The sequence below is a fragment of the Bradyrhizobium sp. CCBAU 45321 genome, assembly GCF_028128975.1.
Classification (GTDB): domain Bacteria; phylum Pseudomonadota; class Alphaproteobacteria; order Rhizobiales; family Xanthobacteraceae; genus Bradyrhizobium; species Bradyrhizobium yuanmingense.
The window spans coordinates 68441-180990 of the sequence record NZ_LFKZ01000002.1 but is presented as its reverse complement, the minus strand read 5'-3'; the positions used below and the strand labels follow the sequence as shown (position 1 = coordinate 180990).

The window sequence follows — 112550 nt, the reverse complement described above, 5'->3', positions numbered from 1 at the left end:
CTCGCGCGGTCCGAACACGGTGGCCATGGTCTATTACGCCGGTCACGGCGTGCAGCTCGCCGGCGAGAACTATCTCGTTCCGGTCGACGCCAAGGTTTCCAGCCCGACCGAGCTGGTCAACAATTCGCTGCGCCTCGTCGACGTGATGTCGACGCTGGAGACGATCCCGAGCCGCATGCGCATCGTCATCCTCGATGCCTGCCGCAACAACCCGTTCCCTGAAATCAACGACGCCGGCCGCGGCTTGGCAATCGTCGATGCGCCGAACGGCTCGATCGTCGGCTACTCGACCGCGCCAGGCGCCGAGGCGCTCGACGGCACCAATGGCCACAGCCCGTACACACAGGCGTTCCTGAACGTCGCGCGCGAGCCCAACGTGCCGATCGAGCAGCTGTTCAAGCGCGTGCGCCTGCAGGTCAACCAGACCACCAGCGGCGCGCAGATTCCGTGGGAGAGCTCCTCATTGACGAGCGACTTCACCTTCTTCGGTGACACCGCCGTTGCCGCCAACCGCGCGCCGGTGAAAGCGCCGGTCGTGCAGATGGCCTCCAATTTGCCGAGCCGCTCCACCCGCCAGGCCTATGACTACGTCGTGTCCGAGGGCCGGCCGGAGTACTATCAGGAGTTCATCCGCATGTACCCGCACGACCCGCTGTGCGACCACATCCGCTGGCTGCTCAACAACATCCTGATCTCGCAGGCCTGGCACAAGGCGGTGCTCGCCAATTCCCCGCTTGCCTACAAGAGCTTCTATGACAGCTACGGCAACAGCCCCTATGCGCAGGTCGCGCTGAAGCTGCAGACGCAGCCGAAGCAGATCCCCCTGATGCAGGCGACCAAGTTCCTGGCGCCGCAGACCCTTGCTCCGACGATCAAGATCGGCAATCTCGGCCAGCCCAAATACATGCCGCTGATGCAGCAGGGCAATGGCGCGCAGATGAACGGCAATTTGCCGGTCGTGCAGAAGCCGCTCGACGGCAATGTCGTCGGCAAGCTCGGCAATGGCGGACAGATCGTCACCCTGCCTGCCGGCAATAACCAGCCGAACCCGCAGAACGGCACGCCGCCGCAGACCCCGAGCAAGATCGTCACGCTGCCTGCGCCGACCAACACGATCAACGGCAAGGTCGGCATTGGCAAGATCGTGACCCTGCCTGCGACCAACAAGCCGCAGAACGGCGGCAACAATGCCGGCAACGGCTCTCCGCCCAAGATCGTGAGCATGCCGGTGAATGTCGGCAAAGGCGGCACCAAGATCGACGTGAAGCCGGTCAACGTTCAGACGCAGAACCAGCCGATCCGCGTCAACAACGGCAACACCGGCATCGTGAGGCCCAACATTAGCCCGGTCAACAAGGTGCAGGTGCAGACCAACGTGCAGACGAGCCGTCCGCAGCTCAACACGGTGCCGAACCGCATGGTCAGCAGCAACAACAACTTCCGGCAGTCAATGAACCAGGCGCCAAGCATGAACAATGGCGGCAACCGTCGCGGCGGCTTCACGCACTGATTGGGCAAGAAGGAAGGTGCGCTCCCTCCCCCGCTTGCGGGGGAGGGCTATCGCAATGAGATGTGGGCCATGGGCACCAACTCTCTCTACGTCGTCATGCCCGGGCATGACGGCCTCTCGAAATTCGAATGCGATTGCCCTGCCCACGCGGTGGACTGCGGCTCACACCGTTTCAGCCAAAGTCAGGCCACCAGCTCCGCGAACAGATCCGCATCCACATTGCCGCCTGACAGCACGATGACGACGTTCTTGCCGGCCACATCAAGGCGGCCCGCGAGTAGCGCAGCAAGCCCCACCGCGCCGCCGGGTTCCACCACCAGCTTCAGCTCGCGATAGGCAAAGGCGACCGCCGCGCCGACTTCCTTGTCCGACGCCGTGACGCCGCGCGCCAAGAGCTTGCTGTTGATCGCAAACGTCATCTCGCCCGGCATCAGCGCCATCAGCGCATCGCAGATGGTGCGGCCGGCTGGCGGATGCGGCTCGCGATGGCCTGAGCTGAGTGAAATGCTGTGATCGTCGAAGGCCTCGGGCTCGGCGACCACGATCTCGGCTTGCGGATAGCGCGCCTTCACAGCGGTCGCGACACCCGCGATCAGACCGCCGCCGGAGGCCGGCGCCACCACGATGTCGGGACTGAGGCCAAGCGTTGCCATGTCCTCGGCGATCTCGCGGCCGGCGGTGCCCTGCCCTGCGATCACGAAGGGATCGTCATAGGGTTTGACTAGCGTCGCGCCGCGCTTCTCGGCGATGCCGCGCGAGATCGCCTCGCGGTCCTCGTTATAGCGATCGTACAGCACGACCTCGGCGCCGTAGGATTTGGTGCGCTCGCGCTTGGACAGCGGCGCATCGGCGGGCATCACGATGGTTGCCTGCATGTCCAGGATCTTTGCCGCCGCCGCCACGCCCTGCGCGTGGTTGCCGGAGGAGAACGCGACGACCCCGCCGGCGCGCTTGTCCTGCGGGATCGAGAACACCTTGTTGAAGGCACCGCGGAACTTGAACGAGCCGGTGCGCTGGAGCATCTCCGGCTTCAGGAACACTTTTGCACCGACGCGCTCGTTGAGCACGGGGAAGGACAACAGCGGGGTGCGAATGGCGTAAGGCGCGATCACGCGCGCTGCGGCATCGATGTCGGCAGGGCCGACCGGAAGGGCCTGTTCGGTCATGGCGGAATGTTATCGCGGCCGATCAGGCCCGGGCAAGACACCTCCGCGAGAGGATCTCCCCATAGCGTTTTCGAGCGAAGTGGATCCCGGTTCGCGTGAAGAAAACGCGTCAAAACAAGAATCTAGAGCTATTTCGATCCATCGGATCGAGATAGCTCTAGGCGACTTGGCGCGGCTGTTCCGCGGCGGTCCGGCCGGGCAGCACCGCCCCGACCGCCAAAATGCTGTCGATAAAGACCGTTGCCGAGGCCTCCCAGGTGTAATTGGCGGCAAAGGCGACGCAGTCCTGCCGGGAGATATCGAGCGCGGCGAAGCAGGCATTGCGCAGATCGTGATCGAGCGCGCCGACCGGCGCCTCGCCAATCACGTCGCGGGGACCCTTCACAGGGAAGGCCGCGACCGGCAGGCCGCTGGCGAACGCCTCCAGCAGCACCAGGCCGAAGGTGTCTGTCTTGCTCGGGAACACGAACACGTCGGCGGCCGCGTAGATATCCGCCAGTTCCTCGCCGTGCTTCTCGCCGAGGAAGATCGCATCGGGGTAGGCCTCTTCCAGCGAGGCGCGCGCCGGGCCGTCGCCGACGACCACCTTGGTGCCGGGTAGGTCGAGGTCCAGGAACGCCTCGAGATTCTTCTCGACTGCGACGCGGCCGACCGACAGGAACACGGGTGCCGGCAGGCAGAGATCGATGACGCGCGGGTGGAACAACGTAGTGTCCACGCCGCGCGGCCACAGCACGACATTGTCGAAGCCGCGCTCGGTCAGTTCGCGCGCGAGCGCCGGCGTCGCCGCCATCACGGCGCGGCTGGCGCTGTGGAAGCGCCGCAGCGCCCGCCAGATCAGCGAGCCCGGCACTGGCACGCGGGCGCGGACATATTCGGGAAAGCGGGTATGGAAGCTGGTCGTGAACGGCAGCTTGCGCTGGCGGCAATAGCGGCGGACCATCAGGCCGATCGGCCCTTCGGTCGCGATGTGGATGCTGTCCGGGCGCGCCTCCTCGATCAGCCTTGCGATCCGGGCCGGGCGCGGCATGGCGAGGCGCACGTCGCGATAGCTCGGCATCGCAAAGGTGCGGAACGATTGCGGCGTCAGGAACGTGAACTCGACGCCGAGCGCTTTTGCAGCATCAGCGAGCTTGGTCAGCGTCCGAACCACACCGTTGACTTGCGGGTGCCAGGCGTCGGTCGCGACCAGGATGCGCATCAAGTGGTCCTTGTCATGCAGCTCTGGCTGCGACCTGTGGCACCTGCTCCGGCTTCCGCAACTGATCCGCCCAGGTGATGATCTCGAAATGGCCGTCGTCATGCTCCACCAGGGCGGTGCAACTCTCCACCCAGTCGCCGCAATTCATGTAGCGGATGCCGCCCTCGTCGCGGATCACGGCGTAGTGGATGTGGCCGCAGATCACGCCGTCGGCCTGGTGACGCCGCGCCTCGGCGGCGAGCGCCTGCTCGAACGCGCCGATATAGTTGACGGCGTTCTTGACCTTCTGCTTGGCCCATTGCGAGAGCGACCAATAGGGCACGCCGAACAGCCGGCGGAAGAAGTTGACCAGGCGGTTCATCTGGATCGCGAAGTCGTAGGCCTTGTCGCCGAGATGGGCGAGCCAGCGCGCGTTCTGCACCACGAGATCGAAGATGTCGCCGTGAATGACGAGATAGCGCTTGCCGTCGGCGCCGGTATGAACCGTGTTCTCGACCACGTCGATGCCGCCGAAATGCGTGCCGTAATAGTTGCGCAGGAACTCGTCGTGATTGCCGGGAATGTAGATGACCTTGGCGCCCTTGCGCGCCTTGCGCAAAAGCTTCTGGACCAGGTCGTTATGCGATTGTGGCCAGTGCCAGCTCGATTTCAGCGCCCAGCCGTCGACGATGTCGCCGACGAGATAGATCGTATCGGCATCATGGTAGCGCAGGAAGTCGAGCAGAAGATCGGCTTGTGAACCGCGGGCTCCGAGATGGACGTCGGAGATGAACAACGTGCGAAAGCGCCGCTCCGGGCTCTCGTCACTCACATCGTAACTTCCCATGCGCCAGCCTGTAACAATGTCCCGTGACAGGGGGATGACCGATTGAACCCTTGAGGCACTTTCAAATACGAATCACGCCTTGCCTCGCCCTCCCCGCGAATATCAGTCGCATGCGACAATCAGGCGACATGGCGCCGCAGGGTAAGTGCGCTCCCTCCCCGCTTGGCTTGCGGGAGAGGCGAAGCAAGCCCGCCTCAGTAGAACTTGTGGAAATGATGGATCGGCCCGTGGCCGTGGCCGACGCTGAAGCGGTCGGCGGCCGCGATCGCGGCGCTGATCCAGGCCTTGGCGTTGCGCACTGCGGCCTCGAGGTCCTCGCCCCTGGCCAGCCCCGCCGCGATGGCGGAGGACAGCGAGCAGCCGGTGCCATGGGTGTTGCGGGTGGCCACTCGCGGCGCGGCGAGCGCGATCGCGGTCTCGGCAGTGACGAGATAGTCAGTGCTCTCGGCGCCCTCGCCGTGCCCGCCCTTGATCAGGACGGCGCGGCAGCCCAGCGCCAGCAGGCGGCGTCCCTGGCTTTCGATCTCGGCCTCGCTCGCCGCCACCGGCGCATCGAGCAGGGCCGCAGCCTCCGGCAGGTTCGGCGTGATCACGGCAGCCAGCGGCATCAGCCTGGTGCGCAGGGCGTCGACGGCCTCGGTGGCGAGCAGGCGGTCGCCGGAGGTCGCCACCATGACGGGATCGAGCACGACATGCCGGGGCGCCCAGCGGGACAGCGCGGCCGCGATGGCATCGATGCTGGCGGCCTGGGCCACCATGCCGATCTTCACCGCACCGATATCGAGGTCGGAGAACACCGCGTCGATCTGCTCGGTGACGAACCCGGCCGGCACCGCGTGAATGCCGGTCACGCCGCGCGTGTTCTGCGCCGTCAGCGCCGTGATCACGGAGGCGCCATAGACGCCGAGCGCGGCAAAGGTCTTCAGGTCCGCCTGGATGCCGGCGCCGCCGCTCGAATCGGAACCGGCGATGGTGAGTGCGACCGGGGTCGTCATCGCGAGAGACATGTGCTTGAGGAGGCCGCCATGGCCTCTCGTAGCGCGACCGTGGAACGTCAGCAAGCGCGCCGGGCCGCCGCCAGGCGTGATTCGCGAACCGATTGCGTGCCTTGCGAATCAGTCGGACACCGCGCGGACCAAGGCCCACAATGGTGCGGACTTGAAAATGCAACGGCGCCGGACCCTTGCTATAGTCGCGTACCTTAGCGTGCTTCGCCGGTGACGCGAGACGTCAGGTGGTGGAACCGTCCGGCGCCCCCATGTTGCGGGCCGCCCGGCCGCGCAAGCCACCTGAACAAGACTCCATGGGGTGGAACGATGTGGGCCTTCTTCGAACGTCTCCTCGACTCGTCCATGCTGTCGCCGCACGGCATCTGCCTGTTGTGGGAGCCTGAGCTGATCTGGCTTCACGTCGTTTCCGACGCCAGCATTGCCGCCGCCTATTTCTCGATCCCGTTCGCCCTCGCCATCCTCGTCACCAAGCGGCGCGACCTCAAATTCGGCTGGGTCTATTGGGCGTTCGCGATCTTCATCATGGCGTGCGGCCTGACCCACGTGCTGTCGATCTACACGCTCTGGGTTCCGATCTATGGCATCGAGGGCATAGTCAAGGCCGCCACGGCGGTCGCGTCGGTCTTCACCGCCGCCGCGCTCTGGCCGCTGCTGTCGAAGATCCTGACGATCCCCTCGCCGTTCGAGCTGCGACAGGTCCAGGCCGCGCTCGAGGAGGAGGAAATCAAGAGCCGCGACGCCGCGCTGCTGCTGCAGCAGGTCCGCGACGCCCAGCGCGCGATGCGCGAGAGCGTGGCGCGCCTCACCGCGATCGTCGAGACCGCGGTCGACGGAGTCATCCTGCTCGATGCGCAGGACCGGATCCTGCTGTTCAATCCGGCCTGCGAGCGCTTGTTCGGCTACCGTGCCGACGAGGTGATGAACCGCAACGTCGGCATGCTGATGCCCGAGGCGGATGCGGCGCCCGACCGCCAGGCGCGGCATTTCGCGACCGGCGGCGAGGCCGTCGGCCTGCGCAAGGACGGCACGACGTTTCCGATGGACCTGTCGGTCGGCCAGGCGCGGCAGGACGGCGAATTGATCTTCGTCGGCATCGTCCACGACCTCACCGCGCGCAAGCTGACCGAGCAGCAGCTTCAGCAGGCGCAGAAGATGGAGACGGTCGGTCAGCTCTCCGGCGGCATCGCGCACGACTTCAACAACCTGCTGACCGTGATCATCGGCAATGCCGAGCACCTGAGCGAGCAGCTCAAGGCGAGGCCCGACCTCGGGCGCTTTGCCGACGACATCTGCCAATCGGGCGAACGGGGCGCCGAGCTGACGCAGCGCCTGCTCGCCTTCAGCCGCCGCCAATTGCTGCGGCCTCAGACGATCGATTGCCGGAGCCTGCTCGATTCCATGTTCAAGCTGCTCAAGCGCACCTTGCGCGAAGATATCGAGATCAGGACGACCTCCGGGCCCGGCACGATCCTGGCCTTTGCCGACCGCGCCCAGCTCGAATCCGCCGTGCTCAATCTCGCGCTCAACGCGCAGGATGCCATGCCATCGGGAGGCCACCTCACGCTGGCCACGGAGCTGGTCACGATCGAAGATGATGACGGTGCCGTTCACCGGGAGGTCGCGCCCGGCAGCTACGTCCTGATCGCGGTCACCGATGACGGCGAAGGCATGACGCCCGAGGTCGCCGTACGCGCGTTCGAGCCGTTCTTCACCACCAAGGAGGTCGGCAAGGGCTCGGGCCTCGGCCTCAGCATGGTCTACGGCTTTGCCAAGCAATCAGGCGGCCATGTCTCGATCTACAGCGAGGCTGGCCTTGGGACCACGGCCAGGATCTACCTGCCGCGCGCGAGCACCGGTAGGTCGCAAGCCGATCTTCCCGACGGCGAGGACACGGCGCCGCGAGGCTACGAGACGGTCCTGATCGTCGAGGACGATCCGTTCGTCCGCTCCTCCGTCATTCGCAGGGTGGAAGCGCTCGGATATCGCGTCGTCGCTGCGGTCAACGGCAAGGATGCCTTGCACCAGTTGCAGGGCGATCCCGGCATCGACTTGCTATTCACCGATATCGTGATGCCGGGCGGCATGAGCGGCTGGGAGCTCGCCGATCAGGCGCGGCGTGTGCGTCCCGGCCTGCCGGTCCTGTTCACCTCGGGCTACGCGCTGGAGGCCCTGGTCGAGCAGGGCCGCGCGCAGGCGCGAGCGGTCGTGCTGACCAAGCCGTACCGCAAGGTCGAGCTCGCCCAGCGGCTGAGGGATGCATTGGCCGCCGCAGCGGTCCCATCCTAGCATCGCGCCCGAAGCGCCTCGAATGATCCAGCAAGTTCGCTTGCTAAATCCAGCCGGTTTTGGCCTATTAGCCGGAAGAATACGCTTTCGGAGTGCCCGCGATGGTTCCTTTTTTCGTTCAGATCAAGTGCAAGCTCGGCCAGTCCTATACGGTGGCCAATGCGCTTGCCGAAGCCGAGATCGCCTCCGAGATCTACTCCACGGCCGGCCAATACGACCTCCTGGTGAAGTTCTACGTCGACAAGGACACCGACATCGGCCACTTCGTGAATGAGAAGGTGCAGGTGCTGCCGGGCATCCAGGACACTCTCACCATCATCACCTTCAAGGCGTTCGGCACCGGCTAAAGCATGATCCGGAAAAGTGCGAAGCGGTTTTCCGGAAAGATCATGCGTAAACAACAACCTAAAGCGCGATGATGATTCATCCCAATCTCATCGCGCTTTAGATCACGCGCAAACAACGGCCGAAGCGCCGGCAGCGCTAGCCGCCCTCCTTGCGCTTGGGCGGTGTCGGTCCCTGCACCGGCGGCAGCGACTTCAGATAGGCGGCCATCGCGGCGCGGTCTTCCGCCGTCAGTTGCGCAAGGTTCTTGATCACCGGCCGCATCGCACCCGAAGCGCTGTCGCCCTCGGGCATGTCGCCGGTCTCGAGAAAATCCGCGATATCCTTCTCGCTCCAGCTGCCGATGCCCTGCTGCGTGATGTTGGGCACCCAGCCCTCCCCTTCCGGATTGGGCCCACCGGCAAAGCGCTGGCCGGCGATGATGCCGCCGAGCGCATTGCGCGGGCTGTGGCATTCGGCGCAATGGCCGAAAGCGTTCACGAGATAGGCTCCGCGATTCCATTGCGGCGAGCGCGCGGCGTCCGCGACGAACGGCGCGGTGTCCATGAACAGCAATTTCCAGATGCCGATATTGCGGCGGATGTTGAACGGAAACGGCAGTGCGTGGTCGCCCACTGTGCCGGACACCGGCGGAAGCGTCTTCAGATAGGCAAAGAGATCGCGGACGTCGTCGACGCTGGCCAGACGATAGGACGTGTAGGGAAACGCGGGGAAATAGTGCGTGCCCGCGGGCGATATGCCGCGCATCACGGCGTTGACGAAATCGGCCTCGCTCCAGCGGCCGATCCCGTAGGCCGGATCGGGGGAAATATTGGGGACGTAGAATGTCCCGAACGGCGAGCCCAGCGCCAGCCCGCCGCCGAGCCGCAGGCGATCGGGCTGATTGGGGGTGGCATGACAGGACGAGCAGCCGCCAGCGTTGAACAGCTCCTGCCCGTTGGCGACATCGAGGTTGCGTGTCGGCGCCGGCACGGCCAGCACGGCCGGGGCGGTCAACCACCAATAGAGGGCGAACGCCGCGACGGCGGCGATCAGGGCGGCAAAAAGCGTTCGTCGCAACATTCGATCATTCCATCGTGAACGCGCGAACTTAAGGGTCATGTCGCGCCCGATCCAACACACGAATATTTTAGACGGTCCGGCTGTAATGCCGGAATAAACCGCATGACGCACTGTTTGAAAAGCAATCAGGCGTCAACAGGAGAGACCCATGACCAAAGCCGTTTTTGCCACACTGGTACTCGGAGCTGCCGTTGCGTTCGCCGCCCCGGCCGGCGCGGAGAAACTGAAGGCGACGCTGGACGGCAAATCCGAAGTCCCCGCCAACACCAGCAGCGCGACCGGAACGGCCGATCTGGACTACGACGCTGCCAGCAAGAAGCTGTCCTGGACCGTCACTTATTCCGGTCTCTCGGGCCCCGCCACCGCCGCACATTTCCACGGGCCTGCCGAAGCCGGCAAGAACGCCGGCGTCGCAGTCCCGATCCCGAATGCAGCCTCGAGCCCGGTCAAGGGCGAAGCCACGCTCACGGACGCGCAGGCCGCCGATCTGCTCGGCGGCAAGTACTACATCAACATCCACACGGCCGCGAACCCGGGCGGCGAGATCCGCGGTCAGGTGACGAAGTAAAGCGAAAACGCGGGCTTCGTCGCGGAAAGGCCGGACGCAAGGAGGGAGCGTCCGGCCTTTTCGATTCCAAGCAACTTCGTAGCCCGGATGGAGCCAACGGTCGGCGCAAAGTGCCGACCGTTGGTGCAATCCGGGAGCCCTGCGCGTTGCGGACAGGTCCCCCGATTTCGCTGCGCTCCATCCAGGCTACGACGCTACGACTCTGACCGTGCTCAAGCCGCGTTCAGCGCCTGCGCGAGGTCGGCGATCAGGTCCGACGGATTCTCGATGCCGATCGACAGCCGGATCGTGGAATCGAGCACGCCGATCTTTTGGCGGATGTCGGCGGGAACGCCGGAATGGGTCATCGTCGCCGGCAGGCTTGCGAGCGATTCCGTGCCGCCAAGGCTCACCGCCAGCTTGAGGATCTGCAGCGCGTTGAGGAATTTCACCGCCGCCTCCTTGCCGCCGACGATGTCGAACGAAAACGTCGAGCCCGCGCCCAGGCATTGCCGCGCGAACACGCGGCCGGACAGCGAGCCCTGCTCGTGATGACCGAGGTAGTGCACCCTGGCGACCTTCGGGTGATCGCGCAGGAAGTCCGCCACGAGCCGCGCATTCGCATCGGCCTTCTCCATCCGCAGGCTGAGCGTCTCGAGCGAGCGGTTGATCATCCAGCAGGAATGCGGATCGAGCTGGGTGCCGATGGCGCCGCGCAGCGCCTTGATGCCCTTCATGATCGCCTTCGATCCGAGCGCGGCGCCCGCGATCAGGTCGGAATGGCCGCCGACATACTTGGTCAGCGAATACAGCGACAGGTCCGCGCCGTGCTCGATCGGCCGCTGAAACACCGGCCCGAGCAGCGTGTTGTCGCAGGCGATGACCGGCGTGTGTCCCTGCGCCTTGCCGATGGAATCGGCGATGCGGCGGATCATTGCGATGTCGACGAGGCCGTTGGTCGGATTGGCGGGCGTCTCGATCAGGATCATCGACACCCGCCCCTTGCCCATGGCCTCCTCCGAGGCCTGCTTGACTGCCGTCTCGTCGATGCCGTCGGCAAAGCCGACAGCGCCGATCGACAGGCGCGCGAGCGTATTCGTCAGCAGCGTCTCCGTCCCGCCATAGAGCGGCTGCGAGTGCAGGATGACATCACCGGGGCGAACAAAGGCCAGGATCGTGGTTGCGATGGCCGCCATGCCGGACGAGAACAGCGCGCAACTCTCCGTGCGCTCGTAGATCGCGAGCCTGTCCTCGACGATCTCGCTGTTGGGATGATTGAAGCGCGAATAGACCAAGCCCGCGCCCATGCCTTCCGGCGGCTCGCGCCGGCCGGCGACGTAGTCGAAGAAGTCCTGCCCGTCCTCGGCGGTCTTGAACACGAAGGTGGAGGTCAGGAACACCGGCGGCTTGATGGCGCCCTCCGACAATTGCGGATCATAGCCATAGGTCAGCATCAAGGTTCCCGGATGCAGCATATGATTGCCGATATGGGTCTTGGACGGGAACGGTTTTGCCATGGCCTGTCTCGCTGTTGATCGAGGTGCTCGCCGCGCGTTGGGAAACCCGACGTGAGGATGCCGGGAGGAGACTCGTGTGAGCGCACGGCCGCTGGCACAAAGATAGCCGCTCTCGCGGCAATCCGTCAGGCCTTGCGGACAGAAGTTCCTGCGGGCCCGCGGTCATGAAAAAGGGCGGTTGCTTTCGCAACCGCCCTTTCTGAAGTCCTTGGTAGCTCCGTCCCGCTATTTCAATTTCACGCGATAGGTTTCGTGACAGTCATTGCAGCGGTCGTTGATCGTCGTGTAGGCCGCCTTCAGACCCGCGACATCGGTGATCTTGCCTTTGGCGTCGGCGATCGCCTTCTGCACCGGCGGGATCTTGGCATCGAAATCGGCCTTGTTCTGCCAGACCTTCGGCGAGGAGCCATACGTCGCATTGACGACATCCTGCTTGGGATTGATCTCGAAGGTCTTGGCGATCTTGGCGACATCGGCCTCGATGGCGGCGATGGCCTGATCGGCCGCTTTCTTGTCGAAGGGCATATCGCCCTTGCTCATCTTCTGAAGGACGCCGTACTGGTTCTTGGCGATCGATTTCATCAGATTGTCCTGCTGGACTGCAATCTCCTGTTGCGCCATGACGGCGCCCGCGCCCAGCACGAGGGCGCCCGCGACAATCATCGTCCGTTTCATTGGTTCGTTTCTCCGGCTCTCGAGACGTTCAGGGAATGAGACGTCACCGGCTTCTGGTGAAGCCGGGACCCATCATGGGTAGAACCCCGCGCGGCGCGTTTATTCCCGTGCGCGCGGGAAGCGCGGCTTCACAAGCTGTGACGGCGGTGATGCTCGCTGATCGCAACCCACACCCGCTCGGGCGTTGCCGGCATGTCGATGTGGTCGATCTTGTACTCGCGCCAGAGCGCATCGACGATGGCGTTGACGACGGCCGGACAAGAGCCGATCGCGCCAGCCTCGCCGGCCCCCTTCACGCCCATCGGATTGGTCTTGCAAGGGACGTTGTGGGTCTCGAATACGAAGGCCGGCCCATCCGCCGCGCGCGGCAGCGCATAGTCCATGAGGGTTGCGGTGATGAGCTGGCCGTCGGTCGGTCCATACACAACCTGCTCCATCAAGGCTTGGCCGATGCCCTGCATGGCGCCGCCATGGACCTGGCCCGCCAGAAGCAGCGGATTGAGCGTCTTGCCGAAATCGTCGACGATCACGTAGTTGACGATTTTGATGATGCCGGTCGCCGGATCGATCTCGACCTCCGCTATATGGGTGCCGTTGGGATAAGTGCCGTCGGCGCTGGCAAAGGTCGCGCTGCCGTTCAGCTTCGACGGATCGACGCCGGGCCGCTTGGCGAGATCGGCAAACGAGATCGAGCGGTCGGTGCCGGCGATCCGCACCACGCCTTCGGAGATTTCGAGGTCGCCCGCGCTGGCTTCCAGCGCCTGCGCCGCGATCTCCTTCAGCCTCGAACCGAGTTCGCGCGTGGCGCGTTCGACACTGACGCCGCCGGAGGGGATCGAGGCCGAGCCGCCGGTGCCGAGGCCGGTTGCGATCTCGTCGGTGTCGCCCTGGCGAACATGCACGCGCTCGGGCGCGACGCCGAACTGCTCGGCGACGATCTGCGCATAGGCGGTCTGATGGCCCTGCCCGCTCGATTGCGTGCCGATCAGCACCGTGACGTCGCCATTGGCATCGAGACGTACGTTGGCCGTCTCTTCACCCATCACGCCGCAAATCTCGACGTAGCTCGCAAGCCCGATGCCGCGGATGAGGCCGCCCTTCTTGGCCACCTTGGCGCGCTTGGGAAATTCTTTCCATTCCGCGATCTCCATCGCGCGCTTCAGATGCGCGGCGAAGTCGCCGGAATCGTAGACCTTGCCGGTTGCGGTCTTGTAGGGCAGCGCCTTCGGCGGGATGAAATTCTTGCGGCGGATGGCATCCGGCGTCATGTCGAGCTTCCGCGCGCAGGCATCGACGAGGCGCTCGATGACATAGGCGGCTTCGGGCCGGCCCGCGCCGCGATAAGCATCGACCGGCACGCTGTGGGTGAAGATCGTGCGCACCCGGCAATGGAAGGCCTGGATGTCGTAGAGGCCCGGCAGCATGCCGGCGCCGCCATGCGGGATGTAGGGCCCGAAGGTCGACAGATACGCGCCCATGTCGCCCATGAGGTCGCAATCCATCGCGAGGAACTTGCCGTCTTCAGCCAGCGCCATCTTGGCGGTGGTGACGTTGTCGCGGCCCTGCGCATCGCCCATGAAATGCTCGGAGCGGTCGGCCGCCCACTTCACCGCCTTCTTCAGTTTGCGCGCAGCGACCGCCATCAGGGCATATTCCCGATACGGAAACAGTTTTGTGCCGAACCCGCCGCCGACGTCGGGGCAGATCACCCGCATCTTGTCGGTGGGAATGTTGAGCACGTTCTGGCAGAGGATGTCGCGCAGGCGGTGACTGCCCTGGCTGCCGACCGTCAGCGTCAGATGGTCGCGCTTGGAATCGTATTCGCAGACCGCCGCGCGGGTCTCCAAGAAGCTCGCAACCACGCGCGGGTTGACGATGGAGATTTCGGCCACCGCATGCGCTTTCGCGAAGGCAGCTTCCGTCGCCGCTTTGTCGCCGATCGAGACGTCGAACAGCACGTTGCCCGGCTTGTCGGGCCAGACCAAGGCTGCGCCTTTCTTCACGGCGTTGACGACGCCGGTCACCGCGGGCAACGGCGACCATTTGACCTCGATCGCCTCGATCGCGTCGCGAGCCTGGTCGATGGTCTCGGCGACCACGAAGGCGATGGCGTCGCCGACATGGCGCACCTCGTCCTTGGCCAGGATCGGGTAAGGCGGGCCGGTGAACGGATCGGTCTCGAGGTTGAACAGGCAGGGCAGATTGCCGAGATCCCCGACGTCGTCCGCCGTCAGGATCAGCGCAATGCCCGGCAGGCCGCGCGCGCGGCTCGCATCGATGGTGTATTTGGCATGCGCATGCGGCGAGCGCAGCACCAGGCAGCGGAGCGCGGCCTGCGGCGCGTAATCGTCGGTATAGCGGCCCTTGCCGCGGATGAGCGCGTCATCCTCCTTGCGCAGCACGCTTTGGCCAACGCCGAACTTGATGGGAGCCGCCATGTTATCTTCCCGTTCTCATGGTTGTTTTGTGGGCATATTGCCGTGGAAAAACTGGCAAGGCAAACGGGTTTAGGCGGGCGCAGGGGTCGCAGCTTCAAAAGCGCCACGCGTGCCTCACTGGGATGCTCGGCAGGTCCCAGCGTGATGTGTGACGCTGACGGCGAGAGCCAAGCGCTCACACTTAGCTGTTCTCTTGCTCACCCCGAGCTTCAAACAGCTGATGAGCATCGGAGGCCGTGAGCGTCAGCCCGTACAAATCCTTCAGCGTCGAAATGCGTTGCAGCGTCGCAGGCTCAAACGGAGTCTTGCCTTCGAACGAATGCAGGAGAACGCCCTCCAGCAAATCACCGAGGCTCATATCCAGGTATTCGGCGAGGCCCTTCGCGACCTTGAGAATGCGCTTCTCGATCCGAACTCCCGTCTGTACGCGTTGGACTGAATGCTTGTGGCTTTCTGAACTCATGATGTGTGACCTTGATCGGAAGGCGGGGTTTAATCGCATCATGCCATTGCCGGACTTGCTCGGGCATCGGTCTCCAGCCCTGCAACTCGCGTCCCTCAGAGATCAGGTGAATCCTGCATTCGTCCGGACGCCTGCGGGGGTCGGCGCTCTGACCGCGAAACGGCTGTTGCCACACAGGCAGAGCCTGGGCGGCCGTTCGACCGATTCCCAATTTGCCTTTCCCGCACCAGAATGTTACCTTGGTACCAAGGTAACATAGGACGCCGCCATGAGCAACAGATGTAGCTGCACGGATGCTGCAGAAGTCTCCGAACTGAGCGAGGGCTTTCTCGCGCGTACACTTCCGGGGGCACGTTTCAGCCATCGTGAACATCTGATCGTGACGAGCTACTTGCTCGCCACTGATCCGACTCGGGACTGGCGGGTCGAGCTCCCCGAGATGATCCGCGCCTACAATGTTGCCGCTGGCGGCGTGAACGACGATGTGCGTGGCTACCACCACACGATTACGCTGGCCTTCTTGATGATCATCGAAGCAATTCTTGCGGAGGTCGGCCGCCACGACATTGTCGCCGCCTGCAACGCGGTGCTGGCGTCCCCGGCAATCGAAAAGGACGTACTCTTACGTTTCTGGAGCCGCGACGCGCTGTTCTCGCGGGAGGCGCGGCACGGCTGGATTGAGCCAGACCTTGCCGAGTTCAACCCGCGCGCGGCGGGTCATATGCCGGCGTGAGGATCGTCGATCACTCACATTCCGCGGCTCAACAGATACCTCGCACTATCTCTGAGCGCATCGATCTCCCGCCCAGGTGCGAGATAGTTGATCTCCGCGCGCGTCAGGCCGATGTCCATCAGCTCCCTGTCGCTCAGATCCAGCAAACTGCCCCGCGGGTGCAGGCGCCACTTCCCAAGAGCAGACCAATATCGCTTGAGCAGGCCCAGGAGGCTTTGCGCCGGCGCGGCTGCGGCAGCTTCTCTCCCCGACAAGGCTTGGCCCGGCGTTGCAACGGACACGTTGAGACGAGCCGCTGCCGCCAGAACCTCGTCCATGGCCTGCTTCGCGAGCGCAATGGATTGGTCGAGGCGAAGCACCGCCGCATCGTGCTCGGCCTCGGATGAAATGTTCGTCAGTTGTGGTGGCATCGGACGCTCCTGCTGTTGAGCCGGCAGGGAGCGTGGCCAAACAAAAGGCCCCGTCCGATGCCGGCGGGGCCTGGTGGAAAAGATGTCGTCGAAATCCTAGCGCACGACTCCTCCCACCGCCCAGCCGAAGCGGGTGATGTGATTGCGGGAGACTTTGCGCGACGATTTGATCATGACGCGCTGATATCACGGCAACCGCGCAAAATCAAGAGATGTGGGAGTACCGGTTGCAGCCTGGAGGCGAACGCCGTGCTTACTAGCCGCGCACCAGCGAGACCAGCCACTTGCGTCCGAACAACACGAGGATCGCGAGCGCGTAGACGATCGTGCCGCCGACGGCGAGCAGGATCAGCATCAATTCATCCCGGAAGTGCATCGCGCCCAGCCAAGGGCTGCTGAAGTGCGCAATCAGCCAGAACGCGGCGGCGAGGATCAATCCGGCCAGCAGAAATTTGGCGAGCGACAACAGCCAGCCGCGATCGAGCACGAGAAAGCCGCGCCGCACGGCGAAGTACAGCACGAGGAGCAGATTGGTCCAGACGCCGACGGCGGTGGCCAGAGCGAGGCCGATCTGGGCCAGCGATCCCATTAAGGCGACCTTCAGCGCGACATTGACCGCGATACCAGTCAGCGACGCCCGCACTGGCGTTGCGGTGTCCTTGCGGGCATAGAAGGTCGCAACCGCGCTGCGGATCAGCACGAACGGGATGAGGCCAATGGCATAGGCCGCGAGAGTCGCACCGGCGGCCGCTGCATCGGCCTTGGAGAACGCACCGCGCGCGAACAGCGCGCGCATGATCGCATCGGGCACGGTGAGGAAGGCCGCGACGAACGGGATCGAGAACAGCAGCGTGAAATCGAAGGCGCGGCGCTGCGCCCTCAGCGCGCCATCGTGGTCGTTTGCAGTGATCCGCCGCGACATCTCCGGCAGCAGCACGGTGCCGATGGCGATGCCGATGACGCCGATCGGGAGCTGGTTGAGCCGGTCGGCGTAATAGAGCGCCGACAGCGCGCCGGCGGGCAGGAAGGTCGCGATGATGGTGTCGGCGAACAGCGCGACCTGCGTTCCCATCGAGCCCAATGTCGCCGGCCCCAGTGCCTTGAAGAAACCACGGACGTCCTCATCAAGCTTCAAGGGCGCAAAGCGCGGCAGGCCGCCATGGCGGGCGAGATCGCCTGCGAGCAGGAAATATTGCAGGAAGCCGGAGATCAGCACGCCCCAGGCCGCGGCATGGCCCGCGGTCGGAAACCAGACGGCAACCGCCAGCGTCATCATCATGGCGACGTTGAGGAAGATCGAGGCGGCCGCGGCGCTGGCAAAGCGCTGCATCACGTTGAGCATGCCGCCGTAGAGCGTCACCAGCGTGATCAAGAGCAGATAGGGAAAGGTGATCCGGGTCAGCTCGATCGCGAGCTTGCGCTGCTCGGCATCCTCACCGAAGCCTGGCGCCAAGATGCTCATGGCCTGCGGCATGAACAGCCAGGCCGCGATCAGCAGCATCACCTGCGAGGCCAAAAGCAGCGTGAAGATGCGATCGGCGAATAGCTTTGCCGCCGCCTCCCCCTTCTCGCCATGGACATGGGCATAGGCCGGCACCCAGGCGGCGTTGAAGGCGCCCTCGGCGAAGATCGCGCGGAAATGGTTGGGCAGCCGCAGCGCCACGAAAAAGGCATCGGCCACCGGACCGGCGCCCAGGATCGCCGCGAGCATGATGTCGCGGGCAAACCCCGTCAGCCGCGAGAGCAGCGTGTAGCCACCGACCGTGAAGATGCGTCCGAGCATGCGGACTCTTCTAGAGGCTTATCGGGCAGCCGATAAGGCTTTGAACGATGGTGGGATCAAAAAAGAGGCTCGCTCGGTGTGTCCACCTCTCCCCGGCGGGGAGAGGCCGGATTGCGCAGCAATCCGGGTGAGGGGCCGCAGCATTCCGTGGGGCCGTAACCCCCTCACCCGGATCGCATCTGCGATGCGATCCGACCTCTCCCGCAAGCGGGAGAGGTGAAGAACTCACCCCGCCAGTGCGCCGCGGACAGCGGCGATGATTCGCTCCTGGTCGGCCTCGGTCAAATAGGCATGCATCGGCAGGCTGATGACGTCCTGCGACAGGCTCTCGCAACCCGGCAATCCGCCCTCGGCGACCGGGTACTGTTTGTAGGCGGTCTGCTGGTGCATCGACTTGCCGTAATAGATCGCGGTCGGCACGCCCTGGGCTTTTAGCGCGGCAGCGAAACCGTCGCGGTCGGTACCTTCAGGCAGGCGGATCGTGTACTGCGCCCAGACCGAGGTATTGCCGGGCGCGAGGCGCGGCACGGTGACGACATTGGACAGGCCGCGCGCATAGCGCTCCGCGACCTTGTTGCGGGCGGCGATCTCATCGTCAAAAATCTTCAGCTTCTCGATCAGGACCGCGGCCTGCATGGTGTCGAGCCGGCCGGTGAGGCCGAGGCGGACGTTGTCGTATTTGTCGACGCCCTGCCCGTGCACGCGGATGCTGCGCAAGGTGGCGGCGAGCTCGTCGTCATCGGTGAAGATCGCTCCGCCGTCGCCGAAGCAGCCGAGCGGCTTTGCCGGGAAGAAGCTGGTCGCGGTCGCGTGCCCAAGCGTGCCGAGCTTGCGCCCCTTGTAGCTCGCGCCAAAGCCTTGCGCGGCGTCGTCGAGCACGAACAGGCCTTCGGCCCTGGCGATCTCGGCGATGGCGTCGTGATCGGCGGGCTGGCCGAACAAATCGACCGGAATCACCGCGACGGGCTTGAGGCCGGCCTTGCGAGCGGTGGCGATGCCGCGCTTGAGCGATTCCGGGCTCATGTTGAAGGTTGTCTCGTCGACGTCGACATAGACAGGCGTCGCGCCGGTCCGCGCCACCGGCGAGGCCGTCGCGATGAAGGTGAAGGACGGACACAGCACGGCATCGCCGGGCCCGACATTCCTGGCCATCATCACCATCAGGATGGCGTCGGTGCCGCTGGCGCAGCCGATCACGTGCTTGGCGCCTGAGTAGGCCGCAAGCTGCTTCTCGAGCTCGAAGACTTCGGGGCCGTTGACGAATTGGCAATGGTCCATCACGCGCTTCACGGCCGCATCGAGCGAGGCGCCGAGCCGGCGGCGCTGCGACGCGACGTCGATGAAGGGAATGGGTTCGGAACGTAAGTGCTGGTTCATGACCTGATTCTTGGCGCCTTGTGACGTTTGAGCGGTCGACATGGACGGGATCAGCCGGCGACGCGGCGCGGCGCCTTGCGCGCGGGTGACGTCGCCGCAGGACGCGAGGGCGTCTCCAGGCATTGCGTGGCGATCTCGAGGCTGGCGACGCCCTCGTCGCCCGTCACCGCCGGCGTCTCGCCGTTGCGCACCGCCTTGAGGAATGCGATCAGCTCGGCGCGGAGCGGCTCGTCATGGCCGACCGGCAGATGCCGCATCGAGTAGCTGCCGTCCGGCTTGAAGCCGAAGCATTCGGTGACCTGGCGCGTCAAGAGATCGCCCATCACGTATTTGCCGCGCGTTGCGACCGTGACGCTGCGCGCCTTGAACGGCGTCAGCCAGTTGGTGTTGATGTGGGCGAGCACGCCGCTCTCGGTGCGGAACTGCAAGAGCGCGATGTCCTCGCGCTCGGCGACCGCGCTCGACAATTGCGGCTGCACCTCGACGATGTCGGATTCGGTGAACCAGCGGATCAAATCGATGTCGTGCACGGCAAGGTCGATGACGACGCCGACATTGGACATGCGCGGCGGGAACGGGCCGACGCGGGTGATCGCGATGGAGAGAATGTCCTCGCCCGCGATCGCCTGCTTGACCGCGGCGACCGCCGGATTGAAGCGCTCGACATGGCCGATCATCAGCGTGACGCCGGCCTTATGCGCGGCGGCGACGATCTCGCGGCCCTCTGCCACCGTGGATGCGATCGGCTTCTCGACCAGCACGTGGATGTTCTTGGCGATGCAGGCGAGCGCGATCTCGTGATGCAGATGGGTCGGCGCTGCGATGGTGACGGCATCGACACCGGCGCTGAGCAGTTGGTCGAGCGTCTCGAAGCTTTCGCAATTGGCGAGTTCGGTTGCCCGCGCGCGATGCGCCGGCGAGGGATCGACGACGCCGACGAGGCTGACGCCGGGCAGGCCGCTCAGCACGCGCGCATGGTTGCTGCCCATCACGCCGGCGCCAATGACACCGACGCGCAAGCCGGCCTTTGCCGGTGCAGACCCTTTGGAAGTCATCTGAGCAAACCCCGATTCAACGCAAATCCCCGGGCCGCTTCTAGCACGGACGCCACATTTGTGGCGAATGCCGCCCTGACGGGCCGGACACGATTTGATTCAAAAAGTTACACGTTCCCCGGGCCTTAGGCCGAAAATGATACCGCTTCTTGGCCCGGGTCGCGTGATTCGGAGTTTGCTGGTTACGACCTTTGATAGTCGTCTTCAATCCGGATGATGTCGTCTTCCCCCAGATAGCTTCCAGTCTGGACCTCGATCAGCTCCAGCTGGATCTTGCCGGGATTCTCCATCCGGTGGACGGCGCCCATCGGGATGTAGATCGACTCGTTCTCGTGCACCGTCTTCACCGTCTCGTTGACGGTCACCTGCGCCGTGCCGCGGACCACGATCCAGTGCTCGGCACGATGATGGTGCTTCTGCAGCGACAGCCGCCCGCCCGGCTTCACCACGATGCGCTTGACCTGGTGGCGCTCGCCATTGTCGACGGATTGATAGCTGCCCCAGGGCCGGTGCACCTTGAGATGCTCCTCGGTGACCTTCGGCGCGACCGATTTCAATTTCGTCACCAGGCGCTTCAGCCCGTTGGCATCCTTCTGCCGCGAGACCAGCACCGCGTCCGCGGTCGCGACCACGACGAGATCGTCGACGCCTTCGAGCGCGACCAACGCGGAGTCCGTGGTGACGTTGCAGTTGCGGGAATCCTCGAACACGGCGGTGCCGTGCGCGGCATTCCCTTGCGCGTCCTTCTCCGACAGCTCCCATACCGCATGCCAGGAGCCGACGTCGGACCAGCCGCACGACACCGGCACGACCGCCGCGCGCGAGGTCTTCTCCATCACCGCATAGTCGATCGAGATCGCCTTGGCCGCGCCGAACGCCTCGGGCTCCAGCGTGACGAAGCCGAGATCGCGGCCGGCATTGTTGACCGCATTGGTGACGGCCTCGACGCTCGCCGCATCGACCCTGCGATATTCGTCGAGCAGCACGCTCGCCGGAAACATGAAGTTGCCGCTGTTCCAGAGATAGCCCGAATTGACGTAGTCGGAGGCCTTCACCGCATCCGGCTTCTCGACGAAGCGCGCAACCGCCTGCACCTCGCCCGCGATCACCTCGCCCGGATTGATGTAGCCATATTCGGTCGCCGGCCGCTCCGGCTTGACGCCGAAGGTGACGATGCGCCCGGCATTCGCGGCGGTGAGGCCCTCGCGACAGGCGGCGACGAAGGCGGCATTATCCTGCACGACGTGATCGGCGGCGAGCGCGAGCACGATCGCCTCGCTGGCGCGGTTCTGCGCGAATACCGCGCCGGCGGCGATCGCAGGGCCGGAATCGCGCCGCATCGGCTCGAGGATCACGTCGGCCTCGATGCCGATCTCGGCGAGCTGCTCCAGCACCATGAAGCGGTAGGAGGCGTTGGTGATGACGATCGGCCGGTCGAACAAAGAGGGATCGGACACGCGCAGCAGCGTGTCCTGGAACGTCGAGCGCGTGCCGAACAGCGGCAGGAACTGCTTGGGCCGAACCTCGCGCGAGGCGGGCCACAGCCGCGTGCCGGCACCGCCGCACATGATCAGGGGGATTATGCGTTTGTCCATCGTGATCTCAAACCTTGAAATGGTCCCGATACCAGGTGACGAAGTTATGAACCCCATGCTCGATCGGCGTTGACGGTGCAAAGCCGGTGTCGCGCGAGAGATCCTCGACATCCGCGAACGTTTCCAGCACATCTCCCGGCTGCATCGGCAGCAATTCTTTGATCGCCGTCCGGCCCAGCTCCCGCTCCAGAAGACCGACGACGTGCATCAGTTCCTCCGGATGATGATTGCCGACATTGTAGAGCTTTGACGGCGCATTTGCGGCAGCCGGATCGTCCGCAGGCACGAGATCGATCAGCTTGGACACGACGCGCGTCACATCGTCGATATAGGTGAAATCGCGGCGCATTTTGCCATGGTTGAAGAGCCGGATCGGCTTGCCGGCCATGATGGCGCTCGCGAACAGAAACATGGCCATGTCGGGGCGGCCCCATGGCCCGTAGATGGTGAAGAACCGCAGCCCCGTGACCGGTAGGCGATAGAGATGGCTGTAGGACTGCGCCATCACCTCGTTCGCCTTCTTGGTCGCGGCGTAGAAGCTGACCGGATGGTCGGTGCGGTCCGCAACCGCAAATGGCAGTTTTGTGTTGGCGCCGTAAACGGAGGATGACGAGGCGTAGACCAGATGACCGCAGCCATTGTTGCGGCAGCCCTCCAGCACGTTGAGAAAGCCGACGAGATTGGAATCGGCGTAGGTCTGCGGCTGCTCGATCGAGTAGCGCACGCCGGCCTGCGCGGCCAGATGCACGACTTTGGCAAAACGATGTTGCGCGAACAGCGCCGCCATGGTCTTGCGGTCGGCGAGATCGGCCTCGACGAACGAAAAGCGCGGCTGATCCCGGAGCAGAGCAAGGCGCGCTTTCTTCAGCGCCGGATCGTAATAGCTGTTGAGATTGTCGAGCCCGACGACGGCGCGACCTTCGCCCAGGAGCTGCCGGGCGACGTGGAAGCCGATGAAGCCGGCCGCACCCGTGACCAAAATCGCCTGATCCGTCATCCTGTTCCCTGGGTGATCCCTCGCCCGATCCTGTCTAGCCGCCACCTCGACGGGGTCGCAATAGGCTCCCCGCTCCTTCACGCGGTCTCCTCATGGCGTCCTTAACGACGGCTCCTCGACGAGAGCTATTGCAAGATCGGCGCCAAAACCATACCAAAGCGGCCGAATTCGGCGCCTCGCGTCGGGTTGCCTCCAATCTTAGCAAACCCTGTTCATGCGGACGAGATGCGCCGAATCCTGTTGTCGACGGCCAAGATCCTGATTTCCGCGGCGCTGCTCTATCTGGCGCTGCGCAAGGTCGACCTGTCCGAGCTGTTTTCCCGATTCACCCTGACCAGCCTGTTCTGGCTCGGTGTGGCGATCGCGGTCACGTTCCTGCAGATCTTCGTCGGCGTGCTGCGCTGGCGCGAGATCAGCGCCGCCTGCGGCGCGCCGCTCGAGCTCGGCCGCGCCATGCGATACAACGTGATCGGCTCGTTCTTCAACCAGACGCTGCCGTCGGCGATCGGCGGCGATGCGGTGCGCCTGTGGCTGGTCGCCCGCGCCGGCGCCGGCTGGCGCACGGCGACCTACTCGATCTTTGTCGACCGCGCCATTGGCCTGATCGCGCTCGCGATCTTGATCGTCGCCAGCCTGCCCTGGAGCTACACCCTCATCACCGATCCGCACGGTCGCTCGGCGCTGCTGCTCATCGACCTCCTGGCGCTCGCCGGCGGCCTCGGCTTCCTGATCTTCGGCGCGCTGAAATGGCGCTGGCTGAAGACCTGGTGGGCAACGCATCACATCCACGCCTGCGCCGTCATCGCCAACCGCGTGATCTTCGGCGGCACAAGCGGCGCCATCGTCGCGATCCTGTCGATCCTCGTTCACGTGCTCGCCGTCGTCATCGCCTGGTGCGTCGTGCAGTCGATTGGGGCGCCGGTTCGCTTCAGCGATGTCTTTCTGCTCGTGCCGCCGGTGATGCTGATCACGATGATGCCGATCTCGATCGCCGGCTGGGGCGTGCGTGAGGCCACGATGAGCCTTGCGTTCGGCTTCGCGGGACTTTCCGCCAACGAGGGCGTCAACGTCTCGCTGCTGTTCGGCGCCGTGTTCTTCCTGGTCGGGGCGGTCGGCGGCCTGGTCTGGATCCTCAGCGCCGAGAAAGCCGCGCAAGGGTCGGCCGCGATCGGAGTGCCGGAGTGAATTCGGCTGCCGATGCGCTCGCCGGCGCGGTCCTGCTGCTTGCCGTTGCGGCCGCCGCGCTGATCTCGGCGCTGGTGACCTGGACCAGCCGCCCCCTGCTGCAGCGCTACGCGCTGGCGCGGCCGAACGCGCGGTCCTCCCATCGCGTCCCGACCCCGCAGGGCGCCGGCATCGCGGTGATCGCCGCGACGCTGATCGTTGCCTCGCTGTGGGGGATCTCCGCCAATGTCGCGATCCCGCCGGCGCTGGTCGCTGCGACAATCGTGATCGCGCTGGTCGGCTTCGTCGACGACATCGTGTCGCTGCCCGTGCTGGTGCGCCTGGTGCTGCAGGCCGCCTGCGTCGGCGCCGTGGTGTTCACCGCCCCCGACACCGCGCGCATCCTGCCGGCGCTGCCGCTCGCGCTGGAGCGCGGCCTCATCGTCCTTGCCGGCGTCTGGTTCGTGAACCTCGTCAACTTCATGGACGGGCTCGACCTGATGACGGTGGCGGAAGTCGTTCCGGTCACCGCTGCGCTGCTGCTGCTGGGAATGCTCGGGGATCTCCCATGGCCGGCCGTGCTGATCGCCACCGCGCTGTGCGGCGCCATGCTCGGCTTCGCGCCGTTCAACCGTCCTGTCGCAAAAGTCTTCCTGGGCGATGTCGGCAGCCTGCCGATCGGCCTCCTGCTCGGCTGGTGCCTGCTTGAGCTCGCCTGGCATGGACAAGCGGCTGCGGCGCTGCTGCTGCCGGCCTACTACCTCGCCGATGCCACCATCACACTGTTTCGGCGCATCGCGCGCCGCGAGCCGTTCTGGTCGGCGCACCGTTCGCATTTCTATCAGCGCGCGACCGACAACGGTTTCTCGGTGTCCCGGGTGAGCGGCGAAGTCTTCCTGCTTAACCTCGTGCTCGCAGGGCTGGCGATCCTCGCCGTTCGCGCCGCGACGGTGGCCGTCACGCTGCCCGCGCTGATCGCCGGCGCGATCGCGGTCGCCCTCCTGCTGCGCCGCTTCTCCCGCCCTCAGGCGTCCTGAGCCGACACGGCGAGCCGCAGCCCCTCGTCGAGCGAAACCTCCGGCCGCCAGCCCGTCGCGAGCGCCTTGGAGACGTCGAGCTCGAGCGAGCCGATCAGGCTATCATGCATGTCCTGCCGGCCGATCATTCGGAAAAGCGCGCTGAGCAGGCCCGGCGGCACGCCGAACAGTCGCGGGCGCTTGCCGGACGCCTTCGCCAGACGCGCGATGAATTCGGGCGTCGAGAACTGCTCGCTGTCGGCGAGCAGGAATATCTCGAAATGGCCGGCCGCATCTGGATGAGCGAGCCGGTGCAGGATGAAGGACGACAGGTTCTGCACGGCAAGGAGGGCGCGGCGATTGCGGATCGCGGCGAACGGCAACGGCACCCCAAGGTTCATCGCGCGCGTCAACAGGGCGAAACTTCCTTTGGCTCTTGCGCCATAGACCATGGGCGGCCTGATCACAGAGAACTTCATGTCGCTGTCGCGCGCGAGCGTCCTCAGGCCCGCCTCGGCCGCGGCCTTGGACGTACCGTAGAGGCCGCGCGGCGTCGGGACGTCGGTCTCGCTGAACGGGACCCTGCCCTCGTTGCTGCGGCCATGCACCAGCACGGTGCTGATGAAGATGAAATGGCGCACGCCCGCCTTCGCCGCAGCGCGCGCCAGGTGCACGGTGCCGGCGGTGTTGACGTCCTGGTAGAGCTGGGCTGCATGCTCCTCGCGCCTGTGATGCACGCGCGCGGCAAGGTGGACGACCGCCTCCACCCCCTCGAGCGCGGCCCGCCAATCGGTGTCGGGGCCGATCGAATCGATCACGACCTCGCCGTCGATGCCCTGACGCTTGCGGACCACGGGGCGGACCGACCATCCCTCGCACGCCAGCGCCTGCCCGAGATGACGGCCGATGAAGCCGCTCGCTCCCGTTACCAGCACGACTGGCTTACGTTCGCTCATCGTCGCTCCCCGAGCGCTGGATTGCGCAACAATGGTCAGGCCGCCGTGGATCCAAATTCCGGCACGGCATCCTTCAGGATGGTCCTAATGGTGGCGCGATCGTCGCGCGCGATCGCCTGCTCAAGCGCCGCATTCCATTTGCGCAGCGTCTGCATCGGCGGCTCGTTCGGCTGCGCGGCCATGATGCCGGGCACGCCGATCTCGCGGGTCGGCTCCTCCGAGGCAAACAGGATCTCGTGCAGGCGCTCGCCCGGCCGCATGCCGGTGAACACGATTTCGATGTCGTAGCCCGGCTGCAGCCCGGACAGGCGGATCATGCGCTCGGCGAGATCGACGATCTTCACCGGCTGGCCCATGTTGAGCACGTAGACCGAGACGTCTGGACGCTGCGTCCCAAGCGCATGCGTCGCCGCGGTGATGACGAGATCGCAGGCCTCGCGGATGGTCATGAAGTAACGGACCATGTCGGGGTGAGTTACCGTCACCGGCCCGCCGGCCTCGATCTGGGCCTTGAACTTCGGCACCACCGACCCATTCGAGGCCAGCACGTTGCCAAACCGGACCGAGATCAGCCGCATCGGCGGCTTGCTGCCGTTCGCTCCGGCTGCGAGGTCGCGATCGAGCGCCTGGCAGTACATTTCGGCAAAGCGCTTGGTGAGGCCGAGCATCGACACCGGCTCGATTGCCTTGTCGGTAGAGATCATCACCATCGCCTCGGCGCCGGCGGCAACGGCGGCGTCCGCGACGTTGATGGAACCGAAGATGTTGGTTTTGACGCCCTCACTCCAATCGCGCTCGAGGATCGGCACGTGCTTGAGCGCCGCGGCATGGAAGACGATGTCGGGCTTGAACTCGGCCATCAGGCGCATGACGCGCTCGCGGTCGCGAATGTCGGCAATCCGGCCTTCGATCTGTGCGGTGGCACCACGCGCGGCCAGCGCCTCGGTGACCGCGTAGAGAGCCGGCTCGGAATTTTCCACGATCAAGAGACGTGCCGCGCCGAAGGCGACCACACGCTCGCAGATCTCGGATCCGATCGAGCCGCCGCCGCCGGTGACGATCACGGCCTTGCTCCTGATCAAGGCCTCCAGGCGCGCATAGTCGATCTTCTCGCTCGGACGCAGCAGGAGGTCCTCGACCGCAACCGCCGTGAGCCTTGGCGTATCGCCGCTCTCCAGCGAGGGCATCCGGCTCACGATCACACCCAGTTTGCGCGCCCGCATCAGGATCGATTCCGGATGCGACTCCGGCTCGAAAGCCGATGGTGTCATGATGAGGCGCGCGATGGGCTTGTCGCGCTTGGCGAAATCCGAGATCACATCCTCGACGTCGTCGATGCCGCCCAGCACCGGCACGTTGCGAATGAGCTGGCCCCGATCGGCAGGCGATGGTGACAAGACGCCGATCGGCCAGATGCGCTTGATCGCTCCGCTCTCGATGCCGCGCAGCAGCACTTCGGCATCCGCGGCGCGGCCGATCAGCAGCGTCGGCGCGGCCTCCCCGCCCCTCGCGTGACGCCGCACCCGCGTATAGCGGAAGTAGCGGTACGCCATGCGCAGCGCGCTGAGGAAGAAGATCTCGAGAAACCAGTAGAGGACAATCGTCACCTTGCCGAGAAAGAAGGCGCCGCGAACGTTGGGGGCAACGAGGATGTAGTCGAGCACGAGCAGCGCAACCGTGAGCACGGTCGCCGCGCGAATGATGTTCAGCGCGTCAGGCAGCGAGATGAAACGCCATTTCGTCGTGGTCAGATTGCAGAGGAAGAACACGACCACGCTGAAGGCGAGGAAGTAGGGCAGGATCTGGAACAGCAGCGGCAATCGAGCGTAGAAATCGTCGCCACCCTCGAATCGCAGATAGAAGGCGGCAAAAAGCGCCGCCGTGGTCGCCAGCAGGTCGTGGAGCGCGATCAGGAAATTGCGCGAGGTGAGATGCGAAAGTCGCGTCATCCGCCGACCGATGAAAACCCAGTTAAATGCAACTTGACCGCGCTGATAGCCCATCTCGACAAGTCTTGCCAGCCGCGTGGCCCCTCAGGAACCGGCTTCCCTCATCTTAGCCCCGAGCTGTTGTTCCCGGATCACCATTCCGCCGGCGACGCCGACGCCAATGACGTACATCCAGCCCTCGTGGAAGTCGAACAAATGCGAGTTGAACAGCGAGGTGAAGACGTTCTGCACCACCACCAGCAGCCCGATCCAGTTGGCAAGCCCGTCGCCGCGAAACACCCGGAGATGCAGTATCCAGATCGCGTAGAGAATGGCGACGCCGATCGCGCCCCATTGCACCGCAACGTTCAGCGTCTGGTTGTGCGGGTTGCCGACCACCTCGGCCGACGCCCGCCGCTGACCGGCGGGCGTAGCGACGCGTTCGAACAACCCGCGGGTCGAACCGGTGCCGTGCCCCAGGACCGGCGCCTCCGCGAAGAAGCCGAACGACTTCCGCCAGAACTCGAGCCGCATGCCCATGGAGGTTGCCTCGCCCCGTTCCACATAGCCGGTGTAATCGGTGGTAAACCTCTCGGCGGTGTGGCGCAATTGCGGCGAGGCCTGCCAGGCGAGAACTGCGCCGACGAGCAGCGCGCCGGAGATGATGGCGATGCTGCGCCATTTGAGGTGAAGCAGTGCAAACACGCCGAACATGATCGGAATGGTGACGAGCGCGGTGCGCGACACCACCACGAAGGTCATGTTGATGAAGAAGCTCAGCGCCAGCGCCGTCAGCAGCGCGGCGAACCAGTACCGCTTCTCGCGCAACAGCATCACGATCGGATAGGCCAGCGCAACCGCGCAAAGCGCGAATTCCTGGCTCTGGTCGATGTAGTTCTTGACGAAGATGCCGCGTTCGGGCGGGTCGGTCTTGAGCGCGAGGTTCGGGTAAAAGGCGACCAGCCAGGACATCACCGACAACAAGGCGCAAGACACCAGGAAGGCGACGAAGACCCAGCGGCCGCGCGGTGAGCGCTCGAAATGATAGAGCAGGACCGGCAGCACGAGCAGCTTGACGGTCGGATTGACCGCGTAGAGGCGCGCACCCCAGGCCGCGTCCGACCATAGCGTCCCCAGCAGCGCGAGAAAGACGAGCGCGATCGGCGCAATGCAGATCGGACGCTTCAGGGACTGCAGGAAGTCGCGTAGATCGAGGAACGGCACCATGCAGAGCAGCATCAGCGCGTTGAATATCCCCGCAAGCGAAGTCGACCAGGGCAGCGAGGCCGCGGTCAGGATCGCAAACAGATCGACCGTTTCACGCCAGGCCGCCGGACTGCGCAGGCGCCGCCGCAACATCTGGCCGGGGGTCTCGCGTGCGAGCGCCGTCACTTGCCCCCTCCCCGGGCGCGATGAACCAGCGCCGTCGTGCTGAAGCCCTGGAGGATGTCGACCAGCACGACTGCCCCGCCCGCGGCCTCGACCACCTCATGGCCGACGACCTGTTCGCGTGTGTAGTCGCCGCCCTTCACCAGCACGCCGGGCTTGATCCTGGTGATCAGGTCGATCGGCGTGTCCTCCGTGAAGATGACGACGAGATCGACGGCCTCCAGTGCGGCGAGCACCTCGGCACGCGCGCGCTCGTCCTGGACCGGACGATCGGCACCCTTCAGGCGCCGCACCGAGGCGTCGCTGTTGAGCCCCACGATCAGGCGATCGCAGGCGGCGCGCGCCGCGGTCAGCACCTTGACGTGGCCGGGATGGAGAATGTCGAAACAGCCGTTGGTGAAGCCGACGCGCAGGCCCTGCCTGTTCCATTCGGCAACCTGCGCGTCGAGTGCGGCCGGATCGAGCACGATCTTCTCCTCGGCGGCGAGCGTTGCATGCGGCAGGATCTTGCGTCGCAGCTCGGCCGCGCTGACGCTGGCGGTGCCCTGCTTGCCGACCGCGACGGCGGCGGCGGCGTTGGCCATGCGCAGTGCCGTGTCCCAGTCCGCGCCGGCCGCGAGCGACACCGCAACCGCAGCGGCGACGGTGTCACCGGCGCCGGAGACGTCGCGCACCTTCACCGTGACGGCCGGCACGTGGACGGCCCCGCCATTCCGGGGCACCAAGGTCATGCCGTGCTCGCCCTGGGTGACCAGGATCGCCTCGCAGTCGGCGAGCCGCATCACGTCCTCGCTGGCCTCGACGATGCTCTGCACCGTGTCGGCGCGGCTGCGGGTCGCTTCCGAGAATTCCTTGCGGTTGGGGGTGAGCAGCGTGGCGCCGCGATAGATAGCCCAGTTCAGGCTCTTGGGATCGACGATGACGGGCTTGCCGAGCTTGCGCGCGGCATCGATGGTGTGGCGGATCACGCGCGCCGTCAGCACGCCCTTGGCATAGTCGGACAGCAGCACGATATCGGCGCGCGCGATCTGCGGCAGGATCGCGTCGATCAACTTCGTTTCGACCTCGTCGGACGCAGCCAGCGCCTGCTCCCAATCCGCGCGCAGCATGTGCGTGGAAAAATGTTCGGAGACGAAGCGGACCTTTCGCGTGGTCGGCCGCGAGGCGTCGCGCACCAGCACGCTCTCGATGCCGGCTTGATCATTGAGCGCGGCCTCGAGCCGCGTACCGGCGTCGTCCTCGCCGACGAGGCCTACGAAGATGCAGCGCGCGCCGAGCGAAGCGACGTTGCGCGCGACGTTGCCGGCGCCGCCGACGTGGATCTCGCTGCGCTGGGCGGCGATGACGGGCGCCGGCGCTTCCGGCGAGATCCGCGACACCTCGCCGTAGACGAACTCGTCCAGCATGATGTCGCCGATGCACAGCACCGTACGGCCTGAGATGGCTTGCGCGAGGGCATCGAAATCGAGAATGGGCGTCGGCATGGTCGAAAGGGCCTCAGCGAAAGCGGTCGGGCCGGTCGAGATAATCCCCGACATAGGCCTTCACCGCGTCCTCGAGCGTCGTGAAGCCGCCGTTATAGCCGGCGCGGAGCAGACGATCGACCTCGCTCTGGGTGAAATACTGGTAGCTGTCCCGGATCTGCTCGGGCATGTCGATGTATTCGATGTTGGGCCTGGTGCCGAGCGCCGCATAGGCAGCCAGCATGATGTCCTTGAAGCTGCGGGCCTTGCCGGTGCCGACGTTGAACAGGCCGGACACCGACGGCGTCGCGAGCAGCCAAAGGACCACGCGCACGACATCGTCGACATAGATGAAATCGCGACGCTGATCGCCGTCCTCGATGCCCTCGCGATGCGACTTGAACAGCTGCACGACGCGGCCTGCCCTGACGTCGTCGAAGCGCCGCGCCAGCACGCTCATCATCGAGCCTTTGTGATATTCGTTCGGCCCGAACACGTTGAAGAATTTCAGGCCGGCCCATTGGGGCGGGAGCCGATCGCCGCGGGCCACACGTTCGGCGACAGCGAGATCAAACAGGTGCTTGCTCCAGCCGTAGAGATTCATCGGCCGCAACTTCTTCAGCGCCGGCAGCGAAGAATCGTCGTCGAAGCCTTCCGTGCCGTCGCCATAGGTCGCCGCCGAGGACGCGTAGATGAACGGCACCGCATTCATCGTGCACCAGTCCAGAAGGCGCATCGACAGGCGGAAATTGGTCTCGACGACGAGATCACCGTCGGTCGCCGTGGTCGCGGAAATCGCCCCAAGATGGATCATAGCCTCCAGCTTGCGGCCCTTCAGCCAGTCCATCAGCTCGGTCGGGGGAACGATATCCACAAGCTGCCGCTTGGCGAGGTTGCGCCATTTGCCTTCTGTTCCGAGGAGATCGCAGATCACGACGTCGCTGCGACCGGCCTCGTTCAGCGCGGCCACGACATTCGATCCGATAAAACCGGCCCCGCCGGTCACCAGCAACATTCCACCTACCTGCCCGAATTTTAGATGCCCGATCCTGCCCTAGCGCATGATCCGCCAAAGTGTAAGCTGTTTTGGGATTGCTCTTCTGCCGCCTTTACCTGCCGGCCCGGAGCGGCTAACCGAGCCGCCATATCGGCACGTGTTCGGCCCTCATAACGAATGAATATTGATTCGCAACTTGGTAGTGATGCAGACCGGAGCGACACACGCCCGATCCTGATCGTCCCCTACATGTGGATCGGCGATTTCGTGCGGAATCACACCGTCGTGCGGGTCCTGAAGGAGCGCTGGCCGAACCGGCCGGTCGACCTCCTCACCACCTCCCTGTGCGCCCCGCTGGTGGACTACATGCCCGGGGTGCGCGCCGGCATCGTCTGGGACATGCCGCGCAGCCGGTTGGCCATCGCCCGCCAGTTCGGCTTGGCAGGGCTGCTGCGGAAACAGAACTACGGCACCGCCCTGGTGCTGCCCCGGACCTGGAAGGCGGCCATCGCGCCGGCACTGGCCGGTATTCCTGAACGGATCGGCTTCGTCGGCGAGTTCCGGTTCGGCCTGCTCAACCGCTGGCGCTGGGGTGAGAAGAAGCTGCCCCGCTTCATTGACAAAAACGCCGCCCTCGCCCAGCCCGACGGCGCGCCCCTGCCGGCGGAATGGCCGGTGCCGCAACTGCGCGTCCCGGCCGAGGAGATCGCCCGCTGGCGCGACGCCAATGGTCTCGGCGCCGGCGCCGCGGTGGCGCTCGCCCCAGGCTCGGTCGGCGTCTCCAAGCGCTGGACCAATTATCCGGAAGCCGCCCGCCTGCTGGTCGAGCGCGGCCTCGAGGTCTGGGTGGTCGGCGGCCCCGCTGAAAAGGGCCTCGCCCAGGAGATCGTCGCCGCCGGCGGCCCGGGCGTCCGCGATCTCACCGGCACGGACTTGCGCAACGGCGTCCTCGCCATGGCCGCGGCCGGCGTTGCGATCTCGAACGATTCCGGCCTGATGCACATCGCAGCCGCCCTGGGCACGCCGACCATGGGCATCTTCGGTCCCACCAGCCCCTACCTCTGGGCCCCGCTGAACGGCCTCGCCGCGACATTGGTGCAGGACAAGGAAAAGCTGTCCTGCCAGCCCTGCCAGAGCACGGTCTGCAAGATCAACGATCACCGCTGCATGCGGAATATTGCGGCGAGCGAGGTGGTGGGGATCGCGGAGAGGGTGCTGGGGGAGGCTGGGGCGCGGACTTAGATCTAAGGCGATCGCGGCTCGCGCCGATGATGACATCCTGCCACTGTTTTGCCCGACGAGTCAAAATTCGTTCGAAAAATCCGCAATCTCTCGAACCCTCCGCCAACTCCTTGATTTTGCTGACCCCGGCTACTGTGCATGGGGTTGTTTTCGCGGTTTTGTTTGCGACAGGCGAAAACGGCCTCAGAGCAGCGGCCGATAGACCTCGCCGATCCGCGCCGCTTCGGCATCGAGGCTGAATCGTTCGAGCACCCGTGCCCGCCCGCGCTCGCCCATCACCGTCGCCGCGGCCACATCGCGCATCAGCGGCTCGAGTGCTGCCGCCAGCGCGGCGGCGTCGCCCGTCGGGATCAGCACGCCGGTGACACCATCCTCGACGACGAGCTCGGCCGCGCCGGCACGCGCGGCAACCAGCGCGCTGCCCGCCGCCATCGCCTCGATCAGCGTCAGCCCAAAGCCTTCGTTGCGCGAGGTGAAGGCGTAGATGGTCAACCGCTGATACCAGCGCTGCACTGCTTCGATCGGCAGCTCGCCGGTGATGACGATGCGCGATTGCAGGCCGGCTGCCTCGATGCGCTTCTTCAGGTCGTTGGCAAAGGGCGTCTGCTCGGCCGTGACCTGTCCGACGATGACAGCAGTGAAATCCGGATAGTGCGGCAGCAAGCGGCACATCGCATCGACGAACAGATCGGTGCCCTTCTGCGCCCGCACGCGGCCGAAGCAACCGATGGCATAGCGGCCCGGCAGGCCGCTTTCGGCAAAGGCCCCGGCGCGGTCCTGCGGCGGCGCATAGACGTCGGTGTCGACACCATGCGGGATCACCGTCGCCTTCACCTTCAGGAACGAGGCCGAGAGATCTGATGTTGCGATGATCGCGTCCATGCGCCGGATCAGCCAGCGCGTGATCCAGCTGTGGTGCCGCTGCGCCGCCGAGGTGAACACGAGCTTGAGCGGCCAGCCGAGCGCGCGCAAGCCAACGCCCGCGATCATCTCGTTGTTGCGGCGCGCATGCCAGATCATAGGCCGCTTGCGGCGCCAGAGCTTGAGGAAATCTCCGATGCTCAGGCGCGCGATCCCCGCCGGCGCGTCCGAGCCGAACCAGGCCGCGCGATACAGTTTCGCCAGCCGCGGCGCCACCATCCGGTTGGTCGCGGTGACCCCGGAATAGCGCCTGTGCAGATTTGGCACGATCACTTCGAGATCGCCGGGGGAATTCGCCACGTCACACTCCGTTTCGCAAAGTCCCTATACGCAACATTAAGCATAGTGACCAGTTCAGCACCGCCGATACCCCCTCTTCACCACGCAAGCGCTAGCCTTGCGCGTTGATCGAAGACGGGTGAGATCATGACTGTGCTAGTCACCGGCGGCGCCGGCTATATCGGAAGTCACACGGTCCTGGCGCTGGCGGAAGCCGGCGAGGACGTCGTCGTGATCGACGATCTCTCCACCGGCTTCTCGGCCTACCTGCCCGAAGGCGTGCCGCTGTTCATCGGCGATGCCGGCGACGAGAACCTGCTCGAAGGCGTGATCGCCCAGCACGACATCGAGAGCATCATCCATTTCGCAGGCTCGGTCGTCGTGCCGGATTCGATGCGCGATCCGCTCGGCTATTACCGCAACAACTTCACCACCGCGCGTAACCTGCTCAACGTCGCGGTCAAGCGCGGCATTGGCCGCTTCATCTTTTCCTCGACCGCCGCGGTCTACGGCAATCCGGACCAGGTGCCGGTGCCCGAGCACGCGCCGACGCGGCCGCTGTCGCCTTACGGCTCCTCGAAGCTGATGACCGAGATCATGCTGCACGACGTCGCTGCCGCCTACGGCATGCAATACGTGACCTTGCGTTATTTCAACGTCGCCGGCGCCGATCCGCAGGCGCGCATCGGGCTAGCCACCGTCGGCGCCACGCACCTGCTCAAGATCGCGGTTGAAGCCGCCACCGGCCAGCGCGCCAAGATCGACGTGTTCGGCACCGACTATCCGACCCCGGACGGCAGCTGCATCCGCGACTTCATCCACGTCACGGACCTGTCGCAGGCGCATCGCTCGGCCCTCGCTTATCTGCGCAATGGCGGCGCCTCGACCACGCTGAATTGCGGCTATGGCCGCGGCTATTCGGTGCTGGAGACCATCGACGCGGTGCGCCGGGTTTCGGGCCGCAGCTTCGCCGTGCAATACGCCCCGCGCCGGCCCGGCGACATCATGACCATGGTCGCCGACACCAGCCGCATCCGCAGCCTGCTCGACTGGCAGCCGCAATACGACGACCTCGAGACCATCGCGGCCCATGCGCTGGCCTGGGAGGACAAGCTGTTCCGCGAGCGCCACGGCGAGCTTCGCCACGCCGCCTCCGCCTAGAATCATCCCAAGCGCAAGCCCTTAATTGGGCTTGAAAAACCCGGCTTGACCGGGCACAGAGGCCCATCGATCCCTGACGCGCGGGCAGGCTTTGTCCTGCGCCGTCAATGGACACCGGATGGCCCAGTTTCCAAAGAAAATCACCGACGATCCCTACGCGGCAGCGGTCCTGATTCGCCGCCTGATCACGGAACAGGGAATCGTCTACTGGCGACGCTACCTCGTCGCCTTCGCGCTGATGGCGCTCGCGGCCGGTTCGACCGCTGCTGCGACCTACGTCCTCGGCCAGGTCATCAACCAGGCCTATGTCGACAAGAACATCCCGGGCATCGCGATGTTCTCGGCCATCACGGTCGCTCTGCTGTTCGTCAAGGGTGTGGCAACCTACGGCCACATGGTGATCCTGACCAAGATCAGCAACGCGATCCTCGCCACCAACCAGCGCCAGCTGTTCGCAAAATTGATGCGCGAAAGCGTCGGCTTCTTCTCCGAGCGGCACTCCTCTGAATTCCTCGCGCGGCTGACCGCCGGCGCCAAGTCGATCACCGACGTGCTCAACATGCTGGTCAACGCCATCGGGCGCGATCTCTTGATGCTGCTCGCCATGATCGGGGTGATGGTCTGGCAGGACCCGCTGATGTCCTTCATCGGCCTCGTCGCGGTGCCGCCGGCGATGCTGGTGCTGCGCAAGCTGGTCAAGCGCATCAAGGGCCTCGCCTTCAACCAGTTCACCGGCACCGCCGACATCATGGAGACGATGCAGGAATCGCTGCAGGGCATCCGCACCGTCAAGGCGTTCACGCTCGAAGAGACCATGCAGAAGCGCATCGACGAGAACATCGCGGTCGTCGAGCGCAACGCCAACAAGATGGCCCGCGTCGCCAACCGCTCCAACCCGCTGATGGAGATGCTGGGCGGTTTCGCCGTCGCGGGCTGCCTGATGTATGGCGGCTATGCCGTGGTCGCGCTCAACGCCACGCCCGGCGCGTTCTTCTCCTTCATGACCGCATTCCTGATGGCGACCGAACCGGCCAAGCGGCTGGCCCGGCTCAACATCGATCTCAACAGCCAGCTGGTCGGCGCCCGCATGCTGCTCGAGGTCGTCGACAGCCCCGCGAGCGAGCAGTCCGACGATGACAAGCCGGCGCTGAAGCTGAAAGATGCCCGCATCGAGCTGCGCGACGTCAGCTTCTCCTACCGCTCGGGCGAGACCGTGCTCAACCGCATGAGCTTCGTCGCCGAGCCCGGCAAGGTGACTGCGCTGGTCGGCCCCTCCGGCGGCGGCAAGTCGACGGTGCTGGGGCTGCTCCTGCGCTTCTACGAGGTGACGCAGGGCGACATCGTGATCGACGGCCAGTCGATCTCGTCGGTCTCGCGCAAATCGTTGCGCGCCCAGACCGCCTATGTCGGCCAGGACGTCTACCTGTTCCGCGACACCATTCGCAACAACATCGCCTTCGGCAAGCCGGGCGCCAGCGAGGACGAGATCGTCGAGGCGGCGAAGGCGGCTTGCGCGCACGACTTCATCACGGGCTTTCCGCTCGGCTACGACACGCCCGTCGGCGAGCACGGCACCCAGCTCTCGGGCGGACAGCGCCAGCGCATTGCGGTTGCGCGCGCGCTGCTCAAGAACGCGCCGATCATCCTCTTGGACGAAGCCACCGCAGCCCTCGATTCCGAATCCGAGCGGCAGGTGCAGGAGGCGATCGAGCATCTCTGCCAGAACCGCACCACCATCGTGATCGCGCACCGCCTGCACACCATCATGCACGCAGACAGCATCCTGGTGATCGAAGGCGGCGAGATCGTCGAGCAGGGCGGCCATGACGAGCTGCTCCGTCGCGGCGGCCGCTATGCCTCGTTCTTCCGCCTGCAACATCACGACGCCGGCGCTCTGGCGCCGATCAGCGCAACCGCATAGAGTTCGTTTCACCTCAAGAGCAGCGAGACCCGCATGAACGCCGCCTCCTACGTCATCCCGCTTCCGCCCCAGGCTTCGCTTCCCGTCGTCGGCGAGAGCGGCCGTTATCCGGTGCGCCGCATCTGGTGCGTCGGCCGCAACTATCTCGAGCACATTCGCGAGATGGGCAATGACGAGCGCGCCCCGCCGTTTTTCTTCGCCAAGCATGCCGACATGCTGGTGCCCGACGGCGCCACCATTCCCTATCCGCCTCTGACCAAGGATCTGCATCACGAGGTCGAGCTTGTCGTCGCGATGAAGAGCGGTGGACTGAACATTTCCGCCGACAAGGCTCTGGACCATGTCTACGGCTACGCCGTCGGCATCGACCTCACCCGGCGCGACCTCCAGATCGCCTCGCGCAAGAAGGAGCGCCCGTGGGAGATCGGCAAGTCGTTCGACTATTCGGCGCCCTGCTCCGCGCTGCAGCCGGCCTCGAAGATCGGCCATCCCTCCAAGGGCAAGATCTGGCTGACGGTCAACGGCAAGGAAGCGCAGAAGGGCGACCTCACCGAATTGATCTGGAACGTGCCCGAGATCATCTGGCAGCTCTCCCAGCAGGTGAAGCTCGCCGCCGGTGACATCATCATGACCGGCACGCCCGCCGGCGTGTCGCAGCTCCAGCCTGGCGACAAGCTCGAATGCGGCGTCGACGGCATCGGCACGCTGAAGGTCAGCATCGGCCAGCCGGAATAAGGCTCGCTGCAGCTCGAACTCAAAAGGCCCCGGAATGGGGCCTTTTGCATGTCGATCGTGCAGGCGGTCGAGCTACCAGGCCTTCACCGGCCGATTGGCGTGGCTCGCCTGCGGCACACCGCGATTGAGCGACATGTGCGAATGCACGCACAGCCAGCCATCGCCGTTCCTCGAAAACACCATCGTCGCGCGGCCCGGGCGCGCGAACGTGCTGCCATCGGGATGATAGCCCGTGCTCGTCCACGGCGCGACGACGGTTGCCATCATACCGTCCGGTGATGCCAGAACGGAGGTCTGATCGAGGACGAAACGGAAGTCGGTCGTCTTCGGCCAGACATTGTCCCATTGGGATTTGATCCATTGATCGAGGCCGGGGATGACGTCGCTATGAGTGCCGAAGGCGAGCACGTCCGGATGGAAGAGCGGCCGCGCCGAGGCGTAATCGACCTCGCGGACATAACCCGCGAAGGTGTCCAGCCATCGGCGGAAGAACTGCGTGATCTCAGCGTTCGCGGTCGGCAAAGGGGCCATCACCTGCTCCGATTCGGCAACAATCGCGGCGATCTTTGTTGCCACGTGCCGGACTATCCAGCAAGATTTGCGCTCCGGGATCACTCGATCGCGTCAAGGTAACGTCACAGCCGGGCTCGATGCTTCGACATCGGCCGGCTCCATCGTATGGAGCCAGATTCATGAACCGCGTCCTTCTGCTCGCAGCCTCCCTCCTCCTCACCAACAGCGCGGCCGGCGCACAGTCCAGTCAACCCTATGCCGGCCTCGAGAAGCGCCCCATCAAGGCGCTGTCACAGCAACAAATCGACGATCTCCGCGCCGGACGCGGGATGGGCCTGGCTCTTGCTGCGGAGCTCAATGGATATCCCGGTCCCAGCCACGTACTCGAGCTCAGTGATCGTCTCGGCCTGACCGCCGATCAGCGCGCCGAGGTTCAACGGCTGTTCGACGCCATGAAACAGGAAGCCGTTCCGCTGGGTAACAAGCTCGTCGAGCAAGAGAGAGCGCTGGAACACCTCTTCTCGTCCCGTGCGATCACATCGGAAGCGCTCAAGACCAGCATCGGGGCCATTGCCGAAACTCAGGGGCAGCTCCGCGAGAGCCACCTCAAATACCACCTGTCAACCGCTGCCTTGCTCGATCAGAGCCAGATGCAGCGGTATGCAGAGTTACGAGGCTATCAGCGTCCCGACGGCTCCGCAGGGCACAAGCACAAGCACCATCACTAGACAATGCCGACCGAGATCAGACAATCGCGCCAGGGCGGATCGAGATGAGGCATGGCGGACCAAGCTTCGCTGATCCGCGCCCCGTGCATTTGCCTCAATTCAGTGCCGAATACACGATCAGCCCGAGGATCAGCGCCGTCAGCGAGTATTTCAGCGTGTAGTAGACGTTGCGGTTCCACTCCTTCACCTTGCGGCTGGCGAGGTGGATTTCGTAGAGCTTGCCGAACACCTTGTTGAGCACGCCGACGTGCTCACCATCGACATTCTGCGTCGCCGACGCCTTGACGATGTGATGGCTGACCCAGCGGTTGATCGCGGTCATGAAGCCGTACTTCATCGGGCGCTCGACGTCGCAGAACAGGATGATGCGGTTGACGTCGGTCGCATTCTCGGCACTGTGGATGAAGGTCTCGTCGAACATGAAGGCCTCGCCATCGCGCCAGACGCATTCGACGCCATCGACGAGGATCCGGCACTTGTTCGAGTTCGGCGTGACCAGGCCGAGGTGATAGCGCAGAGAGCCGGCGAAGGGATCACGGTGAGCGCCGAGCTTGCCGCCGGGCGGCAGTATCGCGAACATCGCGCCATGCACGCTCGGGATCGATTTGAGCAGCTCCACCGTCTTCGGGCACAGCGTGTTCGCCGACGGCAGAAAGTCGTCGTACCATTTCAGGTAAAACCGCTTCCAGCCGCTCTTGAAGAACGAGTAGAAGCCCCAGTCGTTGTTCTTCGCCGCCGCGCGGATAAAACCTTCATCGAACAGGCGCACGGCTTCGTCGCGGATGGTCTCCCAGTTCTCGCTGAGGAGCTTCAGCTCCGGAAACTGATCGACCGAGATCACCGGCTTGTTCGGCACCGCCGAGCCCGCATACATCAGCACATTATAAGGTGCGAGATAGGTCGAGTGATCGCCAAGCTGGCGCGCGAAGCGCAGCCGCTCCTTGCCGCGGAAGTGGACGTAAATCGTCGAAGCCGCAAGCACGTACAAAATGACGAGCTGCGGCGCAAAAAGCTGTTTCAACATTTCCCCAATCCCCAAGTGACCCAGCCGGGGTGTCGTGTAGGCCGACCCGGCCGGAGCGGCAAGATATTCACCGCTGGGTTGCAATCACGCCGGGGAGAGCAAGGGGATGGACTGGGGTCCAAACTGGCCGAAACGAGCCGAATCAAGCCCGCGACAGCGCCTGCAGGCCCTTGAAGGTCAGGCGCTTAGGGTCGGTGACGCCGGCGAGATAGAGGCGGCGGATGAAGGCGATGACGGCGTCGCGGTCGCAATCGGTCAGCGCGACGACGGCGTCGACCGCTATTCTCTGGGCTTCCATTGGGCTCACCTCGGCCTTGCGAGTAACCCCGGCCGAGACAGGGTAGGACTCATCCGTTAAATCGGCGTTAACCGTTCCGGAACCATCGCCGATTCAGCCGCCCCGCCGTATACGCGAAAACGCGCATTGCGGAGGCATGAAGCGGCTCAGCGCGCCTTGATGCTCTGCTTCAGCAGCGCAAACTGCTTCTTCAGCCGGGGCACGGCGAAGTCGGTGAAGGCGCGCACCTTGGGCAGCGAAAGCCGGCCCTGCGGGCAGATCAGATGCGCCGGCATCTCCGGATCCTCGTCGTCCGCCAGCACGATCTCGAGCTCGCGGCGCGCGACCTGCTCGGCCACTTGATACGAATACATCCGCGCCACGCCGCGCCCGGCCACAGTGGAGGCCACTGCCGCATAGGTGCTGTTGACGACGAGCCGCGGGGTGAACTGCACGGTGCGCGGTGCCGATGAGCCCCGCTGCGGCGCAAAGGTCCAGGAATTGGGCAGATGCGCCATCGCGACGATCTGGTGTTTGGCGAGATCGCCCGGCTCGGTGATGCGCGGATGCTGTTTCAGGTAGCGGGGAGCTGCCACCACGACGCGGCTGATCCCGCCGACCCGCATCGCCACCATCGCCGAATCCGCCAGCGGACCGATGCGAAGCGCGATATCGACGCCTTCCTCGATCAGATTGACGGCACGGTCGAACAGCAGGAGTTTTGCCGACACGGTCGGATAGGCGTCGAGAAACGCGTCGAGGATCGGCCGCAGTACCATCTCGCCCGAGACCACCGAAGCAGTGATCGTGAGCAGACCACGCGGAGCCGTGCGCGGTCCGGCCGCGATGGCCTCGGCCTCCTCCAGATCGGTGAGCACGCGGCGGCAGATCGCGACATAACGCTCGCCTTCCTCGCTCAGCTTGATCGAACGTGTCGTCCGGTGCAGCAGCTCGGCGCCGACCCGATGCTCCAGAAAGGCGATGGCGCGGCTCACCGCCGCCGGCGAGCGGCCGAGCTTGCGTCCTGCGGCAGCCAAACTGCCCTCGTCCACCGCAAGGACAAACACCTTCATCGCGTCCAAACGATCCATGCGCTCGCCGCACCCCCCTGAGATTTCGGCTGAAAGCTAGGCGTTTGCGCCGGCTGCGACAACCTCCGCAAAGATCGATCCGGCATTCGTTCGCGCCGCGAAAGAGTGTCTGCCGGGCAGCGGATATTCGCAAGCAAGCCGCCGCAGCGTACCTCAACGCCCAAGCCAGCCGCCGCTGGCGCAGGTTTTCAAGCCAACAACAGGAGCCCGTCATGGGTATCGAGCAGAAGGTCGCCATCATCACCGGTGCATCGCAGGGTATCGGCGCCGCCCTGGTCCAGGGTTTTCGCGACCGCAACTATCGCGTCGCCGCAACGGCGCGCTCCATCAAGCCGTCGGGTGACGACGACGTCCTCGCCGTTGCAGGCGACATCGCCGACCGGTCCACCGCAGAGCGCGTGGTGTCGCAAGCGATCGCCCGCTTCGGCCGGATCGACACGCTGGTCAACAACGCGGGCATCTTCGTCGCAAAACCGTTCACGCAGTACACGGCCAAGGACTATGCCGCAGTGATGGGCACCAATGTCGCGGGCTTCTTCAACATCACGCAGCTCGCCATCGCCGAAATGGAGAAGCAGGGGTCTGGCCACCTCGTCCAGATCACGACGACGCTGGTCGATCAGGCCAATTCGAATGTGCCCTCGGTGCTGGCCTCGCTGAGCAAGGGCGGGCTGAACGCCGCGACCAAGTCGCTCGCGATCGAATACGCCAGGCGCGGCATCCGCGTGAATGCGGTGTCGCCCGGCATCATCAAGTCGCCGATGCATCCGGTCGCGACGCACGCGCAGCTCGACGCGCTGCACCCGGTCGGCCACATGGGCGAGATGTCCGACATCGTCGATGCCGTGCTCTATCTCGAACGTGCCTCCTTCGTCACCGGCGAGATCCTGCATGTCGACGGCGGCCAGAGCGCCGGCCACTGAGCGGAGGAGAACGACAATGCCCATCGTCACCATTCAAGTGACCCGCGAGGGAACGGCGCCGGGTGCGGCGTCGCTCACGGCGGAGGAGAAGGCCGCACTGATCAAGGGCTCGAGCGAGCTGCTGCGCGATGTGCTCGGCAAGCCGCTCGAGTCCACCTTCGTCGTGATCGAGGAAGTCGACACCGACAATTGGGGCTGGGGCGGCGTGCCCGTGCAGGAATTCCGCCGCCGCGCCACCCAGACAGGATGATCTGCACGCCGTCGCGCGCAAGAGGATGACATGATCTCGGCGCGATCGTCGGCCCGCTCGTCACCGGCCATCTCGGCGAGGATCTATGCGCAAAGCGGCGGAGACTGTCTCGTCCTGTTCTGCCTCGGTGGCGGTGCGGTGGTACTGGCACTGGCAATCGATCTCGGCGGCGCCCTGATCGTCCCGCGCAGATCCTGAGCGGGATGATGGCAGGCGAGCTGCATCAACTGGCACTGGGCTTTGTCATGCTTTGAGCAAGCGACCTCAGCAACTCCGTTTGCTTCAGGACCAACTCACATTGCTTTCGCGCATGCGTGCCCGACAGCTCAACCAACTCCGCCAGCGTTTTTGCACGGCCTAGCTCCCGCGCATACTCCAAGGTCGCGCCCGCATTGACCTTCATCAGTTCGAGCACGACGGTGCGACACTCGGCTGCCGTCCCAATCGCGTCGATGAGATCGCTTTCCGCGACGGCGGCTTCATTGGCCTCTGAACTCACACTGGCCAGCCGTGACTTTGCGAGGTCGTTGGCGTAGTTGAGCGTAGCGCTCATGCCGTCCAAAGCGCGGGCTTGATACTCCTTGACCATGTCCACGATGAGATCAGTGGTGGTGCTGCTCGGAGGTTCAGGTGTTGCAACGATGACGCTGGCCGCTTCTTGTACCGGAACAGTCATCGGAGCAGGCGCTTCCTGCGCGATCTGCGGCGCATCCTGGGGGAAGACGACCACTGGGCCCGGCGGCATGGCCAAGCCCTCGTCGACCGCACGGCTCACTTCCGCCGCCAGTTCCAGCAGCGAGCGACGCCCGGTGCGTGCAACGTCAGCAGGCAGCTTTGAGCGCGCCTTTCCCATAATCATCCGACTCCTCGGCCAAGTGCGCCGCGATCCAACCCCACAAACTTTCAATTTCGTCCGAAGCTTTGCCCGCCGGTGCGAACTCCGTCACGCCCAACCCTGCTCCGAGTGCATCCTGGTGATCGTTACGCTGCGCAATAAACGGGAGTGCAAGCACGCCGAGCGAGCTTAGCGATGTGGCAGCTTCGCTCAGCCGGCACCCTCGGGTCGGTGTCTGATTGAGGATGAAGGCAAATCGGCGGTTGAGCCTGCGAATAGCGATCAGTGTGGGAATTGCGGCTTCGATGTCGGCCGGGCTCGGGCGCGCCGGGATGAGACAGAGATCGGCGCAGGCGATGACGCGCAGCGCCAGGCTGTTGGTCGTGGCAGCTGTGTCGATGATGGCAAGCCAAACGCCTTCGGCCTTCAGCCGCGCGATCAACGGTTCGATCTCGGCAGGATCGGCAACGCGCTCGACGCGGGGATAGGGATGATCGCGGCGCTCTTTCCATTTCGAGATCGTACCTTGCGCGTCCGCCTCAATGAGAACGACGCGCTCAGCGCGCTCCATTGCTGCCACCGCCAGTCCAACGGACAGCGTACTCTTGCCGCTTCCGCCTTTTTGCGTGACTAGGGCAAGGACGTGCATGTCCCGCGCTCCCCTTAAGACGGCAACGACGCGGAACTCAGACGTTGTCGGAACTAAACTTCTTGCAGCGCAAAAATACTACCGCAAGTCGCGATTCGTCTCAAGCGAACGCGAGGCTATCCCGGTATCCTAAGTGTCAAGATCAGGAATACTGCATCACGCCATCGTCGATCCGACCGAAGCGCAACGAGACGACGTCGAGCGCGTAGTTCTGGTGGAGCCGCCACGGACGTTTCGAGCCCTGCTTCGGCATTTTGGCGATCGAGCGCTGCACGTAGCCCGAGGTAAAATCGAGCGAAGGCTCCGCGGTGATGGTGGGATCGTCATTGTGCGGCATGCACTGGCGGAAATTGTGCCGGTCCATGTAATTGATGAGGCGACAGACATATTCGCAGGTGAGGTCGCATTTCAGCGTCCAGGACGCGTTGGTGTAGCCGAAGGCCGAGGCCATGTTCGGCACGTCGGCATACATCATGCCCTTGTAGGTCAGCGTGTTGGCGAAATCGACGGAGCGGCCGTCGACGCTGACCTCGAGGCCACCGGCGACCTGGAGCACCAGCCCGGTCGCCGTCACGATGATGTCGGCCGCCAGCTCGCGGCCGTCCTTCAGGCGGATGCCGTCATGCGTGAAGGTGTCGATCTCGCTGGTGACGACGCTGGCGCGCTGCTCGCGGATCGCCTTGAAGAGGTCGCCATCGGGCACGAGGCACAGCCGCTGGTCCCAGGGATTGTAGCGCGGCGTGAAGTGGGTCGCGACGTCGTAGTCCGGGCCGAGCGCCATCTGCACGCCCTTGAGGATGAGATCCTTCACCTTCGCCGGCCTGCGCCGGCTGAGCTGGAAGAAGAACATCCCCCACATCACGTTGCGCCAGCGGATCAGGTGATAGGCGAACCTCGCCGGCAGGTTGCGGCGCAGCTTGTTGGCGACTGGATCCTGCGCCGGCCGCGACACCACATAGGTCGGCGAGCGCTGCAGCATGGTGACCTGCGCCGCCTTCTTGGCGAGCTCCGGCACCAGCGTCACCGCTGTCGCGCCCGAGCCGATCACGACGACACGTTTGCCCGCGTAGTCGATGTCCTCGGTCCATTTCTGCGGATGCACGATGCGGCCGGCGAAATCAGCGGCGCCCTTGAACTCCGGCGTGTAGCCCGCCTCGTATTTGTAATAGCCCGAGCACATAAACAGGAAGTTGCAGGTGAAGCGCACCACCTCGGTCGCGCCCTCGCTCGTGATGTGCTCGGCTTCGACGGTCCAACGAGCATCCGGCGTCGACCACGCCGCGCGCTTGACGCGGTGGTGGAAGCGGATGTGCTTGTCGATGCCGTTCTCGCTAGCAGTCTCGCGCACATAGTTCAGGATCTGCGGCCCGTCGGCGATCGCCTTCGGATCGGTCCACGGCTTGAACGAATAGCCGAGGGTGAACATGTCGCTGTCGGAGCGGATGCCGGGATAGCGGAAGAGGTCCCAAGTGCCGCCGATGCAATCGCGTCTCTCGAGGATGACGTAGCTCTTGGCCGGACACTTGGTCTGCAGATGATAGCCGGCGCCGATGCCTGATAGCCCGGCGCCGACGATCAGCACGTCGAAATGTTCTTGTTGCATGGTTTCCTCCGCCGGCGCGGATTGTCCGCCTGCCGCTGCTGGCCGTCAATCGGCAATCAACGTGCCGCAACTGCAAAGCGAGTTGAATTCCATGCCCCGAAACAACAAAGCCCCGGATCGCTCCGGGGCTTTGCGTCGATGGTTGGTCGAACCGGCGGATCAATACCGGTAATGATCGCTCTTGTACGGGCCTTCCGGCTTCACGCCGATATAGTCGGCCTGGTCCTTGCGGAGCTCGGTGAGCTTGACGCCGATCTTGGAGAGGTGCAGGCGGGCGACCTTCTCGTCGAGCGTCTTGGGCAGCACGTAGACCTTCTTCTCGTACTTGCCGTCCTTGTTGTTGGCGAACAGCTCGATCTGCGCCAGCGTCTGGTTGGTGAAGGACGCCGACATCACGAAGGACGGATGGCCCATCGCGTTGCCGAGGTTCACGAGGCGGCCCTCCGACAGCAGGATGATGCGGTGCTTGTCGGGGAACTCGATCTCGTCGACCTGCGGCTTGATGTTGGTCCACTTCAGATTGCGCAGAGACGCGATCTGGATCTCGTTGTCGAAGTGGCCGATGTTGCAGACGATGGCGCGATCCTTCATCGCGCGCATGTGCTCGATGGTGATGATGTCCTTGTTGCCGGTGGCGGTGACGAAGATGTCGGCCCGCGGCGCGGCGTCTTCCATGGTCACGACCTCGTAGCCTTCCATCGCCGCCTGCAGCGCGCAGATCGGATCGACCTCGGAGACCATGACGCGGCAGCCGGCCTGGCGCAGCGAGGCGGCCGAGCCCTTGCCGACGTCGCCGAAGCCGGCGACCATCGCGACCTTGCCCGACAGCATCACGTCGGTGCCGCGGCGGATGCCGTCGACCAGCGATTCACGGCAGCCATAGAGGTTGTCGAACTTCGACTTGGTGACGCTGTCGTTGACGTTGATGGCCGGCCACAGCAGCGTGCCTGCCTTCTGCATGTCATAGAGACGATGCACGCCCGTCGTGGTCTCCTCGGAAACGCCCTTGATGCTGTTGGCGATCCCGGCGAAGTAGCCCTTCGGCTTTTCCTTGAGCTGCTTCTTCAGAAGCGCGAAGAACACTTCCTCTTCCTCGGAGCCGGGCTTGTCGAGGAAGGCGGTGTCGCCGTTCTCGGCGCGCAGACCGAGATGGACATACATGGTGGCGTCGCCGCCGTCATCGAGGATCATGTTCGGGTGACCGCCGCCGTGCCAGTCGAACAGCTTGGCGGTGTAGTCCCAGTACTCGGTCAGCGTCTCGCCCTTGACGGCAAAGACGGGAATGCCGGCGGCGGCGATCGCAGCGGCAGCGTGATCCTGCGTCGAATAGATGTTGCAGGAGACCCAGCGGATGTCGGCGCCGAGCGCGGCGAGCGTCTCGATCAACACGCCGGTCTGGATCGTCATGTGCAGCGAGCCGGCGATGCGCGCGCCCTTCAGCGGCTGCTTCGGGCCGTACTCCTCGCGGGTGGCCATCAGGCCGGGCATCTCGGTCTCGGCGAGCGAGAGCTCCTTGCGGCCGAAATCGGCGAGCGAAATGTCCTTGACGATGTAATCGGTGAAGCCGGGCTTCGCGTTCATGTCTGTTTCCTAATCAGTGAGGCTGGCGTGTCAGTAGCAAGGCAAGCTGAACGCTATGTGGCACCATTCTCCCTCTCCCCGTTCTTACGGGGAGAGGGCCGGGGTGAGGGGCTCTATCCAAGCACCGAGCTTGCGGAGAGTCCCCCTCACCCGCCGCTTCGCGGCGACCTCTCCCCGCAAGCGGGGCGAGGTAAGAGCGTTAGAGCGCGCGCTTGAGCTGCTCGACGAGATCGGTCTTCTCCCAGGAGAAGCCGCCCTCGTTGTCGGGCGTGCGGCCGAAATGGCCGTAGGCCGAGGTGCGCGCGTAGATCGGCCGGTTGAGATCGAGATGAGTGCGGATGCCGCGCGGGGTGAGGTCCATCGCCTTGGCGGCGGCCTTCTCGAGCTGGTCTTCCGAAACCTTACCGGTGCCGTGGGTGTCGATGTAGATCGACAGCGGGCGCGCCACGCCGATGGCGTAGGCGAGCTGCAGCGTGCAGCGGTCGGCAAGACCGGCGGCGACGATGTTCTTGGCGACGTAGCGCGCGGCATAGGCCGCGGAGCGGTCGACCTTGGTCGGATCCTTGCCGGAGAACGCGCCGCCGCCATGCGGGGCCGCGCCGCCATAGGTGTCGACGATGATCTTGCGGCCGGTCAGGCCGGAATCGCCGTCGGGACCGCCGATGTAGAACTTGCCGGTGGGGTTGATGTGCCAGATCGTCTTCGGCGTGATCCAGTCTTTCGGCAGCGCCTCGCGCACATAGGGCTCGACGATGTCACGAATCTGCTTGGACGAGATGTCCTCGACCAGGTGCTGGTGGGAGACCACGATCTCGCGCACGCCGACCGGCTTGCCGTTCTCGTACTGCACGGTCACCTGGCTCTTGGAGTCCGGACCCAGCACCTTTTCCTTGCCGGAGTGACGGGCTTCGGAGATGAGGCGGAGGATCTTGTGGGCGTAGAAGATCGGCGCCGGCATCAGATCGGGCGTCTCGTTGGTGGCGTAGCCGAACATGATGCCTTGGTCGCCCGCGCCTTCTTCCTTGACCTCGCCCGGCTGCAGCGCATCGACGCCCTGGGCGATGTCAGCCGATTGCGGGTGCAGGAGGATCTCGATGTCGCAGGTCTTCCAGTGGAAGCCTTCCTGCTCGTAGCCGATGTCCTTGATCGCGCCGCGCACGACGCCCTCGATCTGCTCGTTGGTCACCGACTTCGGGCCGCGGGTCTCGCCGGCGATCACCACCTTGTTGGTGGTCGCGAGCGTCTCGCAGGCTGCGCGGATCTGCCAGGGGTCGATGCCCGCCTTCGGCCCTTCACGGTAGAACAGGTCGACGATCTCATCGGAGATCCGGTCACAGACCTTGTCCGGATGGCCCTCGGACACGGACTCGCTGGTGAAGAGATAGGACGCGCGCATCAGTAACCCCTTGTTCCGCCGCTAGCCGGCGGGCGTTTGCGATGTTTACTTTTGATGATGTCAATCACGCCGGCGCGAGATGACGTAGGATTCGTCGAGAAACCAGAGCCCGTTGTACTTCCGCAGCACATCCCTGGCGGCATCCAGAGTGCGGCCGCTTTGAGTCATTTCTGTCAATCGGTCGTCCTCAATCTGAGCGACATACACCGCCGCATTCCACGCTGCAAAGGCCGTCGAGGTTCCGATGGTGCCGGTGACCTCGTTGGGCAGAGCTTCCATATCATACCTGAAGATCGAACGATTGTCCGCGTATGCATTAAAATTTAAGTCGCGGCCCACCGATCCAAGTTCATACTTAACGGCACGCAGTAGCTCATGACGGCTGACTGAGAAAGGGTTTTCTCCCGGCCAGATCGCCTGGATCATTTCCATGCCTGGATCCTGCCCATGGGAGTGGATTCCGATCAGCCTGCCGCCCGGCCGCAGCGCCCGCGCCAGAGGTGCAATGATCCGCTTGGCCCGGAAATTGACCGATGACAGGGCTCGGTAGGGCTGGGATGCGATGACGAGGTCGAAATTGGCCTCAGTCTGGCCCGGCCGCGGAATGGTCGAATCCAGCAGGAACCTGTGGTCCTCGCGATAGAGCACGAGAACGACAGGCCGCTCGTAGAGCGGCATGGCCGTGCGTGAGCTGATCGCAGCGCGCCAGTTCTGCTCCAGAAACGGCCTCAGCTCCGCGATCTGCTGCTCGAACTCGCCCGACGAAGCGCCGCGGAGCGGCACCTCGTGCCAGACGGTGGCAGCGGCTGCAGCAGGCGATGCTGGGGTCAGCCAGGGCGCCTCGGCGTAGAACATGTTGGTGAACACGAACACCGATGCCGGGTGCTCGAAAATGCGGTCCGGCACCTTCTCCAGCGTCAGGCGCAAATCCTCCAGGCTGAGCTCCTTGCCCGCGACGTAGAACGGCATGTGCGGAAAGCGCTGGTGCGTGGCGCGCAGCACCCGCGCCAGCACCGTTCCGTCGCCGACGCCGGCGTCGAACAGACGCAGCGCCGGCGGGCGCGGATGGATGGAGGCAAGCTCGAGCGCGACGCGGTCCGCGATCACCCGCTTTTCGCTGCAGGTGTGGACGAACAGCAGGTATTTCTGACGGTTCTCGAAGAAGCGGAAATTGCCGCGCGGATCGCGCTTCTCGGGCGGCACTTGAAGTCCCCGCGGCGGCGGCACGCCGCCGGCCATTGACGCCGCCATATAGGCCTGGATCCGCTCCAGCGTGTCGATGGTGATGCGCTTTCCCTCGCGCAGGCGGTGCACCAGCTTCCCATCGTTCACCGCACGCCGGCCGAACGTCGATTCCGCCATGTCCGCCTTGCGGCAGAAGTCGGTGATCTGGCTCAGTATTTCGTCGTTCTTCATGAGTGGGAAATCGGTGGGCAGACGGATTGGGACCAATCTCCTAGCAAAATCTGCCCACTGAGGGAATAGCGGATCCAAGCGCCTCCTTCACAGTTTGCTCCGGCCGCGAGCCGCGCCCCACTCTGGCCCCGCCGAGTAACAACTGGCGCTTCTCCTCTGATCGCGTCCTTACCGTGCGCGCCTGCCCGGTCGCCCTGCTCGCCGCGATCCTGTGGTCCGCCGGCGGTCGGGCAGGCACGCACAATCAGCTCGAGCCGAGCTGCACGGCGGACACGACGCCGGCGGACAAGATGATCAATGCCTGCGAAGGAATCATCGCGTGGGAGGTGCAGGGGCACGGCCCGCCGAGCGGCACGAGCTCAATCGCGGCAAAGCCAGGCGCGGCAAGGTGATCTCGACCACGAAGAACAAGCACGTGCCCATGGTCGAACTCCTCTCTGTTAAGTCTATCTGGCGGAGAAAGTGACTCGTGCCCGGACGCAGCGCAGCGCTTCTCAGCGGTGCGCTGCAGAGCTGAGGCCTATAGCTCCGCGCAGCAAGTCGAGCAGCATGGATCCCGGCTCTGCGCAGCAACGCTGGAGCGTTGCTGCGCGTCCGGGACACGGGTGAGCCTTAACGGCGGAGCCTTACTGCCCCCACACTTCCTTCGCGATCTCGACCGCGAGGCTGAGCTTGGCCCACTGCTCCTCCTCGGAGAGGATGTTGCCCTCTTCCGTCGAGGCAAAGCCGCATTGCGGCGACAGCGCGAGCTGCTCCAGCGGGGCGAACTTGGCGGCTTCTTCCAGGCGGCGCTTGATGTCGTCCTTCTTCTCGAGCTCGCCGAACTTCGAGGTGATGACGCCGACCACGACGACCTTGTTGCCCTTGGGCAGGAAGCGCAGCGGCTCGAAGCCGCCGGCCCGGTCGCTGTCGTACTCCAGGAAGTAGCCGTCGTAATTGGTGCCGGCGAGCATGGTCTCGGCCACCGGCTCGTAGCCACCCGAAGAAATCCAGGTCGAACGGAAATTGCCGCGGCAGACGTGGGTCGTCACCACCATGTCGGCCGGCTTCTCCGCCAGCGCGTAGTTGATGATGCGCGCATAGATCTGTTGCAGCCCATCTGGATTATCGCCGCGCTCGCGTGCCTTCTGCAATTCGTCCTGCGAGCAGAGATAGGCCCAGACGGTGTCGTCGAACTGGAGATAGCGGCAGCCGGCGTCGTAGAACGCCTTCACGGCCTTGCAGTAGGTCTTGCCGAGATCTTCGTAGAAGGCGTCGAGATCGGGATAAACCTCCTTGGAGATCGACTTGCGCCCGCCGCGGAAGTGGAGCACCGCCGGCGAGGGAATCGTCATCTTGGCGGTGACGTGGGCCTGGTCCGCGACCTTCTTCAGAAAGCGGAAGTGGTCCAGCATCGGGTGGCTGTCGGGAAAGTCGAGCTTGCCGATGACGCGGACCGCATCGTGACGGGTCTGCACGCCCGTGAACTGGATGCCGGTGTCGGGGTGAAACAGCTCGCAGCCGGTGAGCTTGGCCAGGAAGTCGAAATGCCACCAGGAGCGGCGGAATTCGCCGTCGGTCGCGAGCTTCAGCCCGATCGAGGCCTGCTTGTGCACGACCTTCTCGATCTCCGCGTCCTCGATCTTGCGCAGATCGTCGGCCGAGATCTCGCCCTTTTCCAGCCGGCTACGGGCTTCCTTGATCTTGGGCGGACGCAGGAGGCTGCCGACCTCGTCGGCGCGGAAGGGGGCTTTGGTTCGCTGCATGTGTCACTCCCTGGACATCTTAGTGGGCCGCCGCCCCGGCCACGCCGAGATGGCGCTCCAGGACAGAGGGGTCGGTCTTCAGCGCGGCGCTCGGAGCGTCGTGGACGATCGTTCCGCGCTCCAATATCACAACGCGATCGGCGAGCCCCAAGATCTTTTGGGCATTCTGCTCGACGATGATCGAGCAGATACCTCCGGACCGGGTGATGGTCCCGATCGCCTTCAAGAGTTCCTCGACGATGATGGGCGCAAGGCCCTCGGTCGGCTCGTCCAGCAGCAGGATTTTCGGATTGAGGGTAAGTGCGCGGCCGATCGCCAGCATCTGCTGCTCGCCGCCGGAGAGTTGGTTGCCGAAATTGCTCCGTCGCTCCTTCAGCCGCGGGAACATCTGGTAGACCTTCTCGACCGTCCAGGGACCGGGCTGCGCTACGGCGGTCATGTTCTCTTCCACCGTCAGCGAGCGGAAGATGTTACGCTCCTGCGGCACCCAGCCGATGCCGGCGCGCGCCCGCTCGTCGGGCCGCATCGCCGTGACATCGGTGCCGGCCAGCGCAATGGAGCCTGCGAAGCGGCGCGTGACGCCGACGATGGAGTTGATCAGCGTGGTCTTGCCGGTGCCGTTGCGCCCGAGCAGCGCCAGCACCTGTCCTTCGGCGAGACGGAGCGTCATCTTCGGCAGCACCACCGCCTCGCCGTAGCCGGCGCGAAGCGAATCGATCGCGAGCAGGTCAGACATCGACCGCCTCCTCGCCGAGATAGACCGCCTTCACCTGCGGATCGCGCGCGACCTCTTCGGGCGGGCCTTCGGTCAGCAGCGCGCCCGAGACCAGCACCGAGATGCGATCAGCAAAGGAGAACACGAGGTCCATGTCGTGCTCGATCAGGAGCACGGTGACGTCCCGCGGCAGGCTGCCCACAACGGCGAGAATGTCGTGGCGCTCGCTCTCGGGCACGCCGGCGGCGGGCTCGTCGAGAAGCAGCACGCGCGGCTTGGCCGCAATGGCCACCGCGATCTCGAGCAGGCGCTGCTTGCCGTAGGGCAGCGTCACGGTCTCTTCGTTCATGACGTCGAGCAGATGGAAGCGGGAGAGCAGATCGGCGGTCTCGCCATTGACGTCGTTGCGCGTGCCCATCCGTCGCCACCAGTCGCCGCCATGGCCGAGGCGCTCGGAGACCGCGAGCCCGATGGTCTCGAGCGGCGTGAGATCAGGATAGAGCTGATTGATCTGGAAGGTGCGCGACAGTCCGCGCAGCACGCGCTTGTGCACCGGCAGATCGGTGATGTCCTGACCTTCGAGCAGGATGCGGCCCGAGTTCGGCTTCAGCACGCCCGTGAGCTGGTTGATGACCGTGGTCTTGCCGGCACCGTTCGGGCCGATCAGCGCGTGGCGGGCGCCCTGCTCGACCTTCAAGGACAGATCGCGGGTGACGCGGAGGCCGCCGAACTGCTTCTCGAGATTTTGGGTTTCGAGCGCGATGGTCATGAATCGCTCTCCGGCACGGCAACGATCGCATTGCGCCCCGCAATCCGCCCGATGATCAGGTTCGGCACATACAGCACCCAGCGATGCAGGCGCTGGCGGCCGACCAGCACGATCACGACCAGCACGAGGCCGATCCAGAACTGCCAGTATTGCGGCGTGATGGTCGAGAACAATTCCTGGAGCAAGCGGAAGATCACCGCGCCGATCAGCCCGCCATAGAGATAGCCGGTGCCGCCGATGACCAGCACCAGCATCAGGTCCGCGGAGCGCTCCATAGAAAACACGTCCAGCGAGGCGATCGCGGTCGTCTGGGTGAACAGCGCCCCGGCAATGCCGGCATAGAACGCAGCCAGCGTATAGATCGCGACCAGGCGACGGTTGACCGGAATGCCAATGGCGGCGGCCCGGAGGGGATTGTTCTTGATGGCGCGCAGCGACAGGCCGAACGGGGAATGCACGACGCGGCGGGCGAACAGGAACAGCAGGAACAGCACGGCCAGCGAATAGAAGAAGCCGGCCTTGCCGAACATGTCGAACGGGATCTCGCCGAAGATCGGCTGCATCTCGATGCCCTGCAGGCCGTCGGTTCCGCCGGTGATATTGGAGAAGCGCTCGGCGAGCGCTTCCAGCAGCAACGCAATGCCGAGCGTCACCATCAGGCGCGTCAGGTCGACGCCGCGGATCACCAGAAAGCTGGTGGCAAAGCCGAGCACCATGGCGGCAAGGCCGGCGACGATCAGCGCCAGCACGGGCTCCTTGACGATGCCGTGCAGCGCCAGCAGCCCCGCGGCATAGGCGCCGACGCCGAAGAAGGCGGCATGGCCCAGCGAAACGATGCCGGCATAGCCGAGGATGAGATCGAGCGACATCGCGAACAGCGCGAGGCGCAGGATGTCGGTCATGATCAGATAGCGCGAGGGAAATGCGAAGCCGCAGGCCAGCACGATCAGCCAGAAGGCGATTTCGCCGTAGTGCCAGCGCGCCTTGCGCTGGGCATGATGGCCGACGTCGGAAGCAGCGCTCATCGGCGCACTCAACGCGCGGCCGTGCGGCCGAACAGGCCGTTCGGGCGCCAGATCAGGATCACGATCATGATGGTGTAGATCACGAAGGGGCCCATCTTCGGCACGTAATATTTGCCGGCGACGTCGCCGATGCCGAGCAGCAGCGAGGCGAGGAACGGGCCCGTTATCGAGGAGGAGCCGCCGACGGTGACCACGATCAGGAAGTAGATCATGAACTTCAGCGGGAAATACGGATCGAGGCCGAGGATCTCGGCGCTGAGCGCGCCGCCGAGGCCGGCGAGCCCGCAACCGAAGGCAAAGGTGAAGGCGAATACCTGCGGCACGTTGATGCCGAGACCGCTCGCGGCGCGGGGGTCATCGACCGCCGCCCGCAGGCGGCTGCCGAAACGCGTCTTCGCCAGAACCATTTGAAGCGCGATGGTCAGCAGACCGCAGATCACGATGATCATCAGCCGGTAGCGGCCGATACCGACGCCGAACAGATCGAACTGGCCTTGGAGCGCGGCGGGCAAATTGATGAAGACCCGCGAGGATCCCTGGATGTAATCGACGGCTGCCACCGACATGAAGGTCAGTCCGATCGTGAACAGCACCTGGTCGAGATGGCTGCGGGCGTAGAGATGACGGTACAGCGTCCGTTCGAGCGCGATGCCGATTGCAGCCGAGGAGACGAAAGCGAGCGGCAAAGCGGCAAAGAACGGCCAACCCATCCGGTTGACCAGCACCATGCAGATATAGCCGCCGGCCATGGCAAAGGCGCCATGGGCGAGATTGACGAAGTTCATCAGGCCGAGCGTGACCGCGAGCCCGCAGGCGAGCACGAACAGCAGCATGCCGTAAGCGACGCCATCGAACAGGTTGGTGAGGATTGCGGTCATCGGCAGTCGAGGGTCATCTCAAGTGTGGCCAAGGGCCGTGCTGCACTCCCTCTCCCGCTTGCGGGAGAGGGTTGGGGAGAGGGTCTTTCCACTTGGAGGACTCCCGACGAGGAGAGAACCCTCACCCGGCGCTCCGCGCTCACCTCTCCCGCAAGCGGGAGAGGTGAGGAGAGCCCCGGGATGACGCGCTTTCGCGCGTCACTTCTTGGTCTTGCCGAGATCTTTGACAGCCTCGAAGGTCGCGAACTCGACGTTGTAGAGTTCGCCATCCACTTTCTCGACCTTGCGGATGTAGATGTTCTGCACGATGTCGCGGGTCTCGGGGTCGATCGAGATCGGACCGCGCGGGCTCTCCCACTTCTGGCCCTTCATGGCCTCGATCAGCTTGTCGCCGTTGGTGTCGCCACCTGTCTTCTTCAGCGCCTCGTAGATCAGGTGGATGCCGTCATAGCCGCCCACGGCCATGAAGCCCGGACGGTTGCCGAAGGCCTTCTTGTAGGCCGCGACGAAGTCCTTGTTCATCTGCGAGGGGTGCGCCGCGGAATAGAGATGCGCGGTGACCGTGCCGAGCACGGCGTCGCCCATGTTGTTGAGCAAATCGTCGTCGGTGACGTCGCCCGGCCCGATCACCTTGATGCCGGCCTTGTCGAGGCCACGCTCGGCATATTGCTTCATGAAGTTGCCGCCCTGGCCCGCCGGCACGAACACGAAGATCGCGTCCGGCTTTGCGTCCTTCATGCGCTGCAGGAACGGAGCGAAGTCGGGATTCTGCAGCGGCACCTTGACTTCTTCGACCACCTCACCGCCGCCGGCCGTGAAATGCTGCTTGAAGAAGTTGAGCGCGTCATTGCCCGGCGCGTAGTCCGAGGTGAGCGTCGCGACCTTCTTGATGCCGTTCTTCACCGCCCAATCGCCGATGATGGTCGAGGACTGCGCCAGCGTGAAGCTGGTGCGCACGATATAGGGAGAACGTTCGGTGATAATGGAGGTGCCGGCCGCCATCACGACTTCAGGAATCTTGGCCTGGGTGGCCAGCGGCGCGGCGGCGAGCGCGGCCGGCGTCACGCCGAAGCCGGCGATGAAGTTGACCTTGTCGTTGACGATCAGCTCCTGCGCGGCAGTCTTGGTCTTATCCGGGATCGCCGCGTCGTCCTTGACGATGATTTCGATCTTCTTGCCGGCGACGGTGTCGCCCTTCTGCTGCATGTAGAGCTTGATCGCGTTCTCGATCTGCTTGCCGGTCGAGGCCTGGCCGCCGGTCATCGGCAGGATCAGCCCGATCTTGACCGTGTCTTGCGCCTTGGCAGGCGCGACGGCCGCGAGGCCCGCGCTCGCAACGACCGCTGCGGTGCGTAAAAAAATCCTGCGTTCGAACATCAGATGTCCCTCCCCTTCATTCCCTCACCTCTTGTGCGCCGGACCGAGTACCCGGTCCTTGCCGCGCTTCACTCACGGACAAGCCATGCCGTGCGGCCACATGGCGTCCTCTGCAACCCCGTTGTCAATCGAACGTTGGGCGACCATTCGGCGCAAGCCGCGCAATCTGCCTCAACAACGGCGGAGAGCTATTTGTACGATTGTACAAATGAAATGGTCCTGTCAACGAAAAAGCCCTGTGACACTGGGCCGGAGGGCGATGGCTTTGCCAGCCTACGAGGGCCGCACCACACCGGGGATGGAGGATTCAGTCTCTCATTTGCAGAATCCGGACATCTCAAGTGCGTCCGTGGCATTCCCCGTCCTACGATCCGTCCAATGACAAATACCCGGTGTATACCGTATCAACTGCCGCGACCTCATCAAGTGCAAAATATGCCTATTATAATACCTCCTCTGTATACAGCTTTACCTCCCTCGAATAGGCCAATTTTACGTATTGAGAGATATGGTTGCCGCTGACGCCTATGGCGCTCCACCATCCGCGCCCCGTCGGGGGCACGACCAGAGATATTCATGCGTTCTCTCTCGCTTTCGATCGCCGCCGCACTCGCCCTGCTCAATCTCGCAGGCTGCGGGACGGTCAACGAGAAGCTCTCCGCCGGGATGGGCGACTACGTCCCGCAATGGGCCGGCGGCCTGCCCGCCGATGCGCCGCCGCGGCCCGGCACCCCGCAATACGATGCCTACATGAAGGAGCGCGAGCGCAAGCGGCTGATGCCGGCGGCCGATCGCGAGAAGGAAGAACAGGCCCAGAAGGGCGCGACGGGGACAACGTCGTCTGGCGCGGGACGCTGAGGAAGCGAATGGCGAATAGGGAGTAGCGAATAGGGCGCTCTCCCGCTTCCACTCACTATTCGCCACTCTCCATTCGCTAATCCACGAACACCACGGTCTTGCGGCCGTTGAGGATGACGCGGTCGTCGAGATGGTAGCGGATGGCCCGGGCCAGCACGCGGCGCTCAATGTCACGGCCTTTGCGGACCAGATCTTCCGGCGTGTCACGATGGCTGATGCGTTCGACGTCCTGGTCGATGATCGGGCCCTCGTCGAGATCGCGCGTGACGTAATGCGCGGTGGCGCCGATCAGCTTGACGCCGCGCTCATGGGCTTGGTGATAGGGCTTGGCGCCCTTGAAACCCGGCAGGAACGAGTGGTGGATGTTGATGCAGCGCCCCGACAGCTTTGCCGAGAGATCGTCGGACAGGATCTGCATGTAGCGGGCGAGCACCACCAGATCGGTCTTCGTCTTGCCGACGAGGTCCATGATCTGTGTCTCCTGCTCGCGCTTGGTCTCCTTGGTGACGGGCAAATGGTGGAAGGGGATGCCGCCGAAATCGAGCCCGGCATAGACCTCGCGTGGGTGGTTGGAGACGATCGCGGTCGGAATCATCGGCAATTCGCCGGTTCGCCAGCGATAGAGGATGTCGACCAGGCAGTGATCGGACTTCGACACCAGCAGCATCACCTTGCGATGCGCAGCGCGGTCGCGCATCTGCCATTCCATGCCGAAACGCTCGGCGATCGCGGCGAAGCCGGTCTGCAGTGCCGCGAGTTCCACGGCAAGATCGGCCGCTGTGAACACCACCCGCATGAAGAACTTCTTGGTCTCGACGTCGTCGAACTGCTGGGCGTCGAGGATGTTCTGTCCGTTATGAGCAAGAAACGTCGACACCGCCGAGACGATGCCTGGGCGATCCGGACAGGACAGGGTCAGGACATATTGATGGTCGGGCAAGGCTCGGCTCTTGATGAAGGTTTGTGCAGCGGAACGATCCAGCTGATTGCGCCCTGCTCTAGCACCGACCCGCCCTTGCGCCAATCCCAGCCGCGGAGTCAGGATGAACGGACAATTGCGAATTCTCAACGGAGCACAGCCATGGCCGACCGCTTGAACGGCTACCGCATCCTGATCCTGGAAACGCGCGAGGAGGCGCAGTTTTCCAAGCTTCTGGCCGAGCAAGGCGCCGAGGTCGTGCAATGCCCGATGTTCACCATCCATGATGCGCCGGATCCGGCTCCAGTCGAGGCCTGGATCCGCCGCGCCATCGACAAGCCCTTTGACGATCTCGTGCTGATGACCGGCGAAGGCCTGCGCCGCATCATGAAGCTCGCCCGTGCCCGCGGGCTCGACGCCGCCCTTGTCGCGGTGCTCGCCAAAGCGCAAAAATTCACCCGCGGCCCGAAGCCGGGCAAGGCACTGCGCGAGATCGGCCTCGAGGCGCAGCAGACCACGGAGAAGCCGACCACCGAAGGCGTGATCGAGATGCTGGCCAGACTCCACCTGAAGGGGCGGCGCCTCGGTCTCCAGCTCTATCCCGACAAGGATCACAGCGCGCTGACCGGCGCGCTGGCTGCGCAAGGCGCCGACGTCGATACGGTGCTGCCCTACGTCTACGATTCCAAGGCTGCCGATGCCAACATCGTCGCCGCCATTGACGACATGGCAGAGGGACGCATCGACTCGATCGCCCTGACCAATCTCGGCCAGGTCCGCCGGCTGATCGAGATTGCCAAGGCGCGTGGCAGCGAGACGAAGCTGCGCGCAGGTCTCGAACGCACGCTGATCGCATCGGTCGGCCCGGCCGTTTCCGGCGAGCTCGCAGCGCATGGCTTGCGCACGGACGTCTCACCCGCCGACGAAGCCTACTTCATGCGTCCTCTGATCTCGGCCATGGCAACTGCGTTGGCCGACAGGAAAGCGGCCAGCGCAGCGAGGTAAGAGCCGAGCGCGGGGGCGGCCTGCGGCGGCTGCAATTGACACCGGCATCGCCAGCGTTAGGTTGCGCCACAGCAAGAAGAAACAACAAGGTTAAGGAAATCGCCGTGACACGCGTCATCGCGTTGTGAGCGCCACTGCACGACCTTCGGCGCTCGCGCCATTCCGCATCCGCAACTACCGCTTCCAGTGGCCGTCCGATCTGCTCACCTCCTGGGCCTTCGAGGTCGAGACGCTGGTGCTCGGCTGGTACGTCATCGTCGAGACCGGCTCGGTGCTGCTGCTCACGCTGCTGGCTTCACTCCAGTTCGTCGGAACATTGGTCGCGCCCGTGTTCGGCATGATCGGCGACCGAATCGGCCATCGCGATCTCCTGGTCGTCATGCGCCTTGCCTATACGGCGCTGTCGTCGACCATCATGGTCCTGGCGCTGAGCGGTCATCTGTCGCCGCTGAGCGTCATGATCATCGTCACGATCATGGGCTTGATCCGCCCCTCCGATCTCGGCGTTCGCGGCGCGCTGCTCGCCGATATCATGCCGGCCGAGCAGCTGGTAGGCGCCATCAGCGTTGCGCGCACGACCCAGGACAGCGCGCGCATTGCCGGAGCGTTGACAGGGGCCGGGCTGTTCGCCGTGCTCGGTATCGGCCTCGTTTATATGGCGATCGCCTGCCTTTACTTCACGGCAGCGCTTCTCATGCTCTGCCTGACTCGGCCGAAAAGGACCGTCATCACGAGCGATCTTCCCGCAAGCAGCCACACCGTTTCGCGGCTGCTTGGCGACCTCAAAGAGGGGATCGTTTATGCCTGGAACGGGCCGGCAATGCGCGCGGCGCTGTGCGTCGCTTTTCTGGCGAATCTCACCGCATTTCCTTTCACGGGCGGATTGTTGCCCTACATCGCGCGGGAGATCTTTCACACCGACCAGACCGGCCTCGGATATCTCTCGGCGAGCTTCGCCGTCGGCTCGCTGATCGGCTCCATCACGCTCAGCCTGGTCGGTGGCGTACGCATTGCCCGGCTTTTGATCGGCGCAACGCTGGCCTGGTACGCCATGCTGCTGGTGTTCGTCGAGGTCAGGACGATGCCGGTGGCGATGGCCTGCCTCGTCCTCGCCGGTATCGCCCAGAGCATGTCGATGATCTCGGCTGCCGTCATCCTGATGCGTACCGCGAGCGCACATCTGCGCGGCCGTGTCATGGGCGTGCGCATGATGGTGATCTATGGCTTGCCGATCGGACTGCTCGCGGCCGGCAGCCTGATCGACGCCATCGGCTATTCCGCGACGGGCGCGCTCTATGCCGGCGCAGGATTCGTCGCGATGCTGGCAATCGCGATCCGCTGGCGCGCCGATCTGTGGCCGGCGCACGCGCCGGCCAATGCGCGATGACGGCGTCCCCGCAACGACGTCAGACCTCCGCCGGCGGCGATCTCAGCGGAAGCAACGCCGCCACCCGCGAATCGCGCAAATAGAGACCGCCCCAGGCAAGACCAGCAAGATAGGCGCCGAACAGCATATGGCTGAAGAGCGGGTTGCCGACCCGCAAGTGAACAGCCACCGTGCCGCCCATATAGGCGGTCAGCAGGATCGCACCGAGCACGGCCGTTCGCGGGAGAGCGTAGAGCGCGATGCAGGCCAGCGCCACCACGCCCAGCGCGCGCGCCAGATCGGCCGACGGGGGATAGCCGAGCTCGGCGGTCGCGTTGATCACGACGTCCAGCGGGACGAGCTTCATCCCGGCATCAAACAACATGAAGGCAATCACGAGCCCGCTCATGACGGAGCCGGCCACATGTTTCGACTTGGACATCGTCATCACCCTACGACGCCTTCCCCTTGAGAAGCGCGACGATGGCCATTGCATGGCCATGGCCAAGGCCGAACTCGTCCTTGAGCGCGGCCACGATGGCGCCCGCTTTCACGCCGGCGGCCAATCCCGCCCCGGTCGAAAAACCCCGGTCCTTGCCCCATTTGCGAAATTGGTCCGGGCTCTTGCCGGTCTTGGCCTGGATGTTGTCGAGATAGGCCTTGAAACTCACCGCAGCGCTCCTCCGATATTCGCTCCACCAGCGCGGCCGGAGCGATCCAGGCATATTGCGGTCAGGACGCGGTCGTCTTGTATGAAAACGACAATTGCGGCCGCTCGCGCGAGAGGCGCGCAGGCGTCATGCCGATCAGTTGCCTGACCGAGCGGGTGAGGTGGGCCTGATCGAAATAGCCGGCACCCGATGTCGCGTCGAGAGCGGAGCTGCCGCTCACCAGCAAGGCCGCGGCGCGACGCGCCCGCTGGATCTGCTGATGGCTGCTGAACGTCATGCCCGTAACGCGGCGAAAGTGGCGCTGAACCGAACGCCGGCTCATCCAGTCGACGTCGCCGTCGATCGCCGCATCGGTCGCGTGGCTGCGTGCGATGACGCCCGCGCGCGCCATGCGAGCGACGAGACTTTCCGCATCGTCATAGCCTGGAATGTCCCAGCTTTGACCCGAAAACAGAAAACGGCTGTTGGGCAGCACCGGCAACTGCATATTTTGATGGTCGATCAGTGCGCTCGTCGGTATCTGCGGCAGGTAGGTTCCCAGCCGAAACCGGATCGCGAGCCATTCGCCGTTCGCGGGACACTCGACGAGTGTCCCGCGGGTGACCGGCCCTCGGAGCGTCACCGCCAGAAGCTCCGGGAGCCTGGTGACCACAAGCTCGATATTTCCCTCGGCCATCGACAGGAACGAGCCGCCACACCGGCTCCGGCTGCGCCATACCCGCTCGACGTAGGGCGAGTCCGACGTGCGATGGTCGAACTCTATGAGCACGGAAGCACCGGGAATGCGCAGATCATCGTTCCTCCCCGTAGCTCCCGAGCCGCGCGATATCGAGGATCGTGACCCCGCCATATTCGAGCCGCAGCAGCCCCTCCTTCTCCAGCCGGTTCAGCGCGCGGTTGGCGTTCTGGCGGGACATGCCGGAGAGCGCTCCGATCTCCTCCTGGGTGATCTCCAGATGCGCGGTCGATTCCGGATAGAGGATCGGGTTGAACAGCGAGGCGATGCTGCGGGCGAGGCGCGCGGTGGCATCGAGCGTGCGGTTGACCTCGAGCATGCCGATGAACTGGCCGAGCCGCTCGTTGAGCTGGCGCACCAGGAAGCGGTTGAAGCCGACGCTGTTCTCGAACAGCCACATGAAGGCGCTGCGTTCCATCAGCGCGATGCGGCTGTCGCGCAGCGCGACCACGTCGTAGCGGCGCGGCTCGTTCTTGAGCACGCTGCCCTCGCCGAACCAGGCCCCTGCCGTCAGCCCGGCAAGGCTGGTCTCCTTGCCGTCGCGCGAGACCCCGCCCATGCGGGCAAGGCCGCCCACCATGCCGGCCCAATAGGCAAAGATATCACCGCGCATGAACACGCTCTCGCCGGTGCCGTAGGACCGTTCCGTGATTCCGGCGCGCGCAACCTCGATCTCGTCTGGTGTGAGCTCACGGGACCAGGCGGCAATGCGCTTCAGATGATCCTCTGAAATCATGATCTCGAAGCCAGCCGCACCGTTCTGTCACCCCTTGCTCCTGTTGCACTGCAACAAAATCGCTTCGGCCCATCCATCCGACGAAAGATGAAGACCCGCTCGGGCCGACAAACTTTGTCGCAGAATTGTCAGGCCGGAGACATTTCAAAATAGCGCTTTCCCCTATTGAGGACCACCTCGGGCGATGCGGCTTTTGATCCCTCACGGGAACGAAGGTGGCGCCGGTCCGGTCGAGACCAATAGCTGCATGGTCTGGCCGGCACGACCGTACTAGGATCGCCTGGCAGGAACGGAAGAGCGCCAATCAAGCGCCATCACCGGGAGGGATTCGTTTGGTGGCTACCAGTCTCGAAGTGCGCGGCGTGTCCTTACGATTCGGCGGCGTCCGTGCGCTGACCGACGTCAGCTTCGCCATCAGGGATGGCGAGCTGTTCTCGATCATCGGCCCCAACGGCGCCGGCAAGACCTCGATCGTGAACTGTATTTCCGGCCGCTACAAGCCGACCGAAGGCCAGCTGTTCTATCAGGACCGCGACATCACCGGCTTGACGCCGAATGCCCGCGCCTCACTCGGCATCGGCCGCACCTTCCAGAATCTCGCGCTATTCCACCACATGAGCGTGCTCGACAACATCATGGTCGGCCGCCATCACCTGCTGAGGAACAATTTCCTCACAGGCTCGCTGTACTGGCTCACCGGCGCGCGCAAGGAGGAGCTCGAGCACCGTCGCAAGGTGGAAGAGATCATCGACTTCCTCGATCTGCAGTCGGTGCGGAAGGCCACCGCCGGCACCCTCTCCTACGGCCTGCGCAAGCGCGTGGAGCTCGCCCGCGCCATGGCGCTGGAGCCGCGCCTGATCCTCCTCGACGAGCCCATGGCCGGCATGAATTTCGAGGAGAAGGAGGACATGGCCCGCTACATCGTCGATCTCAACGAGGAGTTCGGGATGACGGTGGTGATGATCGAGCACGACATGGGCGTGGTGATGGATATCTCCCACCGCGTCATGGTGCTGGATTTCGGCAAGAAGATCGCCGAGGGCGATCCGGCGACCGTGCTCGCCGATCCGCACGTCAGGCGCGCCTATCTCGGCGAAGAGGACGAGGTGCTGGTCGATCCCGATGATGCCTCTCCGGCGCAGGAGAGCGCGGCATGATGGATTATGCGGGCCGCGTCGCGCAGGCCGACACCTATCCGAAGATGCTCCGGCTCAATGCCAGGGAGCACGGCAACGAGATCGCAATGCGCGAGAAGGATCTCGGGCTCTGGCGCATCTTCACCTGGAACGACTATCAGTCGCGCGTGCGCGATTTCGCGCTCGGCCTCATCGAGCTCGGCCTGGGCCGCGGTGACGTCATCGGCATCATCGGCGACAACCGGCCCGACTGGGTCGCGGCAGAAGTTGCGACGCATGCCATTGGCGGCCTCAGCCTCGGGCTCTATCGCGACGTGCTGGACGAGGAAGCTTCCTATCTCCTCAACTATGGCGAGGCGCAGCTGGTCTTCGCCGAGGACGAGGAGCAGGTCGACAAGCTGCTCATCCTTGCCGAGCGCGTGCCGAAGCTGAAGCACATCATCTATTCCGATCCGCGCGGGATGCGGAAATACGACGACCCGCGCCTGATGCCGGCGGAGAAGTTCGCCGAGCTCGGCCGCGCCCGCGCTGCACGCGAGCCGGAGCTCTACGACAGGCTGGTCGATGCCACGAGGGGCGAGGACGTCGCGATCCTGTGCACCACGTCCGGCACCACCTCGCATCCGAAGCTCGCGATGCTCGCCGCCGGCCGCGTACTCGGCCATTGCGCCACCTATCTCGCCTTCGACCCCAAGGGTCCCGACGATGAATATGTCTCGGTGCTGCCGCTGCCCTGGATCATGGAACAGGTCTACGTGCTCGGCAAAGGTCTGCTCTGCCGGATGAAGATCAACTTCGTCGAAGAGCCGGACACGATGATGAACGATCTGCGCGAGATCGCACCGACCTTCGTGCTGTTCGCGCCCCGCGTCTGGGAATCGATTGCCGCCGACGTCCGTGCCAAGGTGATGGACGCAACGCCCTTCAAGCAGCGCCTGTTCGACATCGGTATGAAGTCGGGCCTTGCCGCGCTCGAACAGGGCAAGAGCTCCGGCTTTGCCGACGCGATCCTGTTCCGCGCGCTGCGCGATCGCCTCGGCTTCACCCGGTTGCGCTCGGCCGCGACCGGCGGTGCGGCGCTCGGGCCTGACACCTTCAAGTTCTTCCAGGCCATGGGCGTGCCGCTGCGCACGCTCTACGGTCAGACCGAGCTGCTCGGGGCCTACACGCTGCATCCCGAGGGCAAGGTCGATCCTGATACCACCGGCGTACCGATGGCCGATAATGTCGAGATCCGTATCGACAATGCCGACGTCCACGGCGTCGGCGAGATCGTCGTGCGGCACCCCAACATGTTCCTCGGCTACTATAAGAACCCCGAGGCCAGCGTCGCCGACATCAAGGACGGCTGGATGTGCTCGGGCGACGCCGGCTATTTCAACGCCAACAACCAGCTCGTCGTCATCGACCGCATCAAGGATCTCGCCGAAACCTCGCGCGGCGAGCGCTTCTCGCCGCAGTTCATCGAGAACAAGCTGAAATTCTCGCCCTATATCGCCGAAGCCGTGGTGCTTGGGGCCGGCCGTGACGCGCTCGCGGCAATGATCTGCATCCGCTACTCCATCATCTCGAAATGGGCGGAGAAGAACCGGCTCTCCTTCACGACCTACAGCGACCTCGCCTCACGGCCGGAGGTCTACGCCCTGCTGCAGAAGGAGGTCGAGACCGTCAACGGCACGCTGCCGCCGGCCCAGCGCATCTCGCGCTTTCTGCTGCTCTACAAGGAGCTCGACGCCGACGACGGCGAGCTCACCCGGACGCGAAAGGTGCGCCGCGGCGTCATCAACGAGAAATACGCCGGCATCATCGATGCCATCTACCGCGGCGATTCCGACATCCCCGTCGACACCGTGATCCGCTTCCAGGACGGCACCACGCAGCGGGTGCGAACGACGCTGCGGGTGGTGGACCTCGGCGGGCTCGGGCACAGGGCGGAGGCTGCGGAGTGATACAGATCCTCGTTATGCGCGGGCTTGACCCGCGCATCCATCCTCTTCCGAACAGTCTTCCTTCCGCATCGATGGACTGCCGGGTCACGCCCGGCAATGACGGGCCGAGTCACCCAACATGAACACCGCCTTCCTCATCCAGCTCCTGGTCAACGGCCTCGTGGTCGGCACGCTCTATGGCGTGGTCGCGATGTCGTTCGTGCTGATCTACAAGGCGACGCAAGTCGTCAACTTCGCGCAAGGTGAATTGCTGCTGGTCGGCGCCTGGGTGTGCTGGGCCTTGCTTGCGAAATACCAGGTGCCGTTCTGGATCGGCATGCCGATCACGCTGGTGTTCATGTTCGTGTTCGGCATCGCGGTGCAGGTGCTGATCCTGCGGCCGATGATCGGCGAGCCCATCATCTCGGTGATCATGGTGACGATCGGCCTCTCCACCGTGCTGCAGGCGACGCTGAAATGGATGTTCGGCGTCAATCCGCAGCCGTTCCCGCGCGTGTTCGAAAGCCAATCGGTCGACCTGTTTGGACTGCAGATCCAGACCGTCTACGTCATGAGCCTCGTGGTGTCGGTCGCCATGATGATCGGCATGGCCTGGTTCTTCCGCGCCTCGAAATACGGCCTTGCGATGCGCGCCACCGCGTTCAACCAGCAGGTCGCGCAGTCGCTCGGCATTTCCGTCAAGAGCGTGTTCGCGATGGCCTGGGCGATCTCGGCGACGGTGTCGGCGGTCGCGGGCGTCGTCGTCGCCGTGGTCAATGGCGTGTCCTCGGGCCTTGCTGCCTACGGCATCAAGGTGTTTCCGGCGGCGATCCTCGGCGGGCTCGATTCCGTCGGCGGCGCGGTGCTCGGCGGCATCATCATCGGGCTTTTGGAGAACGTCGCCCAATATGTCGACAGCGAGTATCTGCACTGGGGCAATCTCTACGAGATCGCGCCGTTCTACGTTCTCATCATCGTGCTGATGATCAAGCCCTACGGCCTGTTCGGCACCCACGACATCGAGCGGATCTGACCCATGGCCGGCCCTGCCCTCATTCCCGCTGGTGATTTCCGCACCACTTACGCCGCGGACACCACGATCTTCCCGACCACCACCAGCCGCAACTTCGCGATTCTGGGCGTCGCGCTGCTCTGCCTCGCGCCGCAACTCTTCAGCGGCTACTGGCTCAGCATCTTGATCCAGATCGGCATCTTCTCGATCGCGGCGCTCGGCCTCAACATCCTGGTCGGCTTCACCGGCCAGATCTCGATCGGACACGCGGCCTTCTTCCTGCTCGGCGCCTTCACCTCGGCCTACATCTCCAACAATGCGCCGATCCCGGTGTTCTTTGCGATCCCGCTCGCGGGGCTCGTGACGGCGCTGGTCGGACTGGTCTTCGGCATTCCCGCGGCGCGGCTGAAAGGACTCTACCTCGTCATCGCGACGCTCGCCGCACAATACATCCTGCTCGACTTCTTCTCGCGCGCCGAGTGGTTCTCAGGCGGATCGGTGCCGGCAAGCGCCGAGCCGTTCTCGATCTTCGGCTACACGCTGCGGGGCGACCGGCAATATTTCTATGTCGTGCTGGCCTACGTGCTCTTGAGCTACATCCTCGTCACCAACCTGATGCGCACGCGCGATGGCCGCGCGCTGGTGGCGATCCGCGACCATTATCTCTCCGCCGAGATCATGGGCATCAACCTCACCAGGTACCGCACGCTGTCGTTCGGTCTCGCCGCCTTCTTCGCCGGCATCGCGGGCGCGCTCTACGCGCACTATCAGCTCGTGGTCTCCCAGGAAGGCTTCGGCATCGAGCGCTCAATACTGTTCCTGGCCATGATCATCATCGGCGGCACCGGCTCGATCATGGGCACGCTGATGGGCACCGCCTTCGTGGTGCTGCTGCCCGAGGCGATGGAGTTCATCAGCCATCATTTGAAGGGCGGCGCGATCGACAAGGCGCTCTCGCTTAACACCAACATCACCTTTCTGCGCGAGATCGCGATCGGGGTGATCATCATCGCATTCCTGATGTTCGAGCCCGATGGGCTCGCGCATCGCTGGCGACAGATCAAGGCGTATTGGAAACTCTACCCGTTCTCGCATTGAGCACGGCTACTTCACTTAAACGATAACAGGAGGAACCAACCCATGAAGACCAAATCGCTTTTAAGCACCGCGTCGCTCGCGTTTGCGATCGCTGGTTTTGCGGCCAGTGCGCAGGCCCAGATCGCCGTCGGCCATCTCGCCGACTACTCCGGTGCGACGTCGGACGTTGGCACGCCCTACGGCCAGGCCGTCGCCGACACCTTTGCCTGGATCAACAAGAACGGCGGTATCGGCGGCAAGCAGGTCAACCTCGATACCAACGACTACGGCTATCAGGTGCCGCGCGCGATCGCGCTCTACAAGAAGTGGTCGGCGCCGGATGGCAAGGTTGCAACGATCATGGGCTGGGGTACCGCCGATACCGAAGCGCTGACCGGCTTTGTCGCGCAGGACAAGATTCCCTATATCTCCGCCTCCTACGCGGCGGCGCTGACCGATCCGGAAGGCGTGAGCGGCAAGGCCAAACCCGCGCCCTACAACTTCTTCTACGGCCCGAGCTATTCGGACGCGATGCGGGCATTGGTGACCTGGGCAGCGGAAGACTGGAAGGCCAAGGGCAAGAGCGGTAAGCCGAAATTCGTCCATATGGGCGGCAATCATCCGTACCCGAACGCGCCGAAGGCCGCCGGCGAGGCGATCGCCAATGAGCTCGGCTTCGAAGTGCTGCCGCCGATCGTGTTCGCGCTGACGCCCGGCGATTACTCCGCGCAATGCCTCAGCCTGAAGAGCTCCGGCGCCAACTACGCCTATCTCGGCAACACCGCAGCCTCGAACATCTCCGTGCTCAAGGCCTGCAAGACCGCCGGCGTGGACGTGCAGTTCCTCGGCAATGTCTGGGGCATGGACGAGAACGCCGCCAAGACCGCGGCTGACGCCGCCGACGGCGTCGTCTTCCCGCTACGCACGGCCGTAACCTGGGGCGGCAACGCGCCAGGCATGAAGACGGTGATGGAAATCTCGAAAATATCGGATGCAAGCGGCAAGGCCTATCGCCCGGTGCACTATATCGCAGGCGTCTGTAGCGCTCTCTACGCCAGGGAAGCGCTCGACTGGGCCGCCAAGAACGGAGGTGCCACCGGTGAGAACGTCGCCAAGGGCTTCTACCAGAAGAAGGACTGGGTGCCGGCCGGCATGGACGGCGTCTGCAATCCCTCGACCTGGACCAACAAGGACCATCGCGGCACCCTCAAGGTCGATCTCTATCGCACCAAGGTCTCCGGTTCGACCAATGCCGACCTGAACGACCTGATGGCCAACGGCACGATCAAGCTCGAGAAGGTCAAGACCGTCGAGCTGCCGCGCAAGCCGGAATGGCTGGGGTGGTGAGCCCGGCTTTCACCACGCGAACACTGTCATCCCTCGCGTTGTGCGCAATTGCGCACCCGGGCGGGGGATCCAGTACGCTGCGGCTTCTCGATGAATCTCAGGCGCCTCTGGAATACTGGGTCGCCCGGTCAAGCCGGGCGACGACAGCGGAGTTTGAAGCATGACCGACACCCTCGAAGCATCCCGCGCCAAGCCAACCGCCGTGGCGTCCGCTCCCCTCCTCGCCGTGCGCAACATCGAGGTCGTCTATGACGATGTGATCCTGGTGCTGCGCGGCCTCAGCCTCGACGTGCCCAAGGGCGCGATCGTGGCGCTGCTCGGGGCCAACGGCGCCGGCAAGTCCACGACGCTCAAGGCGATCTCGGGGCTGCTCAAGACCGAGGACGGCGAGGTGACGCGCGGCGAGATCCTGTTCGAGGGCGAGCGGATCAACGGCATCGATCCCGACAAGATCGTCCGCCGCGGCATCTTCCAGGTGATGGAGGGCCGGCGCATCGTCGCCGACATGACCTCGCTCGAGAATCTCAAGCTCGGCGCCTTCACGCGCCGGGACCGCGAGGTCGATGCCGATCTCGACATGGTCTTCAGCTATTTCCCGCGCTTGAAGGAGCGCACCGGCCTTGCCGGTTATCTCTCCGGTGGTGAGCAGCAAATGCTCGCAATCGGCCGCGCGCTGATGGCGCGCCCGAAGATGATCCTGATGGACGAGCCTTCGATGGGCCTGTCGCCGCTGCTGGTGAAAGAGGTGTTCTCGATCATCCAGAAGATCAACCGCGATCTCGGCGTCACCATCCTGCTGGTCGAGCAGAATGCACGCGCGGCGCTCTCCGTGGCGAGCCACGGCTACATCATGGAACAGGGCAAGGTCGTGCTCGATGGCAGCGCCGACGCATTGCGCGACAATGAGGACGTCAAGGAATTCTACCTCGGCGGCGCCGGCGACCAGCGCAAGAGCTTCAAGAACCTCAAGAGCTTCAAGCGGCGCAAGCGCTGGCTGTGATCCACAAAGAGCCTAGCCGAGCACCTGCTCGGCTTCCGTGACCGCGCAGAGAACATGATAGAACGACGACGCAGGAATGGTGTCGATCAGCGATTTGCCGTCGCGATCGAACTGGTCGTACCAGCCGCCCTTGACGGGATGGCTGAGATAATGGCGTTCGAGCCGCACCAGCGCCGCGCGCGCCTCGTCCGCCGCACCCGCCTCGCCGGATTCGGCCTGCGCGATCCACGCCTTCGCGATCTCGGTTTGCGGCCACAGCCGGCGCGTGCTGCGGCGGATGTTGCCGCTTGCATCGCCCTCGTCGACGAGGCAGCCCGTTGCCTCGTCACGATAGCGCAGCGAGGTCTCCAGCAATTCCGCACGCCGCTGGCCGGTCGGGCATCCCGTGATGCGTTCAAAATTCTTCAGCAGCCAGACCCATTCCGCCTGGTGGCCCGGCTCGACGCTGACCGGCTCGATCTTCGACCAGTCCTCCTCGAAATACTCGGACAATACGTGCTTCTGCTTGTCGTAGAGGTTGGCGAGGAACAGTGCGAAGAATTCTCCGGCACGGTTCTGGAACGACAGATCATGCGTCGCCTCGAAACACGCGATCATCGCCTCGAACAGATGCATATGCGGGTTCTGCCGGCGCGGCAGCGAGACCGGAAGGCTTTCGTGAACGCCGCCATGCGGCGAGCGCAGGTGGCCGTCGAGGAAGGCGAGCAGCGCATCGATCTCGGCGCGGACCTGCGCATCCTGGTCGAGCGCATAGACGCTGGCGAGCGCAAACAGGATGAAGGCGTGGTCATAGGCATCGCGCCGGGGATCCAGCACCGATCCGTCCGGCGTCAGCCGGTGCACATAGCCGGGCCGGCCATCGGGCGCTTTCGCTTTGGCCAGCAGGTGCTCCAGCCCCTTCAGCGCAATCGTGCGCCCCTCGGGATACCAGCCCATCTGTGCCGCCTTGGCGTAGCACCAGATCTGGCGGGCCTGCACGAACACGCGCCGGGGCGCGGCCGCATCCGCCGCACCGTCGCGGTGCAGCCTGTCGATGAAGCCGCCCGCAGCGTGATCCCAGCCGACCGTCGACCACAGCGGCAGCGCCGCGTCGATCATACGGCGCTTCAGGCGTGCGACGACGTTCGATGCCTCGTCCGCCGCAATGATTCCTTCGTCCGCCATCGGATCCCTTTCAAGCCTCGCCAATGGCGGTCTGATAGCCATGCCGGTGGCGGCGCGCAACGGATGCCAACACGGAAAGAACAGCCATGACCGCCCATTACGACGCCCGCGAGACGCGTGAGCAGGCCGCGCGCGAGGCCGACCTGTTCGCCCGCCTCCCGGAGGTGCTGCGAGCCGCGATGGCCGCCCCGGCCTATGCCGAGCGGCTCAAAGGCTTAGATCCCGCCGCCGTGACCTCCAGGGCGGCTCTGGCGGATTTGCCGGTGTTGCGCAAGTCGGAACTGCCCGCCCTGCACAAGGCCTCCGCACCCTTCGGAGGCTTCGTGGCGGCGGCGCCTGGCTCGTTCGCCCGTCTCTTCACCTCCCCCGGTCCGATCTTCGAGCCGGAAGGGCGACAAGCCGATCCCTGGCGCGGCGCAAGGGCGCTGTTCGCAGCCGGGTTCCGCCCCGACGACATCGTCCTCAATACCTTCAGCTACCATCTCACCCCCGGGGGATTCATCTTCGATGCGTCGGCGCGGGCGCTAGGGTGCGCGGTGATCCCCGCCGGCCCCGGCAACACAGAGCAGCAGTTCGAGCTGATCGAGGCCTACCGGCCGGTCGGCTACAGCGGCACGCCGGACTTCTTGAAGATCCTGCTCGATGCCGCGGCAAGCTCGGGGCGTGACGTTTCCTCGATCAAGCGCGCGCTGGTCTCGGGCGCTGCGTTCCCGCCCTCGCTGCAGGCCGAGATCAAGGGGCGCGGCATCGATGCCTACCAGGCCTTCGGTACCGCCGATCTCGGCCTCATCGCCTTCGAGACCGAGGCACGCGAAGGAATGGTGGTGAACGAGGACCTGATCCTGGAGATCGTCAAGCCCGGCACGGGCGATCCGGTCGCACCAGGTGAGGTCGGCGAGATTGTCGTGACTTCGCTCGACCCGCACCATCCCTGGATCCGGCTCGCGCTCGGCGACCTCACCGCAGCCTTGCCCGGCACGAGCCCGTGCGGGCGCACCAACATGCGCATCAAAGGCTGGATGGGCCGCGCCGACCAGACCACCAAGATCAAGGGCATGTTCGTCCGTCCCGAGCAGATCGCCGAGATCGGCAAGCGCCACGCGGGGCTCGGAAGACTTCGCCTCGTCGTCACGCGCCAAGGCGAGACCGACGCCATGACGTTGAGAGCGGAAGCCACGACTGCTGGCGACTCGCTCCGCGACGACATCGCGGCCAGCTTGCGCGCGATAACGAAGCTCGGAGGAGCCGTCGAGCTGGTCGGTCCGGGCACGCTGCCGAATGACGGTAAGGTCATCGTGGACGAGCGCTAACCTCAGCTCGATTTCGACAGCAGGTCATTGCCGGGGCTGAGCACATCCTCCGCGAATGCGGGAGCGCGGAACGAGCTCGCGGCGCGACGAAGATGACGAGCGTAGAGCCCGACCCTCGGGCCATGGCTGCGATGCCGCCGGGCGCAGGAACCTTGCATCGTCCGGGCTGCTCCCGTATTACCAGACGCTGCGATATGGCCGGAATCGGCCCTTTCTGGACCCCAAAACGTGCTTGACCGAACCCTCGTCACGATCGCCGAGACGGAGACCATTGAGGAAGCCTTCCGGCGCCTGAACGCGAACATGCTCGGCATCCTGTTCGCGCAGGACGCGAGCGGGCGAATCGTCGGCGCCGTGACGGACGGCGACATCCGCAGGCGCATGCTGACCGGTATCACGATCCAGGACCGGGTTGGGTCCTGCATCAACCGCAAATTCGTCTGGGCACCGACCGGCGGGCCACGCGAGCAGATCCTCAAGCTGCTCGACCAGCGCGTCCACGTGGTGCCGATCCTGGATGGCGAGGGACGGCTGGTCGACGTGTTCAGCCGCGAACTGTTCAACCTGTCGGAAGAGAGCGAGGTGTTCGCGCGCGCCCGCTCGCCGGTGCGGATCAGCTTCTCCGGCGGCGGCACCGATCTGACGCATTACTTCGTGGCGAATGACGGCGGCGCGGTCATCAGCGCCACGATCAAGATGTACGCTCACGCGACGTTGCGGCGCCGGAGCGATCCCAGCATCCGGATCTACTCGCACGACTTCCGCCGCACGGTCGAAGCCGGTAACCTCGCAGAGCTCGGAACGGGCGGAGATCTCGCACTGATCAAGTCGGTCGTGCGCCTGATCAAGCCGACTTACGGCTTCGAGCTCGAACTGTCCGCCGACTTCCCGGTCGGTTCCGGCCTCGGCGGCTCCGCGGTGGTTTCGTCGGCGATCATCGGCTGCTTCAACGAATTTCGCAGCGACCAGTGGGACCGCCACGAGATCGCAGAGATGGCCTTCCAGGCCGAGCGGCTGATGCTCAACATCCCCGGCGGCTGGCAGGATCAGTACGCCACCGTGTTCGGCGGATTCAATCACATGGAATTCTTCTCCGACCAGAACACCATCGTGCCGCTTCGCCTCGATCCCAACATCATCGCCGAGCTCGAGGAGAGCCTGGTGCTCTGCTACGTCGGCTCGGGGCGCGATTCCGGCGCCATTCATCGCGACCAGAAGGCTCAGCACGAGACCAGCGACGCGGTGGCCGCGGCTGCCAAGCAGAAGGAAGTGACGCGCGACATCAGGCGGCATCTGCTGCGCGGTCAACTGCTGGAATGCGGCCGGCTGATCGACGAGGCCTGGCACGCCAAGCGGAAGCTGAGCTCCAAGATCTCGTCGGACGCGATCGACGCGATCTATGATTTTGCCAAGCAGCATGGCGCGGTCGGCGGCAAGTTGCTTGGGGCCGGGGGCGGCGGTTACTTCATGTTCTTCGTCCGTCCGTTCGAACGCTACCAGCTGATCGCGGCGCTGGAACAGCAGGGGCACAGCTGTTCGCGCATCATGTTCGAGGAGAACGGGCTGCGGACGTGGAAATCGCGTGTTCCCGCCCAGCTAGCCTGACGCATATGAGACGAGAATGTTGATGACATCGCCCAAACAGCCTGCTCCGGTCCGCATCGGCAACCGTCTTCTGGGCGATGGCGAACCCTGCTACGTCATCGCCGAGATCGGCAACAACCATAATGGCGATTTCGACCGCGCCATTGCGCTGGTCGATGCCGCGGTCGCGGCCGGAGCCGATTGCGCCAAATTCCAGATGCGCAAGCTCGACGAGGTCTATCGCGCCTCGAGCCTGTCCGGGAAAGACGACGACCTCGCCGTCGAATATACGCTCGATCTTCTGCGCCGCTTCGAGCTGCCGACTGCACAGCAGAAGAAGATCGCCGAATATTGCGCAGCCAAGGGCATCGAGTACCTCTGCACGCCCTGGGACGCCAAGAGCGTCGCCGTGCTCGAAAGCTTCGGCGTCGAGGCCTACAAGGTCGCCTCGGCCGACCTCACCAATTTGCCGCTGCTCGCCCGCCTCACCGCCACCGGCAAGACGCTGATCGTCTCGACCGGCATGAGCACGACGGACGAGATCAAGGCCGCGGCGAAGTTCCTCGACGACCGCAATGCCAGCTACGTGCTGCTGCATTGCCAGAGCACCTATCCGGCCGCGCTCCACAACATCCATTTGCGTTTCATGGAAACGCTGCGCGAGATCCATCCGGTCGTCGGCTATTCCGGCCACGAGCGCGGCATTGCCGTTTCGACGGCCGCCGTCGCGCTGGGCGCCGTCGTCATCGAGCGCCACATCACGCTCGATCGCGAGATGGAAGGTCCCGACCATGCCGCAAGTCTCGAGCCGGAGGAATTCAAGGCGCTCGTCTCCGGCATTCGCGAGGTGGAAGCGGCCCGCGGCGAGAAGCTGGCCGAGCGCGCGCTGAGTCAGGGTGAGCTGATCAACCGCGAAAACCTCGCCAAGAGCCTGGTGGCCGCGCGCGACCTGTCGGCCGGCATCGTGATCTCCGAAAGCGATATTGCCGTGAAGAGCCCGGGACAGGGCCTGTCGCCGCTGAAGATGCCGGCGCTGCTCGGCCGCAAGCTGACGCGAACGATGGCGGCGGACGACTATTTCTTCCAGAGCGACATCAATGAGGGCGCCGCGAAGGCGCGGCGCTACCGGTTCGACCGCCCGTGGGGCGTGCCGGTGCGCTATCACGATACCGAACGCTTCCTGGAGATCTGCGAGCCCGACATCATCGAATTCCATCTCAGCTACAGCGACATGGAGCGCGATCCTGCGGCCTATCTGTCGGGCACCTATGATCTCGGTTTCGTCGTGCATGCGCCGGAGCTGTTTGCCGGCTCCAAGCTGATGGACCTTGCAACGCCCGACGAGGCGCTGCGGCGCTACTCGCTGGAGCAGACGCAGGCGGTGATCGACATCACCCGCGGCCTGAAGAAGTTCTTCCCCAAGACCAAGCGCCCGCCCATCGTCGCCAATATCGGCGGCTTCACCATGGACGAGCCGCTGCCGCCGGAAGAGAAAGCCGAGCGCTACCGCATCTTTGCGCAGAGCTTGACCGAGCTCGACATGGACGGCGTCGAGCTGACGCCGCAGACCATGGCGCCATTCCCCTGGCATTTCGGCGGCCAGCGCCACCAGAACATCTTCATCTTCCCGGAGGAATCGGCCGCGTTCTGCGCCAAGCATGGTTTGCGCATGTGCGTCGATATCTCCCACACCAAGCTCGCCGCCAATCATTTCGGCTTCGACTTCGCGCAAGGCCTCGCCCAGCTCGGGCCGCACACCGCGCATCTGCATTTCGGCGACGCCAAGGGCCTCGATGGCGAAGGTCTCCAGATCGGCGAAGGCGAGATCGATTTCGACGAGATCGGACAGGTGCTGCGCAAGCATGCACCGACGGCCTCGTTCATTCCCGAAATATGGCAGGGCCACAAGAACATGGGCGAAGGCTTCTGGACCGCGCTCGAGCGTCTGGAGGGACACATCTGATGGCGCGCAAGACGCTGGCTGTGATCGCCGCGCGCGGCGGCTCCAAGGGCATCCCGCACAAGAACCTGCTCGATCTCTGCGGCAAGCCCCTGATCGCCTGGACGGTCGAACAGGCTCGCGCGGCGCGCGGCGTCGACGTGGTGGCGGTCTCGTCGGACAGCGAGGCGATCCTCGCCGCGGCCGAGGCCGCCGGCGCGGTCGGCGTGCGGCGCCCGGACGACATTTCGGGCGACCTCGCCTCCTCCGAATCCGCCTGGCTGCATGCCCTCGATGCGACCGAGGCGCGACTGGGCCGGTTCGAGCGCGTGGTCGCGCTTCAGGCCACATCGCCGATCCGTGAGCCCAGCGACATCGAGAACGCGCTTGGGACCTTCGATCGCGACCATCTCGACAGCCTGCTGTCCGTCTGCGAGGTCGAGGACTACTTCAACTGGCGGATCGGCGCGAACGGCCCGGAGCCGATCAATTACGACTATCGCAACCGCCGCATGCGCCAGCAGATCGAGAAGCGCTACCTCGAGAACGGCTCGTTCTACGTCCTGATCCCATCCCTCCTGCGCGAGCAGAACAATCGTCTCGGCGGCAAGATCGGCTTCCACGTCATGGATCGTCACAAGATGTTCCAGATCGACCGCCCCGAGGACGTCAAGCTTTGCGCCGCCATCATGCGCAGTTACGGCTATGCCTGATCTCAGCGCCTTCTCGCTCGCAGGCAAGATCGCGGTGGTCACCGGCGCCTCGCGCGGCATTGGCGCGGCGATTGCGAGCGGCCTCAAGAATGCCGGAGCCACCGTGTTCGGCCTCAGCCGGTCCGGAATCGCGCCGCAGGGCGTCACCGCCATTGCCTGCGATCTCTCCGACGACAGCGCGATCGAAGGCGCATTCCGCAGCATCGCGGCAAAAGGCGATCGCATCGACGCACTCGTGAATGCCGCAGGCATCAGTCTTCCGGCCGAAGGCGGCGAAAGCGAGCTCGCGCGCTTCCGCGCCACGGTCGCAACCGATCTCACCGGCGTCTACGCCACCATCCTCGCCGCCTATCCGCTCCTGAAGAACGCGGGCTCGGCGGCGATCGTCAACGTCACCAGCATCAATTCTGTGCGCGGCTTCCCCGGCAATCCCGGCTACGTCGCGGCAAAGGCGGGGCTTGCCGGGCTGACGCGCGCACTCGCCGCCGACTACGCACCGGACGGCATCCGCGTCAACGCACTTGCGCCGGGCTACGTCGCGACCGAGATGACCGCGAAGAGCTATGCCGACCCCGTCATGCACGAGGATCGGCGCCGCCACACCATGCTCGGCCGCTGGGGGCAACCCGCCGACATGGTGGGTGCCGCCGTCTTTCTCGCGTCGGAAGCCTCCGCCTATGTGACCGGCCAGGAAATCTTTGTCGACGGCGGCTGGACCGCCAAGGGCCTCGCCATTAGTTCGGATAGCACATCGTGACCGCAACGCTCGACCGCATCGGCTTCATGCAGGGACGCCTGTCGGCCCTGGTCGACGGCAAGATCCAGGCGTTCCCGTGGAACGAATGGCAGGAGGAATTTCCCCGCGCCAAGGCGCTCGGCTTGAGGCGGATGGAATGGACCATCGATCAGGAACGGCTGCGCGAAAACCCGCTGATGACCGAGCCGGGACAACAGGAGATTCTGACGCTGGCACGCGAGAACGGCGTGCGCATCCCGAGCCTGACCGGCGATTGCTTCATGCAGGCGCCGTTCTGGAAGGTCGATGCCGTCGTGCGCGATGCTCTCGTCAACGATCTCGATCTCCTGATTGCCGCCTGCAGCCGCATCGGCATCGCGTTCATCGTGATCCCGCTGGTCGACAACGGCAAGATCGAGCGCGAGAGCGAGAGCGACACACTCAAGCGGGTGCTGATCGCCCGCCGCGAGCAGCTCATAAGACAAAACGTCAAGATCGTCTTCGAGTCCGATCTGCCACCGCGCGACCTCGCCCGCTTCATGGAGGCGTTTCCGGCGGAGGTCTTCGGCATCAACTACGACAGCGGCAACAGCGCCTCGCTGGGCTACGACAGCGCCGAGGAGATCGAGGCCTACGCGCCCCGCATTCTCAACGTCCATGTGAAGGACCGCGTGCGCGGCGGCACCACCGTGCCGCTCGGCACCGGCAACGCTGATCTCGCCAAGACGATCCGGCTGATCGAGCGCTCCGGCTATCGGGGACAATACATCCTGCAAACCGCGCGGGCCGGCGACGGCGATCACGCCGGCGCGCTGGCGACATATCGCGACATGACGGTTCGCTGGATCGAGGATGCCGCGCGATGAAGCTCGAGCTGGATGATCGCGTCGCGCTCGTCACCGGCGCCAGCCGCGGCATCGGGCTCGCAATCGCGACGACGCTCGCCGCGGAAGGCGCCAGGGTCGCGCTGGCGGCCCGCGGCGCAGATGCGCTCGATGCCGCGCGGGCTACGGTCGGCGGCAGCACGTCGGTCCACGTGGCCGATGTCACCGATCCAGCTGCCGCAGCCAGGCTGCTGAACGAGGTCGAACGGCAGTGGGGACGCCTCGACATTCTCGTTTGCAACGTCGGCAGCGGCGCTTCCGTGCCGCCGGGGCAGGAAAATGCGGCGGAATGGTCGCGGGTGATGGACCTCAATCTCTTTGCCGCGACCAACATGATCGAGGCCGCACGGCCGCTGATGGCGCGCGGCAGCGGCGACCGGTCGATCGTCTGTATCTCCTCGATCGCCGGCATGGCGGCGCTGGGCGCGCCCGTCACCTACTATGCCGCGAAGGCGGCGCTGAACGCCACCGTGCGCGGGCTGGCACGCCCGCTGGCGCTCGAGGGCATCCGCATCAATGCGGTCGCGCCCGGCAATATCCTCGCCGCCGACGGCACCTGGGCGCGTAAGCTCGCCGAGAACAGGGCCGCAGTCGAGGACATGCTTGTTCGCGAGGTGGCGCTGCGCCGGCTGGGGAAGCCGGAAGAGGTCGCCGACCTCGTCGCATTCCTCGCCTCGCCGCGCGCGGCGTTCATTACCGGCAGCGTCATGGTCGCCGACGGCGGCCAATTGCGCAGCTGAACAGGAGCTCCCGATGCCAAGCCCGTCCTCACGCTATGACCTGACCGGCCGCACCGCTCTCGTGACCGGTGCAGGCGGCCTGCTCGGCCGGCAGCATGTCGCCGCGCTCTCCGAAGCCGGCGCGCGCGTCGTCGTCACCGACGTCGGACTTGCGCAGGCCGAAGCCGCCGTTGCCGCACTCAAGCAGAATGCGCCGTCCGCCGACCTGATCGCGCTTGCGATCGACGTCACCACACTCGATTCGGTGCGCGCTGCGCACGAGCAGCTTTCCGGCCGCGGCGTCTCCGTCGACATCCTCGTCAACAACGCGGCCATCGATCCCAAGGTGACCTCCGCACCCGGCGTGATGCATTCCTCCCGCTTCGAGGCGTTTCCGGTGCCGCAATGGCAGACCGAGATCGCCGTGGGCCTGACCGGCGCGATGCTGTGCGCTCAGGTGTTCGGCGGTGCAATGGCATCGCGTGGCCGCGGCGTGATCCTCAACATCGCCTCCGATCTCGGCGTGATCGCGCCGGACCAGCGGCTCTATCGCCAACCGCAGGTGACGCGCGAGGAGGAACAGCCGGTGAAGCCGGTGACCTACTCCGTGATCAAGCACGGGTTGATCGGACTGACGAAATATCTGGCGACGTACTGGGCCGATCACGGCGTCCGCGTCAACGCGATCTCGCCGGGCGGGGTCTTCAACAACCAGGATCCGGCCTTCGTCGAGCGACTGACGCGCCTGATCCCGATGGGCCGCATGGCAGATGTCGACGAGTACCGCGCCGCGGTGCAGTTCCTGTGCTCGGATGCCTCGAGCTACATGACCGGGCAGAACCTGGTGATGGACGGAGGAAGGAGCGTCTGGTAGCGGCTCGCACTTCAGGATGCAGATGTTCGGCGGGATACCGCCTCGATCCGAGCCCATAGCGCGATGATCTTGCGCTGACGCTCAGCGTGGTTCGCGTCGGCCGCGCCCAGCGAGCGGCAAAGTTGCGCCAGCACGTCGACCCTGGGATCGCGAACGTTCATCGAGCTCTGCTGGACCGACGAAAACGGATCAGGCTGGTCGACGATCGTCACATCGGTTTTCCCGCGCCGTCCGGCCGCGATGCTAAAGCATGTATGTGGCGCGCGACTGTCGATGCGCAGCGCGAATGACGGCAGGCCTTTGGCAGTGAACACGGCATCCCACGACGATGTCTCGGCGTCTGAAGGTCCCGCGAGCATCGACATCGCCACGTCGTCGTAACCGAGCTCTGCAAGAAGCGCGATCAGATGGATTCCGTAGAAGCGGAGCGCACCGCCGCCACTGGCGTCGAACCGCTTCCAGTTCGTCAGGTTGGCGCGATAGTGATGCGCCATGAAGCTCCAATCCAGCGAGAGGCCATCGGTGTTCTCGCTGAGCACCGCGCGAAGCCGCTCCGCCCACGGCATGAAACGAAAGGTGTAGCCGACGCGGTAGCGCTTGCCGGCGCGCTCGAATGCCTCGACGAACTGCGCCGCAAGCTGCGGTGTCGGCGCAACCGGCTTCTCCAGGATCAGCTCGCGGATGCCAGGCATGTCTGCCAGACGCGCCATCCAGCCAGCCTGATCGGCAGGACGAAGCGCAACCACCGCCCCGCTCGCCTGTGCCAACGCCTCCTCGGTGCCGGGGTACCAAATCACCTCGGGCACATATTGGAGGAGCTCGCTTCGGCCGCCAACTACCGCACGGTAGCGTTCCGGCAGTGCCACCTTCATCCCGCACTCGATCAGCGCAGGCAGATAGCCGTACATCCCGAAACCCGATCCGAGGATCGTGAAAACGGGCGCCTCAGGCATGAAAATCGTCCGCGCTGAGCACGTCGATCACGGGCCCCTTGTATCCGTTGTCCTGCAGATACTGGCGGATCTCGCGTGAGATGTGCCAGGCGAGATTGAGCAGTGGCTTGGCTTGGTCGCCATGCGCGAACAATTCATCGTCGGAGACGATCGGGATGCGCGTGCCCGGCACGTAGTGCCCGATCTTGATCGAGCCCGGCTTCTCGTGGACTGCAACAATCTCCTTTTCGGTCAGTCCCAGCAACTTGACCAGGATCGCCGCGCGGCCCGGAAACGCCTTGGCCCTGACCGGACCATGGGCCGCGATGATCTTCTTCAGCTCTGCGCTCTTGCGTGCCTTCCAGAGTTCGACGTCGCGCGCGAGCTGGGCGAACTCGGCCTGGAAATTGTTCTCGCGCGCAACGATGTCGGCTGCGACGGCATCGCTCTTGGCCGCATGTCCGAGAATGACGCGGATATTGCCGCCATAGCGCGCAGGAAACTCGACGTTGACGATGTCGAGGCCGAGCGATTTTGCGATGAAGCTGAACGATTTGTACGAATAGGTTCGCGGATGCTCGTGGTAGAAGGTGTCGAACTGATGCCGGTCCAGCACCGCTCCGAGATAATGGTTCTCGATCACGATCGCCGTTTCGGGCCCGAGCAGGGTCTTCATCGCCGCAAGCACACCGTTCAGATCCTCGATATGCGCGAAGACGTTGGTGAAGGTGATGATGTCGGGCGTGCCGACCGCGCGGCGGATCTCTGCCGCGGTCTCCGTGCTGAGATAGTTTTGCACCACGTAATGGCCCTTGGCGGCGGAGTCCTGCGCCGCGCCGGTCGGCTCGATGCCGGCTGTTGTCGCACCGGCTTCGCGGAAGAAGTCGAGCAGGCTGCCGTCATTGCAGCCGATGTCGAGCGCGATCTTGCCGGTCAGCGGTCCCATCCGCTCGGCGCAGGTCGCAACGAGGCTCTTCATGCCGGAGAGCACGTCGGCGGTGAAGCGCGAGCGGTAATGATAATCCTTGGGAAACAGATCCTCCTTCGGCACCTGGAAGCGCTGATGGCCGGTGGCGCAGGTCGGGCAGAAATCGATCTGGATCGGGTACTCGCGGCACTGGCGCGAATCGCCGACCGCCACCAGGTCGTCGCACAGGGGATGCAGGCCGAGATCGAGCACCGGCACGAGCTTGTCATTGCCGCAGACCTCGCAACCTCTGATCTCGGTAAGCGGTCTCGTCGACGTGGTGGCCATCATACTCATCCAATTGGAAAGGCGGCTAGTCCCGCTGTGTGTTCATGAAAGCGTCGATTTGGTCAACCATCACCGGCTTGACCGCGGCGCCCTGCTCGAACGCCTTGTACCACGCCACCACAGCGGAGGCGGCGCGATCGAGGCCCCAACGCGGCGCCCAGCCGAGATGAGCCCGCGCTTTGGAACTGTCCAGTGACAGCAGTCGCGCCTCGTGCGGATGCTGTCCCGGCTGCGGCATCTGCTGCGGCGGTACACCCCACAGCAGCGCGAGGCGATCGACTAGCCAGCGCACCGTGCGCACGCTGTCGGCGTCGGGACCGAAATTCCATTCGCTCGAGAAGGCAGCCGGATCGCGCCATAGATGCTCGGCGAGCAGAAGGTAGCCCGACAGCGGCTCGAGCACGTGCTGCCAGGGCCGCACCGCGTCCGGATTGCGGACCGGCACTGGCTGGCCGCTGCGGATCGCGGCGATCACATCGGGGATGAGACGATCCTGCGCCCAGTCCCCGCCCCCGATCACGTTGCCTGCGCGGGCGCTGGCGAAGCCGATCCGGCGAGTTCCACCGAAGAATGAGGACCGGTACGCAGCCGTGACCAGTTCCGCACAGGCCTTGCTGCTGGAATAGGGGTCCTTGCCGCCGAGCGGATCCGTCTCGCGGTAGCCCCAGACCCACTCCCTGTTGTCGTAGCATTTGTCGCTGGTGACGTTGACCACCACGCGCACGCCGGAGCTCCGCACCGCCTCGAAGACGTGCACGGTGCCCATGACGTTGGTCGCGTAGGTCCCGACCGGATCGTCATAGGATGTTCGCACGATCGCCTGCGCCGCCATGTGAAACACGATCTCGGGCTGGAACTGGTCAAACACCGCCTTGACCGCGAGTGGATCGCGGATATCGGCGAAGACCGACACGATGTCCTGCTCAGTCTGCGCCAGATCGAACAGGTTGGGCGTCGTCGACGGCGGCAGCGCCAGACCCGCGACTTCGGCGCCGAGACGCCGTAGCCACACGACCAGCCACCCACCCTTGAAGCCAGTGTGCCCGGTGACGAGAACGCGCTTGCCGCTCCAGAAGCCTGGATTCATTGCCAACGCTTCCAGGGCGCCTGCCCGCTGTCCCAGAGCTGCTCCAGGTGCACCTTGTCCCGCAGGGTGTCCATTGCCTCCCAGAAGCCGGCGTGGCGATAGGCTGCAAGCTGGCCGTCCTGCGACAGGCGCTTGAGCGGCTCCTGCTCCCAGATGGTGGCGTCGTCGCCGAGATAGTCGAAGATCGCCGGCTCCAGCACGAAGAAACCACCGTTGATCCAGCGGCCGTCACCGCGCGGCTTCTCCTCGAAATGGCGGACCACGTCGTCGCCGATATCGAGCGCGCCGAAACGCGCCGGCGGCTGGATCGCGGTGACCGTGGCGTGACGCCCGTGAGCGCGATGAAACTCCCGCAGCGCACCGATATCGACGTCGGCGAGACCATCGCCATAGGTCATGCAAAACGTCTCGTTACCGACGTAGTCCCTGATGCGCTTGAGGCGGCCGCCGGTCATGGTGTTGAGACCGGTATCGACCAGAGTCACCTTCCAGTGCTCGGCGAACTTGTTGTGCACTTCCATCGAATTGTTGGCGAGGTCGAACGTCACGTCCGCCATATGCAGGAAGTAGTTCGCGAAATATTCCTTGATGACGTAGGACTTGTAGCCGCAGCAGATGACGAATTCGTCGATACCGTGCGACGAGAAGATCTTCATGATGTGCCAGAGGATCGGCTTGCCACCGATCTCGATCATGGGTTTCGGCTTGACGTGGCTCTCTTCGGTGATGCGAGTCCCGAAGCCACCTGCCAGAATCACGGCCTTCATGCTCATACCCGTCCAGCAGAAAACGTCACATCAGAACGATTAGCCCAGTCTTGTCAACAAGATCAAACCGCCCCGCCCCGTTTCCCGGAACGGTTGAAGTTGCCGACTTACCTGCTAAAGAAACGATTGAAGGATGGCAACCCCACCACCGGTGCGCCAGTCCTCTCGGGCGGTTCGCCGGCTGCCTGATTCCCACGCGGGGAAGTGGCCCCCGCTCGACGGACGTCCTGGAGGATTGATGCGAAAGAAGATCAGCCTTGTGACGCCCTGCTACAACGAGGAGACCGGAATTCGGGAATGCTACGCGGCGGTCAAGGAAATCTTCGACCGCGAGCTCCCGGGTTATGAGCGCGAGCACATCTTCTGCGACAACGCCTCGAGCGACCGGACGGTGGAGATTCTCAAGGAGATCGCAGCGGCCGATCCCTCGGTGAAGGTCATCGTGAATGCCCGGAACTTCGGCGTTTTGAGGAACACCTACAACGGCGTGCTTGCCTCGACAGGCGATGCCACCGTGCTGTTCATGCCCGCGGATTTGCAGGACCCGCCATCGCTGATCCCGACTTTCGTGAAGCACTGGGAGCAAGGCTACGAGATCGTGTTCGGCATCCGGGCCCGGCGCGAGGAGCCTTTCCTGAGCCGGACCGCGCGGCATCTCTACTACAAGATGATCAGCCGCATGTCGTATGTCGACTATCCGGCCGACGTCGGCGACTATCAGCTCGTCGACCGCAAGGTGCTGGACGCCATGAAGCAATTCGAAGACGTCCAGCCCTTCATGCGGATGATGCCGTTCGAATGCGGCTTTCGCTCGATCGGCGTGCCCTACACCTGGCTGGCGCGCAAGCACGGCATCTCGCGCAACCGGCTGTCGAGCCTGATCGACCAGGGGCTGCTCGGCGCCATCAGCTTCTCGACCGTGCCGCTACGTACTGCGTTTTTCTTCGGACTGATCATCTCGTCGCTGAGCTTCGCCTATGCGTTCGTCGTGTTCCTGCTCAAGATAGCCGGCTTCGACATCGGTCCGCACGGCATCCCCACGATCATCATCGGCCTGTTCTTCTTCGGGGGCGTGCAGCTGTTTTTCCTCGGCGTGCTCGGCGAATACATCGTGGCGATCTTCAATCAGGTCCGGCGACGGCCGATCGTGGTCGAGCGCGAGCGGATCAATTTCGATTGAACGCGCCCAGCTCTCGCTGGACGCATCAACAATCACTCCGGAACCACGCTTTTTATCTGATATGCCCGAGCGATACAGTCGTTTGGAAGACGGTCGGGATCACGCCCCAAATCCTGACTTACCAGTAGCTCCGGGCGAACCGTCCAGCCGGGCAGCACAAGGTCAGATCCTCCTGCGGATAACAGGAGATGCTCGCGGTGCAAGCTCTGTGTGCGGAAAGCATCTAAGAGAGGCCACTCGGCACGCATCAGCTTGAAGGCGCTTCCGTTGAGAATCGGCACCGTGAGCAGCGCGCACGCTATTGCTGTACCGACAGTACCGAGTCTTAAGTTGCTGACAAATGCCGTGATTGCAGAAAAAGCACAAGCAAACCCCACGATCAGCACGATGATCACTTCGTTGTTCGCTCTTGGGGGCAAGCGATCCGCTGTCGCATAGTACGCAACGAAGTGCGCCAAGTACGCACAACCAAAAAGCACGATTACCAATCCACCGGACAAGACTGCCAGCTTCTTTGTATTACCCTGTTTGGCTTTGAACGGAGCCAAACAAAGGCTAGCGGCAAGGGACCAGGGTATCGCGATAAAGAACGCTCGTATCCAATCCGCGCGCGATGGCCTGACGGCATATTTCAGCGCCTCCACCAAGTTCCCACTGCCCGGAAACAGGCCCATTCGTGTCGAATTCGCGGGCGCCAACAGAAGAATGGCAAATCCCGCCAGCGTGGCCGTCAACAATACGATATGCGCAGCTAACTGCGGTCGTGGATGGCCCGAAAATCGCCTGAATAAGAAAGAGCTACCGACGATCCCCACCAGCCAAAGAGGTGTAAATTCGTTGCACATCGCCGAAAGAAACGAAATCGCGGCAAGGCTGCTTACTCCCAGGCGCGAGAGCTCGCGGCCATCCGCAGCGCTGGTATATAGCTCCGCCAGAATGATCGCTACGAACGCCGCCGGGACCGCATAACACGCAGTCCCAGGTAACCAGTAGAGCAGTTCGCGAGGATCCTGCGAGTTGGCCCAGATCGTCGCGACTAGACCGAGGGACAGGAAGATCAGTCGACTGACCGGAGCGCCGCGGCACAACCGAGCTGTAACCCAAACCATGGAGCCTGCGAAAAACAGTGCGAAGGCAAGAAGCACTCCGGGATATGCTGCAACGAAATGTTGGGCGGAGCCGCCGGTAACGATTCCCGGCACTGCGATCAAGGCCAGTGGGACAACTCTACCGACGAGACTATGATAAAAGATGATCATCATCTTCAATAGGCCGTCGTCCCTGTAACGATAGAACCAGCAGAAGTCGTCGGACTCAGGGAAGGCATAAGGGGCAACAAGCAAGAACTTCGAAATCACATAGATTGGGACCGCGGCCGCGACGGCAAACAAGATGATGAACAAAAGTTCTGTCGTAAAAGGCTTGGATTTGTCCCCAGACTTCAGTCCCTCTTGGCTAGTAGTAACAATGTGATCCATTCTAAGAACTTTCATTCGGCAATGTTCGCCGCAACGTGTTTGGCCCCACAGGTCATTCTCTTCCGATGCGATGAGAGAAGACCGCCGAGAAGATCGACGCACGAATGCGTGGGCCTAGTGGTCAGGATATTGTTCGCAACCCCACTTAGCTTCGCCCGTGTAACGCCGCCCGCGTTCCCCTAGTCATGTGTTAGAATTTACCATACGGCGTCAGAGCGGCGCAACCAATGATCGAAACACCGAGCAACTGTCTAAGTCCGATGTAGGTGACCTGCCATCATCCAACCGGTCCACACTTCAGCCGGCGCTGAGCTTTTCTCTTTTTTCGCTTGCCAAGAGATTTCCGAGCGCCTCACTGCTAACGAACGCGAGCGCACCGAGCGCGGGAATGATCAGCCGAACTTCGGAGAAATCGGCAATTAGGAACACGATTCCTACATGGATCAGGGCCGGTGGGATGACAGCGGCCATCGTCCGGGTGATCGCGCGTGTTTTCAAGATGACAATCGCGAGCACCGGGCAGGCAATGGCGACCGCAATCTTCATGGTCAAAAGATTGCCTTTGAGCTTGGTAAAGTAGTCGCCACGCGCAATCAGGAATGAGCTGAAGTTCGCGTCAGGATGCATCCACAGCAGAATTTTTGGCACCGCCAGAGAGATGCCGACCAGCACTGCAAAAGCGAACCATTCCTTCGCAGTAGGCCAACGCCGCTCGAAGGCCGCGAGACTGACCAATACGAAGGCCGATGCGAATACGACGTCCGTCCGAGCAAAACTGATGATAAGCCCCGATATGATGGCGGCGGGGTAACGCTGAGATACCAGCAGAAACAGCTGCCAGAACAACCCACCTGCAATGAATACGGGCCCCATGCGCCCCGGATAGATGGCGATCTGCGTGTAGAACGCGAAGGTGAACAGGCAGAGCCAAGTCGAGATCGGCGAGAGCAGAAGGGTCGCCAGCGCAAACACCCCGAGGAACGATAAGGAGTCGAACATATAGTTGATCGCGATATGCGTGCGGTAAGTCGATCCTTGCAGGCGATCGTCGCCGAGAACCTGAACGTAGGTTTCCACGACCTTCGATATCAGCGGACGGATAATGCCTTCAACGAGCTCTCCATGGGCAAACGCCCGCTCGTGATCAAGGCTGTGCTGCATCTGCTCACGCAGCAAATTGGCCTCGTGAGCTGTGATTGACGCGGCCAGACAACAGCTGACGAGCAGTCCCAAGGCGACTGGACCGCGAAAATTCCTCCGAAACTTGAAGAGTAGTGGCAGCGGCGCCAGCGCGACGAGCACATAGAATGTTATGCTAGCAGCCCGCAACACATCGGGAAAAGTTACTCCAAGCTTCCGCAGCACCCAGGGAACGCGGTATCTGTCGACACTTCCAATCCACCACCACGTGTCGGAAAGCTCGAGCCACCACCAACCAACAACCAAGAGATTGGAGATGATCCAGAACACCATTACAAGAGTGAGCGATGGCGCCTTCATGCCGTCGCCGAGATCTAAGAGCCGCCCGTGAGGACCGGGCGATGACGTTATTGATCCATCTTGTGACAATCGATCGCTCAACTAGTGCTGGAGGATCCCGGCGAGATTCATGTGGGCGGGGCGCGAGTGCTCGATGCCCAGCAGCGTCCGCCGATTGTCGTTCGTGCGCTGCAGGTGCAGGCTGGCGAGCGTGACCCCGGCGCAGGTGGTGACTGTGCTTCCGCGACCGCTGAACGGCTTGAGGAAGTCGAACACACGAGGGCCGAACATATCCACGACCGACGTCTCGCGCGCCCCGAGCGGCGGGATCTCGCCGAAGTCCGCCTCGAGCTCCTCGCCGTCCTCGCGGATCAGCCTCGTCGTCGGCCGTGCCGGATGGGCATATTCGGGATCGGAAGAGTGATTGATTAGCAGCACACTGCTGACGATGTCGCTGGTCGCAATGATCTTCGGATTGATGCCGGTGAAGCCGACATGCGCCTTGAGCCGGCCCTCGTTCAAGGGCCGGGCAAACGCGCCGGTGCGGTAGATCGCGACGTTGTCCTGGTCGACATAGGTCATGGAATAGCTGGCAGGCGAGGATCGGAAGCCGTCCATTCGTCCGCGCGACATCACGGCGATGACCAGATAATCGTCCTGTGGCAGCTTGAGCGAGGCGAAAAGACGCGACAGCTCGATCTCGACGGACGCACCCGGCGCGTAATCCCGAGGGAACTCGTAAGTTGCCCGGTACTCGCCATTGCGCGAAAGAATGTGCAGCTTGAACCTCAGCTTCTTGGTGAAGCCCGATGCGACCAGGCTGGCGAGCTCGGGGACAAGATCCTTGAACGTTTCGCGAAAATTCTTGCGCAGGCTGCCGGCGACGAGGCTACGCAGATACCTGATGTCGATCGGACGATACCAGACAGGAATCGAGAAACCCATGCGCGATTCGACGCCGGCAAACGTCGGGAACATGAATCTGGGCTCGTAGGGCTTCCAGGGACGGGATGGGAAACGAGTCACGGACGCGCCCTTCAAAAATGATGCAAGCTGAACTTGCCGTTGGCAAACTCGTAATAGCTGAACGGACTGGCGATGTTGGTGCCTTTGAACTCGAGGGCAAAACCTTCGGCCACGCCGATCAGCTTTTCGGCCTCGGGGAAAAGATCCAGCGTGCCGATGCGCGCGGCTCCCATCGGTGAGATTTCCGGCAGCGCACGCTGGCCCAACTCGGTGCCGTCCAGGGCCATGAGCCGGGCCGTCCCGACGGAGACGCCCTCGGGCGCCATGCAGGAGTTCACCAGCACGACGCCCGATTCCTTCAGGAAACGGGTGAGATAGGATTGCATCCAGGCGGAAGTCGGGAATGGTGCCGCGGCGACCGGCTCGCGCTCGTGCGACAATGTCACCGCGCCGTGCTGCGAGAAATATTGTGCGTAATAGCCGGTGGTCACCTTCCGACCGGGACGAAGCTTATCGTGCTTCGGAATCAGCGCCATCGCCACCGTACCCGAAACCCGGGGACACAGATCCGAAGTTTGCAACTGCAGTTGGCCGTTGATGCCGAGTTCCCTGTGGAAATGACCGGCCGGCGTGCCCGCACCATCAAAGAACCAGACATGCGCATCCACCTCCGGATGGTCCTTCATGAAGACCGAGAAGTAGTTGAATGCGGAGACCTCCGTCGTGACGGTCTCGTCATTGCGGAGATAGAGAACAGCGGGCGGATAACCTCTGGCGACGGCTTCGCCAATCAGCAAATCACCGGGCATTCGACAGGACTCGGCGGGAGAGCAAGGGATCGACACAGCTGGTCGGCGGCTTAACCCAAATCATACGCGATGTTCTTGCCCGCATGCTAAAACGTCAGCGCGATTTCAGCGCCTGTTTACGCTGTGCCGACAAGGGAATCAACCGGGAACGCCGCTGCAGCGAGCGATACGCAACAATGCACTTTAAGTCCGCAAGGCCGCCGTCAGGCTCAAGTTTCGGCGCCGAAGCGGCCGCTGGACATGAGGGTGCTCTTGCTACCAGAACGAGTGCTGCCATCGCTGCGGTCGAATCCTTGCATTGGGGCTGCGGCTCCCGTATGACCGAACTGGCTAGTGACTTGGTATCCACCTCACACAGGCGGAACATCGGCCTTTCCTGGACCTACACCGTGCTTCAACGACCGCTCGTCAGCATCACTCCGATTCTGGCCGTTCCATCGAGGAAGTGCTGACGTGCGCTGGCAAACAAAGGCGCGGGCGTTCTCCGTATTGTCGAACATTCCCTGGGGCAAATGTCTGCAATACGCCCCGCAGCGCACGTCCCACGACGGCTGCTGCGGGCGGAAAGGCAGGTCCTGATGGCCGCGCACTTAAGAAGCTTTTCGCCGGAACACCCGTTCACGCTCTGCTTCCTGATCATTGGCAGCGAGGCCAAGCTACCGAAAGGAGATTGAAGATCTTCAATTCTCGGCTGCTACGACGGCCCCCATCCTAGAGATCTCGCGATGTGGACGACCACCTTTGTCCTAACCTTGCTGTACTTCCTGATCCAGCTCGGCACCGGGTTTTCGATCTTGGCCATTGCGCCTGCGAGCCTGGTATCGGCATGCCGGCTCACGAAGGCTCAGTTCGTTGTCCTTGGATTTAGCGTCGGCGCCTCTGCCACGGGCATCCTGCTCGGCGCCCTATCGCTATTCGTGACCGACATCTGGCTTCAGTTCGCGACATTGGTCGTCGTATCCTGCTTCGGACTTGCCTGGTCATTGCCTAGCTGGTGCCCGAGCCCCAATGAGGCGCGCGCGGCTGCCACTTGGTGCATTCTGTCGCTACCAATCGCGCTGCTGACATGGTGGTGGTCGTTCGGCGCATTTTCCAGCTTTCCCTTTGCGGACATCGGCGCTGATGTTCACTGGATGAAGACTGCACAAGAGTACGCCGATGGCGGTATCATCAATCCGTATGCGGCCCAGTCCTATGTCGATCTTCGTTCGGGAGTAGCAGGCGCGCTCGCGGGAACGCTGGGCCTCGAACTCCTTAGATTTACCTGGACCTATCGCTTCTTCTCGATCCTGTTTTTCCTATTGGCGTCCTACGCCTTCGTGCAGGGCGTCTATCCCACCTCGGCCCGGAAATGGATCGCTTTCTTCTTTGCCGCGACCAGCAATGCAGTCGCCCTGATGACGAACGGCAGCCTGGCGGTCGTCAGCAGCGTCGTATTTCTCGGCGTGCTGATCAGCAATGCGCCGCGCGAGGCAAACGCTATCTCGGCCCGATCTGTTCTGCTGCTGACTATTGCCGCGGGCGCGACTCTGCTGCTCGCGTTCGTCTTGAACAACAACACGCTCGTGCTTGCTCTGCTCATAGCCGGGCTGTTCCTGCTCAGGATTTTCGGCGGCGCCGGAAGATATGGCGCGGTTTTCCTTCTTGGTTGCATCTGGCCGGCGACGCTGGTGCTTGCACATCGCGGCTCCTACCTGTTCGTTCCGATCGCTGTGGCCAGCTGGCTCATGTATCTCGCGATGGCGCGAATGAATTCCGCCTGGCCATCGCCCAGCCTCGCGGTGCTGCGGATTCTGTCCTTCGTGTTGCCCCCGATCATTCTCGGAATTGTCGTCAGCGTGGTGGGAATGCGCTTCGGCTACATCCCTTCAATGAGCGCCAACGACACATTTTCCTCGATTACGGAATTGATGCTGGGCAGAAGGATAGAAGGCGGTGAAGAGCTCTTCCTGGGCTCCGGACCGCTGGTCGCCACGATCGAGCTCGGCCGGACGATCGGTCCGGTCTTGTCCATCTGTACTACGCTGGGCATTGGGTGTTGGTGGATGACCCGACCCGCCCTCCGTAATACCTCCGGGGCGATCGGAGCTCGTGGCGACCGCTTCGTGACACTCGTTTGGTCATGGGTCGTAGGCTGTGGTCTGAGCCTTGCCGTGCTTTCGGGCTTCCCGTTCCTGTATCGCACCAGCGCGATCATACTGTCGCTGTTCACGATCACGGCTACCGAGCTCTTTAGTCAGTTATTCGTCGATTCTGATCGCTCCCCGCGTTATCGGAGAGCCCTGACGGCCGCCGCCGTCGCGCTGCTCGGGACGGCTCTCGTGATTCTGGTTTACGCATTTGCATGGCGAGCCGAGCTGCCCGTTGCCCGCTATCAGGCAGTCCTGCGACCGGTGGAATTGGCCGGCGTCGCGCTGCTCGTCGCGCTCGCGCTATTGACCCTGATTCAGTCGCGACGGGTCTCCATCTTCGCTCTGGCGGGGATCGTGGGCTTGGGAATGGCCATCGATAAGATCGGTCTGTCCGGCATCAACAGGAGTTACAGTTACGGCACCCTTCCCGACCGCACTGCGATCGTCTCACACTACAACGCCGACGAGCTCGAATTGGCCCATTGGCTCCGCCAGAATTTACGAAAAGGAATCATCCTCTCGGACCCGTATACGATGGGCATCGTGCGGGCGACCACCGGCGCGCCGGTCGTCTATCTGTTCTCCAATCTGGACACTGTGAACGAAATGACCGCAACGCGGGCGAAATCGGTCGTGCGCACGATTCTGCAGCCGGCCGAGGGCGATCAGCGGCTTGCAAGTACTTGCAGCCTGATCGCCCCTCTGATGGCATCCATCAGCACAGAAGTCTTGTTCCAAATGCGGAGGGCCGATGCTCTGAGCGGAATCATGCGGTCGGTCCGCAGTGCGCGGGCACCGGGCCAGGCCCCACCGCCTGCCGACGTTGCCGCCGCATTAATCCCTGAAATTCCGCCTGAGGAGGCCAAGGCTGCGATTAAGAACATCCTGGGGACGGGCGAAAACGCCTGGGAGCTCGTCGCGATCATCACACCCCGCACGATCGAGTGGACCCATCTCGCAGCCAACCAGCGTCTCGGTTATTTTCCTCCCGCAGAGCCGATAGAGCCGACGATCATTGATGCCCTTCGCGCAGGCCCGTTTCCGGTCCTGTTCGCCAACAGGCAGACCGTCGTCGTTCGCATTCCTTGTTCGCGCTGATATGAAGACAAGACGGGAATTGCCCGCCGCATTGCGGCAGATTGGCGTCGTGCTGCATCATTCATGCTGTCGAAGGGACAAATCATGCTGAGACAAGCCGTCATCCTCGTCGGCGGGCTCGGCACCCGCCTTGGCGAACGCACCAAATCCGTGCCGAAACCGATGCTCGAGATCGGGGGCAGGCCGTTTCTGGACACCCTGATCGATGAACTCGTCCGCTATCACGTATTCGACGAAATCCTCCTGCTTGCCGGCCATAAGGCCGACATCGTCGAGAGCCACTACGCCGGCGCTGTGCGGGGCCGGGCAAAGATCCTGGTGGCGCGCGAGACCGAGCCGCTCGGTACCGGCGGCGCGCTCGTGAACGCGCGCGATCTGCTGCACGACCGCTTCCTGCTGCTCAACGGCGACTCGCTGTTCGACTTCAACCTGCTTGATCTGATCGCACGTGCGCGGAACGGCCGGATTCACATGGCATTGCGCGACGGCGTTGTCGGTGACCGCTACGGGCGCGTCGCGCTCGATGGCGACGTGGTGCGCGATTTCATCGCCCCGGGTGCGGGCGCCACCGGTCCGGTCAATGCCGGAATCTACGTCGTCGACAAGTCCGTTCTCGCCGATATCGCGAAGCTTCCCGCCTCCCTCGAACAGGACGCGTTTCCCGGCCTTGCCTCGCGCGGCGAGCTGCGCGGCACCGCCTATCGCGGCTATTTCATCGACATCGGCATCCCCGACGATTTCGCGCGCGCCGACCGCGAGCTGCGCGAGAAGCTGCGGCGTCCCGCCGTGTTCTTCGACCGCGACGGCGTGCTCAACCATGATTCCGGCTACACATTCGAGACGCACAAGCTCGAATGGATCGACGGGGCACGCGAGGCCGTGAAGGCCGTCAACGACGCCGGCTATTTCGCTTTCGTCATCACCAATCAATCCGGCGTCGCGCGCGGCTATTACGAGGAGCATCACGTCGACACCCTGCACCGCTGGATGGCGGACCAGATGGCACTCGTCGGCGCGCATATCGACGCCTTCGAATATTGCCCCGACCATCCCGAGGGAACCGTGGCCCGCTATTGCCGTGTCAGCGACCGCCGCAAGCCGGGCGCGGGCATGATCACCGACCTGGCGCAGCGTTTTCCCATCGACATGGCGCGCAGCATGGTGATCGGCGACAAGCCAAGCGACCTCGAGGCCGCGCAGGAGGCCGGCCTTCCCGGCCATTTGTTCCAGGGCGGCAATCTCCAGGCGTTCGTAAGAGCGCGTCTGAACGCGTCCGGCAACACTTAGATGGCGCGTCAAAAACTGCTGCATCCCCGGGCATTTGGCAGCTTTCGCTCCGCTGCTCTGTTGCGCGCGACCGCCAGTATGCTATAGCGCCATCTTGTTGCGAAGACTGGCTTAATCGCCTTTTGGGGTCCGGCATGGCAGATCTGAGGGACGCCCGCGTCCTCGTTACCGGCAGCGACGGCTTCATCGGTTCGCATGTCGTCGAAGAGCTGGTGAAAGCCGGGGCCCGCGTCAAGGCGATCGTCTACTACAACTCCTTCAACTCCTGGGGCTGGCTGGACACCGTTCCCGCCGACATCATGAAGTCCGTGGAGGTGGTCGCCGGCGACATCCGTGATCCGCATTTCATGATCGCAGCCGCCAGCGGCTGCACCGACGTGCTGCACCTGGCGGCGCTGATCGCGATTCCCTTCTCCTATGTCGCGCCCGATTCCTATGTCGAGACCAATGTGCGCGGCACCGTGAACGTGCTCCAGGCCGCGCGCATGGCCGGCGTGCGGCGCTTCGTGCAGACCTCGACCAGCGAGGTCTATGGCACGGCACAGACCGTTCCGATCAAGGAGAGCCATCCGCTGGTCGGCCAGTCGCCCTACTCGGCCTCGAAGATTGCCTCCGATCAGATGGCGCTATCGTTCCACGCCTCGTTCGACATGCCGGTCGTCGTGATCAGGCCGTTCAACACCTATGGACCGCGGCAATCGGCACGTGCGGTGATCCCCACGATCATCAGCCAGATCGCGACCGGCAAGCGCAGGATTCGTCTCGGCGCCGTCAGCCCGACCCGTGACTTCTCCTTCGTCACCGACACCGCGCGCGGCCTGATCGCAGGACTCACCGCTCCGGCCGAGCAGACCGTCGGCCAGACCATCAATCTCGGCAGCGGCTTCGAGATCTCGGTCGGCGCCACCGCGCAGATGATCGCCGACGTGATGGGGACCACGATCGAGATCGAGACCGACGAGGCGCGCCTGCGCCCGGCGAACAGCGAGGTCGAGCGCCTCTGGGCCGACAATTCCAAGGCGCGCCAGCAGCTCGGCTGGGCCCCGGAATTCGGCGGGATCGAAGGCATGCGCCAGGGCATCGAGAAGACGGTGAACTGGTTCACCAATCCCGTCAATCTCGGCCGCTACAAGGCGGACGTCTACAATGTCTGAGGCAATTGTGGGAACGGCCGCGACCAGATCCGACATTTCTACGCGCACCTTCGATCCGAAGGCCGTGGTCGATGCCGTCCGGCGCGCCGCAGGCACGCCCAACGGCATCCTCGGCCTGCACGAGCCGGTGTTTGCCGGCAACGAGGTCGCCTATCTCGAAGAATGCATCAAGAGCACTTTCGTCTCCTCGGTCGGCCCGTTCGTCGACCGATTCGAGCGGATGCTGGAAGAGGTGACGGGCGCCAGGCGCGCGGTCGCCGTCGTCAACGGCACGGCGGCACTGCACGCCTGCTTCCGCCTCGCCGGCGTCGAGCCCGGCGACGAGGTCATTTCGCCGGCGCTGACCTTCATCGCGACCACGAACGCGATCGCCTATTGCGGGGCGGTGCCGCATTTCGTCGACAGCTCCTTCGCCACGCTCGGCATGGACCCGCGCGCCATCGCCGCGCGGCTCGAGAGAATTGCCGAGCGAACGCCAAAGGGCGCGGTCAATCGCGAGACCGGACGCCGCATCGCCGCGATCTCGCCGATGCACACGTTCGGGCATCCCGTCGAGCTCGACGAGATCGCCGCGATCGCCCGCGACTGGGGCATCGCACTGGTGGAGGACGCCGCGGAATCCTTGGGCTCGACCTACAAGGGTCACGCCGTCGGATCGCAGGCGCGGCTCGCGGCGCTGAGTTTCAACGGCAACAAGATCGTCACCACAGGCGGCGGCGGCGCCATCCTCACCAACGACGAGGAGCTGGGACGCCGCGCCAAGCATCTCACCACCACCGCGAAGCTGCCGCACAAATGGGCCTTCGTGCACGACGAGATCGGCTTCAACTACCGCCTGCCCAACCTGAACGCCGCGCTCGGCTGCGCCCAGCTCGAGCAGCTCGACGGATTCCTGGCAAGCAAGCGCCGGCTGGCGGCAGCCTATGAGCGCGTCTTTGCGGACGTTCCCGGCGTGAGCTTCTCGCGCGAGCCCGAGGGCACCACGAGCAATTACTGGCTGAACGCGATCCTGCTCGACGAGGCCCATGCCGGACGGCGGGACGACCTGCTGACGGCGCTGAACGAAGCCGGCTTCGGCGCGCGGCCGGCCTGGACCCTGATGCACCGCCTGCCGATGTTCTCGGACAGCCCGCGCGGCGATCTCTCCACCGCCGAGTCGATCGAACGCCGGCTGATCAACCTGCCGAGCAGCGCCAGCATCAGAGCCCGCGATGAATAGCGGCGCGCGAAAGATCTGCTTCGTCACCGGCAGCCGGGCCGATTTCGGGCTGCTGCTCTGGCCGATGCGCGCGATCCGCGAGACATCGGGCTTGAGGCTCCAGCTCATCGCCACCGGTATGCATCTCGCGCCCGAGTTCGGCTACACCTTCAACGCCATCCGCGACGAGGGCTTCGAGGTCGACGAGCGCGTCGAGACGCTGCTTGCCAGCGACACCGGCGCGGGCGTTGCAAAATCGGTCGGGCTCGGCGTGATCGGCTTTGCCGACGCGTTCACGCGACTGCGACCGGATCTCGTCGTCGTGCTCGGCGACCGCTTCGAGATGTTCGCGGCCGCCCAGGCCGCGATGTTCATGCGGCTGCCGATGGCGCATCTGTTCGGCGGCGACGTCACCGAAGGCGCCGTCGACGAATCCGTCCGCCACGCCATCAGCAAGATGTCGCATCTGCATTTCACCAGCAATCAGGACTCGACGCGGCGCTTGATGCAGCTTGGCGAGCACCCAACCCGTGTCCACACCATCGGCTCGGTCGGCATCGACGCCATCAAGCATCTCGTTCTGATGAACCGCGACGACATCGGCAACGCGATCGGGATGCCGCTCGGCGAACGCAATGCGCTCGTGACGTTCCATCCGGTGACGGTCGAGGCCGGACGCTCGGTGGCCGAGCTGGACGAGCTGTTCGCGGCGCTGTCGAGGCTCGATCCCGGCTTTCGCCTCATCTTCACGCTCGCCAATGCCGATGCCGAAGGGCGCGCGCTGAACGACCGGACCAAGGCCTTCGCGGCCGGCCGGCCGAACACGATCGCGGTCGCCTCGCTCGGGCAGCTCCGCTATCTCAGCCTGATGAGCCAGGTGGACGTCGTGATCGGCAATTCGTCGAGCGGCATCCTCGAAGCGCCGTCATTCGGTGTTCCGACGGTGGATATCGGCGACCGTCAGAAGGGGCGCGAGCGCGCCGACTCGGTATTTCACGCCACGCCCGAGCGCGGCGCGATCGCCGCGGCGATCTCGCAAGCGCTTCAGCGGGGCCGCAAGGACACCGTCAATCCCTATGGCGACGGCGATTCCAGCCGGCGCTTTGCCGACATCATCGCGGCCATCCCGGATTTCGGCCAGCTCCTGAAGAAGGGCTTCTACGAAGCTCCCGCAAACGGAGCGCGGCCATGACGAGACACACGCTGATCATCGCGGAGGCCGGCGTCAATCACGACGGCAGCCTGGACAAGGCACTGGCCCTCGTCGATGCTGCGGCCGATGCTGGTGCCGACATCGTCAAGTTCCAGACCTTCAGCGCGAAGGCGCTGGCGGGCGGAGCGGCGAAGAAGGCCGACTATCAGCAGCGGACGACGGACGCCGCCGAGAGCCAGCTCGCCATGCTGGAACGTCTCGAGCTGCCCCAGGCTGCGCATCATACGCTGATCGCGCGCGCCGAGGAGCGCGGCATCGCGTTTCTGTCGACACCGTTCGACGACGCTTCGCTGGCCTTTCTGCTGTCGCTCAAACTGCCGCGCATCAAGATCGGTTCGGGCGATCTCACCAATGCCCCGCTGCTGCACGCTGCAGCGAGGGCCGGTGCGACGCTGATCCTCTCGACCGGCATGGCGACGCTCAGCGAAATCGAGGAAGCCCTCGGCGTATTGGCGCACGGCTACGCGCAGCGCAACGATGCTGCGGGCCTCGCATCTTTCCGCGCGGCGTGGCGCGATCCGGCAGCGCGCGCCACGCTGGCGCGGCACGTCAGCCTGCTCCATTGCACGACCGAATATCCCTGCCCCATCGCCGATGTGAACCTCGCTGCGATGGCGACGATGCGGTCGGCGTTCCAGCTTCCAGTCGGCTATTCCGATCACACTGACGGTTTCGAGGTTTCGGTCGCCGCGGTCGCGCTCGGGGCGGCGGTCATCGAGAAGCACCTGACGCTGGATCGCAGCGCGCCGGGTCCCGACCACGCGGCCTCGCTCGAACCTGATGATTTCAAGCGGATGGTCGGCGCCATCCGCAATGTCGAGGCCGCGCTCGGCGACGGCGTTAAGGCGCCGAGGGAGTCCGAGGTCGGGAATGTGCCGGTGGCGCGCAAGAGCATCGTGGCGGCACGCGCACTGAAGGCCGGCGAGATCATCGGCCCGGCCGACATCACCGCCAAGCGGCCGGGCACGGGGCGGTCGCCGATCGAGTACTGGTCCCTGATCGGAACCGCGGCACCGCGGGCGCTCGAGCCGGACGATCCAGTCTAGCGGCGAGGCTTGGCAGGAACCCCGCGCAGCACCGACCCGAGCGGCCATGAGCCCGTGACGACAGAGCCCATCGCGATCAGCGTATCGTTCCCGATGGAAATGTGATCGCGGACACGGCTGCCGAGCCCGACGAAGCAATTGTCGCCGATCTCCGCGCCGCCGCCGACCACCGTTCCCGGAGACAGATGGGTGTAGTGTCCAATGCGCACGTCGTGCTCGACGACCGCGCCCGAATTGATGATGCAATGATGGCCGATCATGCTTTGCGCATTGACGATCGCGCCCGGCATGACGACGCTGCCCGCACCGATCGTGGCCGACGGCGAGACGAACGCGCGGGGATGGATGACCGACGCCCAGCGATTCAGCTGCAGCCGGCCGATCATCTGCCGGCGCGCGGGCCCCGCCTGCATCGTTCCGACCCCGACCACGAAGGCGGCATCGGGATAGTTCGGCGCAACATCATCGGTTCCGAGATAGCGCGCATCGCCCAACGTTCCCGGCTGGCGGTCGAGGAAACCGATGACGTTGAACTGGCCCGACAGAAGCGCTGCCTCGTAGACCATGAAGGCATGTTCGCCGCCGCCGATGATGATCAGATCGTCCATCCCGATTCCCCTGAGCTGCACCGATCTTAGCGGGCGGGCCCGGACGCTTCAAACCGACCGATTGCGCCCGAAAACGCGTGAATTAACAAGGACAAGCCCGGGTCCCCTGACGGGGTTGACGCCGCCTCTCGCAGCCGCGATATAGCAGGCTCAGCCGTGGGCTGCCCACAAATCCGGCGTGTACGAGGCAGAATTGCCATGAAATCCTGGCGCAAGGCCATCGTCGGTACCCAGGCCAGTGTGGGCGAGGCCATTGCCGCGATCGAGAGCGGAAGCATCCAGATTGCGCTGGTGCTGGACGACCAGAACCGGCTGCTCGGCGTGGTCACCGACGGCGACGTCAGACGCGGACTGCTGCGCGGCATCGCCCTCACGGGGCTTGCAACCGATATCATGAACCGGACGCCAGTGTCGGCCCCTGCGACCATGTCCCGTGAGGATCGCCTGCATTTGATGCGGCAGAGGTCGATCAAGCAGCTCCCGCTCGTCGACGAGGGCGGCCATCTCGTCGTGGTCGAGACGCTCGATGAACTGCTCGAGCCGCGCCAATATCAGAATCCGGTGCTGATCATGGCCGGCGGCCTTGGCGAGCGCCTGGGCGCGCTGACGCGCGACGTGCCGAAGCCGATGCTCAATGTCGGCGGCCGCCCACTGCTCGAGACGATCGTCCGCAACGTCGTGCAGCAGGGCTTTGGCAACATCTTCATCTCGGTGAACTACAAGGCCCAGACGATCAAGGATTACTTTGCAGATGGCGCCGCCTTTGGCGCCAACATCCAGTACGTGCACGAGACCGAGCGCCTCGGCACCGCCGGTGCGCTCGGGCTGTTTGCAACACCGCCGGATCTGCCGATGATCGTCACCAACGGCGACATCCTCACCACGATCAACTACGGAGCGCTTCTCGACTTCCACAACGGAGCGCCGGCAGAAGCGACGATGGCTGTCCGCGAGCACAAGGTGCACGTCCCCTATGGGGTGGTGTCCACCACGGACGGATTTCTCCAGACCATTCGCGAGAAGCCGACCGAGAGCTGGTTCGTCAGTGCCGGCATCTATGTAATCGGCAGGTCGGTCTTCCGCCACGTCACGCCGGGCGTCAGCATCGACATGCCGACCGTGCTCGAGCGCGTGATTGCCGACAAGGGACGCGTCGCGGTCTATCCGATTCGCGAGTACTGGCTCGATATCGGCCGGCTGGAGGATTTCGAGCAGGCGCATGCGGAGTTTCACGAGGTCTTCCCGTGACCTCGACAACAGCCGTCGTGGTTGGCCTCGGCTCGATCGGCACAAGGCATGCGCGCGTCCTGCGCGAACTCGGCCTTCGGGTCGCAACGGTCAGCCGGCGCGAAGGTGGCGACTACGGTTCGATCGCGCAGGCCGTTGCGGCGGCGCATCCGGACTACGTCGTGATTGCCACCGAGACGGCGCGCCATGCGGACAATCTGCAAGAGCTGGCGCAAACCGGCTTCCATGGCAAAGTCCTCGTCGAAAAGCCGCTTTTCGCAACGCCGGCACCGCCCCCGAAATATCCGTTTGCCCATGTCAGCGTCGGATACAATCTGCGCTTTCACCCAGTGATGACGGCGCTGGCGGACACGCTGCGCGGACGCGACGTGATCACGGTCGGCGCCTATGTCGGCCAGGACATCAGGGACTGGCGACCGGACCGCGATCACCGCACAACCGCCTCCGCCACGGCTGATGCCGGAGGCGGCGTGCTGCGGGATCTCAGCCACGAGCTGGACTATCTGCTCTGGCTGTTCGGGCCATGGCATCGCGTCGCAGCACTTGGCGGCGCCTCCGGCACGCGCGACATCGACGTCGAGGACCACCTCGACCTGCTGCTCGATATGCAGCGGGCGCCGTCCGTCCACGTCCATATGGACTATCTCGACCGTCAGGGCGTTCGTCGCATTCGCGTCAATGTCGATGACGACACCATCGAGGCCGATCTCGTCGGCGGCCGCCTCGCCGTCAACGGCAAGGCAAGGGAGATCCCCAGCGAGCGCGACCAGACCTATCGCGACATGCATGTGGCGGCGATGCGTGGCGCCAGTCCGGCCTGTTCGCTGCCGGAGGCCCTCGGCGTCATGCATCTGATCGACGCCAGCGAGCGCGCGCTGCGCAGCAAGACCTGGGTTTCGCCATGAGCCTTGTCTGTACCATCTGCGCGCGAGGCGGCTCGAAAGGTGTCGTCGGCAAGAACGCGCGCGATCTCCTGGGTAGGCCCGTGCTCGCGTGGAGCATCGAGCAGGCGCGCGAGACCGGCCTGTTCGACGCGATCGCCTTCAGCAGCGATTCGGACGCCTTGCTCGATGCGGCGGTGAAGGCCGGCGCCGATATCGCGGTCAAGCGCCCCGACGAGATGGCGACCGACACCGCGCCGAAGCTGCCGGCGATCCGGCACTGCCTCGAGCAGGCCATAGCGCAAATGGGTCGGACGCCGGAAATTTTCGTCGATCTCGACGTCACGTCCCCGCTCAGGCTGGCCTCGGACATCACCGGTGCAGTGGCGTTGCTGCGCGAGAGCGGCGCGCGCAATGTCATCACCGGTGCGCCGGCGCGGCGCTCGCCGTATTTCAACCTCGTCGAGCAGCGCACCGACGGCAGCGTCGGCCTCTCGAAATCCGCGAATCCGCCGATCACCCGACGGCAGGACGCCCCGCGCTGCTTCGACATGAACGCGTCGATCTATGTCTGGCGGGTCGCACCGTTCCTGGAGCACCCCGCGGTGTTCTATCCGGATACGCGCCTGTTCGAGATGCCGGAAGAGCGTTCGATCGACATCGATTCGGATCTCGATTTTGCATTGGTGGAACTGTTGCTCCGCCAGCGGCTGCCGGCCTGAGGAGGCGCAAGCGATGACCACGAGCTTCAAGGCTCTGTTCGATCTGACTGGGCGGACGGCCGTCGTCACCGGCGGCTGCGGCATTCTCGGACGTCGATTTGCCGAGGGGCTTGCCGAGTTCGGCGCCAATGTCGCGATCGTGGATCTCGATCAGGCTGCGACCGACGCCGCGGCGGCCGACGTCGCCTCACGCCATGCCGTCCGGGCCAAGGGCTATGGTTGCGACATCACCAATCCCGATGCGGTGCGCAAGACGGCCGATGCAATCGAATCCGACCTCGGAGTGGTCTCGATCCTGCTCAACAACGCCGCCAGCAAGACCCGCGATGTGGACGCCTTCTTCGCCCCGGTCGAGACGTTCTCGCAGGATACCTGGCGCGAGATCATGTCGGTCAATCTCGACGGTATGTTCACCGTCGCGCAGGTGTTCGGCGGCCGGATGGCCGAGCGCGGCTATGGTGCGATCGTGCAGACCGCCTCGATCTACGGCCTGATGGCACCCGACCAGCGCATCTACGACGGCTCCGAATATCTCGGCCGCGCCATCAACACGCCGGCGGTCTATACGGCGTCTAAGGCCGGGGTCATCGGCCTGACCAAGCACCTCGCGACCTACTGGGGGGCGAAGGGCGTTCGGGTCAATACGCTCACCCCGGGCGGGGTGGAGAGCGGACAGAACGAGACGTTCAAGACGCGCTACGGTGCTCGCGTCCCGCTTGGCCGCATGGCGCGGGCGGATGAGATGGTGGGGACCATGCTGTTCCTGGTGTCCGACGCGGCCTCCTACGTGACCGGGCAGAACATCGCCGTCGATGGCGGATTGAGCGCTTGGTAACGAAACACCAATGATCAAGCGCCTGATCCAGAACACGGTGATTTCGGCGTTTGCCTTCGGCGTGGCCGCCTTGCTGGGCCTCGCAGTCATTCCGCTGATCATCGGAACCTGGGGGGTGACCGAGTTCGGTCTCATCGTCATTTCGCGGCTTCTGCTTCCCAGCGGCATGATGGCGGTGCTTGACCTCGGTCTGTCCGAGGTCGCAACCCAGGTCGTCGCGCGCGCGCGCGAGCACCGCAACTGGACCCAGGCCAGCCGCCAGATCGCCTTCCTGGGCGCGGCCTCCATCGCTCTTGCCTTGATCCTCAGCGCCGCGATCTGGCTCGCGACGCCACTGTTCGTCATCGCGATGAAGGTTGACGCCGCGCACCTCGAGACGTTCGCCCGGATCATGCACTACACTGCCCTCGCAAATCTGATCTTCGTTCCGGCGCTGGTGTGGGAAGGCATTGTCAAAGGCTTCGAGCGCTACAACCTGCTCCGCGCCGCCGAGGTCACGTCGACGGCGGCCTATGTCGGCCTGACATTCGCAGCATCGTGGGCGGCGGCAGGCTTCGAGGTGGTCGCCTACATCTATCTCGCCACCCTGGTCGCCCGCGCCGTCGTCATCGGAATTGCCGCCTTCGTCGCCCTGCGGCACAAGCACGTGCGATTGCTGCCCTGGACCCGGGACATCCGAAAGGACATTCTGCATCGTTGCCTGCTGCTGCTGCAAGGCAAGCTGATGGGCGGCATTTCCGGACCGCTTCAACCGTTCCTGATCGGATTGCTGTTCGGCCCCAGGGCCGTCGGCACCTACGACGCGCTGGTACGATTGTCGCGGCTCTCCAAGGTTGTGGTCAGTCTCCTGACTTCCGCTCTGCTTCCGGTTGCCAGTCGGCTCGACGAGCGCGGCAGCGCCGCGTCGTTCCAGCGCCTCGGTGACCTCGGCCTCGTCATGATGCCGATGTTCGTCGTGCCGCCGCTCGCCAGCACCGCTATCCTTTCGCCTCAAATCATGGAGATCTGGATCGGCCCGCTTCTTACGCCTTACGCGTTCTGGATGGGCCTGAGCTTCCTGGTTCCGATCTGCGCGCAATATGTGGCAATCGGCAGCCTGATCTTCCTGACGCGGCCCGAGGTGCAGGCCAAGCTCAACCGGCTGGTGGCCGTTCAGCTTCTGATCTGGGCGGCGGTGTCCGCCGCGACACTGCATTTGTTCGCGGAACGCGCCCTGATACTTGGCCAGGTCATCGGCAGTATCGCCGTGCTTCCCTTGCAGTTGAGAGAGTTGCGCAGTGCACTCGAGCTCGATCGCAATCAGTTCGCGAAGATGATCGGAACCCAGTTCGCAATCCTTCTCCTGGCAAGCGTTTTTCTAGCAACAATTGCAGGTTACATTTGGTTCGACAGCGTGCTAAAGCTCGCGCTCGGTTCCATGGTTTTCTGTCTGGTGACCTGGGCGCTCCAGTACTTTCTGGTCCTCGAGCATCGGCACCGGACCGTATTTCCCGCAGTCGGGCAACTGATGGGACTGACATCCAAAGCAGCTAAATGAACATCCACGCGACAGATTCGAAGGCGGTCAACACAGGGTTCGCTCCGGCGTCGTTGTCGGACAAGGCCACGACTTATGCCATAGACGCGGCAAGGAGCATTGGCCGTCTTGCCTTGCGCCGCGTGAAGCGCACGGCAGACGTCGTCGATTCCGAGTACAATCTGACGCATTGGCTGCGAATGCTGACCGAGAAGAGCTGGACGAAAGCCGCCAGCATCGACGAGTTCCTGATACCAGAGAATCCCGCGCAGGGTCTTCGCAAGGTGGACAATCAGATCTGCAGGGTCGCGGCCGACGACTATTATCGCTACCGGGCCCGAGCCCTCGGCGACTTGCTCGCGCGGCACGCAGGTGGCGCCACGGAGATCGTCGAGCTCGGCGCCGGCTGCGGCATCAACCTGCTTTCGCTTCACCTCAATCATCCCGACTGGAAGCTGCACGGGTTCGACATTGCACCGAACGGAATCGCCGCAGGCCGCGAGATCGCGGCGCATTTTGGCCTGTCGGACCGGATTTCGCTCGACAGGATCGACCTGACCGACGGCAACGACCCGAGTTATCCCGCCATCAGTGGTCAGGTCGTCTTCACCTATTTCTGCATCGAGCAGATCCCTTATGACGTGCGCAAGGTGGTGGACAACATCATTGCTGCGAAGCCGAAGCGCGTCATCAACATCGAGCCGACGACGGAGCTGCTGAATCTCTCGAGCCCGCGAGATATCGTCAGCTTCCTCTATATCCGTTCGGTCGACTACCAGACGCAGCTGTTCTCGACGCTCGACGAGTATGAGCGACAGGGCCGCGTCCGCGTCCTGGCGCGAGAACGGATGCCGTTCGCGCCGACGATCCACAATGATGGTTTTTTGTATTGCTGGGAGCCCACATGACAACCATCAACACGACGGCCGATCAGTCTACCCCGAAGAGGGCCAAGATCAGCCAGTTCCGCCGCCTGTTGTGGCACGTCAACCGCACCGACCTCGGATGGGCGGTGAAGGCGGCTCTGACCGCCCTGCAACTGCCTGCGCGCAGCAAGCGCGTCGCACTGCTGAAGCAGCTTCCCACGAAGCCCGAGTGGTCCGAGGCGAGCCGCAAGCTCGCCGAGGATGGTTATGTCGACGTGTCCGCGCTCGTGGATCGCAGCCTCGCGGAAGCCGTTGCCTCGTTCGCGGACCGCAAGGTGAAGCGCCTCAACGAGCTCGTCGGCCAGCAGAAGGAACGGCACAAATCCTTTTGGGTTAGCCTGCTGGATGAAGATCTCGTCAACGGCTCCTTTGCCACCGACCATCCCTTCGTGCGCTACGCCCTGCAGCCTGCTGCACTGCGCATCATCGGTGACTTCATGCACGATCTGCCGCAATTGTCCGACGTGGTATTGACGTTGTCGCAACCGACCCCGAATCAGGCGCTGAGCTTCTCGCAATTGTGGCACCTCGATCACGACGACAAGCGCGTCTGCAAGCTCTTCATCTATCTGACCGACGTTCGGGAGAGCGCGGACGGACCGTTCACCTTCATTCCGGCCGGGCCATCGAAGGCGTTCCGCAACACGCTCAAGAGTCACATGAGCGACGCCCAGGTGTTCGCCAAGACCGGCCCCGATGCGGTCAAGGAAATGATCGCGCCGCGCCTGTCGTCCTTCATCGTCAACACAGCCCGCTGCCTGCACATGGGAAGCCGGATCCAGTCGGAACACAGCCGCCTGCTGTACACGGCGACATACATCCAGCAGCCGCGCATTTATCCCGAACCGCCGCCGCGCTTCCGCGCGGTCGGTGCCCTGACGGAGCTCGAGCGCACTGTGATGCGGCTCTGACGCGGATCTGCCGGGAGCTCACATCTTGCGCATAGGCCTCGTGGTCGATCACCCCAAGCGTGACCTGCCTGGGGCAGTCATGCTCGCTTATCAACTCGCGCGGCGCGGCGTCTCCGTCATGCTGGTGCCGATGTACGAGCAGGCCGTCGACGTGCCGCGGCTCGGGCTGGACGCACTGGTCGTCAACTACGCACGTGCCGTCAATCTCGACCTGATGCGCAGCTTCGCCAAGGCGGGCCTCGCGCTTTACGTGCTCGATACCGAGGGCGGCGTGCTCGCCGAGAAAGGCGGCAATTCGCCACCGGCGATGGCGGCCCACATCAAGGGCAGCGGCTACGCGGACATCCTGACGGGCTATTTCTTCTGGGGCAGCCGGCTGCACGACGCCTTTCTCGCCGCCGAAACGATGAAGCCGGAGCAGCTTCACCTTACCGGATGCCCGCGCTTCGACTTTGCAGCCCCACGCTGGCGCACGCTGCTCGACGGCGAGCCGCGCGGCTATCTGCTCGTCAACGCCAACTTTCCACTGGTCAATTCACGCTTCACCGGCAAGCCGGGCGGCGAGCGCGAAGCGATGGTGCGGGCCGGCTGGGACGGCACCTATGTCGATCGCTTCATCGCGGACCTGAAGCAGGTCTTCGCGAGCTATCTCGCCGAGATCGACCGGCTTGCCGCAGCGCGCCCCGACCGCAACATTCTCGTGCGACCGCACCCCTTCGAGAGTGAAGACGTCTACCGCAGCGCGCTCTCGCGCCACGCCAACGTCCTGATCGACGGCACCGGCAGCGTGCTCGACCGCATCCGCAATGCGGCCGCCGTCATTCATCTCAATTGCGGAACGGCCGTCGAATCGGTCCTGCTCGGCAAGCTCCCGCTCCAGCTCGAATACCTGAACACGCCGACGACCGCCGGCCATGCCGCGCTGCCCGCACGCGTGAGCCGGCCGGTCGCCTCGTTCGACGAGCTGCTCAGCGCCATCGACCATATCGAGCGCGAGACCGAGGCCTTCGATTTCGCCCGCGTTCACGCTGCCGATATCGAGGCCTTCTTTCACCTGAACGACGGGCAAGCCGCCGAACGCGTCGCCGACGTCCTGACGCGCGCGACGAACGCGCGCCGGCCCTACGTATCGCTGCTTGCCACCATGAAGGGCACGCGCGACAAGCCGAGCATCGGCCAGATCATCAAGGGCGCCGCCAGCGCGGCGCTCGGCTCGGCCGTCACCGAGCGGCTGCGCAGCCAGTTCAATCCCGCCCGTCGCGACAAGCGGATCGCACCGTCCCTCGTCCAGCCCCTGCTTCAGCGCATCGCCGCGCACGATCAGGCGAGCCCGTCGCAATATACGGCAAGGCGCGCACATTGCGCGATGACGGGCTTGCCGCTCGCGAGCATTGCGATCGAACACGCCCACTAGAGCCATGACAGCATCCGCAACGACCATTCTCATCACCACGCTTGCCGAATATCAGACGCGGTTCTGGATTCCGGTAGCGCAACGCTTGCGCGCGGCAGGCCATGACGTGGAGCTGCTTGCCTTCGACGATCGCAGCGCCGAGATGTCGGCGGCCGGGGGCGTGCCGGTCACGAACATGTATCGCGAAGGCCTCAAGGCCGCCCCCTCGCCCGACGATCGCGGCGCGTTCGATACGCGCGTCGCCGCCTACGGCCTCGACGGAACCAATTTCCTGTTCAGCCATGAACGCTTCACCTTCGGTATCCGCGATAGCGCCGCCTTGCGCCGCCGCTTCATGATCTACGCCAACGCGATGGAGACACTGCTCGACCGGCTGGAGCGGCAAGGCAAGCGCGCCGAGCTGGTGCAGGAGCTCGGCGGCTTTCTTTCGGTGATCGCGAGCTTCTACGCCGCAAGGCGCCGCAACATCCGCAACTGGTTCATCGAGCCGTCGTTCTTTCGCGGCCGCATGTACTTCACGCCCGACACGCTCGGCGCGCCCGACGTGATGCCGACGCCGGCGGACACGGTGTCGTCCGAGGTCCGCGCCTATCTCGACGACACGCTGACGCAGCGCGCGATCGTCATTCCCAAGAAGGACCAGCATCATTATTCGGCGGCCTTCAAGAAGGTCGTCAATTTGCGCAACGCCAATCGTCTCGTCGAAAAGCTCTGGGACCAGTTCGCGCTCGGCAAGCACCAGGAATTCGGGCACAATCTGCGTCACGCTCAGGTGCATGCCGCCATGGCGCTCAACGCGACGCGGCTGCGCAAGCTCTACCAGCCGCTTCCCCAAACGCCCTTCGTCTACTATCCGTTCCACGTTCCCGCCGACATGGCGCTGACGCTTCGCTCGCCGGACTATCTCGACCAGGTCGCGACCGTCGACTTCCTGCTGCGCACGATCCCGGATTCGCATGTGCTGGTAGTGAAGGAGCATCCTGCCCAGATCGGGGCAATCTCGGCCGCCCGCCTGTTCGAGCTCGCGCGCCGGTTCGACAATTTCGTGCTGTTGCCGCCGCAGACCAACAATTACACCGTGCTCGATCGCGCCGCTGCCGTCGTCTCCGTCAACAGCAAGTCGGGCGCCGAAGCGCTGCTGCTCGGCAAGCCGGTGGTGGTGATGGGCGACGCATTCTACCGCTCCTGTCCGCTGGTCTATGCGGTCGATCGTCTGGCCGACGTACCCGCACGGTTGCGCGAGGCGCTCGCCGCCGGGCCGTTCGATCCCGCCAAGGGCGCGCCCTATTTCGAGTCGGCCTGGCGGCGGTCTTATCCGGGCGAGCTCTATGTCAGCGACACTAAGCTGCTCGACACCTTTGCGGCCTCCTTGCGTGCCGCAATCGCCGCGCCTGACCGCGCGAACTGAACGGACCCGTCATGCCGCTCGTTTCGATCATCACTCCATCCTGGAACGTCGAAGGCCTGATCGAGGAGACGATCCGCTCGGTGCAGAGCCAGACGTTCACAGATTGGGAGCTCTTGATCGCCGACGACTGCTCGACGGACAAGACCCCGCAGATCATCGCCGACATCGGCGAGCGCGATCCGCGCGTCAAGCTGATCCGGCAGGCGAAGAACGGCGGGCCGGCGTTGGCGCGTCAGGCCGCGATCGACGCCGCGCAGGGCCGCTATCTCGCCTTCCTCGACAGCGACGATCTGTGGCTGCCCGAGAAGCTCGAGCGGCAGCTCGCCTTCGCAAAGGCAAAGCAGGCCGCGCTCAGCTACACCGCCTTTCGCCGCATCAACGACACCAACACGGTGACTGGCCGGCTGATCGAGGTGCCGGCCTCGCTCACCTATGGGCAGCTCCTGAAGAACACTGCGATCGCGACGCTGACCGCGATGGTCGACCGCGAGATCGCAGGTCCCGTCGCGATGAAGAACGAGGGCTACGACGATTTCTGCCTGTGGCTCTCGATCCTCAAGCGCGGCCATACCGCATACGGCCTCAACGAGGATCTGGCCCGCTACCGGGTCAGAGGCTCCTCGGTCTCCAGTCGCCCGCTGCGCTCGGCCAAATGGGTCTGGCAGATCTATCGCAATGTCGAGCAGCTCTCCTTGCCCCGGTCGGCCTGGTGCTTTGCCCATTGGGGGGCGCGGGCCTGGCTGAAGCGGCGGGAGTTCTAGACGTATGGCGGGGATCCAACTGAAAAAAGTGCCAAAACAACCCCATGCACAGTAGGGGTACTTTAACACCTCCATCCAAATCCATTTGGCTATTGGCGAGTCCGGCCGTTGCCGATACCACTCAGCCTGCTCCCCGCCGACAATCTGGAACCGATCATGCCGTTTGAAAACTACAGGAACAGCCGCATCCTCGTGACCGGGGGCGCCGGGTTCATCGGTTCGCACCTCTGCGAGCGGCTGCTGGATGCCGGCGCCGAGGTGGTGTCCGCGGACAATTATTTCACCGGCAGCCGACGCAACATCGCCCATCTGATCGCAAATCCGCTGTTCGAGGCGGTCCGGCACGACGTCACCTTCCCGCTCTACATCGAGGTCGACGCGATCTTCAACCTGGCCTGTCCGGCCTCACCAATCCACTACCAGCGCGATCCCGTGCAGACCACCAAGACCTCGGTGCACGGCGCCATCAATATGCTGGGGCTCGCCAAGCGGCTCAAGGCGCGCATCTTCCAGGCTTCGACCAGCGAGGTCTATGGCGATCCGCTGATCCACCCGCAGACCGAGGATTATTGGGGCAACGTCAACCCGATCGGCATCCGTTCCTGCTACGACGAGGGCAAGCGCTGCGCCGAAACGCTGTTCTTCGACTACTGGCGCCAGCACAGCCTGCCGATCAAGGTCGCGCGCATCTTCAACACCTACGGCCCGCGCATGCAGCCCAATGACGGTCGTGTGGTCTCGTCCTTCATCGTCCAGGCGCTGAAGGGCGAGCCGATCAGCGTGTTCGGCGACGGCGGCCAGACCCGCTCGTTCTGCTATGTCGATGATCTCGTCGAGGCCATCATGCGGTTGATGGTGACTGGGGAAGACGTCACCGGCCCAATCAATCTCGGCAACAATTCCGAGTTCACGATTCGCGAGCTCGCCGAAAAGGTCATCGAGCTCACCGGCTCGCGCTCCAAGCTCGAGTTCAAGCCGCTACCGCAGGACGACCCGCGTCAGCGCCAGCCCGACCTCACCAAGGCGAAGGCCGTGCTGAACTGGGAGCCGAAGGTTGCGCTCGAAGACGGGCTGAAGGAGACGATCGCTTACTTCAAGCACTCGCTCGAAATCGCCTGATCCCGCTCGCTAGCCATTCCCGTCACTGCGGATAGCTGCGATTTAGTCGCCAGGATGGGACATCGGCGAACCAAGACAGAGATGTTTGCCGGAGAAGCCTCGCGGAAACGACCTCGCCTTCAGGTCAGCTGGAAATCGAAATCGTGACGGGCCTGGAGAAAGTCGGCCGGAATGTCGATTGCGGCCGTGCCGTGACTGTCCGCCGGTGGAGTCCACTGATCCGACGCGGTCCACGGATCGGCTGGTGCCGGGATAAAGTCCGGCGGCTCGGATGGAGCAGTCAGCGACGCCCCGCTTTGGGTGAAATCGAACGCGAAACCATCGCCGGATGTCGGCGCAGCGCCCACCGTGCCGTCGCCGTTGAGATCCTGCTGGAGCGTCGGCTCCAACGCTTTCAGAGACGGATCGGACCCGAGCACTTCCGGAGCCGCGGCAAGGGTGGT

Annotated in this window: 103 protein-coding genes and 1 pseudogene (1 of these 104 cut by a window edge); 51 read left to right on the top strand and 53 right to left on the bottom strand. The window is 64.2% G+C overall.

Annotated features, from left to right (window positions below; genetic code table 11):
* Positions 1–1510, top strand: the 3' portion of a protein-coding gene (locus ACM43_RS00865; protein WP_271537449.1) for a caspase family protein. Its footprint begins 314 nt before the window's first position; only the last 1510 of its 1824 coding nucleotides appear in the window; its start codon lies off the left edge, out of view; it ends in the stop codon at positions 1508–1510.
* 182 nt (positions 1511–1692) lie between these two features.
* Here the strand turns inward: ACM43_RS00865 and ACM43_RS00860 are convergent, their stop codons facing one another.
* The 4 genes from ACM43_RS00860 to thiD form a co-directional block, all read right to left on the bottom strand.
* Positions 1693–2676, bottom strand: coding sequence for a threonine/serine dehydratase (locus ACM43_RS00860; RefSeq protein WP_271537447.1), 984 nt, complete (start codon positions 2674–2676; stop codon positions 1693–1695).
* Positions 2677–2833: 157 nt separating this feature from the next.
* Positions 2834–3877, bottom strand: a complete 1044-nt coding sequence (locus ACM43_RS00855; protein WP_271537446.1) for a glycosyltransferase family 4 protein — start codon at positions 3875–3877, stop codon at positions 2834–2836.
* A 13-nt stretch (positions 3878–3890) separates the two neighbouring features.
* Positions 3891–4703, bottom strand: coding sequence for a UDP-2,3-diacylglucosamine diphosphatase (locus tag ACM43_RS00850; RefSeq protein WP_128264429.1), 813 nt, complete (start codon positions 4701–4703; stop codon positions 3891–3893).
* 194 nt (positions 4704–4897) lie between these two features.
* Positions 4898–5698 (bottom strand): bifunctional hydroxymethylpyrimidine kinase/phosphomethylpyrimidine kinase, encoded by an 801-nt coding sequence (gene thiD, locus ACM43_RS00845; RefSeq protein ID WP_036030282.1) that lies wholly within the window; start codon positions 5696–5698, stop codon positions 4898–4900.
* A gap of 321 nt (positions 5699–6019) precedes the next feature.
* On the opposite strand from thiD, the gene ACM43_RS00840 reads away from it, so the two are divergent.
* Positions 6020–7999 (top strand): hybrid sensor histidine kinase/response regulator, encoded by a 1980-nt coding sequence (locus ACM43_RS00840; protein ID WP_271537439.1) that lies wholly within the window; start codon positions 6020–6022, stop codon positions 7997–7999.
* Between the two features lie 101 nt (positions 8000–8100).
* Positions 8101–8346, top strand: a complete 246-nt coding sequence (locus ACM43_RS00835; protein WP_018642903.1) for an Lrp/AsnC ligand binding domain-containing protein — start codon at positions 8101–8103, stop codon at positions 8344–8346.
* Positions 8347–8482: 136 nt separating this feature from the next.
* On the opposite strand, the gene ACM43_RS00830 is transcribed toward ACM43_RS00835, so the two are convergent.
* On the bottom strand, positions 8483–9406 hold the full coding sequence (locus ACM43_RS00830) for a c-type cytochrome (RefSeq protein WP_271537437.1): 924 nt from the start codon (positions 9404–9406) through the stop codon (positions 8483–8485).
* A gap of 148 nt (positions 9407–9554) precedes the next feature.
* Between ACM43_RS00830 and ACM43_RS00825 the strand changes: the two genes are divergently transcribed.
* A complete protein-coding gene (locus tag ACM43_RS00825; RefSeq protein ID WP_157280854.1) occupies positions 9555–9974 on the top strand; it encodes a CHRD domain-containing protein in 420 nt (139 codons plus the stop codon).
* A 212-nt stretch (positions 9975–10186) separates the two neighbouring features.
* Here the strand turns inward: ACM43_RS00825 and ACM43_RS00820 are convergent, their stop codons facing one another.
* From ACM43_RS00820 to ACM43_RS00805, 4 genes are all read right to left on the bottom strand, one after another.
* A complete protein-coding gene (locus tag ACM43_RS00820; RefSeq protein ID WP_271537434.1) occupies positions 10187–11470 on the bottom strand; it encodes a cystathionine gamma-synthase family protein in 1284 nt (427 codons plus the stop codon).
* 225 nt (positions 11471–11695) lie between these two features.
* Positions 11696–12145: a cytochrome c gene (locus ACM43_RS00815; RefSeq protein ID WP_271537432.1), complete on the bottom strand. Its 450-nt coding sequence runs from the start codon at positions 12143–12145 to the stop codon at positions 11696–11698.
* A 128-nt stretch (positions 12146–12273) separates the two neighbouring features.
* The gene (locus tag ACM43_RS00810; protein ID WP_271537430.1) at positions 12274–14583 is read right to left on the bottom strand and encodes a xanthine dehydrogenase family protein molybdopterin-binding subunit; all 2310 of its coding nucleotides are present in this window, start codon (positions 14581–14583) and stop codon (positions 12274–12276) included.
* A 181-nt stretch (positions 14584–14764) separates the two neighbouring features.
* A complete protein-coding gene (locus ACM43_RS00805) occupies positions 14765–15046 on the bottom strand; it encodes a hypothetical protein (RefSeq protein ID WP_271537428.1) in 282 nt (93 codons plus the stop codon).
* A 268-nt stretch (positions 15047–15314) separates the two neighbouring features.
* Between ACM43_RS00805 and ACM43_RS00800 the strand changes: the two genes are divergently transcribed.
* Positions 15315–15779: a hypothetical protein gene (locus ACM43_RS00800; RefSeq protein ID WP_271537426.1), complete on the top strand. Its 465-nt coding sequence runs from the start codon at positions 15315–15317 to the stop codon at positions 15777–15779.
* Positions 15780–15793: 14 nt separating this feature from the next.
* On the opposite strand, the gene ACM43_RS00795 is transcribed toward ACM43_RS00800, so the two are convergent.
* The 6 genes from ACM43_RS00795 to ACM43_RS00770 all read right to left on the bottom strand — a co-directional run bounded on the left by ACM43_RS00795 (position 15794) and on the right by ACM43_RS00770 (position 22996).
* Positions 15794–16189, bottom strand: coding sequence for a DUF1127 domain-containing protein (locus ACM43_RS00795; RefSeq protein WP_271537424.1), 396 nt, complete (start codon positions 16187–16189; stop codon positions 15794–15796).
* A gap of 256 nt (positions 16190–16445) precedes the next feature.
* On the bottom strand, positions 16446–17972 hold the full coding sequence (gene murJ, locus ACM43_RS00790) for a murein biosynthesis integral membrane protein MurJ (RefSeq protein ID WP_271537423.1): 1527 nt from the start codon (positions 17970–17972) through the stop codon (positions 16446–16448).
* A 225-nt stretch (positions 17973–18197) separates the two neighbouring features.
* Positions 18198–19349: a DegT/DnrJ/EryC1/StrS family aminotransferase gene (locus ACM43_RS00785; RefSeq protein ID WP_198399622.1), complete on the bottom strand. Its 1152-nt coding sequence runs from the start codon at positions 19347–19349 to the stop codon at positions 18198–18200.
* A gap of 50 nt (positions 19350–19399) precedes the next feature.
* Entirely contained in the window at positions 19400–20404 is a 1005-nt protein-coding gene (locus ACM43_RS00780) for a Gfo/Idh/MocA family protein (RefSeq protein ID WP_157280863.1), read from the bottom strand.
* Positions 20405–20586: 182 nt separating this feature from the next.
* The gene (locus ACM43_RS00775; RefSeq protein ID WP_036044558.1) at positions 20587–21999 is read right to left on the bottom strand and encodes a mannose-1-phosphate guanylyltransferase/mannose-6-phosphate isomerase; all 1413 of its coding nucleotides are present in this window, start codon (positions 21997–21999) and stop codon (positions 20587–20589) included.
* A gap of 7 nt (positions 22000–22006) precedes the next feature.
* On the bottom strand, positions 22007–22996 hold the full coding sequence (locus tag ACM43_RS00770) for an SDR family NAD(P)-dependent oxidoreductase (RefSeq protein WP_271537419.1): 990 nt from the start codon (positions 22994–22996) through the stop codon (positions 22007–22009).
* 225 nt (positions 22997–23221) lie between these two features.
* Between ACM43_RS00770 and ACM43_RS00765 the strand changes: the two genes are divergently transcribed.
* Both ACM43_RS00765 and ACM43_RS00760 read left to right on the top strand, forming a co-directional pair.
* Complete coding sequence (locus ACM43_RS00765; RefSeq protein WP_157287992.1) at positions 23222–24181, top strand: lysylphosphatidylglycerol synthase transmembrane domain-containing protein; 960 nt, start codon at positions 23222–23224, stop codon at positions 24179–24181.
* Positions 24178–25197, top strand: coding sequence for an MraY family glycosyltransferase (locus ACM43_RS00760; protein WP_271537413.1), 1020 nt, complete (start codon positions 24178–24180; stop codon positions 25195–25197). The genes ACM43_RS00765 and ACM43_RS00760 overlap by 4 nt, the downstream gene beginning before the upstream one ends.
* On the opposite strand, the gene ACM43_RS00755 is transcribed toward ACM43_RS00760, so the two are convergent.
* The 5 genes from ACM43_RS00755 to rfaD form a co-directional block, all read right to left on the bottom strand.
* On the bottom strand, positions 25185–26132 hold the full coding sequence (locus tag ACM43_RS00755) for an NAD-dependent epimerase/dehydratase family protein (RefSeq protein WP_271537411.1): 948 nt from the start codon (positions 26130–26132) through the stop codon (positions 25185–25187). The genes ACM43_RS00760 and ACM43_RS00755 overlap by 13 nt on opposite strands.
* Before the next feature lie 35 nt (positions 26133–26167).
* On the bottom strand, positions 26168–28081 hold the full coding sequence (locus ACM43_RS00750) for an SDR family NAD(P)-dependent oxidoreductase (protein ID WP_198400047.1): 1914 nt from the start codon (positions 28079–28081) through the stop codon (positions 26168–26170).
* Positions 28082–28165: 84 nt separating this feature from the next.
* Positions 28166–29452, bottom strand: coding sequence for an O-antigen ligase family protein (locus ACM43_RS00745; RefSeq protein WP_271537409.1), 1287 nt, complete (start codon positions 29450–29452; stop codon positions 28166–28168).
* The gene (gene rfaE1 / locus ACM43_RS00740) at positions 29449–30933 is read right to left on the bottom strand and encodes a D-glycero-beta-D-manno-heptose-7-phosphate kinase (protein ID WP_271537408.1); all 1485 of its coding nucleotides are present in this window, start codon (positions 30931–30933) and stop codon (positions 29449–29451) included. The genes ACM43_RS00745 and rfaE1 overlap by 4 nt, the downstream gene beginning before the upstream one ends.
* 13 nt (positions 30934–30946) lie before the next feature.
* Positions 30947–31927: an ADP-glyceromanno-heptose 6-epimerase gene (rfaD, locus tag ACM43_RS00735; RefSeq protein ID WP_271537407.1), complete on the bottom strand. Its 981-nt coding sequence runs from the start codon at positions 31925–31927 to the stop codon at positions 30947–30949.
* 159 nt (positions 31928–32086) lie between these two features.
* On the opposite strand from rfaD, the gene waaF reads away from it, so the two are divergent.
* Positions 32087–33151 carry a lipopolysaccharide heptosyltransferase II gene (gene waaF, locus ACM43_RS00730; RefSeq protein WP_271537406.1) on the top strand — a complete coding sequence of 355 codons (1065 nt, stop codon included), beginning with the start codon at positions 32087–32089 and terminating at the stop codon, positions 33149–33151.
* 183 nt (positions 33152–33334) lie between these two features.
* Here the strand turns inward: waaF and ACM43_RS00725 are convergent, their stop codons facing one another.
* Positions 33335–34372 (bottom strand): glycosyltransferase family 4 protein, encoded by a 1038-nt coding sequence (locus ACM43_RS00725; RefSeq protein WP_271537405.1) that lies wholly within the window; start codon positions 34370–34372, stop codon positions 33335–33337.
* Positions 34373–34498: 126 nt separating this feature from the next.
* On the opposite strand from ACM43_RS00725, the gene galE reads away from it, so the two are divergent.
* The 3 genes from galE to ACM43_RS00710 all read left to right on the top strand — a co-directional run bounded on the left by galE (position 34499) and on the right by ACM43_RS00710 (position 38168).
* The gene (gene galE, locus ACM43_RS00720; protein ID WP_271537404.1) at positions 34499–35512 is read left to right on the top strand and encodes a UDP-glucose 4-epimerase GalE; all 1014 of its coding nucleotides are present in this window, start codon (positions 34499–34501) and stop codon (positions 35510–35512) included.
* Positions 35513–35630: 118 nt separating this feature from the next.
* Complete coding sequence (locus tag ACM43_RS00715; RefSeq protein WP_271537403.1) at positions 35631–37433, top strand: ABC transporter ATP-binding protein; 1803 nt, start codon at positions 35631–35633, stop codon at positions 37431–37433.
* Between the two features lie 33 nt (positions 37434–37466).
* Entirely contained in the window at positions 37467–38168 is a 702-nt protein-coding gene (locus ACM43_RS00710; RefSeq protein ID WP_271537402.1) for a fumarylacetoacetate hydrolase family protein, read from the top strand.
* Positions 38169–38240: 72 nt separating this feature from the next.
* Here ACM43_RS00710 and ACM43_RS00705 read toward each other — a convergent pair whose 3' ends face one another.
* A complete protein-coding gene (locus ACM43_RS00705) occupies positions 38241–38699 on the bottom strand; it encodes a YybH family protein (RefSeq protein ID WP_271537476.1) in 459 nt (152 codons plus the stop codon).
* Positions 38700–38860: 161 nt separating this feature from the next.
* On the opposite strand from ACM43_RS00705, the gene ACM43_RS00700 reads away from it, so the two are divergent.
* On the top strand, positions 38861–39409 hold the full coding sequence (locus tag ACM43_RS00700) for a Spy/CpxP family protein refolding chaperone (protein ID WP_157288076.1): 549 nt from the start codon (positions 38861–38863) through the stop codon (positions 39407–39409).
* A 94-nt stretch (positions 39410–39503) separates the two neighbouring features.
* Here the strand turns inward: ACM43_RS00700 and ACM43_RS00695 are convergent, their stop codons facing one another.
* The 3 genes from ACM43_RS00695 to ACM43_RS00685 form a co-directional block, all read right to left on the bottom strand.
* Complete coding sequence (locus ACM43_RS00695) at positions 39504–40433, bottom strand: aspartyl/asparaginyl beta-hydroxylase domain-containing protein (protein WP_271537401.1); 930 nt, start codon at positions 40431–40433, stop codon at positions 39504–39506.
* Positions 40434–40575: 142 nt separating this feature from the next.
* Positions 40576–40731, bottom strand: coding sequence for a hypothetical protein (locus ACM43_RS00690; protein ID WP_007612486.1), 156 nt, complete (start codon positions 40729–40731; stop codon positions 40576–40578).
* A 146-nt stretch (positions 40732–40877) separates the two neighbouring features.
* The gene (locus ACM43_RS00685) at positions 40878–41801 is read right to left on the bottom strand and encodes a LysR family transcriptional regulator (RefSeq protein ID WP_271537400.1); all 924 of its coding nucleotides are present in this window, start codon (positions 41799–41801) and stop codon (positions 40878–40880) included.
* Between the two features lie 212 nt (positions 41802–42013).
* On the opposite strand from ACM43_RS00685, the gene ACM43_RS00680 reads away from it, so the two are divergent.
* From ACM43_RS00680 to ACM43_RS00670, 3 genes are read left to right on the top strand one after another with little or no spacing between them, the layout of a single operon-like run.
* Positions 42014–42724, top strand: coding sequence for an SDR family NAD(P)-dependent oxidoreductase (locus tag ACM43_RS00680; RefSeq protein WP_271537399.1), 711 nt, complete (start codon positions 42014–42016; stop codon positions 42722–42724).
* A 16-nt stretch (positions 42725–42740) separates the two neighbouring features.
* The gene (locus ACM43_RS00675; RefSeq protein WP_271537398.1) at positions 42741–42974 is read left to right on the top strand and encodes a tautomerase family protein; all 234 of its coding nucleotides are present in this window, start codon (positions 42741–42743) and stop codon (positions 42972–42974) included.
* 30 nt (positions 42975–43004) lie between these two features.
* Positions 43005–43172 carry a hypothetical protein gene (locus ACM43_RS00670; RefSeq protein WP_271537397.1) on the top strand — a complete coding sequence of 56 codons (168 nt, stop codon included), beginning with the start codon at positions 43005–43007 and terminating at the stop codon, positions 43170–43172.
* A gap of 25 nt (positions 43173–43197) precedes the next feature.
* On the opposite strand, the gene ACM43_RS00665 is transcribed toward ACM43_RS00670, so the two are convergent.
* From ACM43_RS00665 to ACM43_RS00640, 6 genes are all read right to left on the bottom strand, one after another.
* Complete coding sequence (locus ACM43_RS00665; protein ID WP_271537396.1) at positions 43198–43827, bottom strand: phasin family protein; 630 nt, start codon at positions 43825–43827, stop codon at positions 43198–43200.
* Positions 43796–44458, bottom strand: a complete 663-nt coding sequence (locus ACM43_RS00660) for a ParA family protein (RefSeq protein ID WP_271537395.1) — start codon at positions 44456–44458, stop codon at positions 43796–43798. The genes ACM43_RS00665 and ACM43_RS00660 overlap by 32 nt, the downstream gene beginning before the upstream one ends.
* Positions 44459–44600: 142 nt before the next feature.
* Positions 44601–46061, bottom strand: a complete 1461-nt coding sequence (locus ACM43_RS00655) for a flavin-containing monooxygenase (RefSeq protein ID WP_271537394.1) — start codon at positions 46059–46061, stop codon at positions 44601–44603.
* 159 nt (positions 46062–46220) lie between these two features.
* Positions 46221–47642: an adenosylhomocysteinase gene (ahcY, locus tag ACM43_RS00650; RefSeq protein WP_157285529.1), complete on the bottom strand. Its 1422-nt coding sequence runs from the start codon at positions 47640–47642 to the stop codon at positions 46221–46223.
* A 199-nt stretch (positions 47643–47841) separates the two neighbouring features.
* Entirely contained in the window at positions 47842–49038 is a 1197-nt protein-coding gene (gene metK / locus ACM43_RS00645; protein ID WP_271537390.1) for a methionine adenosyltransferase, read from the bottom strand.
* A gap of 60 nt (positions 49039–49098) precedes the next feature.
* The gene (locus ACM43_RS00640; RefSeq protein WP_157285531.1) at positions 49099–50454 is read right to left on the bottom strand and encodes a hypothetical protein; all 1356 of its coding nucleotides are present in this window, start codon (positions 50452–50454) and stop codon (positions 49099–49101) included.
* Between the two features lie 173 nt (positions 50455–50627).
* Between ACM43_RS00640 and ACM43_RS00635 the strand changes: the two genes are divergently transcribed.
* Positions 50628–50846: a hypothetical protein gene (locus tag ACM43_RS00635; protein WP_271537387.1), complete on the top strand. Its 219-nt coding sequence runs from the start codon at positions 50628–50630 to the stop codon at positions 50844–50846.
* A 234-nt stretch (positions 50847–51080) separates the two neighbouring features.
* On the opposite strand, the gene ACM43_RS00630 is transcribed toward ACM43_RS00635, so the two are convergent.
* The 6 genes from ACM43_RS00630 to ACM43_RS00605 all read right to left on the bottom strand — a co-directional run bounded on the left by ACM43_RS00630 (position 51081) and on the right by ACM43_RS00605 (position 56963).
* A complete protein-coding gene (locus ACM43_RS00630) occupies positions 51081–52199 on the bottom strand; it encodes a cobalamin-independent methionine synthase II family protein (RefSeq protein WP_271537385.1) in 1119 nt (372 codons plus the stop codon).
* Between the two features lie 19 nt (positions 52200–52218).
* Entirely contained in the window at positions 52219–52935 is a 717-nt protein-coding gene (locus ACM43_RS00625; RefSeq protein WP_271537383.1) for an ABC transporter ATP-binding protein, read from the bottom strand.
* Entirely contained in the window at positions 52928–53683 is a 756-nt protein-coding gene (locus tag ACM43_RS00620; protein ID WP_271537381.1) for an ABC transporter ATP-binding protein, read from the bottom strand. The genes ACM43_RS00625 and ACM43_RS00620 overlap by 8 nt, the downstream gene beginning before the upstream one ends.
* A complete protein-coding gene (locus ACM43_RS00615; RefSeq protein ID WP_128266401.1) occupies positions 53680–54708 on the bottom strand; it encodes a branched-chain amino acid ABC transporter permease in 1029 nt (342 codons plus the stop codon). Before ACM43_RS00615 ends, ACM43_RS00620 begins: the two co-directional genes overlap by 4 nt.
* Positions 54709–54716: 8 nt before the next feature.
* Complete coding sequence (locus tag ACM43_RS00610) at positions 54717–55586, bottom strand: branched-chain amino acid ABC transporter permease (RefSeq protein ID WP_036015727.1); 870 nt, start codon at positions 55584–55586, stop codon at positions 54717–54719.
* Positions 55587–55784: 198 nt separating this feature from the next.
* Complete coding sequence (locus tag ACM43_RS00605; RefSeq protein ID WP_271537378.1) at positions 55785–56963, bottom strand: ABC transporter substrate-binding protein; 1179 nt, start codon at positions 56961–56963, stop codon at positions 55785–55787.
* Positions 56964–57539: 576 nt separating this feature from the next.
* Here ACM43_RS00605 and ACM43_RS00600 point away from each other — a divergent pair.
* On the top strand, positions 57540–57821 hold the full coding sequence (locus tag ACM43_RS00600) for a hypothetical protein (protein ID WP_271537376.1): 282 nt from the start codon (positions 57540–57542) through the stop codon (positions 57819–57821).
* Positions 57822–57897: 76 nt separating this feature from the next.
* On the opposite strand, the gene purU is transcribed toward ACM43_RS00600, so the two are convergent.
* The gene (gene purU / locus ACM43_RS00595) at positions 57898–58761 is read right to left on the bottom strand and encodes a formyltetrahydrofolate deformylase (protein ID WP_036015720.1); all 864 of its coding nucleotides are present in this window, start codon (positions 58759–58761) and stop codon (positions 57898–57900) included.
* 141 nt (positions 58762–58902) lie between these two features.
* Between purU and ACM43_RS00590 the strand changes: the two genes are divergently transcribed.
* Both ACM43_RS00590 and ACM43_RS00585 read left to right on the top strand, forming a co-directional pair.
* On the top strand, positions 58903–59745 hold the full coding sequence (locus ACM43_RS00590; protein WP_271537373.1) for a uroporphyrinogen-III synthase: 843 nt from the start codon (positions 58903–58905) through the stop codon (positions 59743–59745).
* A gap of 124 nt (positions 59746–59869) precedes the next feature.
* Positions 59870–61132 carry an MFS transporter gene (locus ACM43_RS00585; RefSeq protein WP_271537371.1) on the top strand — a complete coding sequence of 421 codons (1263 nt, stop codon included), beginning with the start codon at positions 59870–59872 and terminating at the stop codon, positions 61130–61132.
* Positions 61133–61151: 19 nt separating this feature from the next.
* Here the strand turns inward: ACM43_RS00585 and ACM43_RS00580 are convergent, their stop codons facing one another.
* The 4 genes from ACM43_RS00580 to ACM43_RS00565 form a co-directional block, all read right to left on the bottom strand.
* Positions 61152–61553 carry a DoxX family protein gene (locus ACM43_RS00580; RefSeq protein WP_442869235.1) on the bottom strand — a complete coding sequence of 134 codons (402 nt, stop codon included), beginning with the start codon at positions 61551–61553 and terminating at the stop codon, positions 61152–61154.
* A 10-nt stretch (positions 61554–61563) separates the two neighbouring features.
* Entirely contained in the window at positions 61564–61782 is a 219-nt protein-coding gene (locus tag ACM43_RS00575) for a DUF4287 domain-containing protein (RefSeq protein WP_036015710.1), read from the bottom strand.
* A gap of 61 nt (positions 61783–61843) precedes the next feature.
* Positions 61844–62551 (bottom strand): helix-turn-helix domain-containing protein, encoded by a 708-nt coding sequence (locus ACM43_RS00570; protein WP_271537366.1) that lies wholly within the window; start codon positions 62549–62551, stop codon positions 61844–61846.
* Between the two features lie 22 nt (positions 62552–62573).
* Positions 62574–63254, bottom strand: coding sequence for a Crp/Fnr family transcriptional regulator (locus ACM43_RS00565; protein ID WP_157285540.1), 681 nt, complete (start codon positions 63252–63254; stop codon positions 62574–62576).
* A 335-nt stretch (positions 63255–63589) separates the two neighbouring features.
* Between ACM43_RS00565 and ACM43_RS00560 the strand changes: the two genes are divergently transcribed.
* The 6 genes from ACM43_RS00560 (at position 63590) to ACM43_RS00535 (ending at position 70754) form a co-directional block, all read left to right on the top strand.
* Complete coding sequence (locus tag ACM43_RS00560) at positions 63590–64411, top strand: ABC transporter ATP-binding protein (protein ID WP_128266395.1); 822 nt, start codon at positions 63590–63592, stop codon at positions 64409–64411.
* Positions 64408–66339, top strand: a complete 1932-nt coding sequence (locus ACM43_RS00555) for a long-chain fatty acid--CoA ligase (protein WP_271537361.1) — start codon at positions 64408–64410, stop codon at positions 66337–66339. Before ACM43_RS00560 ends, ACM43_RS00555 begins: the two co-directional genes overlap by 4 nt.
* A gap of 118 nt (positions 66340–66457) precedes the next feature.
* Complete coding sequence (locus ACM43_RS00550) at positions 66458–67351, top strand: branched-chain amino acid ABC transporter permease (protein WP_036029874.1); 894 nt, start codon at positions 66458–66460, stop codon at positions 67349–67351.
* A 3-nt stretch (positions 67352–67354) separates the two neighbouring features.
* Entirely contained in the window at positions 67355–68428 is a 1074-nt protein-coding gene (locus ACM43_RS00545) for a branched-chain amino acid ABC transporter permease (protein ID WP_057028716.1), read from the top strand.
* 42 nt (positions 68429–68470) lie between these two features.
* Entirely contained in the window at positions 68471–69754 is a 1284-nt protein-coding gene (locus tag ACM43_RS00540) for an ABC transporter substrate-binding protein (protein ID WP_036015698.1), read from the top strand.
* Positions 69755–69914: 160 nt separating this feature from the next.
* Positions 69915–70754, top strand: coding sequence for an ABC transporter ATP-binding protein (locus ACM43_RS00535; protein ID WP_036043328.1), 840 nt, complete (start codon positions 69915–69917; stop codon positions 70752–70754).
* Positions 70755–70766: 12 nt separating this feature from the next.
* Here the strand turns inward: ACM43_RS00535 and ACM43_RS00530 are convergent, their stop codons facing one another.
* A complete protein-coding gene (locus ACM43_RS00530; RefSeq protein WP_271537354.1) occupies positions 70767–71918 on the bottom strand; it encodes an AGE family epimerase/isomerase in 1152 nt (383 codons plus the stop codon).
* Between the two features lie 86 nt (positions 71919–72004).
* Here ACM43_RS00530 and ACM43_RS00525 point away from each other — a divergent pair, with 86 nt between their 5' ends.
* From ACM43_RS00525 to ACM43_RS00490, 8 genes are all read left to right on the top strand, one after another.
* On the top strand, positions 72005–73228 hold the full coding sequence (locus ACM43_RS00525; protein WP_271537352.1) for a phenylacetate--CoA ligase family protein: 1224 nt from the start codon (positions 72005–72007) through the stop codon (positions 73226–73228).
* A gap of 228 nt (positions 73229–73456) precedes the next feature.
* A complete protein-coding gene (locus tag ACM43_RS00520) occupies positions 73457–74833 on the top strand; it encodes a GHMP family kinase ATP-binding protein (RefSeq protein ID WP_271537350.1) in 1377 nt (458 codons plus the stop codon).
* Between the two features lie 22 nt (positions 74834–74855).
* A complete protein-coding gene (locus ACM43_RS00515; protein ID WP_271537348.1) occupies positions 74856–76775 on the top strand; it encodes an N-acetylneuraminate synthase family protein in 1920 nt (639 codons plus the stop codon).
* Entirely contained in the window at positions 76775–77464 is a 690-nt protein-coding gene (locus ACM43_RS00510; RefSeq protein WP_271537346.1) for an acylneuraminate cytidylyltransferase family protein, read from the top strand. Before ACM43_RS00515 ends, ACM43_RS00510 begins: the two co-directional genes overlap by 1 nt.
* Positions 77457–78221, top strand: coding sequence for an SDR family oxidoreductase (locus tag ACM43_RS00505; protein WP_271537344.1), 765 nt, complete (start codon positions 77457–77459; stop codon positions 78219–78221). The genes ACM43_RS00510 and ACM43_RS00505 overlap by 8 nt, the downstream gene beginning before the upstream one ends.
* The gene (locus tag ACM43_RS00500) at positions 78218–79066 is read left to right on the top strand and encodes a sugar phosphate isomerase/epimerase family protein (RefSeq protein ID WP_271537342.1); all 849 of its coding nucleotides are present in this window, start codon (positions 78218–78220) and stop codon (positions 79064–79066) included. The genes ACM43_RS00505 and ACM43_RS00500 overlap by 4 nt, the downstream gene beginning before the upstream one ends.
* On the top strand, positions 79063–79824 hold the full coding sequence (locus tag ACM43_RS00495) for an SDR family NAD(P)-dependent oxidoreductase (RefSeq protein ID WP_271537340.1): 762 nt from the start codon (positions 79063–79065) through the stop codon (positions 79822–79824). Before ACM43_RS00500 ends, ACM43_RS00495 begins: the two co-directional genes overlap by 4 nt.
* A 13-nt stretch (positions 79825–79837) precedes the next feature.
* Positions 79838–80677 (top strand): SDR family oxidoreductase, encoded by an 840-nt coding sequence (locus tag ACM43_RS00490; RefSeq protein ID WP_271537338.1) that lies wholly within the window; start codon positions 79838–79840, stop codon positions 80675–80677.
* Positions 80678–80688: 11 nt separating this feature from the next.
* Here the strand turns inward: ACM43_RS00490 and ACM43_RS00485 are convergent, their stop codons facing one another.
* From ACM43_RS00485 to rfbF, 4 genes are read right to left on the bottom strand one after another with little or no spacing between them, the layout of a single operon-like run.
* Positions 80689–81630 (bottom strand): hypothetical protein, encoded by a 942-nt coding sequence (locus ACM43_RS00485; RefSeq protein ID WP_271537336.1) that lies wholly within the window; start codon positions 81628–81630, stop codon positions 80689–80691.
* A complete protein-coding gene (locus ACM43_RS00480; protein ID WP_271537334.1) occupies positions 81623–82864 on the bottom strand; it encodes a class I SAM-dependent methyltransferase in 1242 nt (413 codons plus the stop codon). Before ACM43_RS00480 ends, ACM43_RS00485 begins: the two co-directional genes overlap by 8 nt.
* 25 nt (positions 82865–82889) lie before the next feature.
* Positions 82890–83951, bottom strand: coding sequence for a CDP-glucose 4,6-dehydratase (gene rfbG / locus ACM43_RS00475; RefSeq protein WP_271537332.1), 1062 nt, complete (start codon positions 83949–83951; stop codon positions 82890–82892).
* Positions 83948–84718, bottom strand: a complete 771-nt coding sequence (rfbF, locus tag ACM43_RS00470) for a glucose-1-phosphate cytidylyltransferase (RefSeq protein WP_271537330.1) — start codon at positions 84716–84718, stop codon at positions 83948–83950. Before rfbF ends, rfbG begins: the two co-directional genes overlap by 4 nt.
* Positions 84719–84956: 238 nt before the next feature.
* On the opposite strand from rfbF, the gene ACM43_RS00465 reads away from it, so the two are divergent.
* Positions 84957–85898: a glycosyltransferase family 2 protein gene (locus ACM43_RS00465; protein WP_271537329.1), complete on the top strand. Its 942-nt coding sequence runs from the start codon at positions 84957–84959 to the stop codon at positions 85896–85898.
* Positions 85899–85930: 32 nt separating this feature from the next.
* Here ACM43_RS00465 and ACM43_RS00460 read toward each other — a convergent pair whose 3' ends face one another.
* The 4 genes from ACM43_RS00460 to ACM43_RS00445 form a co-directional block, all read right to left on the bottom strand.
* Positions 85931–87376 (bottom strand): DUF6056 family protein, encoded by a 1446-nt coding sequence (locus ACM43_RS00460; RefSeq protein WP_271537327.1) that lies wholly within the window; start codon positions 87374–87376, stop codon positions 85931–85933.
* 297 nt (positions 87377–87673) lie between these two features.
* Positions 87674–88876, bottom strand: coding sequence for a hypothetical protein (locus ACM43_RS00455; protein WP_271537325.1), 1203 nt, complete (start codon positions 88874–88876; stop codon positions 87674–87676).
* Positions 88877–88957: 81 nt separating this feature from the next.
* Complete coding sequence (locus tag ACM43_RS00450) at positions 88958–89833, bottom strand: hypothetical protein (RefSeq protein WP_271537323.1); 876 nt, start codon at positions 89831–89833, stop codon at positions 88958–88960.
* A 59-nt stretch (positions 89834–89892) separates the two neighbouring features.
* Positions 89893–90630 carry a hypothetical protein gene (locus tag ACM43_RS00445; RefSeq protein WP_271537321.1) on the bottom strand — a complete coding sequence of 246 codons (738 nt, stop codon included), beginning with the start codon at positions 90628–90630 and terminating at the stop codon, positions 89893–89895.
* A 725-nt stretch (positions 90631–91355) separates the two neighbouring features.
* Between ACM43_RS00445 and ACM43_RS00440 the strand changes: the two genes are divergently transcribed.
* The 6 genes from ACM43_RS00440 to neuB all read left to right on the top strand — a co-directional run bounded on the left by ACM43_RS00440 (position 91356) and on the right by neuB (position 99758).
* Positions 91356–93860 (top strand): hypothetical protein, encoded by a 2505-nt coding sequence (locus tag ACM43_RS00440; RefSeq protein WP_271537319.1) that lies wholly within the window; start codon positions 91356–91358, stop codon positions 93858–93860.
* An 84-nt stretch (positions 93861–93944) separates the two neighbouring features.
* Positions 93945–95147 carry an HAD-IIIA family hydrolase gene (locus tag ACM43_RS00435; RefSeq protein WP_271537317.1) on the top strand — a complete coding sequence of 401 codons (1203 nt, stop codon included), beginning with the start codon at positions 93945–93947 and terminating at the stop codon, positions 95145–95147.
* 134 nt (positions 95148–95281) lie between these two features.
* The gene (locus ACM43_RS00430; RefSeq protein WP_271537315.1) at positions 95282–96301 is read left to right on the top strand and encodes an NAD-dependent 4,6-dehydratase LegB; all 1020 of its coding nucleotides are present in this window, start codon (positions 95282–95284) and stop codon (positions 96299–96301) included.
* Positions 96294–97520, top strand: coding sequence for a LegC family aminotransferase (locus ACM43_RS00425; protein ID WP_271537313.1), 1227 nt, complete (start codon positions 96294–96296; stop codon positions 97518–97520). Before ACM43_RS00430 ends, ACM43_RS00425 begins: the two co-directional genes overlap by 8 nt.
* Entirely contained in the window at positions 97513–98691 is a 1179-nt protein-coding gene (neuC, locus tag ACM43_RS00420) for a UDP-N-acetylglucosamine 2-epimerase (RefSeq protein ID WP_271537311.1), read from the top strand. The genes ACM43_RS00425 and neuC overlap by 8 nt, the downstream gene beginning before the upstream one ends.
* Positions 98688–99758: an N-acetylneuraminate synthase gene (gene neuB / locus ACM43_RS00415; RefSeq protein ID WP_157285559.1), complete on the top strand. Its 1071-nt coding sequence runs from the start codon at positions 98688–98690 to the stop codon at positions 99756–99758. Before neuC ends, neuB begins: the two co-directional genes overlap by 4 nt.
* On the opposite strand, the gene ACM43_RS00410 is transcribed toward neuB, so the two are convergent.
* Positions 99755–100366, bottom strand: a complete 612-nt coding sequence (locus ACM43_RS00410; RefSeq protein ID WP_271537308.1) for an acetyltransferase — start codon at positions 100364–100366, stop codon at positions 99755–99757. The two genes, neuB and ACM43_RS00410, sit on opposite strands and share 4 nt — an antisense overlap.
* A 198-nt stretch (positions 100367–100564) precedes the next feature.
* On the opposite strand from ACM43_RS00410, the gene ACM43_RS00405 reads away from it, so the two are divergent.
* The 11 genes from ACM43_RS00405 to ACM43_RS00355 all read left to right on the top strand — a co-directional run bounded on the left by ACM43_RS00405 (position 100565) and on the right by ACM43_RS00355 (position 112107).
* Positions 100565–101614 carry a nucleotidyltransferase family protein gene (locus ACM43_RS00405; RefSeq protein ID WP_271537306.1) on the top strand — a complete coding sequence of 350 codons (1050 nt, stop codon included), beginning with the start codon at positions 100565–100567 and terminating at the stop codon, positions 101612–101614.
* A complete protein-coding gene (locus ACM43_RS00400; RefSeq protein WP_271537304.1) occupies positions 101611–102519 on the top strand; it encodes a Gfo/Idh/MocA family protein in 909 nt (302 codons plus the stop codon). Before ACM43_RS00405 ends, ACM43_RS00400 begins: the two co-directional genes overlap by 4 nt.
* Entirely contained in the window at positions 102516–103217 is a 702-nt protein-coding gene (locus ACM43_RS00395) for an acylneuraminate cytidylyltransferase family protein (protein ID WP_036007421.1), read from the top strand. The genes ACM43_RS00400 and ACM43_RS00395 overlap by 4 nt, the downstream gene beginning before the upstream one ends.
* Before the next feature lie 13 nt (positions 103218–103230).
* Entirely contained in the window at positions 103231–104052 is an 822-nt protein-coding gene (locus tag ACM43_RS00390) for an SDR family oxidoreductase (RefSeq protein ID WP_271537301.1), read from the top strand.
* 10 nt (positions 104053–104062) lie between these two features.
* The gene (locus ACM43_RS00385) at positions 104063–105589 is read left to right on the top strand and encodes a hypothetical protein (RefSeq protein ID WP_271537299.1); all 1527 of its coding nucleotides are present in this window, start codon (positions 104063–104065) and stop codon (positions 105587–105589) included.
* Between the two features lie 122 nt (positions 105590–105711).
* Positions 105712–106476, top strand: coding sequence for an SAM-dependent methyltransferase (locus tag ACM43_RS00380; protein ID WP_271537297.1), 765 nt, complete (start codon positions 105712–105714; stop codon positions 106474–106476).
* Positions 106473–107405, top strand: coding sequence for a hypothetical protein (locus ACM43_RS00375; RefSeq protein WP_157285565.1), 933 nt, complete (start codon positions 106473–106475; stop codon positions 107403–107405). Before ACM43_RS00380 ends, ACM43_RS00375 begins: the two co-directional genes overlap by 4 nt.
* A 25-nt stretch (positions 107406–107430) precedes the next feature.
* A complete protein-coding gene (locus ACM43_RS00370) occupies positions 107431–108819 on the top strand; it encodes a surface carbohydrate biosynthesis protein (RefSeq protein WP_271537294.1) in 1389 nt (462 codons plus the stop codon).
* Between the two features lie 4 nt (positions 108820–108823).
* Positions 108824–110227: a capsular polysaccharide export protein, LipB/KpsS family gene (locus tag ACM43_RS00365; RefSeq protein ID WP_271537292.1), complete on the top strand. Its 1404-nt coding sequence runs from the start codon at positions 108824–108826 to the stop codon at positions 110225–110227.
* A gap of 11 nt (positions 110228–110238) precedes the next feature.
* Positions 110239–110988, top strand: a complete 750-nt coding sequence (locus ACM43_RS00360; protein WP_271537290.1) for a glycosyltransferase family 2 protein — start codon at positions 110239–110241, stop codon at positions 110986–110988.
* Positions 110989–111144: 156 nt separating this feature from the next.
* Positions 111145–112107: a UDP-glucuronic acid decarboxylase family protein gene (locus ACM43_RS00355; protein WP_271537288.1), complete on the top strand. Its 963-nt coding sequence runs from the start codon at positions 111145–111147 to the stop codon at positions 112105–112107.
* Between the two features lie 119 nt (positions 112108–112226).
* Here the strand turns inward: ACM43_RS00355 and ACM43_RS00350 are convergent.
* Positions 112227–112550, bottom strand: a pseudogene (locus ACM43_RS00350) (hypothetical protein); the annotation flags it as partial.

What these genes read in the sequence shown, in the direction of transcription:
- ACM43_RS00860 (WP_271537447.1), bottom strand. Translation starts at nt 2,676, where the DNA reads ATGACCGAACAGGCCCTTCCGGTCGGCCCTGCCGACATCGATGCCGCA.
- ACM43_RS00855 (WP_271537446.1), bottom strand. Translation starts at nt 3,877, where the DNA reads ATGCGCATCCTGGTCGCGACCGACGCCTGGCACCCGCAAGTCAACGGT.
- ACM43_RS00850 (WP_128264429.1), bottom strand. Translation starts at nt 4,703, where the DNA reads ATGGGAAGTTACGATGTGAGTGACGAGAGCCCGGAGCGGCGCTTTCGC.
- thiD (WP_036030282.1), bottom strand. Translation starts at nt 5,698, where the DNA reads ATGACGACCCCGGTCGCACTCACCATCGCCGGTTCCGATTCGAGCGGC.
- ACM43_RS00840 (WP_271537439.1), top strand. Translation starts at nt 6,020, where the DNA reads ATGTGGGCCTTCTTCGAACGTCTCCTCGACTCGTCCATGCTGTCGCCG.
- ACM43_RS00835 (WP_018642903.1), top strand. Translation starts at nt 8,101, where the DNA reads ATGGTTCCTTTTTTCGTTCAGATCAAGTGCAAGCTCGGCCAGTCCTAT.
- ACM43_RS00830 (WP_271537437.1), bottom strand. Translation starts at nt 9,406, where the DNA reads ATGTTGCGACGAACGCTTTTTGCCGCCCTGATCGCCGCCGTCGCGGCG.
- ACM43_RS00825 (WP_157280854.1), top strand. Translation starts at nt 9,555, where the DNA reads ATGACCAAAGCCGTTTTTGCCACACTGGTACTCGGAGCTGCCGTTGCG.
- ACM43_RS00820 (WP_271537434.1), bottom strand. Translation starts at nt 11,470, where the DNA reads ATGGCAAAACCGTTCCCGTCCAAGACCCATATCGGCAATCATATGCTG.
- ACM43_RS00815 (WP_271537432.1), bottom strand. Translation starts at nt 12,145, where the DNA reads ATGAAACGGACGATGATTGTCGCGGGCGCCCTCGTGCTGGGCGCGGGC.
- ACM43_RS00810 (WP_271537430.1), bottom strand. Translation starts at nt 14,583, where the DNA reads ATGGCGGCTCCCATCAAGTTCGGCGTTGGCCAAAGCGTGCTGCGCAAG.
- ACM43_RS00805 (WP_271537428.1), bottom strand. Translation starts at nt 15,046, where the DNA reads ATGAGTTCAGAAAGCCACAAGCATTCAGTCCAACGCGTACAGACGGGA.
- ACM43_RS00800 (WP_271537426.1), top strand. Translation starts at nt 15,315, where the DNA reads ATGAGCAACAGATGTAGCTGCACGGATGCTGCAGAAGTCTCCGAACTG.
- ACM43_RS00795 (WP_271537424.1), bottom strand. Translation starts at nt 16,189, where the DNA reads ATGCCACCACAACTGACGAACATTTCATCCGAGGCCGAGCACGATGCG.
- murJ (WP_271537423.1), bottom strand. Translation starts at nt 17,972, where the DNA reads ATGCTCGGACGCATCTTCACGGTCGGTGGCTACACGCTGCTCTCGCGG.
- ACM43_RS00785 (WP_198399622.1), bottom strand. Translation starts at nt 19,349, where the DNA reads ATGAACCAGCACTTACGTTCCGAACCCATTCCCTTCATCGACGTCGCG.
- ACM43_RS00780 (WP_157280863.1), bottom strand. Translation starts at nt 20,404, where the DNA reads ATGACTTCCAAAGGGTCTGCACCGGCAAAGGCCGGCTTGCGCGTCGGT.
- ACM43_RS00775 (WP_036044558.1), bottom strand. Translation starts at nt 21,999, where the DNA reads ATGGACAAACGCATAATCCCCCTGATCATGTGCGGCGGTGCCGGCACG.
- ACM43_RS00770 (WP_271537419.1), bottom strand. Translation starts at nt 22,996, where the DNA reads ATGACGGATCAGGCGATTTTGGTCACGGGTGCGGCCGGCTTCATCGGC.
- ACM43_RS00765 (WP_157287992.1), top strand. Translation starts at nt 23,222, where the DNA reads ATGCGCCGAATCCTGTTGTCGACGGCCAAGATCCTGATTTCCGCGGCG.
- ACM43_RS00755 (WP_271537411.1), bottom strand. Translation starts at nt 26,132, where the DNA reads ATGAGCGAACGTAAGCCAGTCGTGCTGGTAACGGGAGCGAGCGGCTTC.
- ACM43_RS00750 (WP_198400047.1), bottom strand. Translation starts at nt 28,081, where the DNA reads ATGACGCGACTTTCGCATCTCACCTCGCGCAATTTCCTGATCGCGCTC.
- rfaE1 (WP_271537408.1), bottom strand. Translation starts at nt 30,933, where the DNA reads ATGCCGACGCCCATTCTCGATTTCGATGCCCTCGCGCAAGCCATCTCA.
- rfaD (WP_271537407.1), bottom strand. Translation starts at nt 31,927, where the DNA reads ATGTTGCTGGTGACCGGCGGGGCCGGTTTTATCGGATCGAATGTCGTG.
- waaF (WP_271537406.1), top strand. Translation starts at nt 32,087, where the DNA reads ATGAATATTGATTCGCAACTTGGTAGTGATGCAGACCGGAGCGACACA.
- galE (WP_271537404.1), top strand. Translation starts at nt 34,499, where the DNA reads ATGACTGTGCTAGTCACCGGCGGCGCCGGCTATATCGGAAGTCACACG.
- ACM43_RS00715 (WP_271537403.1), top strand. Translation starts at nt 35,631, where the DNA reads ATGGCCCAGTTTCCAAAGAAAATCACCGACGATCCCTACGCGGCAGCG.
- ACM43_RS00710 (WP_271537402.1), top strand. Translation starts at nt 37,467, where the DNA reads ATGAACGCCGCCTCCTACGTCATCCCGCTTCCGCCCCAGGCTTCGCTT.
- ACM43_RS00705 (WP_271537476.1), bottom strand. Translation starts at nt 38,699, where the DNA reads ATGGCCCCTTTGCCGACCGCGAACGCTGAGATCACGCAGTTCTTCCGC.
- ACM43_RS00700 (WP_157288076.1), top strand. Translation starts at nt 38,861, where the DNA reads ATGAACCGCGTCCTTCTGCTCGCAGCCTCCCTCCTCCTCACCAACAGC.
- ACM43_RS00695 (WP_271537401.1), bottom strand. Translation starts at nt 40,433, where the DNA reads ATGTTGAAACAGCTTTTTGCGCCGCAGCTCGTCATTTTGTACGTGCTT.
- ACM43_RS00690 (WP_007612486.1), bottom strand. Translation starts at nt 40,731, where the DNA reads ATGGAAGCCCAGAGAATAGCGGTCGACGCCGTCGTCGCGCTGACCGAT.
- ACM43_RS00685 (WP_271537400.1), bottom strand. Translation starts at nt 41,801, where the DNA reads ATGGATCGTTTGGACGCGATGAAGGTGTTTGTCCTTGCGGTGGACGAG.
- ACM43_RS00680 (WP_271537399.1), top strand. Translation starts at nt 42,014, where the DNA reads ATGGGTATCGAGCAGAAGGTCGCCATCATCACCGGTGCATCGCAGGGT.
- ACM43_RS00675 (WP_271537398.1), top strand. Translation starts at nt 42,741, where the DNA reads ATGCCCATCGTCACCATTCAAGTGACCCGCGAGGGAACGGCGCCGGGT.
- ACM43_RS00670 (WP_271537397.1), top strand. Translation starts at nt 43,005, where the DNA reads ATGATCTCGGCGCGATCGTCGGCCCGCTCGTCACCGGCCATCTCGGCG.
- ACM43_RS00665 (WP_271537396.1), bottom strand. Translation starts at nt 43,827, where the DNA reads ATGGGAAAGGCGCGCTCAAAGCTGCCTGCTGACGTTGCACGCACCGGG.
- ACM43_RS00660 (WP_271537395.1), bottom strand. Translation starts at nt 44,458, where the DNA reads ATGCACGTCCTTGCCCTAGTCACGCAAAAAGGCGGAAGCGGCAAGAGT.
- ACM43_RS00655 (WP_271537394.1), bottom strand. Translation starts at nt 46,061, where the DNA reads ATGCAACAAGAACATTTCGACGTGCTGATCGTCGGCGCCGGGCTATCA.
- ahcY (WP_157285529.1), bottom strand. Translation starts at nt 47,642, where the DNA reads ATGAACGCGAAGCCCGGCTTCACCGATTACATCGTCAAGGACATTTCG.
- metK (WP_271537390.1), bottom strand. Translation starts at nt 49,038, where the DNA reads ATGCGCGCGTCCTATCTCTTCACCAGCGAGTCCGTGTCCGAGGGCCAT.
- ACM43_RS00640 (WP_157285531.1), bottom strand. Translation starts at nt 50,454, where the DNA reads ATGAAGAACGACGAAATACTGAGCCAGATCACCGACTTCTGCCGCAAG.
- ACM43_RS00630 (WP_271537385.1), bottom strand. Translation starts at nt 52,199, where the DNA reads ATGCAGCGAACCAAAGCCCCCTTCCGCGCCGACGAGGTCGGCAGCCTC.
- ACM43_RS00625 (WP_271537383.1), bottom strand. Translation starts at nt 52,935, where the DNA reads ATGTCTGACCTGCTCGCGATCGATTCGCTTCGCGCCGGCTACGGCGAG.
- ACM43_RS00620 (WP_271537381.1), bottom strand. Translation starts at nt 53,683, where the DNA reads ATGACCATCGCGCTCGAAACCCAAAATCTCGAGAAGCAGTTCGGCGGC.
- ACM43_RS00615 (WP_128266401.1), bottom strand. Translation starts at nt 54,708, where the DNA reads ATGAGCGCTGCTTCCGACGTCGGCCATCATGCCCAGCGCAAGGCGCGC.
- ACM43_RS00610 (WP_036015727.1), bottom strand. Translation starts at nt 55,586, where the DNA reads ATGACCGCAATCCTCACCAACCTGTTCGATGGCGTCGCTTACGGCATG.
- ACM43_RS00605 (WP_271537378.1), bottom strand. Translation starts at nt 56,963, where the DNA reads ATGTTCGAACGCAGGATTTTTTTACGCACCGCAGCGGTCGTTGCGAGC.
- ACM43_RS00600 (WP_271537376.1), top strand. Translation starts at nt 57,540, where the DNA reads ATGCGTTCTCTCTCGCTTTCGATCGCCGCCGCACTCGCCCTGCTCAAT.
- ACM43_RS00590 (WP_271537373.1), top strand. Translation starts at nt 58,903, where the DNA reads ATGGCCGACCGCTTGAACGGCTACCGCATCCTGATCCTGGAAACGCGC.
- ACM43_RS00580 (WP_442869235.1), bottom strand. Translation starts at nt 61,553, where the DNA reads ATGTCCAAGTCGAAACATGTGGCCGGCTCCGTCATGAGCGGGCTCGTG.
- ACM43_RS00565 (WP_157285540.1), bottom strand. Translation starts at nt 63,254, where the DNA reads ATGATTTCAGAGGATCATCTGAAGCGCATTGCCGCCTGGTCCCGTGAG.
- ACM43_RS00555 (WP_271537361.1), top strand. Translation starts at nt 64,408, where the DNA reads ATGATGGATTATGCGGGCCGCGTCGCGCAGGCCGACACCTATCCGAAG.
- ACM43_RS00550 (WP_036029874.1), top strand. Translation starts at nt 66,458, where the DNA reads ATGAACACCGCCTTCCTCATCCAGCTCCTGGTCAACGGCCTCGTGGTC.
- ACM43_RS00545 (WP_057028716.1), top strand. Translation starts at nt 67,355, where the DNA reads ATGGCCGGCCCTGCCCTCATTCCCGCTGGTGATTTCCGCACCACTTAC.
- ACM43_RS00540 (WP_036015698.1), top strand. Translation starts at nt 68,471, where the DNA reads ATGAAGACCAAATCGCTTTTAAGCACCGCGTCGCTCGCGTTTGCGATC.
- ACM43_RS00535 (WP_036043328.1), top strand. Translation starts at nt 69,915, where the DNA reads ATGACCGACACCCTCGAAGCATCCCGCGCCAAGCCAACCGCCGTGGCG.
- ACM43_RS00530 (WP_271537354.1), bottom strand. Translation starts at nt 71,918, where the DNA reads ATGGCGGACGAAGGAATCATTGCGGCGGACGAGGCATCGAACGTCGTC.
- ACM43_RS00525 (WP_271537352.1), top strand. Translation starts at nt 72,005, where the DNA reads ATGACCGCCCATTACGACGCCCGCGAGACGCGTGAGCAGGCCGCGCGC.
- ACM43_RS00515 (WP_271537348.1), top strand. Translation starts at nt 74,856, where the DNA reads ATGACATCGCCCAAACAGCCTGCTCCGGTCCGCATCGGCAACCGTCTT.
- ACM43_RS00510 (WP_271537346.1), top strand. Translation starts at nt 76,775, where the DNA reads ATGGCGCGCAAGACGCTGGCTGTGATCGCCGCGCGCGGCGGCTCCAAG.
- ACM43_RS00505 (WP_271537344.1), top strand. Translation starts at nt 77,457, where the DNA reads ATGCCTGATCTCAGCGCCTTCTCGCTCGCAGGCAAGATCGCGGTGGTC.
- ACM43_RS00495 (WP_271537340.1), top strand. Translation starts at nt 79,063, where the DNA reads ATGAAGCTCGAGCTGGATGATCGCGTCGCGCTCGTCACCGGCGCCAGC.
- ACM43_RS00490 (WP_271537338.1), top strand. Translation starts at nt 79,838, where the DNA reads ATGCCAAGCCCGTCCTCACGCTATGACCTGACCGGCCGCACCGCTCTC.
- ACM43_RS00485 (WP_271537336.1), bottom strand. Translation starts at nt 81,630, where the DNA reads ATGCCTGAGGCGCCCGTTTTCACGATCCTCGGATCGGGTTTCGGGATG.
- ACM43_RS00480 (WP_271537334.1), bottom strand. Translation starts at nt 82,864, where the DNA reads ATGGCCACCACGTCGACGAGACCGCTTACCGAGATCAGAGGTTGCGAG.
- rfbG (WP_271537332.1), bottom strand. Translation starts at nt 83,951, where the DNA reads ATGAATCCAGGCTTCTGGAGCGGCAAGCGCGTTCTCGTCACCGGGCAC.
- rfbF (WP_271537330.1), bottom strand. Translation starts at nt 84,718, where the DNA reads ATGAAGGCCGTGATTCTGGCAGGTGGCTTCGGGACTCGCATCACCGAA.
- ACM43_RS00465 (WP_271537329.1), top strand. Translation starts at nt 84,957, where the DNA reads ATGCGAAAGAAGATCAGCCTTGTGACGCCCTGCTACAACGAGGAGACC.
- ACM43_RS00460 (WP_271537327.1), bottom strand. Translation starts at nt 87,376, where the DNA reads ATGGATCACATTGTTACTACTAGCCAAGAGGGACTGAAGTCTGGGGAC.
- ACM43_RS00455 (WP_271537325.1), bottom strand. Translation starts at nt 88,876, where the DNA reads ATGAAGGCGCCATCGCTCACTCTTGTAATGGTGTTCTGGATCATCTCC.
- ACM43_RS00450 (WP_271537323.1), bottom strand. Translation starts at nt 89,833, where the DNA reads ATGTTCCCGACGTTTGCCGGCGTCGAATCGCGCATGGGTTTCTCGATT.
- ACM43_RS00445 (WP_271537321.1), bottom strand. Translation starts at nt 90,630, where the DNA reads ATGCCCGGTGATTTGCTGATTGGCGAAGCCGTCGCCAGAGGTTATCCG.
- ACM43_RS00440 (WP_271537319.1), top strand. Translation starts at nt 91,356, where the DNA reads ATGTGGACGACCACCTTTGTCCTAACCTTGCTGTACTTCCTGATCCAG.
- ACM43_RS00435 (WP_271537317.1), top strand. Translation starts at nt 93,945, where the DNA reads ATGCTGAGACAAGCCGTCATCCTCGTCGGCGGGCTCGGCACCCGCCTT.
- ACM43_RS00430 (WP_271537315.1), top strand. Translation starts at nt 95,282, where the DNA reads ATGGCAGATCTGAGGGACGCCCGCGTCCTCGTTACCGGCAGCGACGGC.
- ACM43_RS00425 (WP_271537313.1), top strand. Translation starts at nt 96,294, where the DNA reads ATGTCTGAGGCAATTGTGGGAACGGCCGCGACCAGATCCGACATTTCT.
- neuC (WP_271537311.1), top strand. Translation starts at nt 97,513, where the DNA reads ATGAATAGCGGCGCGCGAAAGATCTGCTTCGTCACCGGCAGCCGGGCC.
- neuB (WP_157285559.1), top strand. Translation starts at nt 98,688, where the DNA reads ATGACGAGACACACGCTGATCATCGCGGAGGCCGGCGTCAATCACGAC.
- ACM43_RS00410 (WP_271537308.1), bottom strand. Translation starts at nt 100,366, where the DNA reads ATGGACGATCTGATCATCATCGGCGGCGGCGAACATGCCTTCATGGTC.
- ACM43_RS00405 (WP_271537306.1), top strand. Translation starts at nt 100,565, where the DNA reads ATGAAATCCTGGCGCAAGGCCATCGTCGGTACCCAGGCCAGTGTGGGC.
- ACM43_RS00395 (WP_036007421.1), top strand. Translation starts at nt 102,516, where the DNA reads ATGAGCCTTGTCTGTACCATCTGCGCGCGAGGCGGCTCGAAAGGTGTC.
- ACM43_RS00390 (WP_271537301.1), top strand. Translation starts at nt 103,231, where the DNA reads ATGACCACGAGCTTCAAGGCTCTGTTCGATCTGACTGGGCGGACGGCC.
- ACM43_RS00385 (WP_271537299.1), top strand. Translation starts at nt 104,063, where the DNA reads ATGATCAAGCGCCTGATCCAGAACACGGTGATTTCGGCGTTTGCCTTC.
- ACM43_RS00375 (WP_157285565.1), top strand. Translation starts at nt 106,473, where the DNA reads ATGACAACCATCAACACGACGGCCGATCAGTCTACCCCGAAGAGGGCC.
- ACM43_RS00365 (WP_271537292.1), top strand. Translation starts at nt 108,824, where the DNA reads ATGACAGCATCCGCAACGACCATTCTCATCACCACGCTTGCCGAATAT.
- ACM43_RS00360 (WP_271537290.1), top strand. Translation starts at nt 110,239, where the DNA reads ATGCCGCTCGTTTCGATCATCACTCCATCCTGGAACGTCGAAGGCCTG.
- ACM43_RS00355 (WP_271537288.1), top strand. Translation starts at nt 111,145, where the DNA reads ATGCCGTTTGAAAACTACAGGAACAGCCGCATCCTCGTGACCGGGGGC.